106 protein-coding genes and 1 pseudogene (2 of these 107 cut by a window edge) are annotated in these 112,124 nt (G+C 68.2%); 62 read left to right on the top strand and 45 right to left on the bottom strand.

What is annotated here, in order from left to right:
* A protein-coding gene (locus V7060_RS09915; RefSeq protein WP_334179070.1) for an ankyrin repeat domain-containing protein crosses the window boundary here: on the top strand, positions 1–1,609 show its 3' end. 1,688 nt of this gene lie to the left of the window's left edge; only the last 1,609 of its 3,297 coding nucleotides appear in the window; its start codon lies off the left edge, out of view; it ends in the stop codon at positions 1,607–1,609.
* A 12-nt stretch (positions 1,610–1,621) separates the two neighbouring features.
* Here the strand turns inward: V7060_RS09915 and V7060_RS09910 are convergent, their stop codons facing one another.
* Complete coding sequence (locus V7060_RS09910; protein ID WP_334179069.1) at positions 1,622–3,415, bottom strand: monovalent cation:proton antiporter-2 (CPA2) family protein; 1,794 nt, start codon at positions 3,413–3,415, stop codon at positions 1,622–1,624.
* 72 nt (positions 3,416–3,487) lie between these two features.
* Between V7060_RS09910 and V7060_RS09905 the strand changes: the two genes are divergently transcribed.
* Positions 3,488–4,354, top strand: a complete 867-nt coding sequence (locus tag V7060_RS09905; RefSeq protein ID WP_334179068.1) for a TonB family protein — start codon at positions 3,488–3,490, stop codon at positions 4,352–4,354.
* A 61-nt stretch (positions 4,355–4,415) separates the two neighbouring features.
* A complete protein-coding gene (locus V7060_RS09900) occupies positions 4,416–5,261 on the top strand; it encodes an energy transducer TonB (RefSeq protein ID WP_334179067.1) in 846 nt (281 codons plus the stop codon).
* A 76-nt stretch (positions 5,262–5,337) separates the two neighbouring features.
* Here the strand turns inward: V7060_RS09900 and rho are convergent, their stop codons facing one another.
* Both rho and trxA read right to left on the bottom strand, forming a co-directional pair.
* Positions 5,338–7,059, bottom strand: coding sequence for a transcription termination factor Rho (gene rho, locus V7060_RS09895; protein ID WP_334179066.1), 1,722 nt, complete (start codon positions 7,057–7,059; stop codon positions 5,338–5,340).
* A 212-nt stretch (positions 7,060–7,271) separates the two neighbouring features.
* Entirely contained in the window at positions 7,272–7,613 is a 342-nt protein-coding gene (gene trxA / locus V7060_RS09890) for a thioredoxin TrxA (protein ID WP_334179065.1), read from the bottom strand.
* A gap of 226 nt (positions 7,614–7,839) precedes the next feature.
* Between trxA and rhlB the strand changes: the two genes are divergently transcribed.
* The 5 genes from rhlB to ung all read left to right on the top strand — a co-directional run bounded on the left by rhlB (position 7,840) and on the right by ung (position 12,829).
* Positions 7,840–9,522: an ATP-dependent RNA helicase RhlB gene (gene rhlB / locus V7060_RS09885; protein WP_334179064.1), complete on the top strand. Its 1,683-nt coding sequence runs from the start codon at positions 7,840–7,842 to the stop codon at positions 9,520–9,522.
* A gap of 100 nt (positions 9,523–9,622) precedes the next feature.
* On the top strand, positions 9,623–10,309 hold the full coding sequence (ftsE, locus tag V7060_RS09880) for a cell division ATP-binding protein FtsE (RefSeq protein WP_062350449.1): 687 nt from the start codon (positions 9,623–9,625) through the stop codon (positions 10,307–10,309).
* On the top strand, positions 10,306–11,250 hold the full coding sequence (gene ftsX / locus V7060_RS09875; protein ID WP_334179063.1) for a permease-like cell division protein FtsX: 945 nt from the start codon (positions 10,306–10,308) through the stop codon (positions 11,248–11,250). The genes ftsE and ftsX overlap by 4 nt, the downstream gene beginning before the upstream one ends.
* A gap of 15 nt (positions 11,251–11,265) precedes the next feature.
* On the top strand, positions 11,266–12,105 hold the full coding sequence (locus V7060_RS09870; protein ID WP_334179062.1) for a response regulator: 840 nt from the start codon (positions 11,266–11,268) through the stop codon (positions 12,103–12,105).
* 16 nt (positions 12,106–12,121) lie between these two features.
* Entirely contained in the window at positions 12,122–12,829 is a 708-nt protein-coding gene (gene ung, locus V7060_RS09865) for a uracil-DNA glycosylase (protein WP_334179061.1), read from the top strand.
* A 159-nt stretch (positions 12,830–12,988) separates the two neighbouring features.
* Here ung and V7060_RS09860 read toward each other — a convergent pair whose 3' ends face one another.
* Positions 12,989–13,546, bottom strand: coding sequence for a DUF2059 domain-containing protein (locus tag V7060_RS09860; RefSeq protein ID WP_334179060.1), 558 nt, complete (start codon positions 13,544–13,546; stop codon positions 12,989–12,991).
* A gap of 124 nt (positions 13,547–13,670) precedes the next feature.
* Here V7060_RS09860 and arfB point away from each other — a divergent pair, with 124 nt between their 5' ends.
* Complete coding sequence (arfB, locus tag V7060_RS09855) at positions 13,671–14,105, top strand: alternative ribosome rescue aminoacyl-tRNA hydrolase ArfB (RefSeq protein WP_334179059.1); 435 nt, start codon at positions 13,671–13,673, stop codon at positions 14,103–14,105.
* A gap of 40 nt (positions 14,106–14,145) precedes the next feature.
* Entirely contained in the window at positions 14,146–14,706 is a 561-nt protein-coding gene (locus V7060_RS09850) for a lysophospholipid acyltransferase family protein (RefSeq protein ID WP_334179125.1), read from the top strand.
* A gap of 70 nt (positions 14,707–14,776) precedes the next feature.
* Here the strand turns inward: V7060_RS09850 and V7060_RS09845 are convergent, their stop codons facing one another.
* The 3 genes from V7060_RS09845 to V7060_RS09835 all read right to left on the bottom strand — a co-directional run bounded on the left by V7060_RS09845 (position 14,777) and on the right by V7060_RS09835 (position 19,588).
* Positions 14,777–17,866 carry a TonB-dependent receptor gene (locus V7060_RS09845; protein ID WP_334179058.1) on the bottom strand — a complete coding sequence of 1,030 codons (3,090 nt, stop codon included), beginning with the start codon at positions 17,864–17,866 and terminating at the stop codon, positions 14,777–14,779.
* A gap of 98 nt (positions 17,867–17,964) precedes the next feature.
* Positions 17,965–19,014, bottom strand: coding sequence for a FecR domain-containing protein (locus tag V7060_RS09840; protein ID WP_334179057.1), 1,050 nt, complete (start codon positions 19,012–19,014; stop codon positions 17,965–17,967).
* Positions 18,992–19,588: a sigma-70 family RNA polymerase sigma factor gene (locus V7060_RS09835; RefSeq protein ID WP_334179056.1), complete on the bottom strand. Its 597-nt coding sequence runs from the start codon at positions 19,586–19,588 to the stop codon at positions 18,992–18,994. The genes V7060_RS09840 and V7060_RS09835 overlap by 23 nt, the downstream gene beginning before the upstream one ends.
* A 34-nt stretch (positions 19,589–19,622) precedes the next feature.
* Here V7060_RS09835 and V7060_RS09830 point away from each other — a divergent pair.
* The 8 genes and pseudogenes from V7060_RS09830 to V7060_RS09795 form a co-directional block, all read left to right on the top strand.
* Positions 19,623–20,465 (top strand): annotated as a pseudogene (locus tag V7060_RS09830) (cyanophycinase); the annotation flags it as partial.
* 201 nt (positions 20,466–20,666) lie between these two features.
* Positions 20,667–21,647, top strand: coding sequence for an isoaspartyl peptidase/L-asparaginase (locus V7060_RS09825; protein WP_334179124.1), 981 nt, complete (start codon positions 20,667–20,669; stop codon positions 21,645–21,647).
* Positions 21,648–21,706: 59 nt separating this feature from the next.
* The gene (locus V7060_RS09820) at positions 21,707–22,432 is read left to right on the top strand and encodes an energy transducer TonB (protein ID WP_334179055.1); all 726 of its coding nucleotides are present in this window, start codon (positions 21,707–21,709) and stop codon (positions 22,430–22,432) included.
* A gap of 33 nt (positions 22,433–22,465) precedes the next feature.
* Positions 22,466–23,194: an energy transducer TonB gene (locus V7060_RS09815; protein ID WP_334179054.1), complete on the top strand. Its 729-nt coding sequence runs from the start codon at positions 22,466–22,468 to the stop codon at positions 23,192–23,194.
* A 274-nt stretch (positions 23,195–23,468) separates the two neighbouring features.
* Complete coding sequence (locus V7060_RS09810) at positions 23,469–25,202, top strand: hypothetical protein (RefSeq protein WP_334179053.1); 1,734 nt, start codon at positions 23,469–23,471, stop codon at positions 25,200–25,202.
* 74 nt (positions 25,203–25,276) lie between these two features.
* Entirely contained in the window at positions 25,277–27,376 is a 2,100-nt protein-coding gene (locus V7060_RS09805; RefSeq protein WP_334179052.1) for an SMP-30/gluconolactonase/LRE family protein, read from the top strand.
* Positions 27,377–27,490: 114 nt separating this feature from the next.
* A complete protein-coding gene (locus V7060_RS09800) occupies positions 27,491–27,916 on the top strand; it encodes a YciI family protein (protein ID WP_334179051.1) in 426 nt (141 codons plus the stop codon).
* 10 nt (positions 27,917–27,926) lie between these two features.
* Positions 27,927–28,334 (top strand): VOC family protein, encoded by a 408-nt coding sequence (locus V7060_RS09795; protein ID WP_334179050.1) that lies wholly within the window; start codon positions 27,927–27,929, stop codon positions 28,332–28,334.
* A 146-nt stretch (positions 28,335–28,480) separates the two neighbouring features.
* Here V7060_RS09795 and V7060_RS09790 read toward each other — a convergent pair whose 3' ends face one another.
* The 3 genes from V7060_RS09790 to V7060_RS09780 all read right to left on the bottom strand — a co-directional run bounded on the left by V7060_RS09790 (position 28,481) and on the right by V7060_RS09780 (position 29,962).
* Positions 28,481–28,855 carry a YciI family protein gene (locus V7060_RS09790; RefSeq protein WP_334179049.1) on the bottom strand — a complete coding sequence of 125 codons (375 nt, stop codon included), beginning with the start codon at positions 28,853–28,855 and terminating at the stop codon, positions 28,481–28,483.
* Positions 28,856–28,951: 96 nt separating this feature from the next.
* Positions 28,952–29,200: a DUF3297 family protein gene (locus V7060_RS09785; protein WP_334179048.1), complete on the bottom strand. Its 249-nt coding sequence runs from the start codon at positions 29,198–29,200 to the stop codon at positions 28,952–28,954.
* A gap of 51 nt (positions 29,201–29,251) precedes the next feature.
* On the bottom strand, positions 29,252–29,962 hold the full coding sequence (locus V7060_RS09780) for a DUF6445 family protein (protein WP_334179047.1): 711 nt from the start codon (positions 29,960–29,962) through the stop codon (positions 29,252–29,254).
* Positions 29,963–30,113: 151 nt separating this feature from the next.
* Here V7060_RS09780 and V7060_RS09775 point away from each other — a divergent pair, with 151 nt between their 5' ends.
* The 3 genes from V7060_RS09775 to V7060_RS09765 all read left to right on the top strand — a co-directional run bounded on the left by V7060_RS09775 (position 30,114) and on the right by V7060_RS09765 (position 33,691).
* Complete coding sequence (locus V7060_RS09775) at positions 30,114–30,665, top strand: hypothetical protein (protein ID WP_334179046.1); 552 nt, start codon at positions 30,114–30,116, stop codon at positions 30,663–30,665.
* 64 nt (positions 30,666–30,729) lie between these two features.
* Positions 30,730–33,204, top strand: coding sequence for a mechanosensitive ion channel domain-containing protein (locus tag V7060_RS09770; RefSeq protein WP_334179045.1), 2,475 nt, complete (start codon positions 30,730–30,732; stop codon positions 33,202–33,204).
* A gap of 64 nt (positions 33,205–33,268) precedes the next feature.
* A complete protein-coding gene (locus V7060_RS09765) occupies positions 33,269–33,691 on the top strand; it encodes a VOC family protein (RefSeq protein WP_334179044.1) in 423 nt (140 codons plus the stop codon).
* Positions 33,692–33,695: 4 nt separating this feature from the next.
* On the opposite strand, the gene motB is transcribed toward V7060_RS09765, so the two are convergent.
* Both motB and motA read right to left on the bottom strand, forming a co-directional pair.
* Positions 33,696–34,694: a flagellar motor protein MotB gene (motB, locus tag V7060_RS09760; RefSeq protein ID WP_334179043.1), complete on the bottom strand. Its 999-nt coding sequence runs from the start codon at positions 34,692–34,694 to the stop codon at positions 33,696–33,698.
* A 9-nt stretch (positions 34,695–34,703) separates the two neighbouring features.
* A complete protein-coding gene (motA, locus tag V7060_RS09755; protein WP_334179123.1) occupies positions 34,704–35,558 on the bottom strand; it encodes a flagellar motor stator protein MotA in 855 nt (284 codons plus the stop codon).
* Between the two features lie 163 nt (positions 35,559–35,721).
* Here motA and V7060_RS09750 point away from each other — a divergent pair, with 163 nt between their 5' ends.
* On the top strand, positions 35,722–36,117 hold the full coding sequence (locus V7060_RS09750; protein ID WP_334179042.1) for a BlaI/MecI/CopY family transcriptional regulator: 396 nt from the start codon (positions 35,722–35,724) through the stop codon (positions 36,115–36,117).
* Between the two features lies 1 nt (position 36,118).
* Positions 36,119–37,924, top strand: coding sequence for a M56 family metallopeptidase (locus tag V7060_RS09745; protein ID WP_334179041.1), 1,806 nt, complete (start codon positions 36,119–36,121; stop codon positions 37,922–37,924).
* Positions 37,925–38,018: 94 nt separating this feature from the next.
* Here the strand turns inward: V7060_RS09745 and V7060_RS09740 are convergent, their stop codons facing one another.
* The 5 genes from V7060_RS09740 to msrB all read right to left on the bottom strand — a co-directional run bounded on the left by V7060_RS09740 (position 38,019) and on the right by msrB (position 41,239).
* Entirely contained in the window at positions 38,019–38,309 is a 291-nt protein-coding gene (locus V7060_RS09740) for a DUF4031 domain-containing protein (RefSeq protein WP_334179040.1), read from the bottom strand.
* Complete coding sequence (locus V7060_RS09735) at positions 38,306–38,713, bottom strand: DUF3037 domain-containing protein (RefSeq protein ID WP_334179039.1); 408 nt, start codon at positions 38,711–38,713, stop codon at positions 38,306–38,308. Before V7060_RS09735 ends, V7060_RS09740 begins: the two co-directional genes overlap by 4 nt.
* Positions 38,700–39,473, bottom strand: a complete 774-nt coding sequence (locus V7060_RS09730; protein ID WP_334179038.1) for a HipA family kinase — start codon at positions 39,471–39,473, stop codon at positions 38,700–38,702. Before V7060_RS09730 ends, V7060_RS09735 begins: the two co-directional genes overlap by 14 nt.
* A 156-nt stretch (positions 39,474–39,629) precedes the next feature.
* Positions 39,630–40,685, bottom strand: coding sequence for a CorA family divalent cation transporter (locus V7060_RS09725; RefSeq protein WP_334179037.1), 1,056 nt, complete (start codon positions 40,683–40,685; stop codon positions 39,630–39,632).
* An 86-nt stretch (positions 40,686–40,771) separates the two neighbouring features.
* Complete coding sequence (gene msrB, locus V7060_RS09720; protein ID WP_334179036.1) at positions 40,772–41,239, bottom strand: peptide-methionine (R)-S-oxide reductase MsrB; 468 nt, start codon at positions 41,237–41,239, stop codon at positions 40,772–40,774.
* Between the two features lie 107 nt (positions 41,240–41,346).
* Here msrB and V7060_RS09715 point away from each other — a divergent pair, with 107 nt between their 5' ends.
* Positions 41,347–42,150: a hypothetical protein gene (locus V7060_RS09715; RefSeq protein WP_334179035.1), complete on the top strand. Its 804-nt coding sequence runs from the start codon at positions 41,347–41,349 to the stop codon at positions 42,148–42,150.
* 37 nt (positions 42,151–42,187) lie between these two features.
* Here V7060_RS09715 and V7060_RS09710 read toward each other — a convergent pair whose 3' ends face one another.
* Both V7060_RS09710 and V7060_RS09705 read right to left on the bottom strand, forming a co-directional pair.
* A complete protein-coding gene (locus V7060_RS09710) occupies positions 42,188–42,760 on the bottom strand; it encodes a DUF3016 domain-containing protein (RefSeq protein WP_334179034.1) in 573 nt (190 codons plus the stop codon).
* Between the two features lie 107 nt (positions 42,761–42,867).
* A complete protein-coding gene (locus V7060_RS09705) occupies positions 42,868–43,776 on the bottom strand; it encodes an AraC family transcriptional regulator (RefSeq protein WP_334179033.1) in 909 nt (302 codons plus the stop codon).
* Positions 43,777–43,974: 198 nt separating this feature from the next.
* Here V7060_RS09705 and V7060_RS09700 point away from each other — a divergent pair, with 198 nt between their 5' ends.
* From V7060_RS09700 to V7060_RS09670, 7 genes are all read left to right on the top strand, one after another.
* The gene (locus tag V7060_RS09700) at positions 43,975–44,709 is read left to right on the top strand and encodes an SDR family oxidoreductase (RefSeq protein WP_334179032.1); all 735 of its coding nucleotides are present in this window, start codon (positions 43,975–43,977) and stop codon (positions 44,707–44,709) included.
* 80 nt (positions 44,710–44,789) lie between these two features.
* Positions 44,790–45,824, top strand: a complete 1,035-nt coding sequence (locus tag V7060_RS09695; RefSeq protein ID WP_334179031.1) for an aldo/keto reductase — start codon at positions 44,790–44,792, stop codon at positions 45,822–45,824.
* A gap of 202 nt (positions 45,825–46,026) precedes the next feature.
* Positions 46,027–47,307: an amidohydrolase family protein gene (locus tag V7060_RS09690; RefSeq protein ID WP_334179030.1), complete on the top strand. Its 1,281-nt coding sequence runs from the start codon at positions 46,027–46,029 to the stop codon at positions 47,305–47,307.
* Positions 47,308–47,317: 10 nt separating this feature from the next.
* Positions 47,318–47,986, top strand: coding sequence for a DsbA family oxidoreductase (locus tag V7060_RS09685; protein WP_334179029.1), 669 nt, complete (start codon positions 47,318–47,320; stop codon positions 47,984–47,986).
* Positions 47,987–48,092: 106 nt separating this feature from the next.
* Positions 48,093–48,296, top strand: coding sequence for a hypothetical protein (locus tag V7060_RS09680; protein WP_334179028.1), 204 nt, complete (start codon positions 48,093–48,095; stop codon positions 48,294–48,296).
* Between the two features lie 67 nt (positions 48,297–48,363).
* Positions 48,364–49,035, top strand: a complete 672-nt coding sequence (locus V7060_RS09675) for a response regulator transcription factor (RefSeq protein ID WP_334179027.1) — start codon at positions 48,364–48,366, stop codon at positions 49,033–49,035.
* Positions 49,032–50,420, top strand: a complete 1,389-nt coding sequence (locus tag V7060_RS09670; protein WP_334179026.1) for a HAMP domain-containing sensor histidine kinase — start codon at positions 49,032–49,034, stop codon at positions 50,418–50,420. Before V7060_RS09675 ends, V7060_RS09670 begins: the two co-directional genes overlap by 4 nt.
* Here the strand turns inward: V7060_RS09670 and V7060_RS09665 are convergent.
* Together V7060_RS09665 and V7060_RS09660 are read right to left on the bottom strand one after the other, a co-directional pair.
* Positions 50,417–50,629 carry a hypothetical protein gene (locus tag V7060_RS09665; protein WP_062356998.1) on the bottom strand — a complete coding sequence of 71 codons (213 nt, stop codon included), beginning with the start codon at positions 50,627–50,629 and terminating at the stop codon, positions 50,417–50,419. The two genes, V7060_RS09670 and V7060_RS09665, sit on opposite strands and share 4 nt — an antisense overlap.
* Positions 50,630–50,764: 135 nt before the next feature.
* On the bottom strand, positions 50,765–51,397 hold the full coding sequence (locus V7060_RS09660) for an arylesterase (RefSeq protein ID WP_334179025.1): 633 nt from the start codon (positions 51,395–51,397) through the stop codon (positions 50,765–50,767).
* A 100-nt stretch (positions 51,398–51,497) separates the two neighbouring features.
* Here V7060_RS09660 and V7060_RS09655 point away from each other — a divergent pair, with 100 nt between their 5' ends.
* The 6 genes from V7060_RS09655 to V7060_RS09630 all read left to right on the top strand — a co-directional run bounded on the left by V7060_RS09655 (position 51,498) and on the right by V7060_RS09630 (position 58,045).
* Entirely contained in the window at positions 51,498–52,214 is a 717-nt protein-coding gene (locus V7060_RS09655; RefSeq protein WP_334179122.1) for an ABC transporter ATP-binding protein, read from the top strand.
* Positions 52,211–54,712 carry an FtsX-like permease family protein gene (locus V7060_RS09650; protein WP_334179024.1) on the top strand — a complete coding sequence of 834 codons (2,502 nt, stop codon included), beginning with the start codon at positions 52,211–52,213 and terminating at the stop codon, positions 54,710–54,712. Before V7060_RS09655 ends, V7060_RS09650 begins: the two co-directional genes overlap by 4 nt.
* 349 nt (positions 54,713–55,061) lie before the next feature.
* A complete protein-coding gene (locus V7060_RS09645) occupies positions 55,062–56,075 on the top strand; it encodes a methyltransferase (protein ID WP_334179121.1) in 1,014 nt (337 codons plus the stop codon).
* Between the two features lie 4 nt (positions 56,076–56,079).
* Positions 56,080–56,787, top strand: coding sequence for a pseudouridine synthase (locus V7060_RS09640; RefSeq protein ID WP_334179023.1), 708 nt, complete (start codon positions 56,080–56,082; stop codon positions 56,785–56,787).
* Positions 56,784–57,473: an HAD family phosphatase gene (locus tag V7060_RS09635; RefSeq protein ID WP_334179022.1), complete on the top strand. Its 690-nt coding sequence runs from the start codon at positions 56,784–56,786 to the stop codon at positions 57,471–57,473. The genes V7060_RS09640 and V7060_RS09635 overlap by 4 nt, the downstream gene beginning before the upstream one ends.
* Positions 57,474–57,592: 119 nt before the next feature.
* Complete coding sequence (locus V7060_RS09630) at positions 57,593–58,045, top strand: transposase (protein ID WP_334179021.1); 453 nt, start codon at positions 57,593–57,595, stop codon at positions 58,043–58,045.
* Positions 58,046–58,132: 87 nt separating this feature from the next.
* On the opposite strand, the gene V7060_RS09625 is transcribed toward V7060_RS09630, so the two are convergent.
* Together V7060_RS09625 and V7060_RS09620 are read right to left on the bottom strand one after the other, a co-directional pair.
* Entirely contained in the window at positions 58,133–58,693 is a 561-nt protein-coding gene (locus tag V7060_RS09625) for a DUF1415 domain-containing protein (protein ID WP_334179020.1), read from the bottom strand.
* A complete protein-coding gene (locus V7060_RS09620; RefSeq protein WP_334179019.1) occupies positions 58,686–59,168 on the bottom strand; it encodes a YajQ family cyclic di-GMP-binding protein in 483 nt (160 codons plus the stop codon). Before V7060_RS09620 ends, V7060_RS09625 begins: the two co-directional genes overlap by 8 nt.
* Positions 59,169–59,244: 76 nt before the next feature.
* Between V7060_RS09620 and V7060_RS09615 the strand changes: the two genes are divergently transcribed.
* Positions 59,245–60,129: a DMT family transporter gene (locus V7060_RS09615; protein WP_334179018.1), complete on the top strand. Its 885-nt coding sequence runs from the start codon at positions 59,245–59,247 to the stop codon at positions 60,127–60,129.
* Between the two features lie 31 nt (positions 60,130–60,160).
* On the top strand, positions 60,161–60,718 hold the full coding sequence (locus tag V7060_RS09610; protein ID WP_334179017.1) for a DUF1453 domain-containing protein: 558 nt from the start codon (positions 60,161–60,163) through the stop codon (positions 60,716–60,718).
* A 63-nt stretch (positions 60,719–60,781) separates the two neighbouring features.
* On the opposite strand, the gene V7060_RS09605 is transcribed toward V7060_RS09610, so the two are convergent.
* Positions 60,782–61,420 (bottom strand): OmpW family outer membrane protein, encoded by a 639-nt coding sequence (locus tag V7060_RS09605; protein WP_334179016.1) that lies wholly within the window; start codon positions 61,418–61,420, stop codon positions 60,782–60,784.
* Positions 61,421–61,736: 316 nt separating this feature from the next.
* On the opposite strand from V7060_RS09605, the gene V7060_RS09600 reads away from it, so the two are divergent.
* The 9 genes from V7060_RS09600 to lpdA all read left to right on the top strand — a co-directional run bounded on the left by V7060_RS09600 (position 61,737) and on the right by lpdA (position 75,244).
* Positions 61,737–62,186: a DUF1801 domain-containing protein gene (locus V7060_RS09600; RefSeq protein WP_334179015.1), complete on the top strand. Its 450-nt coding sequence runs from the start codon at positions 61,737–61,739 to the stop codon at positions 62,184–62,186.
* 5 nt (positions 62,187–62,191) lie between these two features.
* Positions 62,192–63,217, top strand: coding sequence for a LacI family DNA-binding transcriptional regulator (locus V7060_RS09595; RefSeq protein WP_334179014.1), 1,026 nt, complete (start codon positions 62,192–62,194; stop codon positions 63,215–63,217).
* Between the two features lie 247 nt (positions 63,218–63,464).
* A complete protein-coding gene (pgmB, locus tag V7060_RS09590; protein WP_334179013.1) occupies positions 63,465–66,473 on the top strand; it encodes a beta-phosphoglucomutase in 3,009 nt (1,002 codons plus the stop codon).
* Between the two features lie 74 nt (positions 66,474–66,547).
* A complete protein-coding gene (locus V7060_RS09585; RefSeq protein ID WP_334179012.1) occupies positions 66,548–68,947 on the top strand; it encodes a TonB-dependent receptor in 2,400 nt (799 codons plus the stop codon).
* A gap of 173 nt (positions 68,948–69,120) precedes the next feature.
* The gene (locus tag V7060_RS09580; RefSeq protein ID WP_334179011.1) at positions 69,121–70,362 is read left to right on the top strand and encodes an MFS transporter; all 1,242 of its coding nucleotides are present in this window, start codon (positions 69,121–69,123) and stop codon (positions 70,360–70,362) included.
* A gap of 75 nt (positions 70,363–70,437) precedes the next feature.
* A complete protein-coding gene (locus tag V7060_RS09575) occupies positions 70,438–70,893 on the top strand; it encodes a DMT family transporter (protein WP_334179010.1) in 456 nt (151 codons plus the stop codon).
* Positions 70,894–70,896: 3 nt separating this feature from the next.
* On the top strand, positions 70,897–71,418 hold the full coding sequence (locus tag V7060_RS09570; RefSeq protein ID WP_334179009.1) for a DNA-deoxyinosine glycosylase: 522 nt from the start codon (positions 70,897–70,899) through the stop codon (positions 71,416–71,418).
* A 206-nt stretch (positions 71,419–71,624) separates the two neighbouring features.
* On the top strand, positions 71,625–73,052 hold the full coding sequence (locus V7060_RS09565; protein WP_334179008.1) for a dihydrolipoyllysine-residue acetyltransferase: 1,428 nt from the start codon (positions 71,625–71,627) through the stop codon (positions 73,050–73,052).
* Between the two features lie 17 nt (positions 73,053–73,069).
* Positions 73,070–75,244, top strand: coding sequence for a dihydrolipoyl dehydrogenase (gene lpdA, locus V7060_RS09560; RefSeq protein ID WP_334179007.1), 2,175 nt, complete (start codon positions 73,070–73,072; stop codon positions 75,242–75,244).
* A 141-nt stretch (positions 75,245–75,385) separates the two neighbouring features.
* Here lpdA and V7060_RS09555 read toward each other — a convergent pair whose 3' ends face one another.
* Positions 75,386–75,586, bottom strand: a complete 201-nt coding sequence (locus V7060_RS09555; protein WP_334179006.1) for a DUF2061 domain-containing protein — start codon at positions 75,584–75,586, stop codon at positions 75,386–75,388.
* 104 nt (positions 75,587–75,690) lie between these two features.
* Positions 75,691–76,632, bottom strand: coding sequence for a hypothetical protein (locus V7060_RS09550; protein ID WP_334179005.1), 942 nt, complete (start codon positions 76,630–76,632; stop codon positions 75,691–75,693).
* 430 nt (positions 76,633–77,062) lie between these two features.
* On the opposite strand from V7060_RS09550, the gene V7060_RS09545 reads away from it, so the two are divergent.
* From V7060_RS09545 to V7060_RS09505, 9 genes are all read left to right on the top strand, one after another.
* Positions 77,063–77,434 (top strand): hypothetical protein, encoded by a 372-nt coding sequence (locus V7060_RS09545; RefSeq protein WP_334179004.1) that lies wholly within the window; start codon positions 77,063–77,065, stop codon positions 77,432–77,434.
* A gap of 24 nt (positions 77,435–77,458) precedes the next feature.
* The gene (gene atpB, locus V7060_RS09540; protein WP_334179003.1) at positions 77,459–78,256 is read left to right on the top strand and encodes a F0F1 ATP synthase subunit A; all 798 of its coding nucleotides are present in this window, start codon (positions 77,459–77,461) and stop codon (positions 78,254–78,256) included.
* A 65-nt stretch (positions 78,257–78,321) separates the two neighbouring features.
* The gene (gene atpE / locus V7060_RS09535) at positions 78,322–78,621 is read left to right on the top strand and encodes a F0F1 ATP synthase subunit C (RefSeq protein WP_055939490.1); all 300 of its coding nucleotides are present in this window, start codon (positions 78,322–78,324) and stop codon (positions 78,619–78,621) included.
* A gap of 105 nt (positions 78,622–78,726) precedes the next feature.
* Positions 78,727–79,197: a F0F1 ATP synthase subunit B gene (locus V7060_RS09530; RefSeq protein ID WP_334179002.1), complete on the top strand. Its 471-nt coding sequence runs from the start codon at positions 78,727–78,729 to the stop codon at positions 79,195–79,197.
* Between the two features lie 17 nt (positions 79,198–79,214).
* Positions 79,215–79,742 carry a F0F1 ATP synthase subunit delta gene (locus V7060_RS09525; RefSeq protein WP_334179001.1) on the top strand — a complete coding sequence of 176 codons (528 nt, stop codon included), beginning with the start codon at positions 79,215–79,217 and terminating at the stop codon, positions 79,740–79,742.
* A gap of 46 nt (positions 79,743–79,788) precedes the next feature.
* Positions 79,789–81,336 (top strand): F0F1 ATP synthase subunit alpha, encoded by a 1,548-nt coding sequence (gene atpA / locus V7060_RS09520; RefSeq protein ID WP_334179000.1) that lies wholly within the window; start codon positions 79,789–79,791, stop codon positions 81,334–81,336.
* A gap of 111 nt (positions 81,337–81,447) precedes the next feature.
* Complete coding sequence (atpG, locus tag V7060_RS09515; RefSeq protein ID WP_334178999.1) at positions 81,448–82,311, top strand: F0F1 ATP synthase subunit gamma; 864 nt, start codon at positions 81,448–81,450, stop codon at positions 82,309–82,311.
* 39 nt (positions 82,312–82,350) lie between these two features.
* A complete protein-coding gene (gene atpD / locus V7060_RS09510; RefSeq protein WP_055939504.1) occupies positions 82,351–83,757 on the top strand; it encodes a F0F1 ATP synthase subunit beta in 1,407 nt (468 codons plus the stop codon).
* Positions 83,758–83,837: 80 nt separating this feature from the next.
* Entirely contained in the window at positions 83,838–84,260 is a 423-nt protein-coding gene (locus tag V7060_RS09505) for a F0F1 ATP synthase subunit epsilon (RefSeq protein WP_192313584.1), read from the top strand.
* A 157-nt stretch (positions 84,261–84,417) separates the two neighbouring features.
* Here the strand turns inward: V7060_RS09505 and V7060_RS09500 are convergent, their stop codons facing one another.
* A complete protein-coding gene (locus V7060_RS09500; protein WP_334178998.1) occupies positions 84,418–84,822 on the bottom strand; it encodes a GtrA family protein in 405 nt (134 codons plus the stop codon).
* Positions 84,823–84,898: 76 nt separating this feature from the next.
* Here V7060_RS09500 and V7060_RS09495 point away from each other — a divergent pair, with 76 nt between their 5' ends.
* Positions 84,899–85,828 (top strand): glycosyltransferase, encoded by a 930-nt coding sequence (locus V7060_RS09495; protein WP_334178997.1) that lies wholly within the window; start codon positions 84,899–84,901, stop codon positions 85,826–85,828.
* Here the strand turns inward: V7060_RS09495 and V7060_RS09490 are convergent.
* Positions 85,788–87,365: a glycosyltransferase family 87 protein gene (locus V7060_RS09490; protein WP_334178996.1), complete on the bottom strand. Its 1,578-nt coding sequence runs from the start codon at positions 87,363–87,365 to the stop codon at positions 85,788–85,790. The two genes, V7060_RS09495 and V7060_RS09490, sit on opposite strands and share 41 nt — an antisense overlap.
* Before the next feature lie 78 nt (positions 87,366–87,443).
* Between V7060_RS09490 and glmU the strand changes: the two genes are divergently transcribed.
* Positions 87,444–88,811 carry a bifunctional UDP-N-acetylglucosamine diphosphorylase/glucosamine-1-phosphate N-acetyltransferase GlmU gene (gene glmU / locus V7060_RS09485; protein WP_334178995.1) on the top strand — a complete coding sequence of 456 codons (1,368 nt, stop codon included), beginning with the start codon at positions 87,444–87,446 and terminating at the stop codon, positions 88,809–88,811.
* Between the two features lie 258 nt (positions 88,812–89,069).
* On the opposite strand, the gene V7060_RS09480 is transcribed toward glmU, so the two are convergent.
* From V7060_RS09480 to V7060_RS09450, 7 genes are all read right to left on the bottom strand, one after another.
* On the bottom strand, positions 89,070–90,398 hold the full coding sequence (locus tag V7060_RS09480) for a HAMP domain-containing sensor histidine kinase (protein WP_334178994.1): 1,329 nt from the start codon (positions 90,396–90,398) through the stop codon (positions 89,070–89,072).
* Positions 90,395–91,732 carry a sigma-54 dependent transcriptional regulator gene (locus tag V7060_RS09475; protein ID WP_334178993.1) on the bottom strand — a complete coding sequence of 446 codons (1,338 nt, stop codon included), beginning with the start codon at positions 91,730–91,732 and terminating at the stop codon, positions 90,395–90,397. Before V7060_RS09475 ends, V7060_RS09480 begins: the two co-directional genes overlap by 4 nt.
* 3 nt (positions 91,733–91,735) lie before the next feature.
* Entirely contained in the window at positions 91,736–92,944 is a 1,209-nt protein-coding gene (locus V7060_RS09470) for an ABC transporter permease (RefSeq protein ID WP_334178992.1), read from the bottom strand.
* 60 nt (positions 92,945–93,004) lie between these two features.
* Positions 93,005–94,228 carry an FtsX-like permease family protein gene (locus tag V7060_RS09465; RefSeq protein ID WP_334178991.1) on the bottom strand — a complete coding sequence of 408 codons (1,224 nt, stop codon included), beginning with the start codon at positions 94,226–94,228 and terminating at the stop codon, positions 93,005–93,007.
* A gap of 143 nt (positions 94,229–94,371) precedes the next feature.
* Positions 94,372–95,682 (bottom strand): ABC transporter permease, encoded by a 1,311-nt coding sequence (locus V7060_RS09460; RefSeq protein ID WP_334178990.1) that lies wholly within the window; start codon positions 95,680–95,682, stop codon positions 94,372–94,374.
* 10 nt (positions 95,683–95,692) lie between these two features.
* Entirely contained in the window at positions 95,693–96,415 is a 723-nt protein-coding gene (locus V7060_RS09455) for an ABC transporter ATP-binding protein (RefSeq protein ID WP_334178989.1), read from the bottom strand.
* Between the two features lie 120 nt (positions 96,416–96,535).
* A complete protein-coding gene (locus tag V7060_RS09450) occupies positions 96,536–97,804 on the bottom strand; it encodes an efflux RND transporter periplasmic adaptor subunit (RefSeq protein ID WP_334178988.1) in 1,269 nt (422 codons plus the stop codon).
* Between the two features lie 194 nt (positions 97,805–97,998).
* On the opposite strand from V7060_RS09450, the gene glmS reads away from it, so the two are divergent.
* Positions 97,999–99,825 carry a glutamine--fructose-6-phosphate transaminase (isomerizing) gene (glmS, locus tag V7060_RS09445; protein ID WP_334178987.1) on the top strand — a complete coding sequence of 609 codons (1,827 nt, stop codon included), beginning with the start codon at positions 97,999–98,001 and terminating at the stop codon, positions 99,823–99,825.
* Here the strand turns inward: glmS and V7060_RS09440 are convergent, their stop codons facing one another.
* From V7060_RS09440 to V7060_RS09415, 6 genes are all read right to left on the bottom strand, one after another.
* Positions 99,826–101,619 carry a Mur ligase family protein gene (locus V7060_RS09440; RefSeq protein ID WP_334178986.1) on the bottom strand — a complete coding sequence of 598 codons (1,794 nt, stop codon included), beginning with the start codon at positions 101,617–101,619 and terminating at the stop codon, positions 99,826–99,828. It lies immediately after the preceding gene.
* A 52-nt stretch (positions 101,620–101,671) separates the two neighbouring features.
* Complete coding sequence (cphA, locus tag V7060_RS09435) at positions 101,672–104,470, bottom strand: cyanophycin synthetase (protein ID WP_334178985.1); 2,799 nt, start codon at positions 104,468–104,470, stop codon at positions 101,672–101,674.
* Between the two features lie 21 nt (positions 104,471–104,491).
* Positions 104,492–105,331 carry a cyanophycinase gene (locus tag V7060_RS09430; RefSeq protein ID WP_334178984.1) on the bottom strand — a complete coding sequence of 280 codons (840 nt, stop codon included), beginning with the start codon at positions 105,329–105,331 and terminating at the stop codon, positions 104,492–104,494.
* Positions 105,332–105,347: 16 nt separating this feature from the next.
* Positions 105,348–106,523, bottom strand: coding sequence for a beta-aspartyl-peptidase (gene iadA, locus V7060_RS09425; protein ID WP_334178983.1), 1,176 nt, complete (start codon positions 106,521–106,523; stop codon positions 105,348–105,350).
* Between the two features lie 222 nt (positions 106,524–106,745).
* Complete coding sequence (locus V7060_RS09420) at positions 106,746–107,006, bottom strand: toxic anion resistance protein (RefSeq protein ID WP_334179120.1); 261 nt, start codon at positions 107,004–107,006, stop codon at positions 106,746–106,748.
* Entirely contained in the window at positions 106,910–107,272 is a 363-nt protein-coding gene (locus tag V7060_RS09415; protein WP_334179130.1) for a hypothetical protein, read from the bottom strand. The genes V7060_RS09420 and V7060_RS09415 overlap by 97 nt, the downstream gene beginning before the upstream one ends.
* Positions 107,273–107,446: 174 nt before the next feature.
* Here V7060_RS09415 and V7060_RS09410 point away from each other — a divergent pair, with 174 nt between their 5' ends.
* On the top strand, positions 107,447–108,532 hold the full coding sequence (locus V7060_RS09410; protein WP_334178982.1) for a glycerophosphodiester phosphodiesterase: 1,086 nt from the start codon (positions 107,447–107,449) through the stop codon (positions 108,530–108,532).
* Between the two features lie 6 nt (positions 108,533–108,538).
* On the opposite strand, the gene fabB is transcribed toward V7060_RS09410, so the two are convergent.
* Both fabB and fabA read right to left on the bottom strand, forming a co-directional pair.
* Positions 108,539–109,747 carry a beta-ketoacyl-ACP synthase I gene (gene fabB / locus V7060_RS09405; protein ID WP_334178981.1) on the bottom strand — a complete coding sequence of 403 codons (1,209 nt, stop codon included), beginning with the start codon at positions 109,745–109,747 and terminating at the stop codon, positions 108,539–108,541.
* On the bottom strand, positions 109,747–110,262 hold the full coding sequence (gene fabA / locus V7060_RS09400) for a 3-hydroxyacyl-[acyl-carrier-protein] dehydratase FabA (protein WP_334178980.1): 516 nt from the start codon (positions 110,260–110,262) through the stop codon (positions 109,747–109,749). The genes fabB and fabA overlap by 1 nt, the downstream gene beginning before the upstream one ends.
* A gap of 214 nt (positions 110,263–110,476) precedes the next feature.
* On the opposite strand from fabA, the gene dinB reads away from it, so the two are divergent.
* Complete coding sequence (dinB, locus tag V7060_RS09395; RefSeq protein WP_334178979.1) at positions 110,477–111,550, top strand: DNA polymerase IV; 1,074 nt, start codon at positions 110,477–110,479, stop codon at positions 111,548–111,550.
* Between the two features lie 7 nt (positions 111,551–111,557).
* On the opposite strand, the gene V7060_RS09390 is transcribed toward dinB, so the two are convergent.
* Together V7060_RS09390 and btuB are read right to left on the bottom strand one after the other, a co-directional pair.
* Positions 111,558–111,851, bottom strand: a complete 294-nt coding sequence (locus V7060_RS09390) for a DUF2218 domain-containing protein (protein WP_334178978.1) — start codon at positions 111,849–111,851, stop codon at positions 111,558–111,560.
* A 106-nt stretch (positions 111,852–111,957) separates the two neighbouring features.
* Positions 111,958–112,124 carry the final stretch of a TonB-dependent vitamin B12 receptor gene (gene btuB, locus V7060_RS09385; RefSeq protein ID WP_334178977.1) on the bottom strand. The gene runs 1,720 nt beyond the window's last position, so only the last 167 of its 1,887 coding nucleotides appear in the window; its start codon lies off the right edge, out of view; it ends in the stop codon at positions 111,958–111,960.

Genomic DNA, 112,124 nt, shown 5'->3' with positions numbered 1-112,124 from the left:
GCCCACCGCGGTCGCCTCGTCCGATGACGAAACACCGCCGGACCGCGCGCCTTCCGCCCTGCTGCGCGAAGGATTGGCGAGCGGCCAGCTCGACGGGCTTGAAGCACTGGCCCGACTGAGTTCCCGCGACGAGCTGGGTGCGCTGCTGCATGAGCCTGAAATGCAGCGCCCGGCACGCATGGCGTGGCTGCTGCGCCACGGCGCCGACGCCGAAAGCCGCAACGCGCAAGGCGATACCGTCCTGTTTTCGCTGCTGTCGCAGGGTCCGTCCGGCATGCCCGGCGTAGCGACCCTGTTGTCACGCGCCGTCTCTCCGGCCGGGGCCGGTGGACTGGCGCGGTTCATGGCAGCGTGCGCGGCGGACGACCAGGCGGCGCGGACACTGGAATCCTGTGCGCTGGATCTGCTGGAACGCGGCGCGGATCCATTCGCCGCGTCGGCGCAGGGCGACCCGGCGCTGTCGCTGGCCGTGCGCCTGGGCTGGCAGCGGCTGCTCGACCGGCTGCTCGAGATCGGCGTGGACCGCGAGGCGCGCGACAGCCACGGCATGACGGCCCTGCACCTGGCGGCCGTGCTCGGTCGCGAGACCGCGCTGAAGCATCTGATCGCGAAGGGCGCGTCGCCCGATGCGCGCGCCGCCGATGGCCAGACGCCGCTCGGGGTGGCCCTGGCGTGCGGCCGCCGCGACCTGGCCGACTGGCTCGACTGGCGCGTCTGGTCGCTGCCGCGTCGTGCGCTGCGCCCGGCCGACCTGCCGGCGGCGGCAATGGCGGGCGATCGCGACGCCGTGCGCCGCCTGCTGGATCTCGGGTTCGATGTCGACTCGCCCGATGCGCAGGGATGCACGGCCTTGCTGCGTGCGGCGGGCGGCGGATCCGCGCCCACCGTGGAACTGCTGCTGGCGCGCGGCGCCGATCCGCAGCGTGCGGCCAACACCGGCGCCACGCCGCTGTCCGCCGCAGTGAGCATGCGCCAGGTGGAGATCGTCGGCGCGCTGCTCGCGGCCGGCACCGACATCGAATACCGCCTGCCGGGCGGCGTGACCGTATTGATGCTGGCTGCCGCGCTCGGACTGCCCGACATCGCCGCGCGCCTGATCAATGCGGGCGCCAACGTGCAGGCCGGCGATGCGCAGGGGCTCACGCCGCTGCATTGCGCCGCGCTCTACGGCTTCACCGCGCGCGAGAAACCGCGACTGGTGGCATTGCTCGACACGCTGCTGCTATCGGGCGCGGAATCCGAACAGGTCGCCGCCGGTGCGGTGACGCCGCTGCTGCTGCTGCTCGGCGCACGCGCCGAGCCGGGCACCGCCTGCGACGAAGAGGTGGTGCTGGCCGGCCTGGAGCGCCTGCTGGACGAAGGGGTGTCGCTGGATGTGCAGGATCCGCGTGGTTTCGGGCCGCTGCACCTGGCCTCGCTGCACGGCCTGCTGCGCGTGGTCAGTCGCCTGTTGCGCGCCGGTGCCGACCCGGAGTTGCGCGACACCCTGAACCGCACGCCGCGCGAGATCGCGGTGATGCGCGGCTTCATCGACGTGGCGGCCGAATTCGTCCCCGCCACGCCGGGCGCCGGGGCGTCGATGGCGCGCTTCCTGCGCGACCGGGGTTGAGGGCAAGCCGATTCATTTCGCTGGCGGGGCGTCCTCGCCGGTCGCGTCGGCCTCGAACAGTTGCTCCAGGTCCCTGACCGCATCGCGCGCAGTCTGCATCACCGCGCCGTCATCGTCGTAGACCAGGTATTGCGCGCGCAGCAGCTTCTCGTCGTGCTGGCGGAACCGGCGTGCATGCTCGGCGGCCGTTTCCGGCGGCAGGCCCAGTTCCACCAGCACCTGCTGCGCCATCTCCAGGCTCGAGCCCAGCGTTTCGCGATATGCCTCCGCGCTCAGGTCCATCAACCGCCACGCATGCTGGCGGTTGCGCGCGCGCGCCAGCACGCGCGCTTCGGGATACATGCGGCGGATCAGCCGTGTCGCCTTGATGTTGGTGTCGGGATCGTCCATCGCGATCACGAACACCTTCACGTGCTGCGCGCCGGCCGAGCGCAGCAGGTCGGGGCGTGTCGGGTCGCCGTAGTAGATGCGGATGTTGCCGAACCGCCGCAGGGTGTCCACGGTTTCCGGGCTGTGCTCGAGGGCGACGAACGGGATGCGCTGCGCGGTCAGCAGGCGCGCGACGATCTGGCCGAACCGCCCCATGCCCGCGATCAGCACCTGCGGCTGCGCGTCCGGGATCTCGTCGAAGCTCCGTGCCGCCTGCGGCGTCCGTTTCGAAGCCGGCAGCAGCTTGTGCAGGCCCAGCAGCAGCAACGGCGTCAGCGCCATCGACACGCCGACGATGGCGCTGAGCTGGTTGCGGAGTTCCGCATCCATCAACTGCACGCGTGCCGCTTCGCTGAAGACGACGAAGGCGAATTCGCCGCCCAGCCACAGCGTGCCGGCCAGCATCAGGGCACCGCGCGGTTCCAGCCGCCCGGGCCAGCGACCGACCCCGAACAGCAGCGCGAACTTCACCGTCAGCAGGATCACGACGCCCGCCGTGATCAGTTCCGGCTCCTTCACGACGGCATCCAGGTCGATGTCCATGCCGACCGCGATGAAGAACAGGCCCAGCAGCAGGCCCTTGAACGGGTCGATCTGCGACTCCAGTTCGTGGCGGAATTCCGAATCCGACAACAGCACGCCGGCCAGGAAAGCGCCCAGGCCCGCGCTCAGGCCCGCCAGCTGCATGAACCAGGCGATGCCCAGCACCACCAGCAGCGCGGTGGCAGTGAATACTTCCGGCATGCGCGTGCGCGCGACGATGCGGAACAGGTGTCGCAGCACCAGCCGCCCGCCGAGGATCACGATGGCGATGCCGCCGACGGCATGCAGGACCATGGTCCACGTCAGCGTTTCGTTCTTGGCGCCGCCGAGCAAGGGGATCGCGGCCAGCAGCGGAATCGCCGCCAGGTCCTGGAACAGCAGGATCGCGAAGCCGAGCCGGCCGTGTTCGCTGGTCAGTTCCTTGTGCTCGGCGAGCAGTTGCAGGCTGACGGCGGTGGACGACAGCGCCAGCCCAAGCCCGATCACCAGCGCGGTCTTCCAGTGGTGGTCGAAGCACAACGCGATCCCGCCCAGCACCAGCGCACTCAGCGCGACCTGCAGTCCGCCCGCACCGAACACCGGCTTGCGCATCACCCGCAGGCGCGACGGCGACAGTTCCAGGCCTATGACGAACAGCATCATCACCACGCCGATCTCGGCCGCATTGAGGATGCGGTCCGCATCCCTTACCAGCGCCAGCCCATCCGGCCCCAGCACCACCCCCGCGACCAGGTAGGCCAGTACCGCACCCAAGCCGAACCGCTTGAACACCGGCACCGCGACCACCGCGGCCAACAGGAACACCAGCGCCAACTCCAGACCACTACCGTGCATGGATCACCTCGCGGCGATAGTATGCGGGCGACCGGGCCGTCCAGGCCCTCTTCCAGGGATGCAGGAGGACGTGTGAAGCAGCACCGTGTGTGGATATGGTGGGCGCTGGCGGCGATGCTCGCGTGGATGCCGTCGGCTTCGGCGCAGGGACCGGCTGGCGTTCGCAAGCAGGTCGAAGCCAGCATGCGCGTGACGGGCGCGATCCATATCGCGGCCGACGGCAGCGTCGAGCATGTGCAATTGGATACGCCCGACAGGTTGCCGAAGGGGATCTCCGGCTTCGTCGAAAGCAACATGGCGTCCTGGCGGTTCGAGCCGGTCCTGGTGGATGGCGTTCCGCGACGCGCGTTGACGAAGGTCAGTGCGTTGCTGGTCGGCAAGACGATCGGCGGCGGCCAGATGTCCGTGTCCATCCGCGGCGCCGATTTCAGCGACGACACCGTCGTGCCGGCGACGCAACAGATTACCGGGCGCCAGCTTCGACCGCCGGCATTCCCGATGTCCGCGGCCGAAGAAGGCGTGCAGGGCACCGTCTATCTGCTGGTCAAGGTCGAGCGCGATGGCACTGTGGGCGATGTCTCGACCGAACAGGTCAACCTGCGCTTCGTGGCCAGTGCGCCGCAGATGGATCGGCACCGTGATCGCTTCGCACGTGTCGCCATGGCCGCCGCCCGCAACTGGACGTTCGCACCGCCGACCGAAGGCGAACAGGCGGCGCAGCCGTACTGGATCGTACGCGTGCCAGTGGATTTCACCTTCACCGGCCCGCTGCCTTATGGCAAGTGGCAGGTGTACATTCCCGGTCCTCGCACGCGTCCCGGCTGGGCGCCCGATGAGGACGCACCCGGCTTCTCGCCCGATGCACTGGCCGAAGGTAGCATCCATATGGCGGGTGGCAATCGTCGGCCGAAGCTACTGACGCCGTTGGATGAGGCTTGATTGGCGCGTGTTGTGACGCCGACTGGATAGCGGTCGCACGAATTTCATAAGGAGAATGCGTATGCGCGGATGGATGATGCTCGGATTGCTCGTTGTCTCGACGCTGGCGCATGCCGGCGGCGTGGGTGCCGTGCGCAAGCAGGTCGAAATGAGCCTGCTGGTCAAGGGCGAGATCAGCGTGGACGCAACGGGAAAGGTCGCGGATTTCAGCATCGACAGACCTGACGAGTTGCCGCCCGGCGTGGTGACGTTCGTTCAGGCCCAGGTGCCGGCATGGACCTTCGAGCCCATGGAGGTCGAAGGGAAAGCGGTCGCGGTCCGCAACCGCATGCGCATGCTTGCGGTCGCCAAGAAGGACGATGCCGGGGGCTACGAAATAAGGTTGCAGGCGGTCAGTTTCCATCCGCTGAAAGAGGATGCCGGCTTCGAGGTGGTCAGCGACAAGATGGATCCGCCCCGCTATCCCGCTGCGCTGGCCCGCGCAGGGGCGTCCGGCACGGTGTTCCTGCTGCTGAAGATCGGTCGGGACGGCACCGTGAAGAACGCGTTTGCGGAGCAGGTCAACCTGCGCTCACTGGGAACCGCAAACGTGATGACGAGAATGCGTGAATCGTTCGCCGAGTCTGCCGTGAGTGCGGCGCGCCAGTGGACGTTCACGCCGCCGAGGCAGGGGCCGCTGGCCTCGGCGGAGTACTGGACCGTGCGCACCAACGTGGACTATCTGCTCGACTTGAACACGTTTCAGTACGGAAAATGGGTCGCCTATGTGCCAGGCCCGCGCCAGACCGCCGACTGGGTGGATCAGGAACTGGTCCGGAAATCCCCGGAAGCGCTGGCTGGCGGCGAAACCCAGCTGCTCGCCGATGGTGGACTGCGTCTGCTGACACCGGTGGGGGGCGACTCCTGATCGATCACGTATGACCAGTGAAAAGAAAACGCCCCGCAATGCGGGGCGTTTTCTTTCTCGCCTTTCCGTCGCCGGATCAGCGCTTCATCGAGCTGAAGAACTCGTCGTTGGACTTGGTGTTCTTCATCTTGTCCAGCAGGAATTCCATCGCGGCGATCTCGTCCATCGGATGCAGCAGCTTGCGCAGGATCCAGATCTTCTGCAGCAGCTCCGGCTCGATCAGCAGGTCCTCGCGGCGGGTGCCGGAGCGGTTGATGTCGATGGCCGGGTAGACGCGCTTCTCGGTGATGCGGCGGTTCAAGTGCACTTCGCTGTTGCCGGTGCCCTTGAACTCTTCGTAGATCACCTCGTCCATCTTGCTGCCGGTTTCGACCAGCGCGGTGGCGATGATGGTCAGCGAGCCGCCTTCCTCCACGTTGCGCGCGGCGCCGAAGAAACGCTTCGGGCGGTGCAGGGCGTTGGCGTCCACGCCGCCGGTCAGCACCTTGCCGGAGCTGGGCACGACGTTGTTGTAGGCGCGCGCCAGGCGGGTGATCGAGTCCAGCATGATCACCACGTCCTTCTTGTGCTCGACCAGGCGCTTGGCGCGCTCGATCACCATTTCGGCGACCTGCACGTGGCGCGCGGCGGGCTCGTCGAACGTCGAGCTGACCACTTCGCCGCGCACGGTGCGCTGCATTTCGGTCACTTCTTCCGGACGCTCGTCCACCAGCAGCACGATCAGGTGCACGTCCGGGTGGTTGGTCGTGATGGCGGTGGCGATCTGCTGCATCATGATCGTCTTGCCCGCCTTGGGCGGCGACACGATCAGGGCGCGCTGGCCCTTGCCCTGCGGTGCCATCAGGTCGAGGATGCGGCCGGCGATGTCTTCCGACGAGCCGTTGCCGCGCTCAAGCGTGAAGCGACGGCGCGGGAACAGCGGCGTCAGGTTCTCGAACAGCACCTTGTTCTTCGACGCTTCCAGCGGCTCGCCATTGATCGTGTCGATGGTCGACAGCGCGAAGTAGCGTTCACCGTCCTTCGGCCAGCGGATGCGGCCGGCCAGGTGGTCGCCGGTGCGCAGGTTGAAGCGGCGGATCTGGCTGGGGCTGATGTAGACATCGTCCGGGCCGGCCAGGTAGCTGGCCTCGGCGGCGCGCAGGAAGCCGAAGCCGTCCGGCAGGATTTCCAGCACGCCGTCGGCGGCGACGCCTTCACCGTGGCGGGTCAGTACCTTCAGCAGGGCGAAGATCACGTCCTGCTTGCGGGCGCGGGCCACGCCTTCCTGGATGTTCAGCTGCTCGGCGATGTCCAGTAGCTTGGGCGCGGGCATGCGCTTGAGGTCGCCCAGCGAATACTGCGGGAAGCCTTCCGGCACGTTCGGCATGGCGCGCGGCACGAACTGCTCCTGGCCGCCGCCATTGCCGTCCTGCGGCATGCCGTCGTTGCCCTGCCGGTCGCGGTTGCGCTCGCGGCGGTTGCGGAAGCGGTCGCGGCGATTGTTGTTGTTGAAGCGGTTGCCGTCGCGCGGTTCGCCGCCCTCATGCTGGCCACCACCTTCGTGCTGGTCACCGCCACCCTGCGAGTGCGGAGCGGGCGCATCGCCACCGCCGTCGTGGGACGGAGCGGGTGCTGCGGGAGCGGGTGCGCGCTCGGCCACGACGGGCGGAAGCGGGAGTTGCGGCGCCGGATCGGACGCGCGCTCGGTGGGCGCGGCGGCGGTGTCGGCGGCGGTGTCGGCGGTCGGGGTTTTCGGAGCACGGGCTTTGCGCACGCGCTTCTCGGCGGGGGCGCCGGTTTCGTTGCTGCTGTCGGACAAGGTGCGAATCCTCGCTAGGTGGCGAGCGCCGGCGTTGCGGCGGCGGGGTGAAATGAAGAAGAGTGGTGTTCAGATGGGTGCGGCGCATCCCCTGCGCCGGAATTCGGATCCGACACTAACACCGGCCTGCGGTGGCGGCAAGACGGGCCACCGCAGCGGGTTCAAACGGATTCAGCCGGTGCGCCCCGGCTCCGCAGGGCGCATGCACCGGGTCAGGCGGCCTGGGAACCCAGGGCCTTGTCGATCATCTGGGTCAACTGGCCCTTGCCGACGGCGCCGATCTGGGTGGCCTGGATCTGGCCATCCTTGAACAGCAGCAGCATCGGGATCGAGCGCACGTGGTACTTGATGGCGGTGGCGCGGTTCTCGTCCACGTTCACCTTGGCGACCTTCAGCTTGCCGCCGTAGGCCTCGGCCAGCTCGTCCAGGACCGGCGAAATCATCTTGCACGGACCGCACCATTCGGCCCAGAAGTCCACCAGCACCGGCTCGCCGGACTGCAGCACGGCAGCATCGAAATCGGCATCGCCGACGTGGGTCACTTTGTCGCTCACGGGGATCTCCTGCGGGGTCCGCGGAAGGGCGCGGACGGGTTCGGGCCGGGACGGCCACCACGATTGGGGTAAACTGGGGCGTTCCGCGACCTTATTCAAGGGTTCCCAGGTGGTCGCGCAACCCGGCACAGGGGGCGCAGTGTGCGACGCCGGTCAGGCCGTTGCAAGCACACCCACCGCATTCATATGAGACGCGCGCGGAACACAGCGACGCAAAGAAGAAGGCATGAGCGACAAACCGTTAACCGACATCACGTTCTCCTCGTTCGACCTGCATCCGGCGCTGCTTGCCGGGTTGGAAGGCGCAGGTTTTTCCCGTTGCACGCCGATCCAGGCAATGACGCTTCCGGTCGCCCTGGCGGGCCGCGACGTCGCCGGCCAGGCGCAGACCGGCACCGGCAAGACACTGGCCTTCCTGGTCGCGGTCATGAACCGCCTGCTGACGCGCCCGGCGCTGGCCGACCGCAAGCCCGAGGATCCGCGCGCGCTGATCCTGGCGCCCACCCGCGAGCTGGCCATCCAGATCCACAAGGATGCGGTGAAGTTCGGCGCCGACCTCGGCCTGCGCTTCGCGCTGGTCTACGGCGGCGTGGACTACGACAAGCAGCGCGAGATCCTGCAGCAGGGCGTGGACGTCATCATCGCCACGCCGGGTCGCCTGATCGACTACGTCAAGCAGCACAAGGTGGTCAGCCTGCACGCGTGCGAGACGTGCGTGCTGGACGAAGCCGACCGCATGTTCGACCTCGGCTTCATCAAGGACATCCGCTTCCTGCTGCGCCGCATGCCCGAGCGCACCACGCGGCAGACGCTGCTGTTCTCGGCCACGCTGTCGCACCGCGTGCTGGAACTGGCGTACGAGCACATGAACGAGCCGGAGAAGCTCGTCGTCGAGACCGAGTTCATCACTGCAGCGAAGGTGCGGCAGAAGCTCTACTACCCGGCCGATGAAGAAAAGATCCCATTGCTGATCGGCCTGCTGTCGCGCAGCGAAGGCGCGCGCACGATGGTGTTCGTCAATACCAAGGCCTTCGTCGAACGCGTCGCGCGTGCGCTGGAACGCGCGGGCTACCGCGTCGGCGTGCTGTCCGGTGACGTGCCGCAGAAGAAGCGCGAGTCGCTGCTGAAGCGCTTCCAGGCCGGCCAGCTGGAGCTGCTCGTGGCCACCGACGTGGCCGCGCGCGGCCTGCACATCGACGGCGTGTCGCACGTGTTCAACTACGACCTGCCGTTCGATGCCGAAGACTACGTGCACCGCATCGGCCGTACCGCGCGCCTCGGTGCCGAAGGCGATGCGATCAGCTTCGCCTGCGAGCGTTATGCGATGTCGCTGCCCGACATCGAGGCCTACATCGAGCAGAAGATCCCGTCCGAGCCGGTCACCGCCGAACTGCTGACCGCGCTGCCGCGTCCGGAACGTCCGAAGCCGGCCGCCGGCGAGGGCGACGAGGAAGAAGAGAGCGTCAGCCAGATCTTCCGCGAGGCACGCGAGCAGAAGGCTGCCGACGAAGAGCGTCGTGGCGGTGGCCGCAAGCCGGGTGGATCCGGTGGTGCGGGTCGTCGTGACGGCAGTCGCCGCGAAGGTCCGCGTTCGGCCGATGGCAAGCCGCGCACGCCGCGTCCGCCCCGCGCGCCGCGTCCCGAGAGTGAAGCCGCCAAGCCGCAGGCGCCCCGTCCCGCTGACGACGCGGTGCGTGCCGACATCGCCGTCCCGCCGGAAGGCGAGCGCACGCCGCGCAAGCGCCGTCGCCGACGCCATGGTCGTCCGCTGGAAGGTGCGGAAGGCGCCGTGGCGAATGCCGCGCCGGCCGTCGCGAAGCCAACGGCTGCGCCGAAGCCCGCCGACGACAATGCGGGCTTCCTGACGCGGCTGGGCCGCAAGATCCGCTCGCTGGTGTCGGGCGACTGATCCACGTCGTCGCGCGCATGGAGAAGAAGCCGGGCACGTCCCGGCTTTTTCTTTTGCGGGCATCGCCAGCGTCTCGGCCGCTCCGGCATAATCGACGCACATGAGCGTCCTGCGATTCGAAAACGTCAGCAAGCAATACCCCGGCGGCCACGCGGCGCTGGAGGACGTCAGCTTCGAAGTGGCCGAAGGCGAGATGCTGTTCGTCACCGGCCACTCAGGCGCAGGCAAGAGCACGCTGCTGAAGCTGATCCACCTGAGCGAGCGGCCCAGCCGCGGCGCCGTGCTGTTCGCCGGCAAGAACCTGCTGAAGGTGCGCGGAGGCCGCATTCCGCTGCATCGTCGCGAGGTCGGCGCGGTCTACCAGGACCACCGGCTGCTGACCGACCGCACGGTGATGGAGAACGTGTCGCTGCCGTTGATCCTGCGCGGCGATCGCCGCGGCGACATCGGCAAGCGCGTGCGCGAGGTGCTGGCGCGCCTGGGCCTGGGCCATCGCGAGAACGCGCTGCCCACGCAGCTGTCCGCGGGCGAACAGCAGCGCGTCGGCATCGCGCGCGCCATCGTCGCCGAGCCGCGCCTGCTGGTGGCGGACGAGCCGACCGGCAACCTCGATCCGACGCTGGCGGCGGAGATCATGTCGCTGTTCGCGTCGATGCCCGAGCGCGGCACCAGCGTGCTGGTGGTCAGCCACGACCTGTCGCTGCTCAAGCGCATGAAGAAGCGCGTGCTGATCCTCGACCACGGCAAGCTGGCCGACGATATTTCCCCGGCGGACCTGGCCGAATGAGCGACGCGAAGAACAGCCGTGCGCAGGCGCGCTCCGGGTTCGGCATCTGGCTCGACCAGCATCTCTACAGCTTCGTCTCCAGCCTCGGCCGCACCGTGCGCCGTCCGTGGGCCACGCTGTTGACGATCGGGGTGATGGCGGTGGCCTTCGTGCTGCCGCTCGGGTTGTGGCTGGCGCTGCAGAACGTCGGCCATTTCGCCGGCGACGTGCAGCAGTCGCGCGAGATCGACCTGTTCCTGGCGCCCGACACGCCGGTGGCGCGTGCGCAGGCGCTGGCCGAAGCCCTGCGTGGGCGCGACGATGTCGCCCGCGTCGAATTGCGCACCCCCGCGCAAGGCCTGGCGGAATTCCGCGAGCGCAGCGGACTCGGCGCATCGCTGGACCTGATCGACGGCAATCCGTTGCCGAGCGTGCTGGTGGTGGTGCCCGAGGGCGATGAGTCGCGGTTGATCACGGCGCTGGAGGCGCTGCCGGAAACCGACCTGCTGCAGCACGACGCTGCCTGGCGCGAACGGTTGGCCGGATGGATGGGCTTCGGCAAGCGGCTGGTCTGGGTGCTCGCCGCGCTGTTCGGCCTGGGTGCGCTGCTGGTGGTCGGCAATACCGTGCGCCTGGACATCCAGTCGCGGCGCGAGGAAATCGGCGTGCTGCAGCTGCTGGGCGCCAGCGATGGCTTCATCCGGCGTCCATTCGTCTATCTGGGTGCCTGGTACGGCCTGGCCGCCGGTGCATCGGCGCTTGGCCTGCTGACGCTGGCGGCGCTGGCGCTGCGCGATCCGCTGGCGGCGCTGGCACGCAGTTACGGCAGTCCGTTTGCCCTGGTGGGCCTGGACGCGGTCGGTGCCACGGCGGTCATCGTGGCGGCGACGGTCATCGGGTGGCTAGGCGCATGGCTGGTGACGGGCCACTTCTTGCGTCAGACTCGCCCGACTGCCACCTGACATCCGCGCATCTTCATGGCCCAAGAGCTCCGGCATCTGATCAGCGACGCGCCCCGCGTGATGGTGGTGGACGGGTCGAAGCTGGTGCGCAAGCTGATCGCCGATGTGTTGCAGCGGGAACTGCCGGGCGTGCAGGTGCTTGGCTGCGCCAGCATCGCCGAGGCGCGCGATGCCCTGGCGGCCGGCGAAGTGCACCTGGTCACCACCGCGCTGGCGCTGCCCGATGGCGACGGTCTCGAGATCGCGCGCAGCGTGCGCGAGGCGGCCGGGCAGGCGTACGTGCCGGTGATCGTCGTGTCCGGCGATGCGCAACAGCATCTGGAAGAGCGCCGCTTCACCGAGTTCGTCACCGACTATTTCGACAAGGCGCTCGGCCACGAAGCGCTGGCGGCCTTCATCCGCGGCTACGTGCAGCCGGAGCCGGTGGTCGGCGCCAGCATCCTGTACATCGAGGACAGCCGCGTCGTCGCCGAAACCACGCGGCGCATGCTGGAGCGGCAGTCGCTCAACGTGGTGCACGTGCTGAAGGCCGAGGATGCCTTCGCGCTGCTGACGGCCGAATCGCTGGGGCTGTCCACGCACAAGTTCGACCTGGTGCTCACCGACGTGATCCTGAAGGGCGAACTGAGCGGTCGCGACATCGTGCAGCGCATCCGCGTGGACTTCGCCTACGGCAAGCGGCGCCTGCCGATCCTGGTGATGACCGGCGACAGCAACCGCGACAACCAGGCCGAATTGCTGCAGGCCGGCGCCAACGACCTGGTGCTGAAGCCGATCGCGGAGCGCCTGCTGGTCACCAAGGTGCTGTTCCAGCTGCGGCTGGCGCGCATGGACGAAACCCGCGCGCTGGTATGAGCCGCCTGCGACGCGCATGACCGACGACGACCGCATCAAGCTCGAGCCTTCGTGGAAGGCGCAGATCGGCGACTGGCTGCAGCGGCCGGACATGCGCGACCTGTCGGCCTTCCTGCGCCAGCGCAAGGCCGCCGGTGCGCGCATCTATCCGCCCGGGCCGCAGATCTTCGCGGCGTTCGACGCCACGCCGTTCGAGGCGGTGAAGGTGGTGATCCTCGGGCAGGATCCGTATCACGGCCCGGGCCAGGCGCATGGTCTCTGCTTCTCGGTGTTGCCCGGTGTGCCGGTGCCGCCGTCGCTGGTCAACATCTACAAGGAAATCAACGCCGACCTGGGCATCGCGCCGCCGGACCACGGCTGCCTGTTGCCGTGGGCACGCCAAGGGGTGCTGCTGCTCAATGCCGTGTTGACGGTGGAGGAAGGCCGCGCGGGCGCGCACCAGGGCAAGGGCTGGGAAGGCTTCACCGACCACGCCATCGAGACGCTGGCGCGCGAGCGCGAGGGCTTGGTGTTCCTGCTGTGGGGCAGTTATGCGCAGGCCAAGGGCAAGGTGATCGACACGCGCCGCCACCGCGTGCTGCGTGCGCCGCATCCGTCGCCACTGTCGGCGCATCGCGGTTTCCTGGGATGCGGACACTTCAGCGCGACCAACCAGTACCTGGCGCAACGCGGGCTGGCGCCGATCGACTGGCGGCTGCCGCCGCGGGAGCAGTTGGTACCGTAGCGTGCGTCATGCGCACGACGCTTGATGCATCAATACCGGGTGTGGGAGCGACGTAAGTCGCGATAGTCCACCGGTAACGCTTCATCGCGACTTACGTCGCTCCCACAATCGCATGAGCCTGCGGCGCGTCTCGTTCCGAGATCGTGCGCGCGGCGCACGCTACCTTGTGCGGCGGCGCTTCTGTGGCGGCGACACCGGCGGGGGCGGCGTGACCGGGATATTCCTGATCTCGCCCTGCAACTCCTCGAGCATCGGTACCATCTTCTGCTGCACGGCCGCCATGATGTTCTGCATCAGTGCCGGGCTCTTGTCGAGCATCCGCTTGCCGGCCGCACTTTCGTAGAACTTGGTGATCGCGCGCACGTCGTCGCGGGTGTAGGTCTTTTTGTAGACGTCCAGGTACACCGGGCGCATCTCTTCCCAGGACAGCGCCTTGCGCACGATGTCCTGGGTCTTGGCCTGGATGCGTGCCACCTCGGCCTTCTGCTCGTCGGTCATTTCCTTGCCGGCGAAGTGCTTGTCGAATTCCTGCTGCTGCACCGCTTCCATCTGCGGTACCACGCCTGCGAGCAGGCTCTCGGCGCGCGAAGCGGTGAGCAGGCGGTCGATGTCGGCGTCGGTGGGTTCAGCGGCGAAGGCCGGTCCGGCGAGTGCCAGGGCGAGGAGCAACAGCACGCGGGCGTGCGAACGAACGGCATTCAGCGAGGGACGGATCATGCAGTGCGGGCGGCGTGGAACGGGGGCACAGGGTGCCTGCCGGGGAGTAAATCTGGTGTTAATCGCCGGCCGATGCGCCGGCCCGCGCTGCGAACGGACAGGCATCCTGACTACAATCTGCCGCATGGGGAGCATCGCACTCGAGATCACGCCGACGCTGGCGATTCCGGACGACGAACTGGTCGAGCGCTTCGTGCGCGCGAGCGGGGCGGGCGGACAGAACGTCAACAAGGTCTCGACGGCGGTGGAATTGCGCTTCGACGTGGCCGGCTCGCCGTCGCTGCCGGACGCGTTGCGCGAGCGCCTGCTCGCCAAGCGCGACCGTCGACTGACCGATGCCGGCGTGCTGGTGATCGACGCACAGCGGTTCCGCACGCAGGACCGCAACCGGCAGGACGCGCGGGAGCGGCTGGCCGCGATCATCGCCGCCGCGCTCGTGGTGCCGAAGAAGCGCGTGGCCACCAAGCCCTCGCGCGCCGCGAAGGCACGCCGCATGGACGCCAAGCGCGAGCGCAGCGACGTCAAGCGCGGCCGTTCGCAGAAAAGCCATTGGGAGTAGACGTTTGAGCCACGACATCGTTCCGCGCATTCCACCCAACATGCCGCAGGTGCCGCCGAACCGGTTCACCCGCTGGATGGGGCGAACGTTCCTGAGGGTCTTCGGCTGGCGGATCGAAGGCACGCTGCCCGACCTGCCCAAGCTGGTGATGATCGTGGCACCGCACTCGTCCAACTGGGATGGCATCTGGGGGATGGCGGCGAAGATCGCGATGGGGTTCCAGGTGCGCGTGCTCGGCAAGGCGCAGCTGTTCTGGTGGCCGCTGTCGCCGCTGCTGCGCAAGCTGGGCGTGGTGCCGGTGGACCGCAGTTCGCCGCAGGGCACCGTGGAGCAGGCCGTGCGGATGATCCGCAGGTCCGAGAAAATGTGGTTCGCGCTGACGCCGGAAGGCACCCGCAGGCGCGTGGACAAGTGGAAGGGCGGCTTCCTGAAGATCGCCCACCAGGCGCAGGTGCCCATCCTGATGGCGTATTTCCACTACCCCGAGAAGGTCATCGGCATCGGCGACGTGTACTACCCCACCGGCAACATGGAGATCGACATGGCGGCCATCCGCGAGTGGTACCGGCCTTGGCAGGGGAAGAATCGCGGGACGGTGTGAATCGGCGCGACGCCGGCAAAGAAAAACCCGCCGGGAGGCGGGTTTTTCGTTCTTCAGGAGCGAGCGGTGCCTACAGCGCCGCGCCGCCCAGCTTCCAGGTGACCTGCAAAAAGTAGCTGCGCCCAACGCTGTCGAACCAGGCCGTGTCGTAGTACGGATAGTTCGACCAGGTCGGATCCTTCGGCGGCATCTTGTCGAGCAGGTTGTTGACGGTCAGCGAGATGCGCAGGTGGTCGTTGATGTCGTAGCGCGCCCCGGCGTTGAAGCGCCATGAGTCGGGCATCCAGGCATCGTCGGCGTAGTTCGGCACGCGGCCCAGGTAATTGCCGAACAGGCTGGCGCCGAACGTGCCCTTGTCCCAGTTGACGCCAATGTTGCCCTTCCGGCGCGGCAAGGCGGGGCTGTAGGTCGCGTAGTCCAGCATGTCCAGGGTGGGGTCTCCCGGATACTGCTGGCTCTCGTGGCGGTGCACCCACGTATAGCTGCCGGTGAAGCGGAAGTCGCCGGCCTGGTCGGTCTGCAGGCGGTAGCTGACGCTGGTGTCGATGCCCGAAGTCTCTTCACTGGCGATGTTGATCGGGCTGAAGCGGACGCTGGTGATGACCCCATCGCTGTCGCGGACGACGCGGGCGATCGCGTCCTGGCAGGTCGCCGAGTTGATGTCCACCGGCGTGCCGCTGTCGGTGACGCCGAGGCGGCAGCTGGCTTCGTCGCGACGGATCCGCTCGCGGTCCTGCGTCTGCACCTGGTTCATCACCTTGATCTTGTAGTAGTCCATCGACACGTCGAAGCCGCTGAACGGCGACCACACGAAACCGGCGGAGAACGACTTGCTGGTCTCCACGTTCAGGTCCATGTTGCCGCTGTAGACGTCGAACGTGCTCACGTCGTAGCTGCCATCGTCGTAGCAGTAGTCGTTGGTGGCGCCGGGTTCGGCGGTGCGGCAGTCGTAATAGTCGGTCGCGAAGCGGGTGCGGTAGTAGTCGTTGCCGGCGAACAGGTAATGCATGTCCGGTGCGCGGAAGCCGGTGCCGTAGGAGCCGCGGACCAGCAGCGTATCCAGCGGCCGCCACTCCAGGCCAGCGCTGTAGGTGAACTTGCCCGGATTCTTGTCGCCGTAGTCGTAGCGGTCGTAGCGGCCCGCCAGGCTGGCTTCCAGCGTGGACAGCAGCGGCATGCGCAGTTCGCCCGCCACGCTCCAGCGATCGCGGTCGCCCCGGCCGTCGCCATAGCGCGGGCCGTAGTACGCGTCCTCGGTCAGCGCCAGCGGATCGGGATTGATGCGATAGGACTGGCTGCCGTACTCCACCGCGCCGGCGAAACCCACGTCGCCGGCGGGCAGGGTGAACAGCGAGGTGGTGTCGGTGGTGAAGCTCAGGTTGTCGTTCTTGGCCACGGGACGGAACGTGGACATGGTGGAAATCGACGCGAACTCGGCTGGCGTCAGCGGCGTGAACAGGCGCGTCGGGTCGGGTGAGTAGATGGCATAGCCGCGACTGGTGTAGCCCTGGCGTTCGCCCAGGAACAGGCGATTGGCGGCGTCCGCCTTGATGCGTGGCATCTCCACGTCGGCCTTGTACTGCGAATGGTTGTACGCGGCTTCCCAGTTCCACTCGTCGCCGAACTGGCCCTTGAAGCCGGTGGTCACGGCCAGCGTTTTCTGCACCGTGGTGTTCATGCGGTTGCGCAGGCCGCCCATTTCCTCGGGCGTGAACTGGCGTGTCCAGATCTCGCGCTGGTCGGTGAGCGCGTTGTAGAACACCTTGTCGCGGTAGTTGTTGGTCGACGCGGGGTCGTGGAATTCCCAGCCCATGTGGTCGCTCGCCACGTCGTTGCCGTTGGTGCCGGTCAGCAGCCTGACCGTCTGGTGGCCGAACTGCGCGTCGGCGAACCAGGAGAGCGTGTCGGACAGGCGGTACTCGAACGCGCCGTATACATTGCCGCCCTTGCGCTCGTTGGTGATGGTGCGATACGCGATGGCGCGCTCGCTGCCGCAGTAGGGTTCGCCGAAGCGATCGTCGGCGAGCACCGTCGTGCCTTCGTTCAAGCCCGCCATGGCCGCGCACCCGTCGGCGGGCGCGATGTTGGTGTCGTCTTCCCAGTTGAGGATCTGCGCGGTCAGGCGCGGCAGCTTGCGGCGCGCCAACGGGGAATCGAGCGTGGAATCCTGATTGCGGCGTTCGAATCCCCACAGCGGACGCTTGTCCAGCAGTTCCACGCCGACGATGCCGCTGAAGTCCCCGCGCTCGAAGCCGGTGGTGACCGTCAGCCGGTGCGACTCGCCGCCGCCGCGTTCGGTGTCGCCGTAGCGGTAGTCGAAGATGGTGCCGTCGATCGACTTCTTGAGGATGAAGTTGATCACGCCCGCCATCGCGTCGGAGCCGTAGACCGCCGAGGCGCTGCCGGTCAGGACTTCCACGCGCTCGATCATGCCGAGCGGGATGTTGCCGACGTCGGTGAAGTTGCTGCGGCCGTTGAGCGGCAGCGGGAAGTCGGCGATGCGGCGCCCGTTGATCAGCACCAGGGTGTGGTTGGGACCCAGGCCGCGCAGGTCGACCGCCTGTGCGCCCGGCGTGGACTGGGCGCTGGTGGTGTTCTGCTGGCCCTGCACGGTGCCGCTGTTCTGGCTGAGCGAGCGCAGCACGTCAGGCACGGAGGTGAAGCCGGCGGCCTGGATCTGTTCGGCCGTGATCACGGTGATCGGCGCCGGTCCTTCGATCTGCGCACGCGGAATGCGCGAGCCGGTGACCTGCAGGGTCTCCAGCTGCGTCACGGGTTCTTCGGCCTGCGCGGAACCGCCCCCGGGAGGTGCCTCCTGGGGCGCGGGGCGCGGCGCCGGTGCGCGCCGGGGCGTGGCATCGGCCTGCACGATCAGCACGGCACCGGAGGCGTCGCGCCTGGCCTGGAAGCCGCTGCCCTGCAGCAGGCGGTCCAGCGCCTGGTCGGTCGTTGCGGCCCCTTGCACGCCCGTGGTGCGCCGCCCCTTCAGCTGGTCGGCGCGATAGACCAGTTGCGTGCCGGACTGCTTGGCCAGCGTGTTGAGCGCCGCCGTCAGGTCGCCCGCAGGCAGGTCGATGCGGCCGGGGGCCGCCTGGGCCTGCGCGGCGAGCGCCACGCTACAGGCCGTACTCAACAACAGGACGCGCATTGGGTACCGCATCGACTCTCTCCCCGGGGGTGCTCGGTATGGCACCTATTGGCTATCAGGACGAACGAACCGGGCAAATCCCCCCATGACTTTCGTCGCGGGAGCCGGGCCTAGCGTGTGTACAGCACGATGCGGTCCTCGTGCCGCTCCGCACGCACCGGGAACCCCTGTTCCAGCAGGCGCGCGAACCCCTCGGCATTGGACCAGCGGAAGTTGCCGCCCACGCGCAGCGCGGCGACGGTGGCGTCGCCCAGCTCCAGCTTGCGCGTGTTGAAGCGGTTGAACTCGCTGGCCGCATCCGCCAGCGAGGCATCGTCGAAGGTGAGGAAGCCGTCGCGCCACTCCAGATAGCGCTCGGCCTCCGCCAGCGGCAGGGAGCGGACCAGTACGCCGTTGCGGCCTGCGGTGGCCACGCTGCCGGCCGGCAGCAGGGCCACCGGCTGGGCGCGGCCATCGGCACCGGCACGACTCTCCAGGCGCACCTTGCCGTCGGTCACCACCACGCGGATCGCCTGCGGATCGCGGCGGACAGAAAAGCGGGTGCCGACGGCGGCCACGCGGCGTCCCTCGGTTTCCACCACGAACGGGCGCCGCGTGTCATGCGCCACGTCGAAGAACGCCTCGCCCTGCAGCAGGGCGATATGGCGTTCGCCACGGCTGATGCGCACGTCCAGCCGGCTGTCGCTGCTCAGCGTGGCCGTGGAGCCATCGGGCAGCGTCACCGTCTGGATCTGGCCGACGGTGCTGGCGTACTGCGCCTGCTCGCGGCCACTGAGCTGCCAGCCTCCCCACGCGGCGGAACCCACCGCCACCAGCGTCAATGCCGCTGCCACGCCACGCCAGCCGGGTCCGCGTGCATCGCGCGCGCCGGCGTGCCGCGGTGCGAAGGTGATGCCGCGCAGGTCGGGCCGTGCGTCCGTGTTGCCGTCGGCAGGCGCCGCACGCGGCGGCACCGTACCTGCGGGCAGGCCCGCGGCCCATGCCTGCAGGCGACCGGCCTCGTTCCACGCGGACTGCAACCGCAGGAACGCCACCTTGTGCCGGGGCGATTCGCCCAGCCAACCGTCCAGCGCCGTCTGCTCGCGCGCCGTCCAGCCGTCCGCGTCGCGACGGACCAGCCAGTCGGCGGCCTGCTGCTCAATCTGTCTGCTGTCGGTCATGTCCGTCGTCCTTGTCCATGACAGCCCGGGCCGTCCTTCGCCCGTCCGACGCACGCACGGCGTCGCCGCCGTACAGATGGTCGGCGATCAGGCGCATCCCTTTGGCCAAATGCTTTTCCACGGTCTTCTCGCTGATGCCCAGTTGGCGGGCGACGTCCTTCTGCGGCAATTCCTCCACGCGCCGCAGCCACACCACTTCGCGGCAGCGGTCGGGGAGCCGGTCCAGGGCCTCGACCACGCGCTTGAGCGCCTGGCGGGTCCCGGTCCACCGCTCGGGCGACACCTCGTCGATCAGGTAGACGTTCGAGGACTCGAAATCACCCACCGGCTCGATCGACACCACCCGGCTGCGGCGCAGGCGATCGGTCATCAGGTGGCGGGCGGTGGCGAAGAGGAACGCCTTCGGCGTGTCCGGTCGCGTGCGGCCCGCCGCTTCGTAGACGCGCGCGTAGACCTCCTGGCGCAGGTCGTGCCATTCGTCGCGGTGCGGCCATGCGCGCTGCAGGAACAGCGTGAGCGCGCGTTCGTGGACGAGGACTTCGCGGACGAACCAGTCGTCGAATTCGGTGGGCATGGCCGCACTCTAGCCCAACCGCCGGCGATCCCGCATGGGGGAAGACGGTCGCCGCTTCGTCTCCACATCGCATCGGTGCGTGGCATCCTGCCGCGACCTTCGACCTTGGGAGTACGGCATGGTGTCTGTCTTCGGCATTTTGCGGCGCGGCGCGATCTGCGTGGTGGCGCTTGCGTTGTCCCTGCCGGCGCTCGCCGCCAAGCCGGCGCATTACGTGCTGGGCGACACCACCGCGAAAACGCCTGGCCAGGTGCAGCCGGGCCTGCTGCTGATGGGCGGTGGCGATCGCAATTTCGATGCGATGCACTGGTTCATGAAGAAGGCCGGCAACGGCCACATCGTCGTACTGCGCGCGTCGCAGGCCGGCGAGATCGGCGAAGAATTCTTCAACGAGGTCGGCGGCATCGCCTCGGTCGAGACCTACGTCTTCACCGACCGCGAAGGCGCGAGCGACCCGGACGTGCTGCGCAGCCTCAAGCGCGCCGACGGCATCTTCCTGGCCGGTGGCGACCAGTCGCGCTACGTGCGCTTCTGGCGCGGCACGCCGGTGGGTGCTGCGCTGGACGCGCACGTGCGCGCCGGCAAGCCGCTCGGCGGCACCAGCGCCGGCCTGGCCATGCAGGGCGAGTACCTGTACGGCGCGATGGATGGCGGCAGCATCATCAGCCCGCGCGCGCTGGCCGATCCGCTGGGTGCGGACAACACCATCGAGACCGGTTTCCTGCAGCTGGCGCTGCTGAAGGGCGTGATCACCGATACCCATTTCAGCGAGCGCAACCGGCTGGGCCGCCTGATCGCGTTCGTCGCCAAGGCCGAGTCGCTGGCCGGCCGCCCGATCCTGGGCCTGGGCGTGGACGAGGACGCCGCCGTCGCGGTGGAAGGCGACGGCAGTGCGCGCGTCTACGCCACTGCGCCGGGGGCCGGTGCCACGGTGGTGAAGGGTGGCTTCGCGCAGAAGCAGGTCGAAGACGAGGCGATGAACCTCGATCATGTCGATACCGTCATCGCCGGTGTCGACTCCGTGCTGCACCTGCCGAGCGGCCGCGTCGACAAGCCGGCCGCCGAACGCCGCTACGCGGTGCGCGACGGCGTGCTGGTGGCGCTCGACTCGCCGCTGCTGGTGATCCATGGCGGCGCCGGCGTCGAACGTGCCGGCATGACGCCGGCCGATGAGGACGCCGCACGCAAGGCGCTGGAAGCGGCGCTGCGCGCGGGCCATGCGCAACTGACCGCAGGCAAGCCCGCGCTGGACGCGGTGACCGCTGCGATCACCGTGCTGGAGGATGCGCCGCAGTTCAACGCCGGTCGTGGCGCGGTGTTCACCCATGACGGCAAGAACGAACTCGATTCGTCGATCATGGATGGCGCCACCGGCAAGGCCGGCGCCGTGGCCGGCGTGCACCGGGTCAAGAATCCGATCACGCTGGCACGCGCGGTGATGGACAAGTCGCGCCACGTGATGATGGTGGGCGACGGTGCCGAAGCGTTCGCCAAGGAACAGGGTGTGACCCTGGTCAATCCGTCTTACTTCCGCACCGAGAAGCGCTGGCAGCAGTTGCAGAACGCACTGAAGGAAGAGAAGCAGGCGCAGGCGAGCAACACGCCGCTGGAGCTGCCGGGCAAGGCCTATTTCGGCACGGTCGGCGCGCTGGCGCTCGACGCGAAGGGCCAGCTGGCCGCGGGCACGTCGACCGGTGGCATGACCAACAAGCGCTACGGCCGCGTGGGCGATTCGCCGATCATCGGCGCCGGCACCTGGGCCGACGACCGCTGCGCGTTCTCCGGCACCGGCTGGGGCGAGTACTACATCCGCGCCGCGGCCGCGCACGAGGTCTGCGCGCGCGTACGCCTGGCCGGGCACAGCATCGCGCGAGCCTCGGAAGGCGTGATCAACCGCGACATCCCGAAGGCCGGCGGCGACGGCGGCGCCATCGCGCTGGGTGCCGACGGCAGCATGGCCTTCCCGTTCAATACCGAAGGCATGTACCGCGGCTGGATCGGCGCCGACGGCGTGCCGCACGTGGCGATCTACAAGGAAGATCCACTGCCCGCGCGGTGAGCGGAAATGGCGCTATGCTCCCCTCACAAAAGGGGGTAAGCATGGTCAGGGTTCTGGGGATGTGTCTGATTCTGGCGGCGTTCGGCGCGTCGGCCGCCGAGTCGGCCGGCAAGCCGGTCTATTTCCGTACGAGTGCGCGCCTGTCGCTGGACGCCCAGGGCGTGCCGCAACAGGTGCTCCTCGATGGCAAACTGCCGGCGGTCGTGCGTAGTTCGATCGAGCAGCGGGTGATGCAGTGGCGGTTCGAGCCAGCGCGCCTCGACGGCGAACCCAGGTCCGGGATAACAACCGTCTTCCTCAGTGCCTGTGCCGTGCCCGACGCGCATGGTAGCGGTCTGCGACTGGCTGTGGACTACGACTGGAACGGTCCCGGCTACGCCAATGGTCTGCCTGTCGTCATGCCGCCGCGTTATCCGATCGATGCCGCCAAGAGCGACAAGAGCGGCTCTTTTCGCGTGGTGATGGAGATCCAGCCGGATGGACACGCCAGGATCGAGACCATCGAGCCCATGAAGGGACAGTTGCGGTACTTCGAAAAAACGCTTCGCGACTGGGTGGCGGCGCTGCGTTACATCCCGGAGGAAGTCGACGGCAAGCCGGTGGCCTCGCGTGTCGCCATGCCGGTGACGTTCTCGACCGGCGATAGCGGCGCCAGTTTCAAGGACGAGATGCGTGCCCGGCAGAATTCGCCCGAATGCGTGGCGGCGAAGGCAGCCCATCCCGGTGACGACGCGCCGCGCCCCGTCGTGCTGGACTCGCCGTTCAAGCCGATCACGACGAGCTGATTCCGGATCGACGGCCTGACTGGGGAGAAGGTCATGAAGAACTGGAGTGTGTGGGGACTTCTGCTGTGCATTGGTGCGGCACAGGCGGAGGGAGCGAAAGAGCCGGTTCGTTTTCCAGCGACGGCACGGATCGCGCTGGATGCTGAGGGTATCCCGCGAGAGGTGCAGGCCAATCCCAGACTGCCCGCGCCGGTGCGCGAGGCGATCGAGCGGCGGGTGAAGCAGTGGCGCTTTGAACCCGCGCTGGTCGATGGCGTGGCCAGGCCGGGCATCACCCATGTCCGGCTGCAGGCCTGTGCGATCCCGCAGCCGGATGGCAGCCTGCGGGTCGGCATGGACTATCAGGGCAACGGTCCCGGCTACGCCGATGACGCCCTGCGACTGCCACGTCTGCCGTATCCGCCTGCGGCGATGCGGGCGGGGACGCAGGCCAACATCGACCTGATCCTGTCGATCGGCGAGGACGGGCAGGCGACGGTGCAATCGATGAAGGCGCGTCGAGGGTCGGTGAAGGAGTTCAAGGCGGGCCTCGAGGCGTGGGTGGCGACGTTGCGGTATGTCCCGGAAGAGGTGGACGGCCGGCGCATCGCGACCCAGGTGCGGGTCCCGGTCGAGTTCTATTTCACGGAGCGCTCCAAGCGCCAGGAACGGGTGGCCGCCGCAACGCATGCCCCCGATTGCGTGGCAGCGGCGGGTCAGCCGGACGACCCGCCGGACCAGGTCGTGCTTGATTCCCCCTTCCGGCCGCGCGAAACCGGTTGAAGGCGGCGCCCCTGGTCGGGGAACGCGCGACGCCTCGCGGCGGCCTGTGTCCTGTCCTCCTCCCGCCGGGATGGCGGCAGGCGTCTTCAGTGTGACTCGTGTCGCAAATGTGACGGCCGTAAGTTAGGATGCGCGTCACATTTGCGGTCGGCCCCTCCTTGCCTGGAAGGCGTCTTGGGTCGGCTTGCCACAGGGGGCAAGCGGTAGGGGTCCGTTGTCGGGATGGACCTAGGGAGCGCCTCTTCCACAGAAGCGTCAGGGGATCCGTTCGTCGATGTCGTACCGCGCTATTGATGCCTTGCGCCAGCAGGGCGCACGTTCCGTTCGCCTGCCTTTTCCTGCGCCTTCATGCAACGCCGCGGCATCGCGCGGCCGGCGACGCCGTCCCCTGCAGGCCGGCCTGCTGCTGGCCACCCTGCTGGCCGCAGGCTCCGCACTGGCGCTGATCACCGGCGTCTGGACGCTCAACGGCGCCACCTCGGCGAACATCACGCTCAACGGCGTGGCGGTGACCTGGACAGGTACCTCCGACCAGGCATATGCCAACGGGACATTCAACACGACGAACGACAGCCGCTGGAGCGATCCCTATGGCGAGACGGTCGCCGGCGGCCGCTCGCTGACGCTGCTGCACGAAACCTCCAGCCGCACCTACACCATCACCTTCAGCAAGGCGGTGGACAACCCGGTGCTGCATGTCGACCGCCTGGGCGGCGCCCTGGGCAACGATCCCAACAGCTCGCGCTGGACGCTGAGCAACTCGACGTCACAGGGCGGCGCGGTGACGCTGACGCGCCTCAGCGGCAATGCGCAGTTCCTGGTGACGGGCAGCACGTTCGTGCGCGCGACCGGCACCGCGTTTTCGGGCACGGCGAATGCGGAGTGCCTCTCGGGCAGCGCGTCGACGATCGCCAGCGGAACGGCCTGCGGTTCGATCCGCTTCAACGGCACCGGCATCACCAGCCTGACGTTCACCGTGAACCAGGTGGGTCCTTCCGGCGGCGACGAACTGGAACTGCGCTGGAGCTTCCAGGGCAGCAACGTCATCGTGCGCAAGCAGACCGTGGGCGGTACCGGAACGTTCCCGTTCACCACGAGCGGTGCGCTGACGCCCTCGTTCAGTCTGACGACCACGGCGCAGAACACGCCGGTGTCGTCCACGACGTATCCGATCACCAACCACGCCGTTGCGATCACGCTGAGCGAATCCACGCCGCCGGCCGGCTATGTGATGACCGCCGGCAGCTGCGTCGACCAGACCGGCGCCACGGTGCCGGCCACGATCAACACGACGGCGCGGCAGATCGCCATCGCGGCCGCCAGCTATGGCACCGGCCAGACGATCACCTGCACGTTCACCAACAGCGCGACGGCGACGCTGGCGCTGGCCAAGACGTGGGTGGACGCGGCCGTCAACGACACCGCGGTGCTGTCGGCGACCGGCGGTGCGAACAATGCCACGCTGTCGTCCACGGCCAACAGCGCGTCCGAGACCGATACCGGCGCTGCCGTGGTGGTGGTGCCGGGCAACGCGATCACGCTGTCCGAAGTCCTGGGCGCAGGCAATGCACGGACCTACACGGCGAGTGCGTGGTCGTGCAGCGGTGGCAACCTCAGCGGCAACACGCTGACGGTGACCGGTGCGCATGCCGGCCAGGCCATCGTCTGCACGATCGTCAACCGTGCGCGCGTGGTCGATGTGTCCGTGGTGAAGTCGACGTCCCCCGGCGCCGCCGTCAGCGGACAGGTGAAGAGCTTCAGCGTGGTCGTGTCGAATGCCGGACCCGCCGCCGCCGACGGTACGGTGGTCAGCGACACGCCCGGCGCGGGCCTGACGTGCCCGGCGTCCGGCAATCCGATCGGTTGCGCGGCCAGCGGTGGCGCCACGTGCCCGGGTGCGGCGGCGTTGCCGACCCTGGTCAGTGGTGGCGTGGCCGTGCCCACGCTGCCGTCGGGCGGCACGGTGACCTTCACCGTGTCCTGCCAAGTGACGGCGACCGGCTTCTGAGGCCGGCGCGGTGCGCTTCCCAAGCGCGCCGCGAGTCTCCATGATGCGGCTCCGTTCTTCGCCGCATCGATGCAATGAGCCGTACTGCCTGGCTGTGGGTGGTGGTGGTGCTGACCACCGTCGCCCTTGCCGCGACCTTCCTCGCCACCCCGCGCTTCCCTGTTCCCGTGCCCGACACAGGCCCGCCGGTCACGCCGTTCGGCTGGCCGGGGCAGGTGTCGCTGGTGGCGGGCGACGGCATCCGTGGCGCACGCGACGGCGCAGGGCAGCAGGCCCGGTTCGACGATCCCTGGGGCATCGTCGTGATGGAGGACGGCACGCGGTATGTCGCCGATGCCGGCGAGACCAACCGCATCCGCCGCATCGCGCGCGATGGCGTGGTCTCCACGCTTGCCGGCGGCCGCGAAGGCTTCGCCGACGGAACGGGGACGGCGGCGGCGTTCCATACGCCTTCCACGCTGGCGCGCGATGCGCAGGGCAATCTCTATGTCGCCGACACCGGCAACCACGCGATCCGCAAGGTCACCCCGGAAGGCGCGGTGACCACGGTCGCCGGCACGGGTGAAGCCGGCTTCCGCGACGGCCCCGCGGTGCAGGCGCAGTTCAACGGACCCATCGGGGTAACCGTCGATGGCGGCGGGCGCGTCTATGTGGCCGATACCTACAACGACCGCATCCGCATGATCGACCGTGACGGCCAGGTCACCACGCTGGCCGGTGGCGACATGCCGGGCTTCGTCGATGGCACCGGCAGCCAAGCCCGCTTCGATACTCCCACCGGCGTGGCCGTGGATGCCACCGGCGTGGTCTGGGTGGCCGACCTGCGCAACGACGCCATCCGTCGCATCGGGCCGCAGGGCGGGGTGAGCACGCTGCCGGTGCAGCCGGACCTGCCGACCCGGGCCGGACCGCGCCGCCCGTTGTCGCTGGCGCTGACCCACGACGGCCACCTGTATGTCGGCGAGCTGTTCACCGGCCGCGTGATGCAGGTGATGCGGGATGGACGCTGGCATGCGCTGGCAGGCGACGTTCCGGGACAGCGGCTGTCGCGTGCAGCAGGACTGGCCATCGATGCCGCCGGCAGCGTGCACTTCACCGATGCCGGCAGCCATCGCGTGCATCGCGTCGCGCCGCTGGCGCTGGGCGTGGCGCCGGTCCCTGCCGTCGTCGGCCCGTCGCCGCAGGATCCGTTGCCCGAGACGGCGGGCCGCTGGCCGTTGCAGCCGCAGGACGGCTGGCACGAAGTCGTGGGCACGCTGGGCGAAGTGCGCGGCGATTACCAGGGCGAGAGCCGCCACCACCTGCATGGCGGCCTGGATATCCGCGGCGACGTCGGTGCCACCGTGCTCGCCATCGCCGACGGCAAGGTCAGCAGCCCGACCGCCGCGTGGAACTTCAACGGCCTGAGCGAAGGATTGGGCCTGGGCGCGCTGGACTACATCCACATGCGCGTCGGGCGCACGCCGCGCGGCGATCTGCTCGATCCTTCGCGCTTCCAGCTGCTGCACGACGCCAGTGGCGATCCCAGCCGCATCCGTGTTCGCCGTGGCACGCGCTTCGCGGCGGGCGATGCGCTGGGCACGGTCAACCGCATGGCGCACGTGCACCTGTCGATCGGTCCCTCGGGCTACGAGCGCAACGCCATCGCGCTGGGCTTCACCGGATTCACCGATACCTATCCGCCGCGGATCGACGAAGTCGCGCTGTTCGACACGCTGGACCAACCCATCGACCAGCGCCAGGACGGGCGTGTGCTGGTACCGCGCGACCTGCAGGGCGTGCGCATCGTGGTGGATGCGTGGGACCAGGTGGATCGCAACCTGCCGCGTCGGCGCCTTGGCCTGTACGCGCTGGGTTACCAGGTGCTGCATGACGATGGCACGCCGGTCGCGGGCTTCGAAGTGCCCCGCATGAACCTCGACTTCCTCCGCCTGCCTTCCGACGACGCCGTGCAGATCGCCTACGCGCCGGGCAGCGGCATCACCGTACACGGCAGCGCGGTCACCCGCTTCAAGTACAGCATCACCAATACCGTACGCGACGGCCAATGGGCCGAAGGCACCTGGCAAGTGGGCGCGCTGCCGCCCGGCGACTACCTGCTGCGGATCACCGCGCGCGACTACAGCGGCAACGAGGCGCAGGGCCGGCGAGACCTGAAACTGCGCCTGCAATAGGGCGGGCGCCGGCGCGCCGTTTCCGGCCGCAGGGCCGTGTCGATCCGCGCCGCGCCGGTTCGTCGCTATTCCGAAAGCGGCCGGAATACCCGGTCCGCACGACAGGAGAGCGCAATGCGCGTCATGGTCATCGTGAAAGCCAACGCCGATACCGAAGCCGGGCGGATGCCGAGCACCGGGCAGTTGGAGGAGATGGGCAAGTTCAACGAAGCGCTGGTCAAGGCCGGCATCATGCTGGCCGGCGATGGCCTGCATCCCACCTCGCGCGGCGTGCGCGTACGTTTCGACGGCAAGCAGCGCACGGTCATCGACGGTCCCTTCGGCGAAACCAGGGAACTGATCGCCGGTTTCTGGTTGTGGCAGGTGCGCAGCCTCGATGAAGCGATCGAGTGGATCAAGCGCGCCCCGTTCGATGGCGGCGATGAGGTCGAGGTGCGTCCGGTGTTCGAAGCCGAGGACTTCGGCGACGAACTGACGCCGGCACTGCGCGAGCAGGAAGCGTGCCTCGCCGCGCAGATCCAGCCGCAGACACACGCCTGAGGGAGCAACCATGGCCACCCAGATCTTCGTCAACCTGCCGGTCCGTGACCTCGAGAAGTCCAAGGCGTTCTTCAAGGCGCTCGGTTATGCGAACAACCCGCAATTCACCGACGAAAATGCCGCCTGCATCGTCGTCAGCGACACCATCTACGTGATGCTGCTGGTGGAGCCGTTCTTCCAGGGCTTCACGCGCAAGACGATCGCCGATGCGCGCACCCACACCGAAGTGATCCTGTGCCTGTCGGCCGACACGCGCGCCGGTGTCGACGCGCTGGCGGACAAGGCGATCGCCGCCGGCGGCAGCGAGACGCTCGAAGCGAAGGACTACGGCTTCATGTACCAGCGCAGCTTCCAGGATCTCGACGGTCACCAGTGGGAAGTCGTGCACATGGACGATGGTGCGATGCCGGCCGATTGACGTGCATCCTCGAGCCGGCTTGAAGGCGTCACTGAGCCGGGAGGCAAAAGGCGCTGGGTTCCCGCCTTCGCGGGAATGACGCATCTGGATTGATGAGGGGAGTGGTCGCCGTGACGGCCTGATGCATCTCGGGCAATGGCCGCCGCTCAGGCGCCGACGCGCCGGCGCACGGCGTCGAAATCGCGCACCGGCCGTACTTCGATGCTGCCGGTGCCGATCCAGGGGAATTCCTGCGCGATCTTCACGGCTTCGTCCAGGCTGTCGGCCTCGATCAGGTTGTAGCCGCCGAGGATTTCCTTCGTCTCGGCGAACGGGCCATCGACGATGGTGGTCTTGCCGTCGCGCACGCGCACGGTGCGCGCGGTGCTGCCGTGTTCGAGCTGCTGGGATTCGATCAGCGTGCCGCGTGCCTGCAGTTCGTCGGCGTGGGTGATGCAGCCGTGCATCATCTGGTCGAAGGCGCCTTCCGGCAGCGCTTCGAGCAGGGAATCGTCCGTGTAGATCATCAGCAGGAACTTCATGCGCCCTCCCGGCGTGCGTGCAGGCCGGGATTGTGCCACGCGGTCATGTTCAGGCCGCGTGTCTTCAGGCCGCGTGTCGCGTCGCCAGACGGCGGCCTACTCGGCGGCGGGCGAGCGGAACCACGCTTCCACGGTGCCCCTGATCTTCATCGTCATCGGATTGCCGCGACGGTCCTTCGACTTGCCCACCGGCACGCGCACCCAGCCTTCGCTGATGCAGTACTCCTCCACGTTGTCGCGCTCCACGCCGTTGAAGCGGATGGCGACGCCACGATCCATCGCCTCGGCGTTGTAGAACGGGCTGCGCGGATCGGAGGCCAGATGATCGGGAGGCGTATCGGACATGGGAGGCGTCGTGCGGATATCGGGGCCGCAAGGATACCCGATGCGCGGCGATCACCAGGCCACGCGGTGGCGGCTGCAGGCCAGCGTGGCCAGCAGCGTCAGCCGGCCATGGCGCGGATCGGCCGCCAGTCGCGCGGGGTCGGTGATGGCGGGCGCGCGGAAGGCGCCGCCATCGTGGATCAGCAGGCGGTTCCAGCGCGCAGGCACGGTCAGCGCATGGGTGAAGCTGGCATTCGATGCCTGCGGATAACCGGCCGCGCATGCGTGGCGCAGGGCGAAATCCTCCGGCGGCAGCGCCTCGGCATCGTGTTCGAGCTGCTCCAGTTGCTGCGGCGAGACGCGCGGCAGGAAGAAATGGGTGCCGCCCAGCGCCGGATCCTGGAACAGGAACAGCTCCGCCACCGCGATGCACTGGTCCGGCTCGAAGGCACGCACGCGGCGCGGTTGCCAGTGCGATGGCGCGAGCTGCGACGGGGGCGTGGTCACCAGCGCCAGCCGGCCCGCACTGCGCAACACGCGGCGCGCGCCCAGTGCGTGGCGCGCGTGGTCGCGCAGCACGTCGTGCAGCAAGTCGGTGAACTCCGCGGGCATGCGCAGGTGCAGCCCGGGGAACACGGCGGGCGGCGCCGGCTGGAAATCCTCCCGGTAGGCCTCCGCGAACGCGGGCAGGCGCTCCGGCGCCAGCAGCGCATCGTCGATGACGACGCAGGCGTGGCCGTGGCCGATGGCCAGGTGCTGGACCGCGGGACGGGGGTTGAACATGGTGCGGCCTCCCCGGCAGGCCGGCGTACGCACCGGCGGCACCACCATAGACCCGCCGGTGCGGCAGCACAAAGCGGCCGCCTCGCATGACGCACAGCGACGGGTACGGCGCGTACCATGTCGCCGCCTTCCCGTTGCCGCGATGCGCCCCATGACCCTGCCCGACGAGTTCGATCCCGACGACAACTTCGGCCATGCCTTCGATGACGGAGACGACATGGACCTGGACGACACCGAAGCCCTGGTGTGGAACCTGCTGGTGCTGATCAATCCCGGCGACGGCGAGACCGCGCTGCGGCAGTTCGCCGCCTACCGCGATGCCGGTGGCGAAGACGGCACCGAGCCGGACCAGGTGCTGTGGACGCTGAAGGACGCCATCGACTGGACGTCCGGCTTCTACGTGGACTGGAAGGACACCGAATCCTTCATTGACTGCGCCAACCAGCTGGCGGCGCGCTACGCCATCGAGATCGACTGGGGCGGCGACGCCAGCGACGAGGACTTCCTCGACGGCACCGACGTGCCCGCGCTGATGGCCACCGCCTACGACCGCCTGCGCGAGCACGGCTACACGCTGTGGAACTGGAACACCGGCGGCGACGCGTATGCGGGCTGGATGGCGTTGCGCCGCGACGACGACGGCATGCAGCAGCTGGCCGCGGTGATGGGCGTGGAGATCCGGCCGGGCAGCGACGCGTTCTGACGACGTGCGCCCGATGGTACCCGCGCTAGACTCGGCGTCTTCCATCGCGTCGGGAATGCCTGTCATGCGCGTGCTGTTGGCCCGTCTTGCCTGTCTGGCGCTGTTGGCGGCATCCGGCGCGCGTGCGCAGGATGTGGCGACGCTGCTGTCGCCGTCCAAGCCGAAGGCGCCCGAGGCGATCGCGCTGGCCGAGATCCCGGGACGCGCCGATGCGGACGAACGCTACGCCGAGGAAGTGGCGTTGCGCGCGGGCCACGCCGATCCGCTCGGCAGACTGGTGCCGAAGCTGGCGGCCATCGAGCAGTCGGTGGCGCAGAAGAACGGCCTGTTCGCCTACGCCGAGTTGCGCACGCTGCCGGTGGTGCGCCTGGAGAGCATGGAGCGGCACTGGAAGTTCGACGCGCGGCAGTACGCGCGCTGGCGCAGCGACATGCAGGCCTCGGTCGCGCCGTATGCGGAGGATGCGGCCGAACTCGCGCTGCGGCGCGCGGACTGGGACCTCACGCGCGCCGCGATGACGCCGGGCCTCACCCCGGAGGCCTTGCGTGCCCGCGTCGAGAGCGTCGGGGACCGCCTGCAGCAGGCCGAACAGGCGCTGTCGTCGCCGCTGGCCGAACAGATCGCTCTGGGCCGCCGCGCCAACCTGCTCGCGGCGCGCATCCAGACCGGCCAGCAGGCGGTGGAAGATGCGATCGCCTACGCCGACCGCCGTTTGCTGCGGCTGGATGCGCCGCCGCTGTGGCGCGTGCAGGACACCACGACGCTGCGCGACGACGTCGCCCGCAGCCTGACCCGCGAGATCCAGTCCGAGAACAGCTTCGTCGCCCAGTACGCGGCGGCCGACATGGGCAACCAGCGCCTGTTGCACGTGCTGCAAGTGGCGTTGCTGCCGCTCCTGCTGTGGGTGGCGTGGCGGCATCGGCGCCGGGGCGTGGATCCCACCGCGGTGCTGGCGACCGACGCCGAGGCGCGCGTGATCCGGCGTCCTTTCTCGACGTGGCTGCTGCTGTCGATGATCGGCGTGTTGCTGCTGGAACCGAACGCGCCGCTGTTCCTGCACCAGCTCGCGATGCTGGTGGCGCTGGTGCCGGTGCTGCGGCTGATGCCGCAACAGGGGCGACGCCTGCTGGGGCCGTGGCCGTACCTGGCCACCGCGTTCTACCTGCTGCAGCGCCTGGCGGTGCTGCTGATGGCCAGCGACTATCTGTATCGCCTGTATTACCTGGCGCTGGCCGTGCTGGCGCTGGCGGCGACGGGATGGCTGCTGTGGCGCTCACGCGGGCAACGCTTCGCCGGGCTGGCCGGTCGCGCCGGGCAGCTCGTGCATGGCCTCGCCTGGGCGGCGGTCGTGGTGTTGCTGGTCTCGGTCGGCGCCAACGTGCTCGGCAACGTGTCGCTGGCCGAGATGCTGGCGTCCGGCATCATCGAGAGCGGCTATTTCGCGCTGGTGCTGTATGCGGCGGTCACCGTGTTCGAGGCGTTGCTGCGCCGGCTGGGCGCGCGCCGCGAGGTCCGGCGGTTGTGGCTGATGCGCCGGCATGGCGGCACGTTGCTGGAATCGCTGGCGCGCTGGGCGCGGGTGGCGGCGGTGGTCGGCTGGATCGGCTACACGATGAGCCGGTTCCGCATCTTCCGCCCGGTGTACGACACGGCGAAGGCGATCATCACGCACCGCTTCGAGTACGGCGAGCTGTCGGTCAGCCTGGGGCACGTGCTGGTGTTCTGCATCGGCGTGGTGCTGGCGGTCTGGGTGGCGAAGACGTTGCGTGCGCTGCTGCGCGAAGAAGTGCTGCCACGCATGTCGCTGCCGCGCGGCGTCGGCAACAGCGTGGCGTCGCTCAGCTACTACGCGCTGCTGCTGGTCGGCCTGCTGGCGGCGCTGTCAGCGGCGGGCTTCAAGATCGGCCAGCTCGCGTTCCTGTTCGGCGCGCTGGGCGTAGGCATCGGCCTGGGCCTGCAGGACGTGGTGAAGAACTTCGTCTCCGGCCTGATCCTGATGTTCGAGCGTCCGGTGCAGCCGGGCGACGTGGTGGACATCAGCGGCACCAGCGGGCGTGTGCGCGCCATCGGCATGCGTGCGACCACCGTGCGTACCTTCGATGGCGCCGACGTGGTGGTGCCCAACGGCATGCTGCTGTCCGACAAGGTGACCAACTGGACGCTCACCGACCAGAACCGGCGCGTCGACGTGGACCTGGGCGTGGCCTACGGCACCGACGTCACGCGGGTGATGCAGCTGCTGCAGGAAACGACGCGCACGACGCCCGGTGTCGCCGAGGATCCGGCACCGACCGTGCTGTTCACCGGCTTCGGTGCCAGTTCGCTCGACTTCGCGATCCGCGCGTGGACCCACCAGTTCGACGACTGGTCGGCGATCCGCAGCGACCTGATGGGCCGGCTGCACGCGGCGCTGGGCGAGGCCGGGATCGAGATTCCCTTCCCGCAGCAGGACCTGCATGTGCGCTCGGTGCCGGAGGACCTGCTGCGCTCGCTGGCGCGGCCCGACGGGTCGAAGCCCGCGGATGGCGCGCCCGCGTGAGGTGGCCGTGTCGAAACCGGACGCGCGGGTTCGTCGCCCGGGCATGTCCCTGCGGAGCGGCACGATGACACGGCCTTTCGACATCCAGCGCATCGACCACGTGGTACTGCGTGCGCGCGACCTGGCGCGCAGCGTGGACTTCTACCGCGAGGTGCTGGGTTGCCGGATGGAACGCGAACGCCGGCACCTGGGCCTGGTGCACCTGCGTGCCGGCGCTTCGATGATCGATCTGGTCGGCATCGACGGAACGCTCGGTGCGCGCGGCGGCGCACCGGCCGGCAGCGAGGGGCGCAACGTCGACCATCTGTGCCTGCGTGTCGAACCGTTCGACGAGCCGGCGCTGGTCGCGCACCTCGCGGGCTTCGGCATTGCGACGCAAGGCCCGGCCGAGGTGAACTTCGGCGCGGAAGGCGACGGGCCGTCGCTCTATTTCCGCGATCCCGACGGCAATACCATCGAACTGAAAGGGCCGGCCAGCGGCGGCTGAGGCGTCAGGGCGCGGCCGTGGTCTGCGGCGCGACGGGCGCGGACAACGCTGGCGGCGCGGCGGCTTCCACGGCGACATCGGGCATCGCGGTATCGGCATCGGGCAGCGGTGCGCCCGGTGCCAGCAGGCTGCCTTCGCCCTGCAGCGCCGCTTCCGCGGCCTTGGTCATCACCACGATGCTGATGCGGCGGTTGATCGGATTCTGCGGGTTCCGCTTGTCGAACAGCACCGACGACGACAGTCCGACGACGCGCGACACCTTGTCCTCGTGCATGCCGCCGGCCACCAGCGCGCGGCGTGCGGCGTTGGCGCGTTCGGCGCTGAGTTCCCAGTTGGTGTAGCCACGGCTGGACGTGTATTGGGTGGTGTCGGTGTGGCCGGTGATGCTGATGTGGTTCGGCACCTGGTTCACGAAGCCGGCCAGCTCGCCGAGGATCCCCTGCGTGTAGGGCTTCAGCACGGTGCCGCCGAGGTCGAACATCGGCCGGTTCTGCTGGTCGACGATCTGGATGCGCAGGCCTTCCGGCGTCAGGTCCAGCAGCAGCTGGTCCTTGAACGGTTCCAGCGCCTGGCTCTTGCCGATGGCTTCCTGCAACGCCTGCATCAGCGTTTCCAGCCGCTGCTTTTCCTGCGCCTTCTCCTGTTGCTCGGAGACCTGCTGCGCGTCGCCCGGCGGCTTGTCGAACGGGTTGTCGCTCTCGCCTTTCGGCAAGTCCATGGTGCCGCCGAGCTTGATCATCGAGGTGCTGGCGCCGCCGGGACCGGCCGGGCCGGGCGCGGGCGAGAAGCTCTTGCCGCTCAGCGGGCTGGGATTGCGGAAGTATTCCGAGATCGCCGCGCGTTCCTTGTTGGTCGTGGCGCCCATCAGCCACATCACCAGGAAGAACGCCATCATCGCGGTGACGAAGTCCGCGTAGGCGACCTTCCACGAGCCGCCGTGATGGCCGCCGCCGGCGACCTTCTTGACGCGGCGGACGATGATGGTGGGGCGCTGTTCGCTCATCGCCGTGGCTTACTTGTTCGCCTTCAGGTGCGCTTCGAACTCGGCGAACGGCGGGCGCACGTCCGAGGGCAGGGTCTTGCGCGCGAACTCCAGCGCCACGGCCGGGTTGTAACCGCGCAGGCAGGCGAGCAGGGCGGTCTTCACCGACTCGTACATGCGGCTGTCCTGCTCCACCTGCGCCTCGATGGCGGCGGCCAGCGGCGAGACGAAGCCGTAGGCCAGCAGGATGCCGAGGAAGGTACCGACCAGCGCGGCGGCGACGTGCGCGCCGACCGCGGCGATGTCGCCGCCGATCGAACCCATCGTCACGATGATGCCGAGCACCGCCGCCACGATGCCGAAGCCGGGCAGGCCGTCGGACACTTTCTGCAGCGCATGCGCCGGCGCCATCGCTTCGTGATGGTGCTTTTCCAGTTCCAGCTCGAGCAGCGGCTCCAGTTCGTGCGGCTCGATGTTGCTGCCCACCATCAGGCGCAGGCATTCGGTGAGGAAGTCGAGCAGGTGGTGGTCGGCGAGGATCTTCGGATACTTCTGGAACAGCGGGCTGTTGGTCGGGTTCTCGATGTGCTCTTCCAGCGACATGAAGCCGTCGCGGCGCGCCTTGTTGAGCATTTCGTGGATCAGCGTCAGCACGTCCAGGTAGTCGGACGACTTGTATTTGGCGCCCTTGAACACCGACAGCGTGGCGGTCAACGTGCCCTTGACCACCTTCATCGGATTGCTGGCCATGAACGCGCCGAGCGCGGCGCCGCCGATGATGACCAGCTCGAACGGCTGCCACAGGGCGCCGAGCTTGCCGTGCGAGCCGAGGTAGCCGCCGATGACGCTCAGGGTGACGATGATGAAGCCGACGATGATGAGCATGGTGACGCGGCCGCAGGGTGGGGTCACCCAAGGATCGGCCCGGCGGGCGGTTTCTTGAGTGGCGACCGTCCATCGGTCCGACACGGGCAATGACCTTCGGCAGGGTTGACTACAGTTGTCGTCACGGGCATGTTGACGACAACTGTAGTCACAAGGCGATTCCATGCCCGGCAAGCCCCTCAAGTCCATCGGCGACCAGGAACTGGCGCTGCTCCAGCACCTGTCGGAACACGGCGATGCCAGCGTCGGCGAGGTGGCGGCCGCTTTCGGCGAGGCCCGCGGGCTGGCCCGCTCGACCGTGCTGACGATGATGGAACGGCTGCGCGCCAAGGCCTACCTGCGGCGTCGCCAGGTCGATGGCGTGTACCGCTACGCGCCGGCCGCGCAGCCGGACGACCTGATGCGCAATGCGGTGGGCAGCTTCGTCGAGAAGACGCTGCAGGGTTCGCTGTCGCCGTTCGTGGCGTGGATGTCGCAGCGCACCGAGGTCAGCGACGACGAACTGGCCGAACTGGAGGCGATGGTCGCCACCCTGCAATCCAAGCGGAAGGACGCCTGACATGGAGCTGCTTCCCTATTTCGATACGTGGCTGGACCGGCTGCTGGCGGTGAGCATGCAGTCGCTGCTGCTGGCCGCGCTGGTGTGGGCGCTGTGCCGCTACCTGCCGCGCCTGGATGCGCGCACGCGCGCCTGGCTGTGGTGGCTGGTCGCCACGCAGATGGTGGTCGGGCTGGCCTGGTATGCGCCGGTCGCGCTGCCGCTGTTGCCGGCGACGCCTGCCGCCGCGCCTGTCGTGGTGGCGATGGCAGCCGAAGCATCGACGTCGGCTGCCTCCGTGATATCGGTCGTGCCCGTGCAGGCGACGCAGGCATCGCGGTTCGACACCGGCGTGCTGCTGCTCGCCGCCTGGCTGGCGGGCGTGGCGGTGATGCTGGCGAACACGCTGCGCCACGGCTGGCGCCTGCACCGGCAGATCGGACGCGCACGTCCCTGCCGCGACCGCCGCGTGCGGGCGGTGTACGACGCGCTTGCGGATCGTCTCGGCATCGCCACCAGGCCCGCGCTCCTGGTCAGCGACGAGATCGATTCGCCGCTGCTGGCCAGGCCCTGGCGTCCCGTGCTGATGCTGCCCGCTGCCGGCCTGGCCGAGATGGGCAACGACGACCTGCACATGGCGCTGCACCACGAACTCGCGCACCTGCAGCGGCGCGACCTGTGGTGGGCGTGGATGCCGGCGCTGGCGCAGCACCTGTTCTTCTTCCATCCCGTCGCGCATTTCGCTGCGCGCGAGTACGCCTTCGCCCGCGAGGTCGCCTGCGATGCCGTCGTCATCGCCGACGAACGTCATGCGCCGCGCGATTACGGACGCCTGCTGGTGAAGCTGGGCGTCTCGACCACCCCGGTGCCGGCGCTGGCCGGCGCGTCCCCCACGTTCCGCATCCTCAAGAGGAGACTGCTGATGTTGCAGCACACCGCTTCCCCCCTGCGCGCCGGCGCGCTCGCGCTGACCCTCGGCATCGTGGCGCTGGCCGCCGTGCCTTATCGCGTCACCGCACGCACCTCCCCCGTCGCGGCACCGGCAGCGGCACCCGCCCCGGCGACCGTCGCCACGCCTGCCGCCGCGTCGCCGCGTCCGGTCGTCGTCGCCGATGCGCGTGACATGCCGGTGCCGCCCCCGCCGCCGGCGCCGCCCCCGCCGCCCGCTCGCCCGACAGTAGCGGTACCGCCGCCGCCGGCACCACCGCCCCCGCCGCGCATCCACACCCGTTCGAGCGCGCACACGGTCAGCATCGGCCACCAGCGCAATGGCGATGCCTACGTGCTGATCGACGGCGACGACGTGTCGATGGCGGGCGACAGCGACGACATCCGCACGGCGCAGCGTTTGCGGCAGGGCAATGCCCCGGTGCTGTGGGTGCGGAAGAACGGCAAGCAGTACGTGGTGCGCGATGCCGCCACGATGCAGCAGGTGAAGGCGGCGCATGCGCCGGTGCAGGCACTGGGCGAACAGCAGGGCAAGCTCGGTGAACAGCAGGGCGCGCTCGGCGAACGCCAGGGTGAGCTGGGCACGAAACAAGGCGAACTGGGCATCAAGATGTCGGAGATCGCGACCGGCCAGGCCGCCGCCGCCCTGCGCGGCGACAACGCACGCGATGCCGCCAACGATCGCCGCATGAAGGCGCTGCAGGACGAACAGGAGGCGCTGGCCCGCCAACAGGACGTCCTGGCCCGCCAGCAGGAACCCCTCGCGCGCCAGCAGGAAGCGCTGGCCCGCAAGCAGGAGGCCGCGACCGACAAGCTGCAGCGCGACGTCGACCGCCTGGTTGGCGAGGCCATCCGCAGCGGCAAGGCGCAGCAACTCTGATCGCTGTCGTGCAGCGGAGCTCGCTCCGCTGCGGTTCGGTCCGCTGACCGGGACCCCAAAGACCACGGAGCCGGGCAAGCTCGGCGCTACGGCGTCAACGTGTTTCCGTGAGGCCGCTCCACTGCGACCGCGCGATCCGGATGATCGCGCGGACCCGCTCGCGGTCGTGGTGTCGCGAGATGGCGATGGCGCCGAGCCGCAACGCCTCTTCGCGCAAGGCTTCGTTCACGTCGTAATGCGCGCCGCTGCGCTTGTCCTGGAATGCGCGGCGCGGCATCCCGAGTCGTGCGGCCATCGCATGCAGTTCGTCCAGCGTGTCGGCCATCAGGTGCGCCCAGCGCTGGCCGCGCCACAGCGTCACCGGATCGTCCACGTACACGCTCATCGCGGTGCCGTGGCCTTCGGCGGCCGCACCATGCGGTCCATCAGGTGTTCCAGCGTCGCGGGCAGGTCGCCGCAGCGGCCCATGTGCACGGGCGAGGTCTGGATGATGGAACTGCGCTTGGCGGTGAGCCAATGGAAGCGCGCGCGCGGCGGCAGCAGGCCGATCGGTGCGGCGGCCTCGCCGCCACGGCAGATCGCCGGAATCGTATCGAGGTGCCGGCGCAGCGAGTCGATGTCCAGCGTGGGATCGAGCGCATGCAGGCGGGTCTCGTCCAGTTCGATGCGCGCTTCCAGGAAGCCCGCGCGCTCGCACGACAGGATGATGCCGACGTTGGCGAATTCCTCGCGCTCCACGCGCGGCACCACGCGGATCACCGCGTAGTCGTAGGTGTCAGGTGCGTGCATGGATCGCCTCCTGCACGAACGCCTCGCGCTGCGCCACGCGCTGCGTCAGGTAGGCCACGTACGCGGCGCGCTGCGTGGCCGGATCGCCGAAGGCATCCGGTCCCTGCAGCCACGCGTCGGGCACGTCGGCCACGATGCCGGCGATGACGCCATCCGTCAGGCAGGCCGCCATCGGCGCGTCCACGTCGGCCAGTCGCGACGCCCAGCGCAGCAGCACGTGGTCGCGGATCAGCGGGAACGGCTTGCCCGCACCCCCTACATCGCCGTCCCAGCCGTGATGGAAGTACAACGATGCGCCGTGGTCGATCAGGTACAGGCGGCGGTGCCACATCAGCAGGTTGGTGTTGCGTGCGGTGCGGTCGACGTTGCTGATGAACGCATCGAACCAGACGATGCGCGACGCCAGGTCGGCGTCGGGCTGCTCCGCGACGGGATCGAAATTCACCGCGCCGGGCAGGTAATCCATCGCCAGGTTGAGCCCGGCGCTGGCCTTGATCAGGTCCTGGATTTCCGGATCGCCCTCGGTGCGCGCGAGGTCGGCATCCAGTTCCATCAGCGCCAGGTCCGGCATCGGCAGGCCCAGTGCTTTTGCGAGTCCGCCGGCGATCAGTTCGGCGACCAGCGCTTTCGGTCCCTGTCCTGCACCGCGGAACTTGAGGACGTACAGGCCATCGTCATCGGCCTCGACCACGGCGGGCATCGAGCCGCCTTCGCGCAGCGGGGTGACGTAACGGGTGGCGGTGCGGAGGGGAAGCATCATCAGGCCGTCAGGATACCGCGCCCGTTGCAGGAGGGGCTTTCAGCCGCGACCGTGCAGGAGGCGGAGCGATCGAACATGCGCCTGGCAGATCAGGTACCCGATGGTCGGGGGCTTGTCCGGTGATGATGGCAGTCGGGGCTGAAGCCCCTCCTGCGGTTACGTGGAGCGCGAGACGCCCATGCGCCGCAGCGCCAGATAGACCACGACGCTCGATGCGACGCCCAGCAGCAGGGCGAAGGCCAGGCCGTGCGTGCTGTGGGCGAACGGCAATCCCGGCAGGTTCATGCCGAACAGGCCGGCCACCAGGCTGGGCGGCAGCAGCAACGCGGTGACCATCGACAGCACGTACAGGTGCCGGTTGGTGCGCTCGGCCAGCTTCGCCGCCACTTCGTCCTGCAGCAGGCGCGCGCGTTCCTGTAGCGTCGCGACATCGCCATCGAGATCGTCGAAGCGCTGGTTGAGGCGCGCCACCGCGGGCAGCAGTTCGTGTTCGGGATAGGCGGGATGGCGCTGCTCGAACTGCTTCAGCACGCGCCGCATCGCAGTGAGCGGACGATGCAGGCGCACGGTCTGGTGGCGCAGCTGCGCCAGGTCGCGCCGTTCCTCGCCGATGCTGTCGGCCAGCACGCGGTCCTCGATGCGGTCCAGCCGCACCGACAACCCGTCGCCGCTGCGCTCGACCGTGTCGGCGAAGCGGCCAGCGATGAGTTCCAGCATGCGTACCGGCGAATCCGCGCGGGTGCCGGCCCCGACCGCGCGACGCGCGGCTTCGACCGAGCGCAGTGCCTGCCGGCGTGCCGTGACCAGCAGGTCGGGCGTCAGTGCGAAGTGCAGCCAGCCGATGCCGTCGTCACCGCGCAACTGGCCTTCGACGGCCAGGTCGACACCGCGCTGGTGCGCCCAGTCGACGAAGGCCCCATGTACGGCCTCGTCTTCGTCGAGCTGCAGGTTGACGTGCGAATCCGGCGACAGCAGCGTGGCGCGCGCGTCGTCGGGCAGCGGCAGTTTCGCCGCCACCTGCGCGCTGCGGGCATCGCTCAGGTCCAGGTGCAGCCAGTGCCAGTGATCGGGCGCGTGCACGGCATCGATGCCGCATTGCGTGGCGTCCAGCACGTGCGCGCGGCCCGCCGCGTCGAACCGGTACAGCCACAGCGCGCCGGGCAGGCCGGCGAACGGCGAGGGGAGCGCATCGGGTTCGACGGGCGGGGCCATGTTGCAGGCGTGCGGCAGCCGGAAGACGGTGGGGTGACGGTCAGGCTACCGCCGTCATGTGCCCGTCTCGTGACAACCCGGACCCGCTATCCGGCCGGTTGCGCTTCCTCGCCGCCACGCTGCAGCGGGTCGGGCAAGGCATCGCCGTTCGGCGTGAAGGCCAGCGATACCGAATTCAGGCAGTGGCGTTCGCCGGTCGGCGGCGGGCCGTCGGGAAACACGTGGCCCAGGTGCGACTGGCAGCGGGCGCAGACGATCTCGGTACGGACCATGCCGTAGCTGCTGTCGCGGATGCGGCCGATGTGCGCTTCGTCGACCGGCTGGAAGAAGCTCGGCCAGCCGGTGCCCGAATCGAACTTGGCGCTGGAACGGAACAGCGGCAGGCCGCACAGGCGGCAGGTGTAGACGCCGTCGGTCTTGTTGTCGAGGAACACGCCGCAGAACGGCGCCTCGGTGCCATGCTGCAACAGCACCCGACGCTCTTCGTCGCTCAGGCCCGCGACCAGCGTGTCGCGCTGCGCATCGGTGGGCGGGGCCAGGTCGAAGGCCGTCATGGTGAACTCCGTGGTGGATGCAGGACGTAGATGGTGCCGGGCGCGGCGGATCGCAAGCCTGGACTATGATCCCGCTTCCTCCATGCACCGAGGCACGGATGCGTCCGATGTCCCCGTTCATCGGGTTGCTGCTCGCCATGCCGGCGGCCGCGGCCCCGTCGCAGGCCGGATCGATGCCGGTGTGCCTGGACGCGCGCCAGGTCGTCGAGTTGCAGCAGGCGTCGCCACGGCAACTGGCGGCGCTGGATCGCAGCGGCCAGCGTTTCCGCATCGATCTCGGCGACGCCTGTCCGGGCAGTGCCGGCGCACGCGCGCAATTGCTCGCCCGCGGTGGACGCGTCTGCGGCACGGAAGGTGAAGCGGTGCGCATCGGCGCCGCCACGTGCCCGATCGTCGGCGTGGCACTGGTCGGCGCGCGTGACTACGCGACGCTGGCGCGCGCGGCCGCGACCCTGGCCAACGGGACGGCGCCGACCACGCTGGACACGGTGGAGGTGCGCGGCGAGCGCCGGCGCGGGTTCGGTGGCTCGTCCAGCTACTGCTTCGACACGCGCTACCTGCGTTCGTGGTCGGAAGACGGCAAGGGCATGCTGGTGGAAGTGGCGCCGAAGCGCTCCGGTGGCCATCGCTACTACCGCGTCGAGCTGCCGCAGAGTTGCCCGGACCTGGATTCGGCGCCCGCCATCAGCTTCCGCTCCGGCGTCGGCATCAGCCTGATCTGCGGCAATCCGGGCGACCGCGTGGTTGCCGAAGGCGCCGGTGATGTCGTGTCGTTCGACGCCGCCGGAAGATTCCCCATCAGCGACGACGTGCGTGCGTCGCGGTTCCGTCCAGGCATGCGCTTCCAGTGCACGGTGTCGGCGGTGTACCCGCACGAATCGGAAGACGGAAACGGACAGGCCCCGCGATGAGCGGGGCCTGTGGTGTCGCGATGCCGCGGTGCGAGGGTCAGGGCGCCGACGTCAGCGCCGGGCCGTTGCGGAACTCCTTGCGCAGCCAATCGTCGATCAGCCGCTTCTCGTAGCGCAGGCTATCGTTGCTGTTGATCTGCGTGCCCATCAGGAAGGCATTGTCGACCAGCTTGCGCTCGCCTTCGGCGACGACCTGGCCGTCCGCGCCCTTCAGGACGAAGGTGAGCGTCATGCGCGGCGGATAGAGGTCCTTCACCACGCGGACGTCGTTCATCCCGGCGCGTACGGTCGGCTCGTAGCGGCCGGCACGGTCGATGTCGGAGATGGTGACGTCCAGGGTCTGGCCGCGTGCAAGGCGCTGGCCCGCCTCATCGCGCAGGTACGTGGCGAGCTGGTTGACCCAGGTGCCGCGCTCGGACTCCCAGCGGTTGCCGCTGTACTTGATCTCGCTGAACTGCGCGGGATCGGTCCAGCTGACGCTGACGGCGCCGCCTTCGGCGGGCAGGCTGCGCGGCAGGGCGGGATCGGTGACGGTTTTCGGACGCGCCATGCCGGGCGCGGCGACGGCCAGCGCGACAAGGGCGGTGAACAGCAGGGCAGGCGCCTTCATGGCGGATCCTCCGTGGATGTGACACGAAGTGTGCGCCCGCTGCCGAGGCCAGACAACCGGGCGGCGGCGCGCCGTCGTGTGGCGTTCAGTCCCTGTTTCCAGGCCGTTCAGAGGTTGCGCAGCCGCTCCACGTCGCGCACCGGCGGGGCGCCGAACATGCGGCTGTATTCGCGGCTGAACTGCGACGGGCTTTCGTAGCCGACCCGATGGCCGGCGCTGGCGGCGTCCAGCACCTCGCTGAGCATCAACCGGCGCGCCTCCTGCAGGCGCAGCTGCTTCTGGTACTGCAGCGGACTCATCGCGGTGACGGCCTTGAAGTGATGATGCAGCGCCGATGCGCTCATGTGCACTTCGCGGGCGATGTGGTCGATGCGCAGCGGCTGCGTGTAGTGCTGACGCAGCCAGTGGATCGCCTTCGCCACGCGCTGGCCCTGGCTGTCGGCGATGCCGATGTGGCGCAGCATCGCGCCCTGCGGGCTGCACAGCACGCGGTAGAGGATTTCGCGTTCCACCAGCGGCGCCAGCAGCGCGATGTCGCGCGGGGTGTCGAGCAGCTTAACCAGGCGTATCGCGGCATCCAGCATCTCCACGCTGCTCGGTTGCAGGAACAGGCCGCGCGACGGCGGCGGCAGCGGTGCCTTCGCCGATTCGGCCTCGGTGACCATCTCGGCGATGGTGGCGGCCGAGAGTTTCAGGATCAGGCACAGGTAGGGCGCTTCGGCCGACGCTTCAGTCACCTGGCCGGTCACCGGCAGGTCGACCGAGGCGACGACGAAGCGGCTGGCGTCGTACTCGTAGATCTCGTCGGCGAGGATCGCGCGCTTCGCGCCCTGCACGATCAGGCACAGCGCGGCCTCCTGCACGCCGCGCATCGGCAGTTCCATCGGCGCACTGAGGCGCGAGAAGTTCAGCGCCGGGATCGCGGTGGCGTGGAAACCGTCCTCGCCGGTGGATCGTTCAATCAGCCGCGCCAGTTCGCGGACGCGGTCGGCGAGGAACGTAGGGCTGTCGGGCATGCGGAGGCCTGTGGGAAGGGCGTGGGGCGTGCAGCGAGTCTACGCAGCGGGCGCGGCGATGGAACCGCCTGCGAGCGGTGTCCGCAGGATCGGGCAAGGATCGCGGAGGAACCGGATATCGACGCGCCGGCTGCGGCGCCCAGACTGCGCCCCGTCCCGGCACAGCCCGTGCCGTGCTTCCCCCAACGAGGTGTCCCAATGTCCGGAATCCAAGGAAAAGTCATCGCCATCACCGGCGCCAGCAGCGGTATCGGTGAAGCCGCCGCACGCGAACTCGCACGCCGCGGCGCGACGGTCGTGCTGGGTGCGCGCCGTACCGACCGGCTGGAAACGCTGGTCGCCGGGATCGAAGCCGCCGGCGGAACGGCGCGCCATCGAGCACTCGACGTCACCCGCCTCGACGACGTGCAGGCGTTCGTGGATTTCACCCGCAGCGAGTTCGGCCGGCTCGACGTGATCGTCAACAACGCCGGCGTGATGCCGCTGTCGCCGCTGGCCGCGCTGAAGATCGACGAATGGAACCGGATGATCGACGTCAACATCCGCGGCGTGCTGCACGGCATCGCGGCCGCGTTGCCGGTCATGCAGGCGCAGGGCGGCGGGCAGATCATCAACGTCGCCTCCACCGCGGGCCATCGCGTGTGGCCGAGCGCCTCGGTGTACTGCGCCACCAAGCACGCCGTGCTGGCCATCTCCGAAGGCCTGCGGCAGGAACACGACCACTTGCGCGTCACCGTGGTGTCGCCCGGCGCGACGACCAGCGAACTGGCCGAGACCACCAGCGATGCCGGCATCAAGGCCTGGCTGGAGGATTTCCGCCAGGTGGCGATTCCCGCCGAGGCGGTCGCGCGCGCGATCGCGTATGCGGTGGAACAGCCGGATGATGTGGACGTCAGTGAAGTGATCGTGCGGCCGGCGGCCAGCGCGAACTGAGCGTTCCACCGCGAGGGGTTGCCGCTGCGGCGTGGGGAGAGTGCAATGGCGCACTCCCCCGCTTCAGCAGGCATTCCCCCATGGAATATCGTTACCTCGGCGCATCCGGCTTCCGTGTGCCCGTCCTCTCCTTCGGCACTGGCACCTTCGGCGGCCAGGGCGCGCTGTTCAGTGCCTGGGGCAGCACCGACGTGGCTGAAGCGCGGCGCCTGGTCGATGTCTGCCTCGATGCCGGCCTGAACATGTTCGACAGCGCCGACGTGTATTCGAAGGGCGCGGCGGAGGAGATCCTCGGCGAAGCGATCAAGGGAAAACCACGCGATGCGCTGATCATTTCCACCAAGGCGACGTTCCGCTTTGGCGACGGCGAGAACCAGGTCGGTTCCTCGCGCCATCATCTGATCAATGCGGTCGACGGTGCGCTGAAGCGCCTGGGCACCGACTACATCGACCTGTTCCAGCTGCATGGCTTCGATGCGCGTCCGCCGGTGGAGGAAGTGCTGTCCACGCTCGACACGCTGGTGAAAGCCGGCAAGATCCGCTACCTCGGCGTCTCCAACTTCTCCGGCTGGCACCTGATGAAGTCACTGGCCGCCGCCGACCGCCATGGGTGGACACGCTATGTGGCGCACCAGGCGTACTACTCGCTGGTCGGCCGCGATTACGAGCATGAACTGATGCCGCTGGCCGCCGACCAGGGCGTGGGCGCGGTGGTGTGGAGTCCGCTGGGCTGGGGACGCCTGACCGGCAGGATCCGCCGCGGCCAGCCGCTGCCGGAGACCGGCCGCCTGCAATCGCAGACCGCGCAGGACGCCGGCCCGCAGGTCGACCTGGAGTATCTGTACGACGTGGTCGATGCGTTGGACGAGGTCGTGCAGGAGACCGGCAAGTCGATCCCGCAGGTCGCGTTGAACTGGCTGCTGCAGCGCCCGACCGTCAGCACCGTGGTGATCGGCGCCCGCAACGAGGAACAGCTGAAGCAGAACCTCGGCGCGGTCGGCTGGAGCCTCACGACGGAGCAGGTGGCAAAGCTGGATGCCGCCAGCCAGCGCCCCAAGCCGTATCCGTACTGGCACCAGGCCGGCTTCGCCTACCGCAATCCCACGCCGGTCTGACACGCCGGCACCTCGTGGACCGGCCCGCCAGGCGACGGATTCCCTGTAGGAGCGACGTGAGTCGCGAACGTACTCCTGCGGCCCACGGTCTCCGAGGGGCTAAACATGGCAGTCGCTCTGAACCTGCGGTCGCGACTCACGTCGCTCCTACAGGGCGAGGTTGCTACATTCGCCTTTTCGCCACTCGACTTCCGGAACATCCATGCGCCTGTCCATCCTCGCCGCCGTCCTGTCCGTCGCCTGCGCGCCCGCGTTCGCGGCCACCACCTACGTCAAGGCGGGGCGGCTGCTGGATGTCGAGTCCGGCCGCCTGCTGACCGACCAGGCCATCGTCATCGAGGACGCGCGCATCACCGCCGTCGGCCCCGCGGCGAGCACGCCGGTGCCCGCCGGTGCGACGGTCCACGACCTGTCGACGAAGACCGTGCTGCCCGGCCTGATGGATGCGCACGTGCACTTGCATGGCGACGCCGACCTGCAGGGCTATCGCCGCCTGGCGATCTCGCTGCCGGCCGCCGCCATCAAGGGCGCGAAGAACGCACGCACCACGCTTATGGCCGGCTTCACCACCGTGCGCGTGCCGGGTTCTCCGGGCTACGCGGACGTCGCCCTGCGCGATGCGATCGCGACCGGCGAAGTCGAGGGGCCGCGCATCCTCGCCGGCGGTGTGTCGATCGGCATCACCGGCGGCCACTGCAGCGACAACAACCTGTTGCCCGCCGAGTACAAGGCCGTGGGCGAGGGTGTCGCCGATGGTCCGTGGGCGGCGCGCCAGAAGGTGCGGCAGAACGTCAAGTTCGGCGCCGATTTCATCAAGACCTGTTCCACCGGCGGTGTACTGTCCAAGGGCACCGAAGTCGGCGCGCCGCAGTACTCGCTGGAGGAACTGAAGGCGCTGGTCGACGAGGCGCACGCGCTGGGCCGCAAGGTGGCCTCGCACGCGCATGGCGCCACCGGCATCCGCAATGCGCTGCTGGCCGGCGTGGACTCCATCGAGCATGCCAGCTTCATCGACGACGACGGCATCGCCCTGGCGAAGAAGAACGGCACCGTGCTGGTGATGGACATCTACAACACCGAGTACATCCTGGGCGAAGGCGAGAAGGCCGGCTTCCTGCCGGAATCGCTGGAGAAGGAGCGCCGCGTCGGCGCCACCCAGCGCGAGAACTTCCGCAAGGCGCACCAGGCCGGCGCCATCATGGGCTTCGGCACCGACGGCGGCGTCTATCCGCACGGCCTCAACGCGCGCCAGTTCTCACGCATGGTGCAGTTCGGCATGACCCCGCTGCAGGCCATCCGCTCGGCGACCGTGGTCAACGCGCGCCTGTTCGGCATCGACAAGGACGCGGGTGTGCTGAAGCCGGGCTACTACGCGGACCTGATCGCCGTCGATGGCGACCCGTTGCAGGATGTCTCCACCCTGGAGAACGTCGGCTTCGTGATGAAGCAGGGCCGTGTCTACAAGAACACCGCGAAGGAGTGAGGCGCAGCGCATGTCCAAGCCCGTGAAGATCGATTTCGTCTCCGACGTCGCCTGCCCCTGGTGCGCGATCGGTTTGGCCGCGCTGGAGCGCGCCATCGCCGACGTCGGTGGTGATCTGCAGGTCGAACTGCATTTCCAGCCGTTCGAGCTGAATCCCGACATGGTCCCGCAAGGCGAGTCGATCGCCGACCATCTCGGGACGAAATACGGGCTGAGCGCCGAGCAACTGGCGCAGAACGGCGAAGCGCTGCGGCAACGTGGCGAGGCACTGGGCGTGCGCATCGACCTGCAGAAGCGGGACCGCATCTACAACACCTTCGATGCGCATCGCCTGCTGCATTGGGCGGGTGAACTCGGCGCAGACCGGCAATTCGCGCTCAAGCACGCGCTGCTGCAGGCCTATCACGGAGAAGGGCGCAACGTGTCCGACCGTGACGTCCTGGCGGCGATCGCTGGCGAAGCCGGGCTGGATGCCGACGAAGCGCGGCGCATCCTCGACACGGACGCATTCGTCGCCCAGGTGCGCGAGCGCGAGCACTTCTACCAGCAACGCGGCATCCGCGCGGTGCCTTCGGTAATTTTCGACGACCGGCACCTGGTGCAGGGCGGCCAGCCGCCCGAGGTGTTCGAACGGGCGCTTCGCCAACTGGCGGGTTTGCCCGCACCGGCGCCGGAATGACGGAAATGTAATGCAGGGGTAAGCATGGCGAGAGGAGGGCAGCCGCAGACTGGCGCCACGGTGGGAATTGGCCCGCCGCATCAACGCCACAACGAGGAGCATTCCCATGAAGCTGCGTTATTCCCTCTTGACGCTGGCCCTGTCGCTGGTCGGTGCCACCGCCTTCGCCGCCACCCCCATGCCGTCCCCGGCGCCCACCGCCAAGACCACGGCCGTCAAGCCCGCCCATGCCGCCAAGTGCGGCGAGCACCAGAAGCAGGACAAGCAGGGGCGTTGCGAAGACGTCAAGGCCGCCGCGAAGAAGAGCTGAACCATGCGCCGGGTACCGCCCCGCTCCCCCCACGGCGGCGGTACCATGGCGATCCACGGGAGGCACGATGCGCGCCTTGTTGATCGAGGATGACCCCCACACGGCGGCCTTCGTCTGCAAGGCGATGCGGGAAGAAGGGCACGTCCCCGACCATGTCGACAATGGCCGCGACGGCCTGTTCCTCGCCACGACCGAGCGCTACGACGTGCTGGTCATCGACCGCATGGTGCCGGTGCTCGATGGGTTGAGTCTCTTGCGCGCGCTGCGCGCGGCCGGCAACACGACGCCGGCGATCCTGCTGACCGCACTGTCGGACGTGGACCATCGGGTGGAAGGCCTGAAGGCGGGCGCCGACGACTACCTCGCCAAGCCCTTCGCCTACGCGGAACTCAGCGCCCGCATCGACAACGTCAGCCGGCGTGGCAAGGGCGATGCGCCCACCACGGCCCTGCGCGTGGCCGATCTCGAACTCGACCTGCTGTCGCGCCGCGCCACCCGCGGTACGAGGCGCATCGACCTGCAACCACGCGAATTCCGGCTGCTCGAATACCTGATGCGGCAGGCAGGCAACGTGGTCACCCGCACCATGCTGCTCGAAGCCGTGTGGGACTACCACTTCGACCCGCAGACCAACGTCATCGACGTGCACGTCAGCCGGCTGCGCCAGAAGCTCGAAGGCGCGGGCGAGCCGCCGCTCCTCCACACGGTCCGCGGTGCGGGTTACCGCCTCGGCGGATGAGTCGCCGCCGCACACCGCTGCGGTCGACGACGGCGCGGTTGGCCTGGGGTGCGGCGGCCGCTTTCCTGGCGGGCTTCTGGCTGCTTTCCGCGTTCGCGTACATCACGCTGTCGTCGCTGCTCGAGCATGACGCCCGCGAACGGGTGATGGCCGATGCCGTCGGGCTGGCCGACCTGTACCGGCGCGACGGCCGCGAAGTGCTGTTGTCGGAGGTCCGCCAGCGCGTGGCCGACGGCATCGATCCCGATGCGCTGTATGCCGTCATCGACGCGCGTCACGGGACGTTGCTGGCCGGCAACCTGGACATCGCCCCGGCCCCGCTGCACCCAGGCTGGGTCGCGCTGGCGGACGAACCCGCCGGCACGCCCCGTCGCGTGCGCGTGAGCGCGCTGGACGCGAACGTGTACCTCGCCACGGGCGTGCGGATGCGTGCCGCCGCCGGTTTCAACGCCATCGCACTGCGGACGACGCTGATGGCCACCGTGTTCGCCCTGGTGCTCGGTGCCCTCCTGGGGCACCTGATCGCGCGCTGGGTGGCCCGCCGCCTGCGCCGGCTCGAGGAAACGGCGGCGCAGGTCGGCGACGGTGAAATCGACAGCCGCGTGCCGCTGGATGGCAGCGCCGACGCCTTTGAACGCCTGGCCATGCGCTTCAACGCGATGCTCGACCGCATCGGCGGCTTGCTGACCGGCGTGCGCGAGGCCACCGACCACATCGCGCACGACCTGCGTACGCCGCTGACACGCCTGCGCAGCCGCCTGGAAGCGCTGCGGATGGCGACACTGGACGAGGAACGATCCGTGGCCCTCGATGCGGCCGTCGCCGAGGTCGACCAGTTGCTGGCATCGTCCAACGCGTTGCTGCGACTGGCGCGGGTGCAGTCGCAGCCCCCCGTGGATGACGATCCGCTGGTGGTCCTCGATCGCGTCGTGCGTGATGCGGTCGAACTCTACGAACCGGTCGCGGCGGAACGCGGGATCCGGCTGGACACGGCGGCGGTGGCGCCGGTATCGGTCCGCGGCGACGCCGACCAGCTTTTCCAGGCCGTCGCGAACCTGCTGGACAACGCCATCAAGTATTCGCCCGAAGGCCGGTGCGTGCAGGTGGCCGTGCTGTCGTCGATGACGGATGCGGTGATCGTGGTGGCGGACGAGGGTGAAGGCATTCCCGTGGCCGAGCGGGCACGGGTGTTCGACCGCTACTACCGCCTCGAGCGCCATCGACGCTCACCCGGTACCGGGCTGGGGCTGAGCCTGGTGCAGGCCGTCGTCCACCGGCACCGGGGACAGATTCGACTCGACGATCATCGGCCGGGACTGCAGGTGACGCTCCGGTTGCCACTGCCGGGTGCGGCCGGCATCGAGCGGACGGCCGTCGCGTCCTAGCCGTGGCGCGCCAGCAGGATGGCTTCGTTGCTCGGCATCTCGACGACCACCGCGGTCGGGATGCCATGGTGCTGGTGAAGGGTGGCGGCGAGCAGCTTCGCGTTCTCGCGCGCATCGCCGAGATTGTCGAACCAGTTGCGGCCGTATTGGCCTTCGTAGAGTTGCCAGCCTTTGTCGTTGGCGGCGATGGTGAAGAGCAGGCGGGGCATGGTGGACTCCAGTCGACACGCCGGGCAGGGAACCGGCGTGGGAACTGTGCGCGAATGTGCCAGCTATCACATTCGGCGGATGCCCCGGATCCGCGTAGGAAAAATCCTACGCGGCTGTAGGTGCGATGCCCGCCTTCACCGCAGCAGCGGCTGCAGCGCCTTCCATACATGGTCGCGCAGCTTGGGCTGCGCAGCGGCGACCGGGTGCAGGTTGTCGGCCTGGTAAGCCGAGCGATCGAGCGCGATCGGTTCCAGCAGGAACGGCAGCAGCGCGGTGTCGTACTGCTTCGCCAGCGCGCTGTAGTTCTGTTCGAACCCGCGCGTGTAGTCGGGTCCGTAGTTCGGCGGCATGCGCATGCCGACCAGCAGCACCTTCGCCTTCGACGCCTGGGCCGCCTTGATCATCTTCTCCAGGTTGGCGCGGGTCTGCGCCAGCGGCAGGCCCCGCAGGCCGTCGTTGGCACCGAGGGCGATGACGACGACCGCGGGCTTGTGCCGCTGCAGTTCCGCCGCGATGCGTACCGCGCCGCCTGCCGTGGTCTCGCCGCTGATGCTCGCGTTGACGACGCGCCATCCCGGTGCGGTCGTGCCGATGCGGTCCGCGGTGAGCGATACCCAGCCCTGGTTGGGTGCGAGGCCGTAGGCCGCGGACAGCGAATCGCCCATCACCAGGACGGTGCGCGTGCCCTGCGCCGGTGCGGCCGTCGTCGCCTGCGCCGCGGCGGACCGCGCGAACAGCGCGACGAGCAGCAGCAGCGAGAGGCCCATGGCCCATTGCATGCGCACGCGTCGGGCCCCATACCTGTTCAAATTAAGAAACATTTAATCCGTGCTCCCGATGATTCACGACATGACCGACGAGATGATCATGGCCGACGCCAGCAGACTCCACACTGAAGCCACCAGCCGCCACGCGGTCCTCGACGTGCGGGGCCTCGGCAAGCATGTCCCGCTGCCCGGTGGCGACCTGACGATACTCGACGACATCGGTTTCCGCATCGAACACGGCGACACGGTCGCCATCGTCGGCGCGTCGGGTTCGGGCAAGAGCACGCTGCTGTCGTTGCTCGCTGGTCTCGACGTGCCCAGCGCGGGCGCGGTGACGCTGGACGGCGAGCGCCTGTCCGACCTGGACGAAGACGGCCGTGCGCGCGTGCGTGGCGAGAAGGTCGGATTCGTGTTCCAGAGTTTCCAGCTGCTGCCGTCGCTGACCGCGCTGGAGAACGTCATGCTGCCGCTGGAACTGCGCGGCGATGCCGACGTGGAGGGTCCGGCGCGGCAGATCCTGGACAAGGTCGGCCTCGGTCAGCGCCTGGGCCACTATCCGCGCCAGCTGTCCGGCGGCGAACAGCAGCGCGTCGCGCTGGCGCGTGCGTTCGTGACGCGGCCGTCGCTGCTGTTCGCCGACGAACCCACCGGCAATCTCGATACGCACACCGGACAGGCGATCATCGAGCTGCTGTTCGCGCTGAATGCCGATGCCGGCACCACGCTGGTGTTGGTCACGCACGACGACCATCTGGCGGCGCGCTGTCAGCGCGTGATCCGGCTCGACGCCGGACGACTGCAGGGCACGCCCGCATGAGGATGCTGTCGCTGGCGTGGCGCCAGTTGCGGCGCGATCTCGCGGCGGGCGACATCCGCATCCTGTTCGCGGCACTGGTGCTGGCGGTCGTCGCCGTCACCTCGGTCGGCTTCGTCACCGATCGCGCCGAGCGCGCCCTGGCGATCGAAGCGAACCGCCTGCTGGGTGGCGACGTGGTCGTGCGCGGCGACGCGCCGCCGACCGATACGTTGCGTGCGCTGGCGAACGCGCCCGGCCTGCGCGTGACCGAGACGCAGGAACTGCAGAGCATGATCCGCGCCGGCGAATCGCTGTCGCTGGGCGACCTGCGCGCGCTGGGCGAGGGCTTCCCGTTGCGCGGCAGCTTCCGCGTGGTCGACCGCGCCGGTGGTGCCGAACGCGATGCGGGTGGCATTCCTGCATTCGGCACGCTGTGGATCACTCAGGCGGGTGCCGAAACGCTGGGCGCCAAGCCGGGCGACGAGATCGGCATTGGCACGCGCACCTTGAAACTTGCGGCGCTGGTGACGCAGGAGCCGGACGCGGCGCTCGACTACTTCAATGTCGCGCCGAAGGTGTTCCTCAACCTCGCCGACCTGCCGTCCACCGGCCTGGTGCAGGAGGGCAGCCGCCTGCGCTATCGGCTGGTGGTCGCCGGCAATGCCGCCGCGGTCGAGACGTTCACTGCCGCGGTCAAGCCGCAGCTCGCGCGCGGACAGCGCATGGAGACGATCCAGGACGCGCGCCCGGAAGTCCGTTCCGCGCTGGATCGCGCCAGCCGCTTCCTCGGCCTGGCCGCACTGGTGTCGGTCGTGCTGGCGGCGGTCGCGGTCGCGATGGCGGCGCGCCGGCACAGCGAACGGCATCTGTCCGGCACGGCAGTGATGCGCTGCCTCGGCGCACAGCAGCGCACGCTGGTCGGCATCCATGTCGGTGAGCTGGTGTTGCTGGGGCTGGCCGCCTGCACGTTCGGCGTGCTGATCGCGTTCGGCCTGCAATGGGGCATCGGCAGCTGGCTGCAGCAGTCGCTGAAGATCGACATCCCGCCCGCGGGCCTGATGCCGGCGCTGCAGGGCTATGGCGTGGGCATGGTCGTGCTGCTCGCCTTCGGTGCGCCGCCGGTGCTGGCACTGCGTCGCGTGCCCGCGCTGCGCGTGCTGCGCCGCGACCTCGACCGCACCGAACCCAGTGCATGGCTGGTGGCATTGACCGGCTTCGTCGGCCTCGGTGCGTTGCTGTGGTGGAAGGCGGGGTCGCCGGCGCTGGGTACCGCGATGCTGGTCGGCATTGCCGGCACACTCGCCGTCCTCGCACTGCTGGCGTGGGCGCTGATCCTGCTGGTGCGTCGTGTGCGCTCGCGCCTGCGCGGCAGCCTGCGCTACGGCCTGGCCAATGTCAGTCGCCGCGCGGGCACGTCGATCGCGCAGGTATCCGCGCTCGGCCTGGGCCTGATGGCGCTGCTGCTGCTGACCTTCGTGCGCACCGACCTGCTGGATCGCTGGCAACTGGCGTTGTCGGCGAATGCACCGAACCGCTTCATCATCAATGTGCAGCCGGACCAGGTGGATCCGGTGAAGACGTTCATGCAGGCGCGCGGCCTGTCCGCAGTCGATCTCTATCCGATGATCCGCGGCCGCCTGGTCGAACTCAACGGCAAGCCCGCCAGCGGCGCCGACTACGAAGATGCGGACGAGCGCACGCAACGCCGCGCCGACCGCGAGTTCAACCTGTCGATGGCGGCGACGCTGCGCGACGACAACAAGGTGACGGCCGGCGAGTTCTGGACCGGGCGCACGCCAGCATCGCCGGAGCTGTCGGTGGAAGAGGGGTTTGCTGACGACCTGGGCTGGAAGCTCGGCGACCAGGTGGCCTTCGACATCGCCGGCCAGCGTTTCGAGGGTCGCATCACCAGCCTGCGCAGCGTGGACTGGGAAAGCTTCCGTCCCAACTTCTTCGTCGTTGCATCGCCGGGCGGACTCGATGGTTATTCGGCCAGCTACATCACCGCCGTCAGCGTGCCGTCGGGCGATACCGCTTTCACCCGTGAACTGGTCGGCCAGTTCCCCAATCTGTCCGTGATCGATGTCGAAGCGGTGCTCAACCAGGTGCGCAGCACGGCCGAGCAGGTTTCGCAGGTCGTGCAGGTGGTGTTCTGGTTCTCGCTGGCGGCCGGCCTGCTGGTGCTGATGGCGGCGGTGAGCGCGAGCCAGGACGAGCGCCTGCTGGAAGGTGGCGTGATGCGCGTGCTCGGCGGCAGCCGTCGCCAGCTGCGCCTGGCACAGGCGTCGGAGTTCGCCGCCATCGGATTGCTGGCGGGTCTGGTCGCGGCGATCGCGGCGTCCGTGCTGTCGGGCGTGGTGGCCACGCAGGTGTTCGACCTGCCGTGGAAGGCGAACTGGCAGCTCGCCGCCATCGGCGGCGGCCTCGGCATGCTGGCCGCGCTGGGCGCGGGCCTGTTCGCCACGCGCAAGGTGCTGGATGCGCCGCCGTCGGTGACGCTTCGCGAGTTGCAGGGCTAGCGCTTGTAGGAGGGGCTTCAGCCCCGGCCGCTTTTCCTGGCGATCAGGTCGGGGCTGAAGCCCCTCCTACAGAGGCGTTTTTCGAAGCGGCGACCGCAAGCGTTCCTCGATCACGCGCTCAATCCTGTCCCCGGGCAGGGCGGGCGCGCCGTATCGCATCGCAAGACGGGATAAAAGAAGAAACGAGCCAGCATTCCGCCTTGCCGCAGACCATCAGGTGCAGCGTGTACGCCATCTCGACCCGATCGCCAACGCGGCTCCCGGTGGCCAACCGCTAGAATGGCGTCCTCCTTTCCGTAGCGTGCCGTCCGTGGCCTCCCGATTCTCCGATCCCGCGCTCGACGCGCTGATGCTGCCGTTCGCCCAGGGTCCGCTGGCCTGGCCGCAGGGTTCCGTCCTGTTCCTGCGCGCGCGCGATGGCGCGGCGCTGCGGCAGTTCCCGCTCGAATCGCTGGTCTGCGAACAGAGCTTCCGACCGGACGCCGAACTGCTCGAACGCGCAGGATTGCGTGTGGTGGCCGATGCCGCGGCCGACGGCGCGCGTTATCCGCTGGTGCTGGTCTTGCCGCCCCGCCAGCGCGACGAGGCGCGCGCATTGCTGGCGCGTGCGGTGCAACTCGTCGCACCGGGCGGCATCGTCGTCGCGGCGATGACCAACAACGAGGGCGCGAAATCGGGCGAGGCCGACCTGAAGCAGCTCGCCGGGCTGGCCGGTACGCTGACCAAGTTCCACTGCCGCACGTTCTGGACCCGGCCGCCGGCCGAGACCATGGAGGGGACACTGCTGAAGCAATGGGTGGCACTCGACGCGCCACGTCGTATCGAAGGTGGTCGCTTCCTCAGCCGGCCGGGCGTGTTCGCCTGGAACCGCATCGATCCGGCGTCCGCGCTGCTGGTCGAATGCCTGCCGGACGACATCGCCGGGCATGGCGCGGATCTCGGCGCGGGCTGGGGCTTCCTGTCGCTGTCGTTGCTTGAACGCTGCCCCGGCATCACCGCGCTGGATCTCTACGAAGCGGAGGCGCGTGCGCTGGCACTGGCGAGGGACAACATGGACAACACCGCGTCTTCCGCGCGTCTCGATTTCCGCTGGCATGACGTCACGGCCGGTTTGCCGGAACGCTACGACTTCATCGTCAGCAATCCGCCGTTCCATACGCAGAGCCGCGCGGACCGCCCTGACATCGGCCAGCGCTTCATCACTGCCGCCGCCGCCGCACTGAAGCCGGGTGGCCGCCTGTGGCTGGTGGCCAATCGCCACCTGCCGTACGAGCAGACCTTGAACGACAGCTTCGGCGAGGTGCGCGTGGCCGGCGAGCGCGACGGCTTCAAGGTCATCGCGGCTGTCAAGGCGAGGCGGTGAGCGGATGAAGATCGTCAAGCACATCGCCAACCTCGGCTACGGCAGCCGCAAGCAGGTGCAGTGGATGTTCCGCGAGGGGCGCATCACCGATGCCGACGGCGAAGTGCTGTATGCCGACGATCCGGTCGACCACACTGCGATCCGCGTGGATGGCGAACCGCTGGATCCTGCCCCCGGCCTGGCGATCCTGCTGCATAAACCGGTCGGCTATACCTGCTCGACCAAGGACACCGGACGCATCGTCTACGACCTGTTCCCGCAGCGCTTCCGCGACCGCTCGCCGGTGCTTTCCACGGTGGGCCGCCTGGATCGCGAGACCAGCGGCGTGTTGCTGCTGACCGATGACGGTGGCCTGCTGCACCGGATCATTTCGCCGAAAGCGAATCTGCCCAAGGTCTACGACGCCACGCTGGCAGAGGATCTGCGTGGCGACGAGGCGGCGATCTTCGCCAGCGGCACGTTGATGCTGGAGTCGGAACAGACGCCACTCGCGCCAGCGGCGCTGCATGTCATCGATCCGCGTCATGCGCAGCTCACGCTCACGGAAGGGCGTTACCACCAGGTGCGGCGCATGTTCGCCGCCGTCGGCAACCACGTGGAGGCGCTGCATCGCAGCCGTGTCGGCGGCCTGACGCTGGACGGATTGCCCGAAGGCCAGTGGCGCATCCTCGACGAAGGCGACCTGCGACGGCTGTTCGGGGCAGGCGAATGACGGCACGAGCGCTGCCGTTCACGCCGTCGGCGGTGATCTTCGACATGGATGGCCTGATGCTCGACAGCGAGCGCGCCATCATCGGTTGTCTGGCGGAAGCATCACGCGAGCTCGGTCATGAGCTGCCCGAGGTGCTGTGGCTGTCGATGGTGGGTCACAGCGAAGCCGTGTGCCGGCATCTGCTGGACGAGGCCATCGGTGAGGTCGAGCGCGATCGCGTGCTGCAACGCTCGCATGTGTTGTACGAGGCCGTCGTCGCGGCGGGCGTGCCGCATCGTCCCGGCATCATCGCGATGCTGGATTTCCTGCAGGCGCGCGGCATTCCCCGTGCCGTCGCCACGTCCACACGGCGTCCGCTGGCACTGAAGAAGCTCAAGGCCTCTGGCTTGCTGCCTCATTTCGATGTGGTATGCACCAGCAGCGATGTCGAACACCCCAAGCCCGCGCCGGACGTCTACCTGCTGGCCGCGCACATGCTGGGCGTCGACCCCGCGCAGTGCCTGGTGCTGGAAGATTCGCCGACCGGCGTGCGTGCCGCGCTGGCTGCGGGCATGTACCCGATCCAGATTCCCGACCTGCTGGTGCCGGATGACGCGGTGCGCGCGCTTGGCCACACCATTCTGCCGTCGCTGGATGAGGTGCGACTGTTGCTGGAGCGGCGGCTGGGATCGCCTCTGGACATCTGACGTGGGAGCGACGTAAGTCGCGAAGCTTCTGGCCCGAATTCCGAGATCCCGTCGGGTAAACCTCCGATGGCGATTCCTTCGGTGCTTGCCATGCTCGTCTCTTTCACGGGAGCGTTGGCATGTCGGGATACTCTGAACTGAGAAAAGGCCGCTTCTCCGAGCCGGGTCAGGCCTATCTGGTGACATTCACCACAGCAGAGCGCCGTCCGCTGTTCGAACAATCCGACCTGGCAAACTACGCTTGCCAAACCCTCACCGCAGCGCGGCTCTGGTATCGGTCGCGGCTGCTGTGCTGGGTACTGATGCCGGATCATTGGCATGGCGTGATCGAACTGGGGTCGCTGGACGATCTGTCGACCACTATCCAGCGAGTGAAATCCAACAGCGCCAGGATGATTCGCCTTCAATATCCCGATGCCGGACATGTCTGGGAGAAGGGTTTCCACGATCGCTCGTTGCGGAGCGGTCCTGCCGTCCTGGCGGCGGCACGTTACATCGTGGCCAATCCGCTGCGCGCGGGCCTTGCGCGAAGTGTGGGGCAGTATCCGTGGTGGGATGCGGTCTGGCTTTGACTATCCTCGCGATGGAGAAGCAAAGCATCGCGACTTACGTCGCTCCCACATCCAGTATCCCCGCGCCCAATATCGCGGTCCGTTTTGTCAGTCCACGAACAGCTTCGCCCACCCCGCATGCCCCAGCGCATCCAGCGTCTTCACGTTGCGCTCGACGATCACGTCGGGATCGGGGAAGGCTTCCACCGCGCGGTCGATGCTGGCTTCGCGCAGCAGGTGCAGGGTGGGGTAGGGCGAGCGGTTGGTGTAGTTGCTGATGTCGTCGGGCATCGTGCCGGCGAACTGGTAGTCCGGGTGGAAGCTGGCCACCTGGATCTCGCCCTGCAGATCCAAGGCCTCGACCGCGGCATCGGCGTTGTCGAGGAAGTCGTTGTAGTCCAGGAAATCCGTCAGTACATCCGGGTGCACGATCAGCGTGGTGTCGACCTTTCCGGGATCGGTATCGCGCAGCAGCACCAGTTCTTCCGCGAGTTCCTCGAGCAGCGCTTCCGGCGTGCTGGCATCGCTCAGCACGATGCGTACCTGCTGCTTCATGTACACCGCCTTGGCGAACGGGCACAGGTTGAGGCCGATCACCGCGCGCTCCACCCAGCGCCGTGTTGCGTCCAGAGGGTCGACGGCTTCGGCCGGGGCGGTGGTATCAGTCACGGAAGTTGTCGAACTGCAGCGGCAGTTCGAATTCGGTCTTCTTCAGCAGGGCGATGGCATCCTGCAGGTCGTCGCGCTTCTTGCCGGTCACGCGCAGCTTGTCGCCATTGATCTGCGCCTCGACTTTCAGCTTGGCGTCCTTGAGGGTGGCGACGATCTTCTTCGCCAGTTTCTGCTCGATGCCCTGCTGGACGGTGACCTTCTGGCGCGCGCCGGCCAGGTTGGTTTCCACGTCGCCGAATTCGAGGCAACGCACGTCGATCTGGCGGGCCAGCAGCCGCGCGCGCAGGATGTCCGTCATCTGCTTGAGCTGGAAATCGCTGGGCGCGGACTGCGTGATCAGCTTCTCCTCCAGCACGAACTTCGCCTCCACGCCCTTGAAATCGAAGCGGGTGGACAGTTCGCGGTTGGCCTGGTCCACGGCGTTGGTCAGTTCGTGGGCGTTGACTTCGGAAACGACGTCGAAGGAGGGCATGGGCATCATCCAGTTGGTACCCGGGCATTCTACCGTGCCGCCTTCGCCACCGAGTGGCGGGCGGTGATAATGGGCGATGGCCGCATCCCGTCCGTCCCTCACCCCCGCCGTCCTGCTGATGCTGGCGGCCGTGCTCATGTTCGCCCTGATGGATGCGGGCCTGAAGCTGCTGGCGCCGCACTATCCGCCCTTGCAGGTCGCGGCCCTGCGCGGCCTGTCGTCACTGCCGCTGGTGACGGTGTGGGTGCTGGCGACCGTGCCGGCGCGCTCGCTGCTGCGCGTGCACTGGCCGCTGCACCTGCTGCGCGGTGCATTGGGCGTGGTGATGATGGTGGGCTTCGTCTACGGCCTGCGCACGATGCCGCTGTCCACCGCGTACGCCATCACCTTCGTCGCACCGCTGCTGGTCACCGCGATGGCGGGACCCCTGTTGAAGGAAAAGGTGGGCGCCGGCCGCTGGGCCGCCATCGGCATCGGCCTGGTTGGCGTGCTGGTGATCCTGCGGCCCACCGGCGACGGCATGCTGACCGCCGGCGGACTGACAATCCTGCTTGCGGCCGTCTGCTATGCGCTGGGCGCGGTCACCGTGCGCATGCTGGCGCAGCGCGACAGCACGCAGGCGATGGTGTTCTGGTTCGTCGTGCTGCTCTCGCTGGGCGCCTCGGTGCTGGCGCTGCCGGCATGGATGCCGTTGCAACCTGCGCATGGCTGGATCATCGCCGGCGTCGGCGTGTCCGGCTCGCTCGCACAGGTGGCGCTGACCGAAGCCTTCCGCCGTGGCGAGGCGTCGTTGATCGCGCCGCTGGAGTACACCGCGTTGCTGTGGGGCGTGCTGCTCGACGTGGCCCTGTGGTCCGTGCTGCCGGACGGCGTCACCTGGATCGGAGCCGGCATCATCGTCGCAAGCGGCCTGTACCTGCTGCGCCGGGAAACGGTGCATGTGGAAGCGGAGCATCCCTGACGCCATTCCATTTTGCGGCATGATGCCGGGCATGCCGATCCTCCTTGTCCTGCTGTTCGTGTTCCTGCTGCTCGCCCTGTGGGTGGTGCTGTTGCCACTGTCGCTATGGCAGCGCTACCGCTACGGTCGCGCACGCCGGATGGCGCGGGGCTGGCTGCTGGCCTTCAATGCCTGGAGCCTGCTGGTGTCGGTGGCGATCTTCCTCGCGATGAGCGCGTTCGGCTTGTTCTGGTGGCCGGACAGCCTGCTGGGCGCCGGCGCAGGGTTGGCGGCGGGCGCCGTGCTCGGCCTGCTGGGCCTGTGGCTGACGCGCTGGGAGGTGGCACCGCAGGGCGTGTTCTACCAGCCCAACGCGTGGCTGGCATTGCTGCTGGTCGCCGTCGTCGCCGCACGCATCGTGCTCGGCTTCGTGCAGATGGCGCACTACGGGCAGGCCGGGCATGCGATGCCCGCACATGCCTTGCTCAGCGGTCATGGCAGCCTGCTGGCGGTGGCAGGCCTGCTGCTCGGCCACTACCTGGTCTATGCGTGGGGCGTGAAGTGGCGCGTTGCGCGGCTGCAGCGCCTGCGCGGCCATCACGCCCGGTAGTGAAATCAAAAAAAAGCGGCGGACCCGAAGGCCCGCCGCCGTATCGACGCGTTGGAGCAACGATCAGAAGCGCGCGCCGATACCCACGCCCACGACCCACGGGTCGATCGTCAGTTCTTCGCCGGTGCCCTGGCCGCCGACGCGCACGCCGGCGTCGCCCTTCATGTAGCGCGCATCGGCGCGTGCGAACCAGGTCTGGTTGATGTTGAAGTCCATGCCCGCCGTGGCCATGGCGCCCTTGGCGGTTTCCAGGCCCACGTGCGCGCCGTCGCCACCGATGGTCTCGTTACTGAAGTTGGACTCGTAGTAGCCCAGGCCCACGAACGGGCGCATGACCTTGTCCGGCGCGCCGAAATGGTACTGGCCGCTCAGCGCGATCGGCTGCTGGTCTACAGTGCCGATCTTGCCGGGGCCGTCCGCCTTCACGCGATGGTTGAACTTGTCGGCGGCACCCCACAACTCGACCGCGATGTTGTCGGTGGCGTACCAGCTGGCGCTGATCACCGGGGCGACGTCGCCATCGATCTTCAGGCCGGGCGCGGGATCGCGGTCGGGCTTGAGGATGGCCGCACCGCCGACGACGGCGAAGCGCTTGCCGCTGGCGGAGGAGTAGGAGGCGTCGGTCGACGCGTCCTGCGCGAAAGCGGCGGGGACGGCGACCAGCGAAGCGAGGGCAATGGTGAGGGTACGAAGCGAAGTCATGCAAGATTCTCCTGTTGCTGTTTTCTTATGTCCCGTCGATGCGATGCGGCGTGTGCCGCGACGTCACCGAGGGCGAGCGCACCGTAACCAGCCACGCATGAACGTCTCCCACGTCGCGACGTGAACGGATCGCGAATCCGGCGATTTCTTCCGCTGCGTTCATGCGTATTTCACTGCGCGTGCATATCGCTGACCGGCGCGGTTCATCCATCCGCTGTCGTTGCGGAACTCATCGACGATGGCGAACGCCGCTGCGTCCGGTGCTTGGTGGCTTCTTGCGGTTGCGCTACTGTTCCGGCGACGAGGAGGGGCCACCATGGCAAGCAGCGAGGCAAAGACGGTCGACGAGTATCTGGCGGAACTGCCGGAGGAGCGCCGCGCCGTGGTGTCGGCGGTCCGTGACCTGGTCAACCGGCATCTGCCAGCCGGCTACGTCGAGACGATGAGCTGGGGCATGGTCAGCTGGGAGATCCCGCTGTCGCGGTACCCCACCACCTACAACCGGCAGCCGCTGTCGTATGTCGCGCTGGCGGCGCAGAAGCAGCACTACGCGCTGTACCTGACCGCATGCCATGAGCATTCCGCACAGGATGTGGTGCTGCGCAACGCGTACGCGGATGCGGAGAAGAAACTGGACATGGGCAAGCGCTGCCTGCGCTTCCAGGCGCTGGATGACCTGCTGCCCGAGGTGATCGGCGCCGTGATCGCATCGACGCCGGTGAGCGCGCATATTGCGCACTACGAAGCCAGCCGCGCACGGAAGTGACCCGCATGCCCCCTGCCAAACGCAAGCCCCGCGCCGGAACGGAGATGCCCGTACCGGGCGGGCACCTGACCATGGCGGACCTGGCGAAGGTGGCGGGGGTGTCCGCGATCACCGTATCGCGCGCGCTGCGCGACAGTCCGCTGGTCAATGCCGAAACGCGCGAACGCGTGCGGCAGGTCGCGCAGCAGTACGGCTATGCGTTCAATGTCAGCGCCCGCAATCTCAAGCTCCGCCGCAGCATGACGGTGGCGGTGGTGGTCGAGATGAAGCCCACCGTGGAGCGGCAGATGTCCGGGCCGTATCCGCTCGATTTGCTGGGCGGCATCACCCAGGAACTCACCTCCACCGGCTACAGCGTGCTGCTGACGTCATTGCAGGGCGGCGCGCTGCCGAACGTGCAGGCGGCCGACGGCGTCATCCTGCTCGGGCAGGGCGCGCACGAGGATGCGATGCACGAAGTGCAGCGCTGGGGGCGGCCGATGGTCGTCTGGGGCGCGGTCAGCCGGCACGAATCGCAGGTCGTGGTGGGCAGCGACAACCGGCGCGGCGGAGCGCTCGCGGCGGAGCGTTTCATCGCGCTCGGGCGCCGTCGCCCCGCGTTCCTCGGCGACCCGGCGCATGGCGAATTCGCCGAGCGTCTGGACGGGTTCGCGGGCGCGCTGGCCCGGCACGGCATCACGCCGCTGACGCCTACCGTCGCCAGCTTCACCGTCGGTGCGGGCGCGGAAGCCGTGCACGCATTGCTGGAAGCGCATCCGCAGGTCGATGCCCTGTTCGCGGCCAGCGACCTGCTGGCCATCGGCGCGATCCGTGCGCTGATCGAGCGGGGCCGCCGCGTGCCCGAGGACGTGTCGGTGATCGGCTACGACGACACGCCGCTGGGCGCCACCTACGTGCCTCCCCTGACGTCCGTGCACCAGAACTTCATCGACGCCGGCGTGCTGCTCGCGCGCAAGGTACGCGCCCTGATCGAGGGAGAGGTGGCCGCCTCCGAGACCCTGCCGACGCATCTGGTGGTCCGCGCCACCTGAGCGCTGGGCGCTGCTGCATCGCAGCGACTTTCGGGCGGGTGCTGCGCCTGCCCGTGCTCCCGTCGATACGCTGCAACCGACTGAAATTATTGAATTTTATTCTGGAAGAAGGCGCGGCGTGCGCCCCTTCCTGACAGCCATGCCTGCGGCCTGACATCGATAACTTGACATCGATAACAGTGCCTCCTAGCGTGCCTCCGCCCGGGCTGTCGGTCCCGGGAAGGACCAGGCCAGCGTGGGGATGTCGGTGCAGCAGAGCAGCAAGGAAACAGCGGGCCTCGCCGGGGACGCCAGCCGGGGGCGCCAGGATCCGTGGCGACTCACGCAGCACGGTTTCGACGCCGCGCGGGCCGCACGCGACGAAACCCTGTTCGCGCTGGCCAACGGCACGCTCGGCGTGCGCGGCGCGCTGGAGGAGGGCGACAGCGCCAGCGACGGCACGTTCCTGTCCAGCGTGTTCGAGCAGAACCCGATCCACTACCACGAGCGTTTCCCCGGCTTCACCCGCAGCACCGACACGCGCGTGCCGGTGGCCGAAGGCAAGCACATCCGGGTGCGGCTGGGCGACCTGCTCCTGCGCGTGGAAGACAGCGAATGGCTGGACTTCGAACGAACGCTGGACCTCGCGGCCGGCGCGCTGGATCGCCGCCTGCGGCTGAAGACGCCTCAAGGCCACACGCTCGAGATCACCGCGCGACGCGTGGTGCCGCTCGCCGAGCGCGCGCTGCTCGCGATCCGCTTCGAGGTGGCCTCCGTCGACTACACGGGGCCGTTGACGCTCGTCTCGTCCATCGAGACCGGGCGGCAGGCGGTCGAACAGGGCGACGATCCCCGCATCGGCGTGCACGGCGGCGAGGACCTGCAGGTCTCGGACGAACACGCGGATGCCGACCAGGCGAGGCTCACGCAGCGCACCCGGCACAGCGGCGCCGCGCTGGTCTGCGCACAGCAGCACCGGGTGTCGCCTGGCCTCATCTTCGAAGGCGCGGCGGCAAGTGCCGGCCGCGTCGAGCAGCGCTTCGTCGCGACGCTGAAGCCGGGCGCGTCGGCGACGATCGAGAAGTTCGTCGCCTACGACGATGGCAATGGCGCAGCGGCCGATGGCGTGGACGCGGTGCTGTCGCGCGCGCGCGCGGCAGGCTTCGATGCCATCGCGGCCGTGCAGGTCGATGCGATGCAGGCGTTCTGGCAACGGGCCGGACTGTCCGTCACCGGCGATCCCGCCGCGGAACTGGCGCTGCGCTTCAATCTGTTCCACCTGCTGCAGTCGGCCGGCCGCGACGGCATCACCGGCACGGCGGCCAAGGGCATCACCGGCGAGGGCTACGAAGGCCACTGCTTCTGGGATACCGAAGCCTTCGTGCTGCCGGTCATGGCGTTCACCGCGCCCGACGTGGCGCGCGCGATGCTGATGTACCGCTATCGCACGCTCGACGGCGCGCGCGCTACCGCGCGTGCCATGAACCATCCGCGCGGCGCGCTGTATCCGTGGCGCACCATCGCCGGCCGCGAATGTTCCGCGCACTATCCCAGCGGGTCGGCGGCGTACCACATCAACGCCGCCATCGCGTACGGGATCGGGCTTTATCTCGACGCCAGCGATGATCTCGACTTCCTCAGCGAGGCTGGCGCCGAGATTCTTTTCGAAACCGCGCGCATCTGGCCGCAGGCCGGGCACTCCAATCCTCGGCTCGACGGTGCGTTCTGCATCCACGAGGTGACCGGTCCCGACGAATACACCACGCTGGTCAACAACAACTGGTACACCAACCGCATGGCGCAGCGGCATCTGCTGCGCGCGGTCGATGCGTGGTCGCGCCTGTCCGCCGAGCGGCCGGAGGCGCTGGCGTCGCTGGCATCGCGCATCGGGCTTGATGCGGAGGAGGTGGCGCTGTGGCACCGCGCGGCCGACGCCATGTACCTGCCGGTCGACGAGGCGCTGGGTATCCATCCGCAGGACGACGATTTCCTCGGCAAGCCGCGCTGGCCGTTCCCGAAGCGCGAGGGGCCGCACCGTCCGCTGCTGCTCGACTACCACCCGCTCACGCTGTACCGCCACCAGGTCTGCAAGCAGGCGGACGTGGTGATGGCGCTGGTGCTGGCCGGCGATGGCATCGACGCCGGGGCCAAGCGGCGCGACTTCGACTATTACGAGGCCGTCACCACCCACGATTCCACGCTGTCCGCGCCGGTGTTCGGCATCCTGGCGAGCGAAGTGGGACAGGACGAGAAAGCGTGGGGCTACTTCGATGCCAGCCTGCGCGTGGACCTGGACGACCTGCACGGCAATACCGACCACGGCGTGCACATGGCCGCAATGGCGGGCAGCTGGCTCGGCCTGGTGCAGGGTTTCGGCGGCCTGCGCGTCGTGGACGGGCTGTTGCAGTTCGCGCCCACGCTGCCGTCGGCGTGGACCGGCTATGGCTTCAACCTGCGCTGGCGCGGATGCGTGCTGCGGGTGGACGTGGATACGCGTGGCGTGCGCTATCGGCTGGACGAAGGCAGCACGCTCGCCTTCCGCCATGCCGGCAGTGAAGTGATGCTGGCGCAAGGGCGCCAGGCCCTGCTGCCGCTGGCCGTGCCGGCGCCGCCGAAGGCGATGTTCCCGCGCGCATGCGATGCGTTGATTTTCGACCTGGACGGCGTGCTGACCGACACCGCGCATACGCACTACCGCGCGTGGAAGCGGTTGGCCGACGGGATCGGCGTGCCGTTCGACCTGCAGGTCAACGAACGGCTGAAGGGCGTGGACCGGATGGCGTCGCTGGAGATCATCCTGGAACGCGCTTCGCGCACGTATTCCGCCGACGAGAAGCGCGCGCTGGCCGACACCAAGAACGGCTACTACGTGCAGGAAATCGCGAACGTCGGTCCGCAGGACTTGTTCGACGGCGTGCGCGAGGTGCTGGATGCCGCGCGCTCGGCCGGACTGAAGCTGGGCCTGGCGTCGGCCAGCCGCAACGCGCCCGCGCTGCTGGACAAGCTCGGCATCGCCGACCGCTTCGACTACATCGCCGACGCCGGCCGCATCGTGCGCGCCAAGCCGGACCCGGCCATCTTCCTGGATGTCGCGGCCGCGCTGGGCGTGCCTGCGCACCGCTGCCTCGGCGTGGAAGACGCCGCCGCCGGCATCGAGGCCATCCATGCCGCGGGCATGGCGGCCGTCGGCATCGGCGATGCGCGCGCACTGCGCCATGCCGACGCCGTGGTTCCCCGCATCGCCGAGTTCGACCTGAGGACGTTCGTTTCGCCTTGACCGCACGTGGCCACAGAAGCCGCGGCGGCAGCCTGTCACTACAACAACAAACGCACTACGTGGAGGGAGAGACCATGCAACACACCAAACATCCGATGCGCTACGCCCTGTCGGCCGCCATTGCGCTGGCGCTCGCGCCGGCGCTGGCCGCTGCGCAGGACACCGCCCCGGCCGGCAAGGACGATGCGACCACGCTGGACGCCGTCGTCGTCAGCGGTACCGCCAAGTTCAAGGGCCTGCGCAAGCGCGACGCCAGTTTCTCGATCAGCACCGCGACGCCGGAACAGATCCAGGAAACCGCGCCCACCAGTACGGCCGACCTGCTGAAGATCGTGCCGGGCGTCTGGGCCGAGGCCAGCGGCGGCGGCACCGGCGCCAACGTCTTCGTGCGCGGCATGCCGTCCGAAGGCGATGCGCCCTTCTTCACCCTGCAGCTCGACGGCTCGCCGATCTTCCCGCCGCCGACGCTGTCGTTCCTCGAGAACACCACGCTGTTCCGCATCGACGACACCATCGCGCGCGTCGAAGGCCTGCGCGGCGGCCCCAGCCCGATCTACTCCAACGGCCAGCCGGGCGTCACCGTCAATTTCATCCAGAAGAAGGGCGAAGACACGCCGGAGGGCCTGGTGCGCATGACGCTGGGTACCGACAGCCTGCGCCGCGTGGACTTCTACAGCGGCGGCCCGCTCAGTGCCGACAGCGGCTGGTACTACAGCGTCGGCGGCTTCTACCGCGAGACCGACGGCGTACGCCGGACCGGCTTCCCGGTGGAAAAGGGCGGGCAGCTGAGCGCCACGCTGACCAAGCGCTGGGCCGACGGCGAGTTCAACCTCTATGCGCGCCACACCGACGACAAGAACACCTTCTACACGGCGGTGCCGCTGGTGTCGCGCAACAACGGCAAGGACATTTCCAGCTTCCCCGGCCTGGACGCCACCACCGGCACGCTGGTAGGCGACGATTTCCGCCGGGTGACGCTGCCGACCGGCGTGGGTAGCCAGACGATGACCCGCGACCTGGCCGACGGCCGTGGCGTGGACATCGACGTGTTCGGCGGCTCGCTGGACTGGTACGTCGGCAACTGGACCATCAGCGACAAGTTCAACTACCTCAAGGGCGACGCGCCGACGTATGCGCTGTTCACCGGCGCCAACCCGCAGACGCTGTCGTCGTACATCACCGACACCTACGGCGCCGGCGTGACCGGCACCGGCACGTTCGTCAACGGTGGCGGCGTGGTCGACCCCAACCAGCAGGTGCTGACGGCGGGCTTCTGGGTGGTGGAGAAGGAGATCAGCTCGTTCACCAACGACCTGCGCTTCAGCGTCGACCTGACCGACAGCAACGCGCTGACCTTCGGCGTGTACTACGCGGACTACTCGTCCAAGGACCGCTGGTGGCTGGGCAACAACATGCTGCTGACGGCGCAGGACAACGCGCGCCGGGTCAACCTGGCGCTGTCCAACGGGCAGGTCGCCACGCGCGACGGCTTCGTCGGTACCTCGTTCTACAACATCCGCGGCGACTACGACGGGCAGAACACCGCCTTCTTCATCGCCGACGAATGGACGGTCAACGACCGCATCCGCCTGGATGCCGGCGTGCGCTACGAGCGGCAGAAAGTGAACGGCACCGTGTGGGATCCGGTCACGGTCGACCTGGACGGCAATCCGAACACCCTGTACGACAACAACACCTCCGTGTCGACCACGCCGCGCAGCATCGACCAGAACGACAGCGACGTGTCGTGGACGGCGGGCCTGAACTACACGCTCAACGACAGCGTCAGCCTGTTCGGCCGGGTCAACTCGGGCTTCACCTTCCCGCAGTTCGACAACCTGCGCGATGGCGCCAACAACAAGACCGAGATCGATCAGTACGAACTGGGCCTGAAGGCGGGCGGCGCGACGTACGAGATGTACCTGACCGCGTTCTTCAACGATTTCACCGGCCTGCGTTACCAGGCCTTCGACAACAACGGCAACAACGTCGTCATCATCGGCGACTCGAAGGCGCGTGGCCTGGAGTTCGAGGGCGCGTGGCGGCCGGGCGGTGGCTTCGAGCTGGCGTGGAACGCGACCTGGCTGCGCGCCAAGTACGGCGACTTCGCCGACTACGACGGCAACCAGGTGGTACGGCAGCCGAAGTTCCGCGCACGCCTGACGCCGAGCTACTACTGGTCCATGCCGTGGGGCGACCTGAAGGCGTTCGCCACTTACACGCACGTGGGCGACCGCTACTCCGATCCCGCCAACGGCCAGGTGCTGCCGAAGTACGACACCTGGGACATCGGTGCCAGCGCGCACGTCGGCGACCATTGGGAGTTCACCCTCTCCGGCCGCAACATCACCGACGAGATCGCGCTGACCGAAGGCAATGCGCGCGTGCTGGGCAATGCGACCAGCGGCGGCGTGTTCATGGGGCGCCCGCTGGAAGGCACGTCCTACCAGGCGTCCGTCGCCTACCGCTGGTGAGGCACCGCGGCCCACGCTCGCGTGGGCCGTCGTCCGCCGTCGCGCCGTCTCTCCCGGCGCGGTGGCGGATACTCTCTTCCTGATCCGGATGGTCGTGCCGTGCGATGGCGCGGCCATCTTCCGCACAGCGCCGTCGCGGCGGCCAGGTGCGCACGAGCCGACCGGAACCATCCATGACGCGCACCCGCATGATCCTGGCGATGATCCTGACCTACATGATCTTCGCCATGCTGTTGAACTCCGTGGGCACGGTGATCCTGCAGTCCATCCAGGGCTTCGGCATCACCAAGGCCGATGCCAGCCTGCTCGAAGCCTTCAAGGACCTGCCGATCGCGGTCACGTCGTTCCTGGTCGCGTCGTTCCTGCCACGACTGGGTTACCGGCGCGCGATGATGCTCGGGCTGCTGCTGGTCGCGGCCGCCTGCGTGGCGATGCCGCTGCTGCAGGCGTTCTGGGCGACCAAGCTGCTGTTCGCCACGGTCGGCGTGGCGTTCGCGCTGGTGAAGGTGTCGGTCTATTCCAGCATCGGCCTGCTGACCGAAGACGCGAAGGCGCATGCCGCGCTCACCAGCACGGTGGAAGGCTGGTTCATGGTCGGCATCCTTGGCAGCGCGTGGCTGTTCGCCGCCTTCATCAATGCCGAATCTCCCGGTGATCCGGTGTGGCTGGATGTCTACTGGGTGCTGGCCGCGATGTGCGTCGCGGTGGTCGTGCTGCTGGCGACCTGCACGCTGGACGAGCGCGCGGCGCGGGATGGCCATGCCGCCGCTGAGTCCTTCATCGACATGTTCCGCCTGCTGGCATTGCCGCTGGTGGTGGTGTTCCTGGTGTCGGCCTTCCTCTACGTGCTGATGGAACAAGCGATCAACACCTGGTTGCCGACGTTCAACCGCGAGATCCTGCACCTGCCCACCACGCTCAGCGTGCAGGCGGCCAGCATTTTCGCCGGTTCGCTGGCGCTGGGGCGGCTGGGTGGCGGCGTACTGCTGCGGCGCGTGCCGTGGTTCTGGCTGTTGTCGGGCTGCGTGGTGGCGATGGCGGTACTGGTGCTGCTGGCCCTGCCGCTGGCGGCCAACGTGCAGCCGCGCGACGGCATGACCTGGTGGAACGCGCCGCTGGCCGTGTACGTGTTCCCGATGATCGGCCTGCTGATGGCCCCGATCTATCCGGCGATCAATTCGGTGGTGCTCAGCGCGTTGCCGAAGTCGCGGCATGCGGCGATGACGGGGCTGATCGTGGTGTTCTCCGCGCTGGGCGGCACCACCGGCTCGTACGTGACCGGGCAGCTGTTCGCGCACTTCGACGGGTCGCGCGCGTTCTACCTGTTGCTGGCGCCGATGGCGATGCTGCTGGTATCGATGGCGCTGCTGCGGCGCGCGATCTCGCAGCGGCAGGGCATGCCGCAGTCCGCATGACAGGCGGGCGTTGACGCCGCGTCGCAGGGGGTCTCGCGTATCGTGTCGCTCCCCGCTCACTGGATGGGATGACGCATGAATGCGACCGGCGTGGCCCTGGCCCTCTTCATCGGCATGCTGCTGCCGCTGCAGGCGTTGATCAACGCCTCGCTCGGCCGGCAGACGTTCGGCCCGGTGTTTGCTTCGCTGTGTTCCTTCCTAGTGGGAACGGGCGTGTTGCTCGCGTGGTGGCTGCTGACGCGTCCGGTGTTCGTGCCGGCAGCCTTGGCGAAGGTGCCGTGGTGGGCGTGGACCGGTGGCGTGATCGGTGCGGTGTTCGTGGCCTCGGCCACGCTGCTGGTGCCACGGTTGGGCGCGGCGTCGCTGATCTGCCTGGTGGTGGCCGGGCAACTGGTGGGATCCGTCGTGCTGGACCACTTCGGCGTGCTGCATGCGCGGCAACCGGTGGACGCGTTGCGCGTGGTCGGCCTGCTGCTCGTGGTCGCGGGCGCATTGCTGGTGGTGAAGCCCTGGCAGGCCGCGGGCGGCTGACACATGGAGCGCGTGCTGACCGGATTGCCGCCGATGGTGGGCGATGACTGTCGCGTGCTGGTGCTCGGCTCGATGCCCGGCGACGCTTCGCTGCAGGCGACGCGCTATTACGCGCACCCGCGCAATCGTTTCTGGCCGGTGATGGCGGCCCTGTGCGGGTTCGCTCCCGATCTTGCGTACGACGAGCGCCTGCGCGGCCTGCTTTCCGCAGGCGTTGGACTGTGGGACGTCATCGGCCAGTGCGAGCGCCGCGGCAGCCTGGATGCGTGCATCGTGCGGAACAGCGAAGTCGCCAACCCCATCGGCGACCTGCTGGTGACGCATCGCAGCATCGCGGCGATCGCGCTCAACGGAGGCAAGGCGGCGGAAGCGTACCGTCGGCATGTCCAGCCCACGTTGCCGCCCACCGTCACGCCTGCCGTGTTCCCGCTGCCTTCGACCAGCCCGGCCCATGCGGCGATGGGCGAGCAGGCGTTGCTGCACGCGTGGTCGGCGATCGTGCCGTTCCTGTCGCCGCAGCGCTGACAATGCGGCGCCGTATCGTGTCGGGCGAGCGTCGAACCAAAGCGATACCACTGTGCTGCTTCGCCTCGCGAGGTGGTCGCGCAAGCCCGCAGCGGCCTGCATTGTCCCGTCGTGGACATCAATTAACCCGAAGGAATGGTTGGCGCATCGCGCCGCTGCGGACACAATAGGGGTTCCCCTCTTCACGCCCGCACCGGAGTAACGCCATGTCCGACATCAAGGAAGCCAAAGTCCCCGATATCGGCGACTACGATGGCGTGCCGGTGATCGAGATCCTTGTCGCTGTCGGCGACACGGTGAAGAAGGACCAGGGCCTGGTCACGCTGGAATCGGACAAGGCGACGATGGAAGTCCCGTCGCCGTTCAGTGGCGTGGTGAAGGAGATCAAGGTCAAGCTGGGCGACGAGATCGCCGAAGGCGCCGTCGTTGCGCTGATCGAAGCCAGCGAGGGTGCCGCCGAGGCGAAGCCCGCCGCTGCGCCCGTGCCGACCGCCACCGCCGAGACCGGCGCCAGGGTCGAGCCGGTCGCCGTCTCGCCGACGCCGGACAAGCTGGCCCAGCGCGAGATCGCGCAGGAGCGCGCCGCGCCTGCCGTGGCCGCCGCTGCATCGCGCGTGCTGGACGACACCCCGGGCATCGATCCGGAAGCCGCGCCGCCGCGCACGCCGCCGGTCGAGTTCAACGCCGACCGCGTGCTGCCGGACAAGGTGGCCTACGCCAGCCCCGCAGTGCGCCTGTTCGCCCGCGAGCTCGGCGTCGACCTCCTCCAGGTCAACGGCAGCGAGCGCGGTGGCCGCATCAGCAAGGAAGACGTGCAGAAGTACGTCAAGGGTGCGCTGGCGGGCGGTGTCGCCGCGCCGGCGTCGGCGGGTGCGCCGGCCGCATCCGGTGGCGGCCTCAACCTGCTGCCGTGGCCGAAGGTGGACTTCAGCAAGTTCGGCGAGACCGAAGTCGTCGCGCTGTCGCGCATCAAGAAGATTTCCGGCGCCAACCTGGCCCGCAACTGGGCGATGATCCCGCACGTCACCCAGCACGACCACGCCGACATCACCGACCTGGAAGCGCTGCGCGTGGCGCTGAACAAGGAAAACGAAAAGGCCGGCATCAAGCTGACCATGCTCGCCTTCCTGATGAAGGCCAGCGTCTCCGCGCTGAAGAAGTTCCCCGACTTCAACGCCTCGCTCGATGCCAGCGGCGAGAACCTCACGCTGAAGAAGTATTTCCATGTCGGCTTCGCCGCGGACACGCCGAACGGCCTGGTGGTGCCGGTGGTCCGCGACGTCGACAAGAAGGGCGTCAACGAGATCGCGCAGGAAAGCGGCGAGTTGGCCAAGAAGGCGCGCGACGGCAAGCTCGGCCCGGCCGAGATGTCGGGCGGCTGCTTCTCCATCTCCTCGCTGGGTGGCATCGGCGGCGTGGCGTTCACGCCGATCGTCAATGCGCCGGAAGTCGCCATCCTGGGCGTGTCCAAGTCGTCGATCCAGCCGGTGTGGGACGGCAAGCAGTTCCAGCCGCGCCTGATGCTGCCGCTGTCGCTGAGCTACGACCACCGCGTGATCGACGGCGCCGCCGCCGCGCGCTTCACCGCCTATCTCGCCCAGCTGCTCGGCGACATGCGCCGCGTGCTGCTCTGATCCGGGAGACTTGAGAGATGGCGAACACGATTGAAGTCAAAGTCCCCGACATCGGCGATTACAGCGATGTGCCGGTCATCGAGATCCTGGTCGCCGTCGGCGATACGGTGAAGAAGGACCAGGGTCTGGTCACGCTGGAATCCGACAAGGCCACGCTGGAAGTGCCGTCCTCGTCCGCCGGCGTGGTGAAGGAGCTGAAGGTCAAGCTGGGCGATGCGCTGTCCGAAGGCAGCGTGGTGGCGGTGCTGGAAGCGGAAGGCGCTGGGGCCTCCGCGGCTGCGCCGGCCGCAGCGGCCGCTTCGCCCCCATCCCAGCCTTCCCCCGCGAGCGGGGGAAGGGGCGCGTCCGCGTCGCCTTCGGCATCGGCTCCTGCCGCACCGGCCGACGCTGCACCCGCGCCGTCCGGCGGTGGTGGCCTGATCGAGGCCAAGGTGCCCGACATCGGCGACTACGATGGCGTGCCGGTCATCGAAATCCTGGTCGCCGTCGGCGATACGGTGAAGAAGGACCAGGGCCTGGTCACGCTGGAATCCGACAAGGCGACGATGGAAGTGCCGTCGCCCGCCGCCGGCGTGGTGAAGGAGATCAAGGTCAAGCTGGGCGACTCGCTGGCGGAAGGCAGTCTGGTTGCGATCCTGGAAGGCGAGGGCGCTGCCGCCGCCGCGCCGGCCAAGGCCGCACCGGTCACACCGTCTCCGGCCGCGCCCGCCGCACCGGCGACCTCCGCGCCGAAGCCGGCGCAGGGCACCGGCAAGACCGCCGACATCGAATGCCGCATCGTCGTGATCGGTTCGGGTCCGGGTGGTTACACCGCCGCGTTCCGTGCGGCCGACCTCGGCCTCGATACGGTGCTGATCGAGCGCTACGAAACCCTCGGCGGCGTCTGCCTCAACGTCGGCTGCATTCCGTCGAAGGCGCTGCTGCATGCGGCGGCGTTGATCGACGAGGCATCGCATTCCGACGACATCGGCATCAGCTTCGGCAAGCCGAAGATCGACATCGACAAGTTGCGCGGCTTCAAGGACACCAAGGTCGTCGGCCAGTTCACCAAGGGCCTGGCGGGCATGGCCAAGCAGCGCAAGGTGCGCACGGTGACCGGCGTGGCGAAGTTCGTGTCGCCGAACGAACTGGAGATCGCGGGCAGCGACGGCAAGACGCAGCTGCTGCGCTTCGAGCAGTGCATCATCGCCGCCGGTTCGCAGGCGGTGAAGCTGCCGAACTTCCCGTGGGACGACCCGCGCGTGATGGATTCCACCGACGCGCTGCAGCTGGCCGAAGTGCCGAAGAAGCTGCTCGTCGTCGGCGGCGGCATCATCGGCCTGGAAATGGCGACCGTGTACCGCGCGCTGGGCAGTGAAGTGACCGTGGTCGAGTTCATGGACCAGCTGATGCCGGGCGCCGACAAGGACCTGGTGAAGCCGCTGGCCGACCGCCTGAAGAAGCAGGGCGTGGCCGTGCACCTCAAGACCAAGGCCGCCAAGGTCGAGGCCGGCAAGAAGGGCATCACCGTCGGCTTCGAGAGCGCGACCGAAGGCCAGAAGCCCGAACTCGAATCGGGCGCGTTCGACCGCGTGCTGGTCGCCGTGGGTCGTTCGCCCAATGGCGGCAAGCTCGATGCAGACAAGGCCGGCGTGACCGTCACCGAGCGCGGCTTCATCCCGGTCGACGCGCAGATGCGCACCAGCGCGCCGCACATCTTCGCCATCGGTGATCTCGTGGGCCAGCCGATGCTGGCGCACAAGGCCACGCACGAAGGCAAGCTGGCCGCGGAAGTCGCGGCTGGCGAGAAGAAGGAATGGGTGGCGCGGGTGATTCCGTCGGTGGCCTACACCGATCCGGAAATCGCGTGGGTCGGCGTTACCGAGACCGAAGCCAAGGCCAAGGGCCTGAAGATCGGCGTCGGCAAGTTCCCATGGGTGGCGTCGGCGCGCGCGGTCGGCATCGGCCGTGGCGAAGGCTCGACCAAGCTGATCTTCGACGAAGCCACGCATCGCATCATCGGCGCGGGCATCGTCGGCGTGCATGCCGGCGACCTGATCAGCGAACTGGCGCTGGCGATCGAGATGGGTGCGGAGGCCGGCGACATCGGCGCCACCATCCATCCGCACCCGACGCTCAGCGAATCGGTGGCGATGGCAGCCGAGGTCTACGAAGGCACGATCACCGACCTGTACATCCCGAAGAAGAAGTAAGTCCTCCATCCGGAACGCCACCGGTCGCACGATGCCTGTGGTGAGTCTGGCGTGGGAGCGATGTCAGTCGCGAAAGCGCTACAGGTAAAGCTTCATCGCGACTGATGTCGCTCCCACGTCGGCGAAGCGGCCGCCCAACGGTCAGAACATCAACGCCGCGCGCGCGGCCCGGCGCGCCTCGATCCGCGTCCACACCTTTTCATGGAAGTGGAAGACGACCGTGTTGCACGCAGGCTCGACCAGCGCCAGCGCGCCGCCGACCAACAGGCTGCCGGTGAACAGGTAGCCCAGGGTGAAGGCCACCGCGAAGTGCAGGATGGCGAAGCTGAGGGTCTTGTTCACGGCGACTCCAGATGAGAACTGGTCGCAAGTATGGGCGCCCCGCACCGGCCGTCCAATGAAACGTTCCGCTGGAATCGATAGGACGAATCTATCTGTTTGGCTCATCAGAACCGGAACGTCACACCCGCCATTGGGCCATGGACCTTGAACTGGCCGGTCAGCTTGCCCGTCACATCGACGCTTCCGACGCCGGATTCAGCGGGCGCCTCGAACGAGCCGCGGTAGTCGTCGCTGAGCTTCAGGCGGAACCAGTCATAGCCCACGTGAATGCCCAGGCGCTCGGTGACGAGGTATTCGAGTAGCAGGCCGCCGCGCTCGAAATGGCCGCGCTCATCGACGAAATCGCCCCAGCGCGTATCCAGGTACTGCGCCTGCGCCTCGATGCGCAGCCGCGGCGTGGGCGCCCAGCTCACCCGCGTATGCAGGTTGGGGGAGGTGCCGTCCTGCTTCCAGCGGAACGACTCCCACTGCGGATCGACGTCGCCGGTACCCGTGCTGGTGCCGGTGCCGCGGACTTCCAGCACCGCGTGGGTGACGCCGGCACCGAGTCCCCACTGGAAGCGCGGGGTATCGACCACGGCGAACTCGTAATTGAAGCTGGCCAGTTCGAAGCTCATGCGGCCGTCGACATCGATGGCGGGAACCTCCACCGGTTCGCCGGGAACCTCCACGTCGTCGAAAATGTTGCCGGGGTCGATCCAGTCGCCGTCGAAATTCCAGGACTGGTTGCGCCGGTAGTCGTAGTAGTTCAGTCGAAGCGACTGGCGCGGGGTCATGTTGAAGGCCAACTCGCCGCGCGGCCGCCAGCGCCCGTCCGAATCGATGCCGCCGGAGGCCGCCAGCTCCTCAGAGCGCTCGCCGTCGGTCGCGACCCCGTCGCCTTCGAGCCGGATGCTGGCTTCCGGATTGAACGCCGACAGGCGGATTTCGAAACGGGCGTCATCCGAAAAATCCTGCGCCAATCCAGGCGCCGCCATGCAGGGGAAGGACAGGCAGGCCAGGACGGATGCGAAGACGGGGGTGCGGCGGGGGCAGGGCCGGTTCATGGGCGCTCCATGCGTCGAGGGGGGGGCTTCAACCCTCGCCATCGCCGAGTCGTCATCGAGTGAATTGCATGAATGCCCTGGGTGCGGCGCGATGGAAAACACGCTTTCCAAAGCCCGGAAAGGGCGAAGCCCCGGGGGCAGCCGGGGCTTCTGGAGGGCCTGCAACGGAGCATCGGACGAGGAAGGTTAAGCGGCAGGCCTTGCAACGACTGACAGGCAGTGTCCGTCAAAGTTCCGGAAATTTCCCGGGAAAATTCTGAACAGGGGAAACGGTTACACGCAGGCACCGCAAGGCCTGCCGCAGGATCGTGCCCGTGAACAGGCTTTCGACCTTTGGCGGTTGTCCCGGAAATTGTCCCGCTGCTATACTTTTGCGGCTCGGCGAGGCGCTTTACCGCCTTGTACTCCGCCAATTCCGTAGGGCTTTCGTGTGCTGAATTCCGTCGCTACGGGCCGGCGGCTGGTATTGCGCGCCGCCGTCTGGCAGACGGTCGCGGTACTGCTGGTCGCGCTGCTGTTCCTGCTCCGGGGCGTGCCCCAGGCGGTTGCGGCGGCCGTTGGCGGGTTGGCGATCGTGACCGGCGCGCTGCTGGCGGCCTGGATGGCCTTCGGCGGCGGCGTACTCGGGGCCGTTTCGGCGGTGCTGAGGCTGGTGGCGGGCATGGTGGTGAAGTGGGTCGTGGTGATCGGTGTGCTGGTCGTTGGCACGGGGCTTTACAAGCTGCCTCCGCTGCCTCTCCTGGCGGGCGTGATCACCGGACTGGTGGCACAGGTGCTGGTCGCGACCGGCAAGCAGCGATAACCCAACTAGAAAGGTTTCCGACTCATGGCGGGCGAGGCTCTTACTCCCACCAGCTACATCCAGCACCACCTCAAGAACCTCACGGCCCAGGTGGGCGGTGACGGTCCGTTCTGGACGATCAACGTCGATACCTTCGTGACGGCCGTGCTGATGGGCCTGCTCATCGTGTTCGCCTTCTGGATGGCGACCCGCAAGGCCACGGCCGGCGTGCCGGGCAAGTGGCAGGCCTTCGTCGAAATCATGCTCGAGTTCGTCGACAAGCAGGCCCGCGACACCTACCACGGGACCAGCAAGCTGGTGACGCCCATCGCGATCACCATCTTCTTCTGGATCCTGATGATGAACCTGCTGAAGATGATCCCGGCGGACTTCATCGCCAAGCCGCTCGAACTGATGGGCGTGCACTACTGGAAGCCGGTCCCCACCGCCGACGTCAACGCCACCCTCGGCATGTCGATCAGCGTGTTCTTCCTGATGCTGGTATTCGCGCTCCGCTCCAAGGGCCTGGGCGGTTTCGCCAAGGAATTCCTGACGGCGCCGTTCGGCAAGTGGATGATGCCGTTCAACCTGATCCTCAACATCGTCGAATGGGTCAGCAAGCCCATTTCGCTGGCGATGCGACTGTTCGGCAACATGTTCGGCGGCGAGATCGTCTTCCTGCTGATCTGGGTGCTGGGCGGCGCGGGCATCGTCGGCATGCTCGGCGGTGCGGCGTTCGGCCTGGGCTGGATGCTGTTCCACCTGCTCGTCATCCCGCTGCAGGCCTTCATCTTCATGATGCTGTCGATCGTCTACCTGAGCCTGTCGGAAGACAGTCACTGAGTTTCCGCTTCACCGTTTCGCCTTTTACCATCCACCTTTCAAGCACTTAAGTTCCGGAGATCACCATGGAAAGCATCCTCACCAACCTCGCCCAGGTCCAGGCTTCGACCGCCCTCGCCATCGGCATCATGATCGGCCTGGCCGCGCTGGGCGCCGGTCTGGGTCTGGCCATCATGGCCGGCAAGTTCCTGGAATCGGCTGCCCGCCAGCCGGAACTGATCCCGGTCCTGCAGGTGCGCATGTTCATCACCGCCGGCCTGATCGACGCCGCGTTCATCATCTCGGTCGCCGTCGGCCTGCTGTTCGCCTTCGCCAGCCCGTTCATCACGATCTTCACCGAACAGCTGGCCAAGCTGGCGGGCTGATCCGTCGCGTGCACGCCTGACCACGGGCGTCCGCCCGCGGTCAGTCACCAGGCGTAGCTGGGCCGGCGCGATGTGCGCGGGCCCTTCATCACCGGCAGGTTTACGATGAATATCAATCTCACTCTGTTCGCCCAGGCGCTGGCCTTCGCTGGCCTGATCTGGATCATTGCGACCAAAATCTGGCCGCCGCTGCTGGCTGCCATCGAAGAACGCCAGCAGAAGATCGCTGAAGGCCTGGCCGCAGCCGACCGCAGCCAGAAGGATCTGGCGCAGGCCCAGGAAAAGGTCAACGAGGCGTTGAAGGACGCCCGCGTCAAGGCCAACGAGATCATCGACCAGGCCCACGCGCGCGCCAACCAGATCGTCGACGCGGCCAAGAACGAAGCGATCACCGAAGCCAACCGCCAGAAAGAACTGGCGCAGGCCGAGATCGATGCCGCCGCCACGCGTGCCCGCGAGGACCTGCGCAAGCAGGTGTCCGCGCTGGCCGTCAGCGGTGCCGAGAAGCTGTTGAAGCGCGAGATCGACGCCAACGCCCACAAGGCGCTGCTCGACGAACTCGCTGCCGAAATCTGATCCGGACGATCCGATCGATGAGCCAGGCCCTGACTGTCGCCCGCCCCTACGCCCGCGCCGCCTTCGCGACGGCGCGCGACGAAGGCAACTTCGCCGCCTGGTCGCAGGCACTGGGTTTCGCCGCGCATGCTGCGGCGGATCCGCGTGTGGCGGCCCTGCTGCCGAACCCGCAGCTGCTGCCCGCGGTGGCGGTGTCGTTGCTGGCGCCCGAGGGCGCCAGTGATGTGTTCACCCGCTTCCTTGGCATCCTCGCCGATGCGCGCCGCCTGCCGCAGCTGCCGGAAATCGCCGGGCTGTTCGAAGAACTGCGCGCCGAGGCCGAGCACGTCGTGAAGGCGAAGGTCACCTCCGCCACGGCGCTGCCGTCCGGCGAGCTGGACGTCATCAAGGCCGCGCTGAAGAAGCGCTTCGGCCGCGAGGTCGACGTCGAGACGGCGGTCGACGCATCGCTGATCGGCGGCGCCGTGATCGATGCCGGCAGCGTGGTGATCGACGGCTCGCTGAAAGGCAAGCTGGCGCGCCTGCAGTCCGCGCTGACGCACTGAATTCCCATTGAACCGCCGCGCGCAAGCCGGCACACAGGACTTATCCATGGCTACCACGCTCAACCCCTCTGAAATCAGCGACCTGATCAAGACCCGTATCGAGAAGGTCAAGCTGGCCGCGGAGTCGCGCAACGAAGGCACGGTCACCTCGGTGTCCGACGGCATCGTGCGCATCTTCGGCCTGGCCGACGTCATGCAGGGCGAAATGATCGAGCTGCCCAACAGCACCTACGCACTGGCGCTGAACCTGGAGCGCGACTCGGTGGGCGCGGTGGTCCTGGGCGACTACGAGCACCTGCGCGAAGGCGACGTGGCCAAGACCACCGGCCGCATCCTGGAAGTGCCGGTCGGTCCGGAAATGCTCGGCCGCGTCGTCAACGCGCTGGGCGAGCCGATCGACGGCAAGGGTCCGCTGGGTACGGCGCTGACCGCACCCGTCGAGCGCGTGGCCCCGGGCGTCATCTGGCGCAAGTCGGTCGACCAGCCGGTGCAGACGGGTTACAAGTCCGTCGACGCCATGATCCCGATCGGCCGCGGCCAGCGCGAGCTGATCATCGGCGACCGCCAGACCGGCAAGACCGCGATGGCGATCGATGCCGTGATCAACCAGAAGGGCACCGGCATCAAGTGCGTGTACGTGGCGATCGGCCAGAAGGCCTCGACCGTCGCCAACATCGTGCGCAAGCTGGAAGAGAACGGCGCGCTGGCCCACACCGTGGTCGTCGCCGCCACCGCCTCCGAGTCGGCCGCGATGCAGTACATCAGCGCCTACTCCGGCTGCACCATGGGCGAGTACTTCATGGACCGCGGCCAGGACGCCCTGATCGTGTACGACGACCTGTCCAAGCAGGCCGTGGCCTACCGCCAGATCTCGCTGCTGCTGAAGCGTCCGCCGGGCCGCGAAGCCTACCCGGGCGACGTGTTCTACCTGCACTCCCGCCTGCTCGAGCGCGCCGCGCGCGTGTCCGAGGAGTACGTGGAGAAGTTCACTGAAGGCAAGGTCACCGGCAAGACCGGTTCGCTGACCGCGCTGCCGATCATCGAAACGCAGGCCGGCGACGTGTCCGCGTTCGTGCCGACCAACGTGATCTCGATCACCGACGGCCAGATCTTCCTGGAAACCGACCTGTTCAACGCCGGCATCCGCCCGGCCGTGAACGCCGGCATCTCGGTGTCGCGCGTCGGCGGCGCGGCCCAGACCAAGATCATGAAGAAGCTGTCGGGCGGCATCCGCATCGCGCTCGCCCAGTACCGCGAGCTCGCCGCGTTCGCCCAGTTCGCCTCGGACCTCGACGAAGCTACCCGCAAGCAGCTCGAGCGCGGCCAGCGCGTCACCGAGCTGATGAAGCAGAAGCAGTACGCGCCGATGTCCATCGCCCTGCAGGCGCTGTCCATCTACGCCGTCAACGAGGGCTACCTGGACGACGTGCCGGTCGGCAAGATCCTGGCGTTCGAAGACGCGCTGCACGCGCACTTCACCAACACCCAGGGCGCGCTGGTCGACACGGTCAACAGCACCGGCAACTGGAACGACGAGATCGAAGGCGCCTTCAAGAAGGGCATCTCCGAGTTCAAGCAGACCGGTACCTGGTAAGCCGTGATTCGTGATTCGGGATTGGTGATTCGGCACAGCAGGCGCCGCACCACCAACCCCTCCAATCACGAATCACCCATCACGAATCACCGCGAGCGAAGCGAGTAGAGAATGGCAGGCGGACGCGAAATCAAAACCAAGATCAAGAGCGTGCAGAACACCCGCAAGGTGACGCGCGCGCTCGAGATGGTCTCTGCCTCGAAGATCCGCAAGGCGCAGGACCGCATGAAGACCTCGCGCCCGTACGCGCGGGCGATGAAGCAGGTGATCGGCCACCTGGCGCAGGCCAACACCGACTACCAGCATCCCTTCATGGTGGAGCGCCAGGACGTCAAGCGCGTGGGCTTCATCATCGTCTCGTCCGACCGCGGCCTGGCCGGCGGCCTGAACAACAACCTGTTCCGCAAGATGCTCGGCGAGATCCGCCAGTGGAACGAGAAGGGCGTCGAGGTCGACGTGGTCACCATCGGCCAGAAGGCCTCGGTGTACTTCCGCCGGGTCAAGGTCAACATGCTGGCCAGCGTGTCGCACCTGGGCGATGCGCCCAAGCTGGACCAGCTTATCGGCGTGATCAAGGTGATGCTGGACGCCTACACCGAAGGCAAGCTGGACCGCGTGTTCGTCGTCTACAACGACTTCGTCAACACGATGACCCAGCGCGCGGCGTTCGACCAGCTGCTGCCGTTGCCGGCCGCGGAAACGCAGGTCGCGCACCACGACTGGGACTACATCTACGAACCCGATGCCGAGACCGTGCTCGACCACGTGATCACGCGCTATATCGAGTCGCTGGTGTACCAGGCCGTGCTGGAGAACATCGCGTCGGAACACGCGGCGCGCATGGTGGCCATGAAGGCCGCCAGCGACAACGCCAACAAGCTCATCGGTACCCTGCAGCTGGTCTACAACAAGGCCCGTCAGGCGGCGATCACCCAGGAAATTTCCGAAATCGTCGGCGGCGCGGCGGCAGTCTGACGCGCTTCGTCACAAGAATTCATCTAGAGGAATGCAGCAATGAGTCAGGGCAAGATCGTTCAGATCATCGGCGCGGTGGTTGACGTCGAATTCGCGCGCAACGAGGTGCCGAAGGTGTACGACGCGCTGAAGGTGGAGAACACCGCCATCACGCTCGAAGTGCAGCAGCAGCTCGGCGACGGCGTCGTGCGCACCATCGCCCTCGGTTCCACCGACGGCCTGAAGCGCAACCTGATCGCCGTGAACACCGACAAGGCCATCTCGGTGCCGGTCGGCGCGGGCACGCTGGGCCGCATCATGGACGTGCTGGGCAACCCGATCGACGAAGCCGGCCCGGTGCAGGCCTCCGACCATTGGGAAATCCACCGTTCGGCCCCGTCGTACGAGGACCAGTCCTCGGCCAACGACCTGCTGGAAACCGGCATCAAGGTCATCGACCTGATGTGCCCGTTCGCCAAGGGCGGCAAGGTCGGCCTGTTCGGCGGCGCCGGCGTCGGCAAGACCGTCAACATGATGGAACTGATCAACAACATCGCCAAGGCGCACTCGGGTCTGTCCGTGTTCGCCGGCGTGGGCGAGCGTACCCGCGAGGGCAACGACTTCTACCACGAGATGAAGGACTCCAACGTCCTCGACAAGGTCGCGATGGTGTACGGCCAGATGAACGAGCCGCCGGGCAACCGCCTGCGCGTCGCGCTGACCGGCCTGACCATGGCCGAGTACTTCCGCGACGAGAAGGACGCGTCCGGCAAGGGCAAGGACGTGCTGCTGTTCGTCGACAACATCTACCGCTACACGCTGGCCGGTACCGAAGTGTCCGCGCTGCTCGGCCGCATGCCGTCGGCCGTGGGTTACCAGCCGACGCTGGCCGAGGAAATGGGCGTGCTGCAGGAGCGCATCACCTCGACCAAGACCGGTTCGATCACCTCGATCCAGGCCGTGTACGTGCCCGCGGACGACCTGACCGATCCGTCGCCGGCCACCACGTTCGCCCACCTGGACGCGACCGTCGTGCTGAGCCGCAACATCGCCTCGCTGGGTATCTACCCGGCCGTGGATCCGCTCGACTCGACCAGCCGCCAGCTGGACCCGAACGTCATCGGCCACGAGCACTACGACACCGCGCGCCGCGTGCAGTCGACGCTGCAGAAGTACAAGGAACTGAAGGACATCATCGCCATCCTCGGCATGGACGAGCTGTCCGAAGAAGACAAGCAGGCCGTGTCGCGCGCCCGCAAGATCGAGCGCTTCTTCAGCCAGCCGTTCCACGTGGCGGAAGTGTTCACCGGCTCGCCGGGCAAGTACGTCTCGCTGAAGGACACGATCCGCGGCTTCAAGGCGATCGTCGACGGCGAGTACGACCACCTGCCGGAGCAGGCGTTCTACATGGTCGGCGGCATCGAAGAAGCGGTCGAGAAGGCCAAGAAGCTCGCCGAGAAGGCGTAAGCGACGCGCGGCGGGCACGTCCCGCCATCGCGTGAACGTCCGGCGGGCTTCGGCCCGCCCCACGAGCCAAAGAGAGTTCCATGAGCACCATCCGTTGCGACATCGTCAGTGCCGAGCAGGAGATCTTCCACGGTGAAGCCACCCTGGTCGTCGCCACCGGCGAACTGGGCGAACTCGGCATCGCGCCGAAGCACGCGCCGCTGATCACCCGCCTGAAGCCGGGCAAGGTGGTGGTGACGCTGGCCAGTGGCGAGCAGCTGGATTTCGCCATCTCCGGCGGCATCCTGGAAGTGCAGCCGCAGGTCGTCACCGTGCTGGCCGACACCGCGATCCGCGCGCAGGACATCGACGAAGCCTCGGTCCGCAAGGCCAAGGAAGAAGCCGAGCGCATCCTGTCCAAGCAGGACCCCAAGATGAGCATCGAGGAGGCCCAGGCCCAGTTGGCCATGAGCATCGCCCAGCTCAGTGCGCTGGAGCGCCTGCGCAAGAACCTCAAGCACTGAGGTCCATCGCTCCGCACCATCGAAAACGCCGGCCTCGTGCCGGCGTTTCCGTTTGTAGCGTGCGCTGTGCGCACGACGCACGACAGGGATCACGGCACGTTGTCGGCATCACGCGATGCGCGCATCGCGAGGTCGTGCGCGTAGCGCACGCTACCCCTCAGCGATAGACCACGTGCCGCCACAGGAAGAACGCGACCACGGCGAGCGCCGCCTCCACCAATGGCTTGGCCAGCCAGGCGTGCGCCAGTCCCAGCGTCCCCGCGACCCAGGTGACGGCCAGCGTGCTGATCACCGTCAGCGGGATCCAGACCAGCAGGAACTTCGCGAAACGCCACCACCCCAGCTGCGCACTGCCCGCCTGCGCGAACGTCACCCGCCCGTTCAACCAGAAGCCGAGCAATGCGCCGCCGATGCGGCCGGCGAGGTTGGCGGGTGCTGCCGATACACCCAGCGCGGTCAGGCCCACGAACAGCGCCCAGTCCACCAGCAGCTGCAGCGCGCCGACGATGAGGAAACTGCCGCCCTGGCGGAGCAGGGCGCGCTTGAGGGAACGAGGTGCCATGCGGCGATGGTAACCCCGGCCGCGCGCGTGTTGCCGTGTAAGATGCGGGCGCCTGTCGCCGACCCGGATTGTCGCCTTGCGCATCGCCGTCTTGATTCCGTGCCACAACGAAGCGCCCACGGTGCAGAAGGTTGTCGCCGATTTCCGCCTCGCCCTGCCGGAGGCCGACATATGGGTCTTCGACAATGCGAGCATGGACGCCACCGCGTCTCTGGCCGCGCAAGCCGGCGCCCATGTGCGGCACGTGCTGGCCAAGGGCAAGGGCAACGTAGTGCGTGCCATGTTCCGCGACGTCGATGCCGACATCTACGTCATGGTCGATGGTGACGGCACCTATCCGGCGTCTTCCGTACGAGCGTTGATCGAAGGTGTCGCGCAAGAGCAGGCCGACATGGTGGTCGGCACGCGGCTGGAGTCGCATGACCGCGCGTCTTTCCGCCGTTTCCATGGATTCGGCAATCGCCTGGTACGCGGCTGCATCAGTGCCCTGTTTGGCCATCCGGTCCGCGACGTACTGTCCGGCTACCGTGTCTTTTCACGACGATTCGTCAAATCGATGCCGGTGCTGTCGCGTGGTTTCGAGATCGAGACCGAGATGACGGTATTCGCGCTGGCCAATGGCTTCGTGCTGTCCGAGCGTGTCATCGAGTACGGCACGCGGCCTGATGGTAGTGAGTCCAAGCTCAACACCTACCGGGACGGCATGCGCGTCCTGAAGACGATCCTGTTCCTGTTCAAGGACATGCGGCCACTGCTGTTCTTCGGGGTGCTGGCCGCAGCATGCATGGTGTCGAGTCTCGGATTCGGCGCCATCGTCATCAATGAATTCGCGCGCACGGGTCTGGTTACCCATCCGTCCACCGCCGTGCTGGCGGTGGCGTTCGCACTGGTCGGCGTGGTGTCGATGGCGACCGGACTCATCCTGGATACCGTCAACCGCCGGACCAACGAAATCCAGCGGCTGATCACGGACCAGGTGCTGTCGCAGCGCAGATCGTCGGCGTAGGCGTGCCGCGCATCAACGGACACAGCTCCAGTTCGTCCAGACTCGTCGGTGCGGAGAGGCAGGCGCCCTCCGCCCTCAGTCCGTAGGCGAGGATCGCGTCGGACATCGGGGATCCCGTTGCCTTGCGCAGAAGGAAGACCGGCCCCGCATGCCGCCGCACCCGCTGCTCGACCCTTGCCTGCAGATCCGTGCAGCGGGCGGGCGTCATGAAGTTGTTGTGCATGGATATCGCCGGTACCGTTCGTGGCAGGTAGGAAACCGCGTATGCCAACGGGTCGTCGTCGGCCAACACCACCAGGCTGCCTTCCGGCAATGCGGGCATCTGCACGGATATCATCGGCGTGCGGAACGGGTCACGTCCCCAGTTGGGCCTGTTGGTGCCCGCCACCAGCAGCACCGCCAGCGCCAGCATCGCGACCCGCGCATGGCGTGCGGGCACCCTGGCCGACACCACGCCAAAGATGGCAATGGAACAGACGAGTTCCAGCGCGAACAGATAGCGATAGATGCCGTAGAGCTTTACCCACACGGCGAAGCTGACCACGGCGAACACAACCAGCGCGTTGACGATGGGCATGGCGGTCCCGTCCTGCCGGCGTCCACGCCATGCCGACACCCACCATGCGCCTAGCGACGCCAGGCCAAGCAGCACGCGCGGATCCGAGAGCTTGCCCTCCGAGAAGCGGCTGCTGTCGACCAGAAGATGAAAGGGAACCAGCAGTGCGTCGATCCCCTGAGGGACGAAGCGCACGTCCTTGTGCGCATGCGGCAAGGCATCGGGTGAGTTGAACCACTGGTTGAAATAGGGAAACAGCGGGTTGCCGTGTTCGTGCCAGAGATACAGGGCCCAAGGCCCGGCGGTCAGCGCAACGCCCGCAATGCCTCCGACAGCGAGTGCCAGGATACGCAATGGAGCGCCGCGCACCGGTCCGCATACCAGTGCGGCACCGATGAAACCGACGCAGTACAGCGCGCCGGTGAGCTTCAGGCCGGCGCATAGTCCCGCCATCAGGCCTGCCGGCAACCAGGTGGCCCATGCCCGGCGGCGGCCTTGTGAGTCTGCGATCCACCACAGTGCCGCGATCACGCCGGCCGCCACGAATGCATCGTTGAACGTGGTGCCGATACTGGGCATCACGGCGGCGCCCGCCACCGCCGCCAGCCCGGTCATCGCGGTCCGGGTGGCGCTGCGCCCATCCGGCCACAGCAGGTCGAGCAGGCGTAGCGCGAACAGGACCGCGACGAACGCCGGCAGTGCCAGCCACAGCGACACCGCCCATCCGGGCAGGCCGGCCTTCACCATCCAGGCGAAGGGAACGTCGAGGGCCGGGTTGTGCCATGTCTGCAGCTGGGCTGCCGCGATGTCACCGTCGAAGCGGCCGTCCATCAGTGCAGATGGCGTATAGAGGTGGTAGTTGCGCAGGTCCCAGTTCGCGTCCTGCCCCTGCTTGGCAAGCGCAAGCACCACAAGCAGCAGTGCCGCGATCGCTGGGAGGGTCCAGGGGCGGGTGGTGGGGGCGTGCAGGCGCTGGGTCATGGGCGAGTTCTTGCGATGGACCGAGTTGATACCATCGCAGCAGGGGCGAAGGCCGCCATCATCGTAAATGGAAACCACATGAAGCCACTACACGTCGTCATCCTCGCCGCCGGTGAAGGCAAGCGCATGAAGTCCGCGCTGCCCAAGGTGCTGCAGCCCATCGCGGGTCGGCCGATGCTGGGGCACGTGATCGAGGCGGCGCGCGCGCTGGCGCCGGCGGGCGTGCACGTGGTCTACGGCCATGGCGGCGAGCAGGTGCAGGCCGCGTTCGCCGACCAGGGCGATCTGCACTGGGCGCACCAGGCGCAGCAGCTTGGTACCGGGCACGCGGTGGCGCAGGCGATGCCGGAGATTCCCGATGGCGCGCGCGTGCTGGTGCTGTACGGCGACGTGCCGCTGACCCGCAGCGAGACGCTGCAGCGGCTGCTGGACGCGCCGGGCCGGCTGGCGGTACTGGTCGCCGAGCCGGTCGATCCCACCGGCTACGGCCGCATCGTGCGAGACGAGGCGGGCCGCGTGGCCGCCATCGTCGAGCACAAGGATGCCGACGACGAGCAGCGCCGCATCCGCACCATCAACACCGGCATCATCGCGGCCGACGGCAGTGCGCTGAAAGGGTGGTTGTCGCGCCTGTCCAACGAGAACGCGCAGGGCGAGTACTACCTGACCGACGTGTTCGCGATGGCGGCGGAGGAGTTCACGCCGGCGGAGATGGTGCTGGTCGGCGAACCCATCGAAGCGGAAGGCGCCAACGACCCCTGGCAGCTGTCGCAACTCGAACGTGCCTATCAGCTGCGCGCCGCGCGTGCATTGTGCACGCAGGGCGCACGCCTGATCGATCCTGCGCGCTTCGACCAGCGCGGCACGGTGAAGGTGGGGCGCGACGTGCAGATCGACGTGGACGTGGTGCTGGAAGGCAACGTCGAACTGGGCGATGGCGTCGTCGTCGGTCCGTTCTCGCGTCTCAAGGACGTGAAGCTGGGCGCCGGTACGCAAGTGCGTGCGCATTGCGACCTCGATGGCGTGGTGAGCGAAGGTGCCGCGTTGATCGGCCCGTATGCGCGCCTGCGCCCCGGCACGCAACTGGCGGATGGCGTGCATGTCGGCAATTTCGTCGAGACCAAGAACGCGCGCATCGGTGTGGGTAGCAAGGCCAACCACCTGACCTACCTCGGCGACACGGTCATCGGCACCGGCACCAACATCGGCGCCGGCACCATCACCTGCAACTACGACGGCGTGAACAAGTTCACCACGACCATCGGCGACCGCGTGTTCGTCGGTTCCAACGCGTCGCTGGTTGCGCCGGTGACGCTGGCCGATGGCGCAACCATCGGTGCCGGTTCGGTGATCTCGAAGAACGCGCCGGCCGACACGCTCACGGTCGCGCGCGCACGACAGGTCAGCATCGAAGGCTGGCAGCGGCCGGTGAAGAAGCCGAAATAAAGCAGGGTGCTTCGCGATGCCACGTAGCGTGCGCCATGCGCACGACCGCATCGACCGCGGGTCGCTGCGTCATGTCGGGTCACGCCTGATGCACGTCTGGATGGCACGATGACGGCCGGTTCACACGGCACCTGAAGAGCGGATCGCGGCTGCCCGCCCTCACCCCTTGCCCTCTCCCGGAGGGAGAGGGGGAGTTGGTGCCATGCGGGTTCGGTTTCGACAACAAACGAGCGAGTGCGCTATCCGGCTCCGGAAAAATCAGTTCTCGGGCAGCTGGATCGATACGCACAGCCCGCCACCCTCGCGGTTGTGCAGCGACAGCCGGCCGCCGTGGGCCTCGATGATCTCGCGGGTCAGCGCCAGGCCCAGGCCGGTGCCGTTGCGCTTGGTGGAGTAGAACGGCACCAGCGCGTTCTGCAGCACCGCGTCGTTCATGCCGGTGCCGCGATCCATCACTTCGATGCGCAGCCAGCCGGGCAGGCGCGTGAGGCGCACCGACACGCCTTCGGGCGTGGTGCCCGATTCGTGCGCATTCTTGAGCAGGTTGAGCAGCGCCTGTTCCAGCTGCGCGATGTCGATGCGGCCATCGATCTCGGTTTCCGCCATTGCCAGTTCGAAGCCGATCTGGCGCTGCAGGCCTTCGAAGAAGGCACGCCAATGCACGGTCTGCAACTGGGGCGACGGCAGCTTGGCGAAGCGGGCGTAACCGCGGATGAAGCCTTCGAGGTGGCGGGCCCGATCCTCGATGGTGCCGAAGACCTCTTCCAGCCGGTCGTGGCGTCCGCGGCGCACCAGTTCCGCGCCCGAATGCGCGAGCGAGGCGACCGGCGCCAGCGAGTTGTTGAGCTCGTGGCTGATCACGCGGATGACCTTCTTCCACGTCATCACCTCCTGGCGGCGCAGTTCGCTGGTCAGCAGGCGCAGCAGCAGCAGTTCGTGCGGCCGCCCGTTGAGGCGGAAGCTGCGGCGCGCCAGGTGGTACACCTGTTCCTCGCCGTCCTCTTCCTCGCTGCCGATGGCGAAGAGACTGTCGCCGCCGCGCGCGAACGCCTCGCGCATCTCGACCGGCGCAGCCTCGAGCAGCGTCTCGTAGGCCTGTCCTTCCAGCTTCCAGCCGCTGTGCAGCAGTTTGCGCGCGGCCACATTGGCGAAGATCACACGGCGGATGCCGTCGCCGCCGGGTGCGACCAGCAGCATGGCCACCGGAGTGTTCTGCACCATGGTATCGAGCAGCAGTTCGCGCTGGACCAGGCTCAGGCGCTGCTCGCGCAGCACCTCGCCCAATCCGGCGTGCGCCCGCACCAATTCGGCGAGTTCGTCGTTCCCGTGCCAGTGGATGCCGAAGTTGTACTCGCCATCGCGATAGCTGTTGACGCTGCCGGCCAGCGCGCGGAACAGCGAGTAGGTGCTGCGCAGGCCGCGCCGGATGGCCCACATCGCCAGTGGCAGGACCACGATGGCCGAAACGAGGACGGCGACGATGTCGTCGCCGATCCAGTGCGACAGTACGACCGGCAGCACCACGGCCAGCGCCAGCAGCGGCAGCAGCCAGGACAGCACGCGGCCGGCGAGCGAGCGGCGGATCATGGCGTCTTGATGCCGAAGCGTTCCATGCGCCGGTACAGCGCCTGCCGGCTCATGCCGAGGTCGGCCGCAGCCTGCGCGATCACGCCGCCGGCGCGTGCGAGCGCGGCCTCGATGTCGGCGCGCTCCGGTTCGGCGACCACGGCGGTGCGCGCCACCACGGGCTTGGGCAGATTGAGATCGGCCGCCTCGATGCGTTCGCCCATCGCCAGCAGGCCGGCGCGCTGGATGACGTTGCGCAGTTCGCGCACGTTGCCGGGCCATGCGTGGCGCAGCAGCGCGGCGCGCGCGCTTTCACCCAGGGGCTTGTCGGCGGGACGGAAGCGTTCGGCCAGCGGCAGGATGTCGCCAGGCCGTTCGGCCAGCGGTGGCAACGCCAGTTCGATCGCGTTGAGGCGGTAGTACAGGTCCTCGCGGAAGCTGCCGTCGCGGATCATCGCGGGCAGGTCGGCATTGGTCGCGCTGATCACGCGAACCGTCACGTGGCGTTCGCGGTTGGAGCCGAGTCGTTCGAAGCGGCCCGTTTCCAGCACGCGCAGCAGCTTCATCTGTCCGGTCAGCGGCAGGTTGCCGATCTCGTCGAGGAACAGCGTGCCGCCATCCGCGGCTTCGAACTTGCCTTCGCGCGCCTTGTTGGCGCCGGTGTACGCGCCGGCATCGGCACCGAACAGTTCGGCCTCGATCAGTTCCGACGGCAACGCGCCGCAGTTGAGCGTGACGAAAGCGCCCGACCGGACGCTGGAATTGGCCTGGATGATCTCGGCGATCTTCTCCTTGCCCGCACCATTCGGACCAGTGATCAGCACCGGCAGGTCGGAGCGCGCGACCTGGCAGGCGAGCGCGACCACGCGCTCGCTCGCGGGATCCTCGAACACCAGGTTGCGCAGGTCGTACTTGCTCGACAGCTGTTCGCGACCGCGGCGCTCGCGACTGCGACGACGTTCCAGTTCGCTGCGGGCTTCTGCAAGTTCGAGCAGCGTGTTGACCGTGGCCAGCAGCTTGCGGTCGTCCCAGGGCTTGGCCACGTAATCCGCCGCACCGGCCTTCACCAGGTTCACCGCCGCTTCCAGATGCGTCCACGCGGTCAGCAGGATCACCGGCATGTCGGGCCACTGCATGCGGATATCGGTGAACAGCTGCTCGCCCTCCGTGCCCGACGTGGTGTCCTGGGTGAAGTTCATGTCCTGGATGACCAGGTCGACAGCCTGCTCGCGCAGCAGCGCCAGGCCGGCGTCCGGTGATTCGGCGTGCACGGTGTCGATGTCGTGCAGCGAGAACAGGACTTCCAGCGCCGTACTGACGGCGCGGTTGTCGTCGATGACGAGGATGGTGGGCATGCGCTATAGCCTAACCGAAGGACTGCGGCTGACGAGGTGCGGCGGGATGTGCCGTGCCAGGCGGATCGGCCACGTCGCCGCGAGTTGCACGAGGACGACGGTGCACGCGATGGCGAGCAGCAGCGCAGCCGTTGTCGGCACCGGAGACCATGTCGGCACGATGCGGGGCAGCAGCACCGCGGTGGCCACGGCACCCAGTGCCGAGGCGGCCGACGCAAGCAGCAGGTATTCCCATCGCAGGCGGTAGCCAAGCTGGGAGCCGGTGGCGCCGAACGCGCGGCGCAGGCTCACTTCCTGCCGGTGCTCGCGGACCCAGCGCTGACCACCGAACATCAGCATGCCGAGCGTCAGCAGCCACCAGCTGCCGCAGGTCGCCAGTGCCATCCACGCGTGCCGCAACGATCCGCGCGATGCGTGCGTGCGCAGTGCCGACATCGCGGTGGGCGTGGCGATGGCGGCATCGGGAAACGCGGCCGACAGTGCGGCGTGGATGCGCGCCGACATGGCGTCGGCGTCGCCCGTGTGCCGCACGAGGAAGTGCGCGTCATCGGCCCGTGTCATGCGTACCGGCAACACCAGGGCAGTCCCGTCGGGGCGATGCGCGGTCGCCGGCAACGGGATCCGGTCGATCACGCCGACGACATGCAACCGCTTGCCGGGAAACAGGTGCAGCGGGCGGCCCAGCACATCGCCGGTGCCGTACAGGCGCATGGCGAGCGCGGCGGAGATGAGAGCGGGTGCCGGCTCGGCGTGCAGCCGTTGCTGGTCGCCCGTGTAGTCCTGGTACTCGGCGGCGGCGAAGCGCCGTCCCCGCGATGGCGCCATCCGGAGGGTCGCGAAGAAGGTCTCGTCCACCAGGTAGATGGAGGCGAGGTCGCGTTGCATGGCGTTCCCGGTCCACAGGTGCGCACTCCAGGCACTGCTGCCGTAAGGCGCCTGGTTGGCGGCCGAGGCGGACTGTACGCCGGTGACGGCACGCAGCGTACGCAGCACGGCGGCGCTGCCGGGGTCGCGTCCGGATGTGCCCTGCATCCACGGCACCACCAGCACCTGTGTCTGGTCGATCCCGCTCGGCGCCGTGCGTTGCAGGTACGCGCCGAGCATCGTCTGCCACGCATGCGCGCACAGCACCGCGCCGATGGCCAGTTGCAGCGCGAGCCACCACGTACCTGCGTGGGGACGGCCCAGCAGCAAGAAGGAGGGAGCGGGCATCGGCGTGTCCCTGACGGCCCTGCACGCCGCCGGGTGTGCAGGGTGTGATGGACGTGGAGGTCAGGCGGTGCGCGTCGCCACGGCCGGCGGTACCGACGCGGCCTTGCGCGCCGGTCCGTAGACGGCGACCTGGCCGAGCAGCCATAGCAGCACGGCGCCGACCGGTAGGTACAGCAACGGCAGGCGCGGCAGTTCGTACTTGCCCATCAGCAGCTGGTTGATGCCGTAGGCCAGGATCATGCCGATAACGATGCCGATGGTGGCCAGCAGGAAGTTCTCGGTCTGGAAATAGCGCAGGATCTGTCCCTTCGTCGCGCCCAGCGCCCGGCGGATGCCGATTTGCTTGGTGCGCTGCTGTACCCAGAAGCTGGCCAGGCCGACGATGCCGAGTGCGGTGACGACGAGCAGCGAGACGATCACGGTCAACAGCAGCCACGCCATCGCGCGGTCGCCGCGGTAGTAGTTGTCGATGATGTCGGTGAACGTGCCTTCGCGCAGGATCAGCCGCCGCGCGCTGTTCTTTTCCAGCGCGGCGATCGCGGCTTTCTGCACCTCGGCGCGGCGGTCCGGCGTGGTGCGCAGCACGAAGGTGCCCATGGTCACGTCCTTCGCCGGCAGGATCATCGTGTAGCCGGCTTCCGCCGGCCCACCGTTGTCGTTGGTGCGGATCAGGCGCTCGACCACGCCGACCACGCGATGCGGCACGTTGTCGGCATTCCACGAAATGATGTTCTTGCCGATCGCGCTCTCGCCGGGGAACAGCTTGTTCGCCAGTTCCCGGCTGATGATCACCGACGGCATCAGGACCTTCGCGTTCTGCTTGTTCATCTCGGTCCAGTTGGCGTACTCATCGGCCGTGAAGTCGCGACCTTCGGCCAACCGCAGGCCCAGCGTATCGATCACCGCATCGCCAATGTAGACGTTCGCCAGGGCGGTGGGGCGCTCCTGGTCCGGCACCAGCTGGATCGAGGTGTTCCATGAGGAATTGTCGAACGGAACGTGGTTGATGCTGCCGGCGGCCTTGACGCCCGGCAGTGCGCGCAGGCTGGCGACATCCTGCTTGACCAGCGCATCGGCGTCGGGGTTCTCGCCGATGGCGCCCATGCTGATGCGCACGATCTCCTCGTTGGCCATGCCGGTCGGGCGGTCGATGCGCTCCAGCCGCTGGGTGATCAGGAAGACCGCATTGCAGATGATGGCGCAGGAGAGCGCCACTTCCAGCACGATCAGTGCGGCCGCCGTCTTGTGGCGGGCCAGGGTGGAAAGAATGGGGCGGATGTCCATGGTGGGCCTCTGGGTGTTCTGCCCCTTCCCCCGCAGGCGGGGGAAGGTCGGGATGGGGGCGCTTCTTCGTAGCGGGGTAGGGCGTCAGCGTCTTGCGACCGTCGCTACCCCAACCCTCCCCCGCGGGCGGAGGAGGGAACGGATCACTGCGACTTCAGCTGGATCGCGGGCGTCACCTGCATCGCGCGCCAGGCGGGCAGCATCCCGGCCAGCAGGCTGGCGACGATCGCCAGCGCGAAGGTGGCCAGCAGCATCTTCATGTCCATGTGCGCCAGGTCGGCGTAACCCGCCGGCTGCTGGCGGACCGCCAGCAGGCCCAGCCACGCCAGCACCAGGCCCAGCACGCCGCCGACCAGGCCGACGGTGCCGGCTTCCACCAGGCACTGCGCGAAGATGGCCTTGCGCGTCGCACCGAGTGCGCGCCGCACGCCGATCTGCGATGCGCGTCCAAGGAATTTCGCCAGCAACAGGCCCACCGTGTTGAGCAGGCAGACGGCGAGGAAGCCGAACGCCAGCCACACCTGCAAACGCACGTCGCCAGGCACCGCGCCCTGCTTGTCCAGCCACGGCATCACGCTGTGCAGGTCGGTGTTGTTGGGACGCTCGAAACGGCCTGCCGCGCGCTGCTGGTCGGAATAGTTGGCCAGGTACTGCTTGTAGGCCTCGACCTTGGCCGGCGTGCCCAGCTCCACCCAGTACTGCAGCCACGAGCACGGGGCGTTCGGTCCACGCGACCCTTCTTCGTCCCCACTCGAATCGCCCCAGCAGTTCATGTTGCCCTGCGTGCCCATCTTCAGCGTGCGCGACGTCCAGAACGGCACGAACAGCTGCTCCACTTCGGTGAAGCGGTCCTGCGTCATGTCGTAGAACTTCGGCGCGGGCCGCCATTCGTCCAGCACGCCGATGACGCGGAAGGTGGCGCCGGAGGCCTTGATGTCGCGACCGACGCTGTTGGCGCCGCCGAACAGCTTCTCGTTGAGCGCCTTGGAGATGACGGCCACGCGTGCGCGCGATTCGTCTTCGGCGGCCGACCAGCCATTGCCGTAGCGGAACGGCACGTCGAACATGGGGAAGAAATCCGCCGTGGTGTAGCGCGCATCGACGCGGAACGGCTCGATCTTGCCGTCTTCCGACTCCACGGACGACGCGCCGCCGGTCATCAGCGCCTGGCGATCGGCCTTCTTGTCGCGCAGCAGCCGCTCGGCGTCGTAGCGGGTGAACTGGTTTTCCGGCTCTTCGCCCGGCGTGAAGCCGTTCGCCGAGCGCGGGTCGATGCGCGGATAGAAGAGCTTGTCGCTCTTCTGCGGGATCGGGTCGCCCGACAGCACGTAGAACACGGTCAACGTGGTCATGCTGGCACCGATGCCCAGCGCGATGGCCAGCACCATCAGGAAGGTCAGCGCCTTGTTGCGCTTGAAGCTGCGCAGCGCCAGGGAGAAGTAGTAGCCGAACATGGCGGTGTCCTCAGGCAGAGGCGTTGGATTCGGTGGCGTGCGCCGCGCGGATCAGCGCGGGCTCGACCGACAGGTCGGTGGCCATGCCGTCCACGATGTGGACGTTGCGCTGCGCGCGTGCGGCCAGTTCCGGATCGTGCGTGACCATGATGATGGTGGTGCCCTGGCGGTTGATCTCCTCCAGCAGTTCCATCACGCCACGGGCCATCTGCGAGTCCAGGTTGCCGGTCGGTTCGTCCGCCAGCAGCAGGCGCGGGCTGCCGGCCAGCGCGCGCGCGATCGCCGTGCGCTGCTGCTGCCCGCCGGACAGTTCGGCCGGGAAGTGCTTCGTGCGCGAGCCCAGGCCCACGCGGGCCAGCGCGTCTTCGATGCGCTGCTTGCGCTCCGCCGCCGGCATGCCGCGGTAGCGCAGCGGCACGTCGACGTTGTCGAACAGGTTGAGGTCGGGGATCAGGTTGAAGCCCTGGAAGATGAAGCCGATCTTCTGGTTGCGCAGGCGCGAGCGCGCGTCGTCGCCGAGATGGCTGACGTCCTGGCCGTCGAGCAGGAACTGGCCGCCGGTGAAGGTTTCCAGCAGGCCGGCGATGTTGAGGAACGTGGTCTTGCCGGAACCCGACGGGCCGGTGACGGCGACGAACTCGCCTTCGCGGACATGCAGGTCGAGCGAACGCAGCGCGTGCGTTTCCACCTGTTCGGTGCGGTAGACCTTGGCGACTTGGCGCATCTCTAGCATGGCGGGCTCCTGACAGTGATGGGTAGGTGGTGATTGGTGATTCGAGGGAAGCGAAGGCGGGAGTGATGGGACGAGGCGTGCGTTTACGAATCACGTCTCACGAATCACCCATCACGACGTTCAATTGACCGACACGCGCTCGGCATCGCCGAACAGGTCGCTGCCGGACACGACGACCTTGTCGCCGGGCTGCAGGCCGCTCAGGACTTCGACATTGCTCAGGCTGCTGACGCCCAGCTGCACCGGACGGCGGACGGCGGAGCGGCCATCCATGACGTAGGCGTAGCGGCCGCCGCTCTGCTCGAGGAACGGACCGCGTTCGACCATCAGCACGTTGCGGCGCGTGTCCATGAGGATGCGGGCGGACAGGCGCTGGTTCTGGCGCAGGCCCGGCGGCTGCTTGTCGGAGAAGCGCAGGCGGGTGACGACTTCACCGTTCACCACTTCCGGCGACACGGCGGAGATCTGGCCCGGATACGGCTGGCCGACGCTGGTCAGCGTGGCCGGCATGCCGATGGCGAGGTCGCGCGCGAAGCTCTCCGGCACCTTGATCTCGACTTCGAACACGGACAGGTCCACCACGCTCAGCACCGGCGCGTTGATCGCCACGTTCGAACGCTGCACCGCCTGCACCTGGCCGACCTGGCCGTCGAACGGCGCGCGCAGCGTCAGCGCATCGACCTGGCGCTGCACTTCGGCAACGACCGCGCGCTGGCGATCGGCCAGCAGGTGCTTGTTGCGTGCATCCAGGCCGGCGCCCTGGCCCTGCAGGCCGGCATCCTTCTGCGCGTGGGACAGCGCGATCTCGCTCTTGCGCAGGTTGTCCTGCGCCTCCAGCACGTCGACCTGCGGCACGGCGCCGCCGTCGTAGCCGCGCTGGTAGCGCTGCAGGGTGCGTTCGGCGGCCTGGCGTTCGATGCCGGCCTGGTCCAGTGCTTTCTGCGCGTTGGCGCGGGTGACGCTGGCGTCCAGCGTCGCACGGCTGGCTTCGGCCTCCAGGCCGGCCAGCGTGGTCTGTTCCTGCGCCAGCTTGCTGCGCAGTTCGGGGCTGTCGATCTCGGCGAGCGGCTGGCCCTGCTTCACCTGGTCGCCGGCGACGACCTTCAGCGTCACCACGCCGCCGGCGACGGCGTACAGCGTGGGGCTGTTGGCGGCGATGACGCGGCCATCGGCGGCGATGTCGCGGACCAGGTCGCCGCGGGTGACCTCGGCGATGCGCAGGCGGGCGCCATCGATCGAGGAAGTGCCGGCCAGCCAGCCGCGGGCGGCGAACACGATGCCCGCCAGCAACACGACCGCACCCGCGGCGGGCCATACCCAGCGGCGCCAGGCCGGTCGGGTCTGGGTAGAGCTGAGCACTCGGTCTTGCGCGGAGGTGTCCCGAATCATCGGTGGCATGCGTTCTGTGGAATGACCTGCATGTCTCAGCAGGATGCGTGCCAAATACAAGCTGTTGATTTTGAAAGGGGTTGTCCGGTACGGATGACTGTCCGGGTGTCCGCGGACACCGCGCGGACAGGGGCTGTCCAGTGCCGGACACGTAGAATGTCCGCTCGTTTCACTCAGATGGAAGACACACGCTTATGTGCGGAATTGTGGGCGCGATCGCCGATCGCGACGTGGTGCCGGTACTGATCGAGGGACTGAAGCGGCTGGAATACCGGGGCTACGATTCCGCGGGCATCGCGGTGGTCGATGGACAGGACGTGCGTCGCGTGCGCCGCACCGGTCGCGTGGCCGAGATGGAAGGCGCCGCCGCCACCGAGGGCTTCAACGCCAGCCTCGGCATCGGCCACACGCGCTGGGCGACCCATGGCGGCGTCACCGAAGCCAATGCGCATCCGCACATCAGCCACGGCGTGGCGCTGGTGCACAACGGCATCATCGAGAACCACGAAGAGCAGCGCGAGAAGTTGCGCGCGCTCGGCTACGTGTTCGAGTCGCAGACCGACACCGAGGTCATCGCCCACCTCATGCACCACCACCTGAAGGGTGGCGACGATCTGCTGGCCGCGCTGCAGCGCACGGTGAAGGAGCTGACCGGCGCCTACGCGCTGGCCGTCGTCAGCCGCAAGGAACCGGATCGCATGGTCTGTGCGCGCATGGGCTGTCCGTTGCTGATCGGCGTGGGCGAAGGCGAGAACTTCATCGCCTCCGACGTCTCCGCGATCCTGCAGGCCACGCGTCGCGTGATCTTCCTGGAAGAAGGCGACACCGCGGAAGTGACGCGCGAAGGCGTCAAGGTGTTCGACGGAAAGGACCAGCCGATCCAGCGCGAAGTGCATGTCTCCGACGTGTCGCTGGCGTCGCTGGAACTCGGCCCGTACCGCCACTTCATGCAGAAGGAAATCCACGAACAGCCGCGCGCGATCGCCGACACCATCGAGGCGGTGGTCGATGGCGGCTTCTCGCCCGCGCTGTTCGGCGCCAACGCCGAAGCGGCGCTGCGCGACATCGAAGGCGTGCAGATCCTCGCCTGCGGCACCAGCTATTACGCCGGCATGACCGCGCGCTATTGGATGGAGGCGATCTCCGGCCTGCCGTGCAATGTCGAGATCGCCAGCGAGTACCGCTACCGCGACGCGTACGCCAACCCCAAGCACCTGATCGTCACCATTTCGCAGTCCGGCGAAACGCTGGACACGATGGAGGCGCTGAAGTACGCCAAGTCGCTGGGCCACCAGCACACGCTGTCGATCTGCAACGTGCCCGAGAGCGCCATCCCGCGCGCCAGCGAACTGGTCTGCTACACGCGCGCCGGCGCCGAGATCGGCGTGGCGTCGACCAAGGCCTTCACCACGCAGCTGGCGGCGCTGTTCCAGCTGACCGTCGTGCTGGGTAAGCTGCGCGGCAAGGTCACGCCGGAGCAGGAAGCCGATTACCTGGAGCAGCTGCGCCACCTGCCGGGCAGCGTGCAGCATGCGCTGAACCTGGAGCCGCAGATCGCGGCGTGGGCGGAGCGTTTCGCACCGAAGTCGGACGCGCTGTTCCTCGGTCGCGGCCTGCATTACCCGATCGCGCTGGAAGGCGCGCTCAAGCTGAAGGAAATCTCCTACATCCACGCCGAAGCGTATCCCGCCGGCGAACTGAAGCACGGCCCGCTGGCGCTGGTCGATGCCGACATGCCGGTGGTGGTGATCGCGCCCAACGACGTGCTGCTGGAGAAGGTGAAGTCCAACATGCAGGAAGTGCGCGCGCGCGGCGGCGAACTGTTCGTGTTCACCGACCAGGACAGCCACTTCAGCGAATCGGAAGGCGTGCACGTCATCCGCACCCCGCGCCACGTCGGCGTGCTCAGCCCCATCGTGCACACCATCCCCGTGCAGTTGCTGGCGTACCACACCGCACTGGCGCGCGGCACCGACGTGGACAAGCCGCGCAACCTGGCGAAGTCGGTGACGGTGGAGTAATCAGTCGCCGGCGACGGGATCGCCGGCCGACCACGCCTGTGCCTGCAGGTGGTCAAGCAGGGCGTTGACGCGTTCGCGCGCGGCGACGCCGTGCACCGGCAGGGCGAGGCTGTCGCCGGGGCGGGCGGCGGACAGGATCGCGCGCACGGCGTCGGTTTCGTCGCGGCAGTCGTCGATGGCGGCCTCGGCCACGCCGTGGCGCACCAGCGCCGTGCGCAGCACTCGGCCTACCTCGCCGCTTTCGCGTCCGCGCATGTAGCCTTCCATGTCCTTGAGCACCACATGGTCGGGGCGGAACGACGCGGCGGCGGCGGCGAGGTCGGCGATGGCCTCGTCGCTGCGGTCGCCGGCCTGGCCGAGCAGCAGATGCAGGCGGCCACCATCGCGGTGCGCCTGGCGGACCAGATCGAGAAACTGCGCCAGCCCATCGGGGTTGTGCGCATAGTCCACGTAGACCTGCACGTCGCCGCCGAGCACCCAGCGCTGCAGGCGGCCGGGGTTGTCGTGGTTGTCGCGGCCGAAGCGGGCGAGCACGGCGGCGATCGTCGCGGGGGCGATTCCCAGCCCGATGGCGGCAAGCGCGGCGGCGGCGCAGTTCTGCACGTTGTGCGCGGCCAGGCCGCCGAGGGTCAGCGGCATGTCGGCAATCGCGCCGAGATCGTGGGTGCGGATGCCGTCGAACAACCACAGGTGGCCCTCGCGCACGCCGCCGCTGCGGCGGCCCTCGGCGCGCGCCTGCCGCAGCAGCGGATGGTCGTCGTCGGTGGAGAACCACGCCAGCGGCACATCGAGACCGCCCGCGTGGCGTCGCAGCAGCTCGTTATCGGCGTTGAGCACGAGCATGCCGTTGGCGTCGATGGCGCGGGCCACGGTCAGCTTTACGTCGGCCAGGCCGTCGAGGTCGTGGATGCCGTATTCGCCGAAGTGGTCGGGGCTGATGTTGGTGACCACGGCCACGTCGGCGCGTTCGATCGCCAGGCCGCGGCGCAGCAGGCCGCCGCGCGCGGTTTCCAGGATCGCGGCCTGGGTCCGGCGATCGCGCAACAGGCTGCGCGCGCCGCCGGGACCGGAGTAGTCGCCACCCTCGATCAGGCCGCCGTCCAGGTAGATGCCGTCGGTGCAGCTGTTGGCGGTATGCCAGCCGTGGGCGATGGCGATCGCGGTGAGCAGGCGCACGGTGGTGGTCTTGCCGTTGGAGCCGGTGACCAGCGCCACCGGAATCGCGTGCAGCTCATGCCACGGCACGTCATCGGGCATCGGCAGGGCGGCGTTGTCCCAGGTGCGGCTGCCGTCGCCCATGCCAAGGGACAGTTGCTCGTCGTCGAGCAGCAACGGCACGCCGTGCGCACGCGCGGCCTCGCGCAGGGCGGGCAATCGTGGCAGGCATTCGGCCGCGGCGGCGACGGCGCGCAGCAGGCGCAGGTCCGCGTCTTCGTCGACGAACGAGGGATGTCCCGGCTGCAGCGCGGGTTCGCCGGTGGCTCTCCCGGCTGCGGCCAGGGCAGACAGCCACGCCCATTCGTCCACGTCGGCGGCGGCGTACAGCATGTCGCCGGGTGCGGCGAAGGCGAGGCTGGCGCCGCTGGCGTGCTCGCGTACCGTCACCGGGCCATCGGGCCAGCCGAGGGCGGCGCGCGCGCGGGCGATGCGCCGCTTCCAGTCCTCGATCAGCGCGGCTGGAACCGGTGCGCCGATCATCGTTTCCAGCACCGCGCCCGGTCCGGCGAAGTACAGATTGGGGCCGGTCAGGCGGCGCAGGTCGTCGAACGGCAAGGGGGCGGATGATTCATTCATGCGGCAGGTCGTGGATGGAGGGCGCGATCCGGCGGGTGCGGATCGCCACCGCTCAATCGCTGTCTTCGTCGTGACGCGCGAACACCAGCCCGCGCTCCTCGCGGATCACGCCCTCCATCGCCGCCACCGCCGCCTCGTCGGCGCTGGGCGCCGGCTGCAGCGACGGCAACTCGACCTTGCGGGCGCTGCGCGGCTCGGTGCCTTCGGGCGTGAACTTGGTGATCTGCTTCCACGAGCGGGCCAGGGCATCGGCGAACACCAGCAGCAGGTCGCCGGGCCTGCCCATGCGCAGCGCGGCGTCGATGGCCTGCTGCTCGTCGGGGATCTGTTCGATCGCCGTCTCGGCCACGCCCGCCGCCTGCAGTGCGCGCGCGATGATGCGCGGCACTTCGTCGCCATCGCGGCCGCGCAGGCTGTCGTCGCGCTTGACCACGTAGTGGTCGAAGCGACCGGCCACCGCGCGGGCGATGTCCTGGATGTCCTCGTCGCGGCGGTCGCCGGGTGCGGCCACCACCACGATCCGGCGCCCGGCCACCTCCAGGCGCTGGGCCAGGTCGGCCATCATCCCCACCGCGTGCGCGTTGTGCGCGTAATCCATGACGACCTTGAACGGATGCTCGTCGTACACGTTCATCCGGCCCGGGGCCTGGAAGAAGGTGGTGTCGAAGGTGCGCAGGCCATGGCGGATCGCGTCGAGCTTGATCCCCAGCGAGAACGCCATCGCCGCGGCGAACATCGCGTTCTGCACGTTGTGCAGGGCGCGGCCTTCCAACGTGGCCGGGATCAGGTGGGTCCACATCAGCGGGATGTGGCTGCCCTTGTCGTACAGGGTCACCATGTGGCCGTTGACGCCGGCCTCCAGCGCGCAGGCGCGGCCACCGGCGCGGATATGCTCGCGCACCAGCGCGTGCGACGGGTTCATGGTGACGTAGCAGATCGTCTTCGCGTCGGTGTAGCCGGACATCTTCAGCACGTTGACGTCGTCGGCGTTGAGCACCGCGCAGTCCCTGGCCACTTCGACCACGATGCGCTTGATCTCCGCCAGTTGTTCCAGCGTATCGATGCCCTTGAGGCCCAGGTGGTCGGCGGCGATGTTGATCACCGCGCCGACGTCCACTTCCGGCACGCCCATGCCGGCGCGCAACAGGCCGCCGCGCGCGGTTTCCAGCACCGCCAGGTCGACATGCGGATCGGACAGCACCATGCGCGCCGACACCGGGCCGGTCATGTCGCCTTCCACCGTGCGCTGGCCGTCGATGTAGACGCCGTCGGTGGTGGTCAGGCCCGGCGTGTAGCCGGCCATCTTGGTGATGTGCGCCAGCATGCGCGCGGTGGTGGTCTTGCCGTTGGTGCCGGTGACCGCCGCGATCGGAACCCGCGACGGCGTGCCCGGCGGGAACAGCATGTCGATCACCGGGCCGGCGGCATCGCGCGGCGTGCCTTCGCTGGGCGCGACGTGCATGCGGAAGCCGGGCGCGGCGTTGACCTCGCAGATCGCGCCGCCGATGTTCTTGTAGCTCTCGGCGATGTTGGGACTGATGAAATCCACGCCGCCTACGTCGAGGCCGATCGCGCGCACTGCGCGCACCGCCATGTCGCGGTTGTCGGGATGGATGACGTCGGTGACATCGGTCGCGGTGCCGCCGGTGGACAGGTTGGCGGTGGAACGCAGGAAGACCACCTCGCCTTCCTTCGGCACCGAGTCGGCGGTGTAGCCGACGCGTTCCATCATCAGGTTGGCTTCGCGGTCGAGTTCGAGCCGGGTCAGCACCTTCTCGTGACCCACGCCGCGGCGCGGGTCCTGGTTCACGATCTCGACGAGTTCGGTGATGGTCTTGCGGCCGTCGCCAACCACGTGGCCGGGCGTGCGCCGGGTCGCCGCGATCAGTTCGCCATTGACCACCAGCAGGCGGTGGTCGGCACCTTCCTGGAACGTCTCCACGATCACCGAGCGCGAATGCTCGCGCGCGGCATCGAACGCGGCGCGGATCTCGTCGTCGCCACTGATGTTGATGGTGATGCCGCGGCCGTGGTTGCCGTTATAGGGCTTGAGCACCACCGGGCCGCCGAGCCGCTGCGCGGCCCTGACCGCTTCGGACTGGCTGGTAACCAGATGCTGGCGCGGCACCGGCAGGCCGAGCGAGCCGAGGATCTTGTTGGTCTCCTCCTTGTCGCTGGCCAGTTCGACCGAGATGTGGGGCGTCTTGCCGGTGACGGTGGCCTGGATGCGCTGCTGGTACTTGCCGTGGCCGAACTGGATCAGGGACTGGTTGTTGAGCCGCAGCCAGGGGATGCCGCGTTCCTCGGCCGCGCGCACCAGCGACGCCGTCGACGGGCCGAGTGCGCGCTTCTGCGCGTAACGGATGAAGTCGTCGCGCGCTTCTTCCCAGGCCCAATCCGCGGGCACGCTGCCGGCCGGGCGGATGCCTTCGGGCATCAGCGAGCACAGCAGGCGCAACGCCAGTTCGCCCGCGGCGATGCCTTCCTCGCGCTGGGCGTATTCGTAGACCACGGTGTAGATGCCGGGACGGCCGTCGACGCTGCGGGTCTTGCCGAAGGTGACGTCCTCGCCGGCGATGTTCTGCAGTTCGATCGCCACGTGTTCGAGCACGTGGCCCAGCCAGGTGCCTTCGCCCTCGCGCATGCGACGCAGGAAGCCGCCCGGCTCGCGGTAGGAACAGCCGTGCTCGGCCAGGCTTGGGACGGCGGCCACCAGGCCGTCGATGAAGCCGGGACCCAGGCGCGCGGTGGGCCACTGCTCCAGTTCGCCCAGGTCCAGCAGCAGCCGGATCACCGGGAAGTGCGCATGCTGGGACGGACCAACGTAGACAGAGCGTTCGAGAATGCGCATGCAGGATGTCCCCTTGTTGGATCAGGTCTTGCGGGTAGCCAGTCGGCCGGCCGAGGCCCGCCGCGTATGCAGGTTGAAGGTGGCGCCCGCGATCAATATATGAACGCCCAGCCCCAGTATGCACACGGGGTCGTCCTCGCCGGCCTGGGCCATCGAGGAGAACTGCAGGTCGTGGGCATCGACCACGGTGACCGCGCCGCTGCCCTCGACTTCGAGCGTATCGTCGGGGGAGATGAAGGCGGCGGTGTCCTCGTCCAGGCCGATGCCGATCGCGAACGGGTTGTAGCCCAGCGCCGCGGTCAGGCGGCCGAGGCGGTCGCGCTGGCGGAAATGCTGGTCGATCACGAAGCGGTTGGTCAGGCCCAGCCCGGGCGCCAGGCGCACGCTGCTGGCGCGCGGCGACGAGCCTTCGGCACCGAAGGCAATCATGTGCTCGCTCAGGAACCCGGCGCCGGCGCTGGTGCCGGCCACGGTCACCCCTTGCGCGTTGCGGGAACGGATGCTGCGCGCCACCTGGGTACCGCCGAGGATGGTGGACAGGCGCAGCTGGTTGCCACCGGTGAAGAAGATGCCGCTGGCTTCCGCCAGCCGCGCCAGCCGGCCTTCCTCCTGGCAGTCGCGGCGGGTGTCGAAGTCCAGCACCTCGACCCGGCTCGCCCCCATGCCACGGAACAGCTCTTCGTAGCGGGTGCCGGAGTCCTTCAGCCGGCTCGCGGTCGGAATGACGACGATGTCGGCGTCGGTGCCACCGCTCAGTTCGACGAAGCGCGCCAGGATGCGCGGGTTGGTTTCCTTGTCCTCTGCGCCGCCGATCGGGATGATCCAGCCGCGTTGGTCCCCGTTGACGGGTTTGCTTGGCATCGAGTGCTCCGGTGTTTCAGGTGTCTTGCGATTCGAACGTACCACGCCGCAGCACCGCGCCATCGCGCAGGTGCGGGCGGCCGCCGGCGAACACGTCGGTCACCGCGCCGGCGGCGTCCAGCGCCACCAGGTCGGCGTCGGCTCCCGCCGTGATGCGGCCCTTGCCGGGCAGGCGCAGCAGCCCGGCGACGTTGGACGTAAAGGCCGGCAGCGCGTCCTGCAGGGCGATACCGCGGGCCAGCAGCTCGCGCAGGGTGTCGAGCAGGGCGCCGGAGTGGCCGACGCCCATGCTGCACACGCGGCCTTGCGCATCGAAGCAGGGCAGGCAGCCGCCGGCGTCGGAACTGATGGTGACGCGGTCACGCGGGGCGCCGCTGTCGAGGTAGCGGACCAGCGCATCGGCCGCGCTCCACGCGTCCTCGCCCTCGTCCACCGGGAATGCGGTGATGTCGATGTTGCATCCGCGCCGGGCCAGTTCGATGGCCTCGTCGAACAGCGCCTTGCGCCGGTTGACGTGGGTCGGGTTGAACACCCGCGGCGGCAGTTCGCACTGATCGAGCGCGCGCCGCACCAGGTCCAGGCCGCGCGGGCCGTCACCCAGATGCAGGTGGACGATGCCGGCCTTGCCGGTCATCAGCCCGGCCACGTGCGCTTCAGACGCGATCCGCAGCACTTCGTCCAGGGTCGGCTGGCTGGAGCGGTGGTCGCTGATCGCCAGTTCGCCCACGCCGACCAGACAGTCGATGAAGGCCAGGTCCGTGCGTACGCTACCGGTCAGGGTGGCTGGCGGCAGGTGGTAGCCACCGGCGTATCCCCAGGCCGACAGCCCTTCCTCGCGCAGCGCGTTGACATGGGCCACCAGTTCGCGCGTGCTGCGGGCGACGTCGTCGGTGCCCAGCAGGCCGACCACCGTGGTCACGCCGCTGCGGGTGTAGCGCGACAGCGTGGGCGCCGGCACCCGGCTGGCGAAGCCGGCCTCACCGCCGCCGCCGGTGACGTGGACGTGGCCGTCGATCAGGCCCGGCAGCAGCCGGCGGCCGGCCAGATCCAGTACTTCGGCACCGAAGGCGGCGGGCAGGTCGGGCGCCTCGGTGCCGATCCACAGCACCTTGCCGCCTCCGAGCAGCAGGTCGCGGCGCCCCAGGGATTCGGGCGCGTACACGTCCGCGTTGCGGATCAGGATGGTCGTCATCAGCCGTCGACCGTCCCGTCCATGCTGCCTGCCATCTGGCGCGTGTCAGGGTGGCAGGTCCAGGTCTTCACTGCTCTCGCCTGGGGGGTGGTGACGCTGACGTCGTCGCTCATCTTCTCTTCGATCCGCTGCTGGCCCGACACGGTCGTCCGTGCGGCGGGCCAGTCTAACCGGACGGGGCTCGCTGGCGGCACCGAGCGCGTGCCTGGACAGGGTTCGGGTCTAAGACATCAGCGGCAGCGTGATATGAGGCAGCCGCGTCGACACGCCCCGGATGCTGCGGTCTTCGATTCCCGCATCGCCTCCGCAGGAGACGCACGCCGATCTTCGCCTTCCACGCGCGCTGCCGACGGCAGTGGCGTGCACCAGTTCGGCGTTCTTGCGCATCAGCTCGTTGCTGGTGTCGTCGATGGCGTTGGCCAGTTCCATCGCGTTGCGCTGGTCGGCCAGCGACAGCTGGATGGCGAACGGGTTGCGCCACATCGGGATGGTGATGTCGCGCACCGCGCTGAACTTTTCGAGCGGTTGGTCGAACTGCAGCGCTGCACGCGGTCATCCTTGGCGGCGCGCAGCTTGTCGATCAGCGGGCCGAGGATCGGCAGCTTGGAGCGGCCGTGGAAGGAGTCGAGGTTCAGCGAGCGCGCGATGCGCGCGACCTCGCCGAGCTTGTCGCCACCGCTGTCGAAGTCGGCGTTGCGGACCTTGTCCAGCAGTGGCGTGCTGAACGCGCTGGTCTTCGTCGTCGTCATGAGGCCTGCTGGGTGCGGGTGGCGACTGTCGCCTGCGTGTAACAGGAGCCGTGCAGAATCCGTCCTGCAACGAGGCTTCCCTCTCCTCCCGCGTTGCACCCGGAGCCTGGCGGAAGCCGGGCTTCGTGCTTTCCGGGCCGCACGTGGCATGCTGGCGCACATGAGGATTCCGCCATGCCGTTCCGCTGTCTGTTGCCGCTGCTGATGACCATCCTCCCCCTGTCGGCCGTCATGGCCAGCGAAACGCCGGCGAAGCCGCTCGTCATCGCCCATCGTGGCGCCAGCGCGCATCTGCCGGAGCACACGCTGGCCGCGTATGTGCGTGCGATCGAAGACGGCGCGGACCACATCGAGCCGGACCTGGTCGCCACGCGCGACGGCGTGATGGTGGCGCGTCACGAGAACGAGATCGGGGGCACCACCGATGTCGCCCGCCATCCCGAGTTCGCGTCGCGCAGACGCACGCAGGTGATCGATGGCGAAGCGGTCGAAGGCTGGTTTACCGAAGACTTCACCCTGGCCGAACTGAAGGCGCTACGCGCCCGCGAGCGCCTGCCGGAACTGCGTGGCACCGCACACGATGGCCGGTACGGGATCGCGACGCTGGACGAGATCATCGCGTTGGTGTCGGAACAGGCCGCGTGCCGCGGCCGGACCATCGGCCTGATTCCCGAGATCAAGCATCCCAGCCATTTCCAGCGCATCAGCCTGCCGATGGAGGAGCGCCTGCTGGAAGCGCTGGCGGCGCACGCGTACACGCGCAAGGCCCCGGTGGTGATCCAGTCGTTCGAACAGGCCAATCTTCGCGCGCTGCGCAAGCAGCTCGGTGCTGTGCATCCGAACATCCGCCTGTTGCAGTTGCTGGGCGCACCGGACGAGCAGCTGGGCGATGCGCTGGCGGCCGGGCAGCGGACGCGTTATGCCGACCTGATGACGCCTGCGGGACTGCAGGACATCGCAAGCTACGCCGACATCATCGGGCCATGGACGCGCCTGCTGATCCCGGTGACGGAGGACGGCGCGCTGGGAGCGCCGACAGCGCTGATGGCGGACGCGCGTGCCGCCGGCCTGCAGGTGTGGCCGTACACGTTCCGGCCCGAGAACCAGTTTCTCCCGAAGGCGCTCCATGAAGGCGATGACCCGCGCACGCGCAGCGAGGCGGGATCCGTTGCCGAAATCCGCACCTATCTCGCGCTGGGGATCGGCGGCTTCTTCACCGACGATCCGGCGCTGGGGCGTCGTGCGGTCGACGCCCGCTGAGCGGTCTTACACCCGGCCGAACACCAGGCTGGCATTGGTGCCGCCGAAGCCGAAGCTGTTCGACATCACCGTGTCGAGCGTCGCGTCGCGGCTCGCTTGCACGATCGGGAAGTCGGCCGCGCCTTCGTCCAGCGTCTCGATGTTGGCGGAGCCGGCGATGAAGCCGTCGCGCATCATCAGCAGGCAGTAGATCGCCTCGTGCACACTGGCAGCGCCCAGCGAATGGCCGGACAGCGCCTTGGTGGACGAGATCGGCGGCAGGTGGTCGCCCAGCGCGGCGCGGATCGCCTCGAGTTCGATGACGTCGCCCAGCGGCGTCGAAGTACCGTGCGTGTTGAGGTAGTCGAGCGGTGCAGTGACGCCTTCCAGCGCCATCCGCATGCAGCGCACGGCACCTTCGCCGGAGGGCGCGACCATGTCGGCGCCATCGGACGTTACGCCGTAGCCCAGCAGTTCGGCATGGATGCGCGCGCCGCGTTTCACCGCGTGATCGTAGTCTTCCAGCACCAGCATGCCGCCGCCGCCAGCGATGACGAAGCCATCGCGGTCTGCGTCGTACGGACGCGACGCATGCGTCGGGTCGTCGTTGCGCTTGCTCGACAATGCGCCCATGGCGTCGAACATCATCGTCAGCGCCCAGTGCAGCTCTTCACCGCCGCCGGCGAACACGATGTCCTGGCGTCCCGCGCGGATCAGGTCCGCCGCCGCGCCGATGCAGTGCGCGGACGTGGCGCAGGCAGCCGAGATGGAATAGCTGACGCCCTTGATCTTGAATGCGGTGGCGAGCGTGGCCGACACGGTGGAGCACATCGTGCGTGGCACCATGTACGGACCGACCTTGCGGATGCCGCGCGCACGCAGCAGGTCGGCGGCTTCGATCTGCCATTCGGCGGACCCGCCGCCGGAGCCGGCGATCAGCCCCGTACGCGGCTGGCTGACCAGCGCCTCGTCCAGGCCCGCATCGGCGATGGCATCGCGCAGCGCGACGTGCGCGAACGCGGCGGCATCACCCATGAAGCGCTTCTGCTTGCGGTCGATCTGCGCATCGAGGTCGATCTCGGGCGCGCCGCCCACCTGGCTGCGGAAGCCGAGCTCGGCGTACTGCGGGATGTGGCGGATGCCCGAACGGCCTGCGCGCAGCGCGGCCGATACGGTGTCCGCATCGTTGCCCAGGCACGAGGTGATGCCGAGGCCGGTGATGACGACGCGACGCATCAGAAATTCTCCGTCGACGTGAACAGGCCGACGCGCAGGTCGCGCGCCGTGTAGATCTCGCGGCCGTCGACCAGCATGCGGCCGTCGGCCACCGCGAGTACCAGCTTGCGGTTGATCACGCGGCTGATGTCGATCTCGTAGCTGACGCGCTTGGCGGTCGGCAGCACCTGGCCGGTGAACTTCACTTCGCCGGAACCGAGTGCGCGGCCGCGACCGGGTGCGCCGATCCACGTCAGGAAGAAACCGGTCAGCTGCCACATCGCATCCAGGCCCAGGCAGCCCGGCATCACCGGATCGCCGAGGAAGTGGCACTGGAAGAACCACAGGTCCGGATGGATATCGAGTTCCGCGCGCACCATGCCCTTGCCATGCGCGCCACCGTCCTCGCGGATCTCGGTGATGCGGTCGAACATCAGCATCGGGTCGTTGGGCAGGCGGCCACTGTCGGGGCCGAACAGTTCACCGCGCGCGCTGGCCAGCAGCTGTTCGCGCGAGAAGGAAGCGGGGGCGGTCATGGCGTCGTCCATTCTGCGAAGCCGCAAATAATGCACACATGTGCATACGCTTGTCTTGATGCAAATCAACCGGGGTTTTCCATACGCCTGCGTACCATCGGCCCGAGGCAATTGCGGCAAGGGTTTCGCGCGTTCTGCCCGCATGTCCACACGCCGCCGTATCGTTCGCGCCCGCATCCATGCGATCGCGTACGGCGGCCGATATCATCGCGTGATGCGCAAGATCATCCACATCGACATGGACGCCTTCTACGCGTCGGTGGAGCAGCGCGACGACCCTTCGCTGCGTGGACGGCCTGTCGTGGTGGCGTGGCGCGGCGAGCGATCGGTGGTGTGCGCGGCGTCGTACGAAGCACGTGTGTTCGGCGTGCGCTCGGCGATGCCGGCGGTGCGCGCGGAGCGGCTGTGCCCGCAGGCCGTGTTCGTGCCGCCGGACTTCGCGCGCTACAAGGCGGTGTCGCGGCAGGTGCGCGAGATCTTCCTGCGGCATACGGATCTCGTCGAACCGCTGTCGCTGGACGAAGCCTATCTCGACGTCACCGCGCCGAAGTCCGGTCTGCCGACGGCCACCGCGGTCGCCGAAACGATCCGCACGCAGATCCGCGAAGAGACGCAGCTGACGGCATCGGCCGGCGTGGCGCCGAACAAGTTCCTCGCCAAGATCGCCTCGGACTGGAGGAAGCCGGACGGACAGTTCGTGCTGCGACCGCACCAGGTGGAGGCGTTCCTGACGCCGCTGCCGGTCGAGCGCATTCCCGGCGTCGGCAAGGTGATGCAGGGCAAGTTGAACGCGGCCGGCATCCATACCGTGGGCGATCTGCGTGCGTATTCGCAACACGACCTGGAAGCGCGCTACGGCAACTTCGGGGGCGGCCTGTACCGGCGCGCCCGCGGCATCGACGAGCGCCCGGTGGAACCGGACCAGCCGGTGCAGTCGATCTCGTCCGAAGACACGTTCGCCACCGACCTGCTGCTGTCCGAACTGGAACCGCACATCCTGCGCATCGCCGAAAAGGCGTGGACCGCCAGTCGCAAGACGGAACGCGTCGGCCGCACGGTGGTGTTGAAGCTGAAGACGGCGCAGTTCCGCATCCTCACCCGCAGCTTCACGCCGGAGACGCCGCCAGCCTCGGCGCGGGAGTTCATCGACATCGCGCTGGCCTTGCGCGAGCGCGTGCACCTGCCGGCGGCGACGCGATACCGCCTGGTCGGCGTCGGCATTTCAGGCTTCCGCGATCGCGACGAGACCGTCGTGCAGGCAGGCCTGTTCGACCTCCGGGAAGACTAGGCGCCGGTCAGGCGGCTCGCCACTCGAAGGCGAGGTCCTCGTTGCGCTCGAAGCGACGCAGGTGCGAGGCGATCACGCCCTGCAGACGTTCGCGGGGTTCCGCTTCCGGCTGGTACAGCGTGATGACGAGCGCATCGCCATCCACGGCGAAATCGGCGGGGCCGAGGTCGCCGAACGGAATGCGCGCGTGCGCATCATCGGGACGGTCGATCTCGAACTTGTGGCGCCAGTGGTTGCACAGGGTGCGCAGCAGCTTGGCAGGATCGTTCGGGAGGATGGTGACGGAAGACGTGGGAGTCATCGGCGGATCGCAAAATGGGGGAGTGTTCCTGTTTACGTCCGGGCCTGCAGGTCGACAAGGCCGGCAACGGAACAGTCCATTGCCGGCCTCTGCGTCGACGTGCGACTCAGTCGCGCGCGCTGTAGCGCAGGCTCAGGCCGTATTCGCGGCCGGGCTGGTTGTACCAGGCGATCGTTTCGTACGCGCGGTCGAACACGTTGCTGGCGCGCGCCTGCACCGACCATTCGGCGTTGATCGCGTATTCCAGGCGCAGGTCCAGGGTGCCGTAACCGG

Origin of the sequence: Pseudoxanthomonas sp. (genome assembly GCF_036845285.1) — a bacterium.
Classification (GTDB): Bacteria; Pseudomonadota; Gammaproteobacteria; order Xanthomonadales; family Xanthomonadaceae; genus Pseudoxanthomonas_A.
Note: the sequence above shows the minus strand (reverse complement) of the source record. Positions and strands in the feature narration are given on the sequence as shown.

What these genes read in the sequence shown, in the direction of transcription:
- V7060_RS09910 (WP_334179069.1), bottom strand. Translation starts at nt 3,415, where the DNA reads ATGCACGGTAGTGGTCTGGAGTTGGCGCTGGTGTTCCTGTTGGCCGCG.
- V7060_RS09900 (WP_334179067.1), top strand. Translation starts at nt 4,416, where the DNA reads ATGCGCGGATGGATGATGCTCGGATTGCTCGTTGTCTCGACGCTGGCG.
- rhlB (WP_334179064.1), top strand. Translation starts at nt 7,840, where the DNA reads ATGAGCGACAAACCGTTAACCGACATCACGTTCTCCTCGTTCGACCTG.
- ftsE (WP_062350449.1), top strand. Translation starts at nt 9,623, where the DNA reads ATGAGCGTCCTGCGATTCGAAAACGTCAGCAAGCAATACCCCGGCGGC.
- ftsX (WP_334179063.1), top strand. Translation starts at nt 10,306, where the DNA reads ATGAGCGACGCGAAGAACAGCCGTGCGCAGGCGCGCTCCGGGTTCGGC.
- V7060_RS09870 (WP_334179062.1), top strand. Translation starts at nt 11,266, where the DNA reads ATGGCCCAAGAGCTCCGGCATCTGATCAGCGACGCGCCCCGCGTGATG.
- ung (WP_334179061.1), top strand. Translation starts at nt 12,122, where the DNA reads ATGACCGACGACGACCGCATCAAGCTCGAGCCTTCGTGGAAGGCGCAG.
- V7060_RS09860 (WP_334179060.1), bottom strand. Translation starts at nt 13,546, where the DNA reads ATGATCCGTCCCTCGCTGAATGCCGTTCGTTCGCACGCCCGCGTGCTG.
- arfB (WP_334179059.1), top strand. Translation starts at nt 13,671, where the DNA reads ATGGGGAGCATCGCACTCGAGATCACGCCGACGCTGGCGATTCCGGAC.
- V7060_RS09850 (WP_334179125.1), top strand. Translation starts at nt 14,146, where the DNA reads ATGCCGCAGGTGCCGCCGAACCGGTTCACCCGCTGGATGGGGCGAACG.
- V7060_RS09845 (WP_334179058.1), bottom strand. Translation starts at nt 17,866, where the DNA reads ATGCGGTACCCAATGCGCGTCCTGTTGTTGAGTACGGCCTGTAGCGTG.
- V7060_RS09840 (WP_334179057.1), bottom strand. Translation starts at nt 19,014, where the DNA reads ATGACCGACAGCAGACAGATTGAGCAGCAGGCCGCCGACTGGCTGGTC.
- V7060_RS09835 (WP_334179056.1), bottom strand. Translation starts at nt 19,588, where the DNA reads ATGCCCACCGAATTCGACGACTGGTTCGTCCGCGAAGTCCTCGTCCAC.
- V7060_RS09820 (WP_334179055.1), top strand. Translation starts at nt 21,707, where the DNA reads ATGTGTCTGATTCTGGCGGCGTTCGGCGCGTCGGCCGCCGAGTCGGCC.
- V7060_RS09815 (WP_334179054.1), top strand. Translation starts at nt 22,466, where the DNA reads ATGAAGAACTGGAGTGTGTGGGGACTTCTGCTGTGCATTGGTGCGGCA.
- V7060_RS09810 (WP_334179053.1), top strand. Translation starts at nt 23,469, where the DNA reads ATGTCGTACCGCGCTATTGATGCCTTGCGCCAGCAGGGCGCACGTTCC.
- V7060_RS09805 (WP_334179052.1), top strand. Translation starts at nt 25,277, where the DNA reads ATGAGCCGTACTGCCTGGCTGTGGGTGGTGGTGGTGCTGACCACCGTC.
- V7060_RS09800 (WP_334179051.1), top strand. Translation starts at nt 27,491, where the DNA reads ATGCGCGTCATGGTCATCGTGAAAGCCAACGCCGATACCGAAGCCGGG.
- V7060_RS09795 (WP_334179050.1), top strand. Translation starts at nt 27,927, where the DNA reads ATGGCCACCCAGATCTTCGTCAACCTGCCGGTCCGTGACCTCGAGAAG.
- V7060_RS09790 (WP_334179049.1), bottom strand. Translation starts at nt 28,855, where the DNA reads ATGAAGTTCCTGCTGATGATCTACACGGACGATTCCCTGCTCGAAGCG.
- V7060_RS09785 (WP_334179048.1), bottom strand. Translation starts at nt 29,200, where the DNA reads ATGTCCGATACGCCTCCCGATCATCTGGCCTCCGATCCGCGCAGCCCG.
- V7060_RS09780 (WP_334179047.1), bottom strand. Translation starts at nt 29,962, where the DNA reads ATGTTCAACCCCCGTCCCGCGGTCCAGCACCTGGCCATCGGCCACGGC.
- V7060_RS09775 (WP_334179046.1), top strand. Translation starts at nt 30,114, where the DNA reads ATGACCCTGCCCGACGAGTTCGATCCCGACGACAACTTCGGCCATGCC.
- V7060_RS09770 (WP_334179045.1), top strand. Translation starts at nt 30,730, where the DNA reads ATGCGCGTGCTGTTGGCCCGTCTTGCCTGTCTGGCGCTGTTGGCGGCA.
- V7060_RS09765 (WP_334179044.1), top strand. Translation starts at nt 33,269, where the DNA reads ATGACACGGCCTTTCGACATCCAGCGCATCGACCACGTGGTACTGCGT.
- motB (WP_334179043.1), bottom strand. Translation starts at nt 34,694, where the DNA reads ATGAGCGAACAGCGCCCCACCATCATCGTCCGCCGCGTCAAGAAGGTC.
- motA (WP_334179123.1), bottom strand. Translation starts at nt 35,558, where the DNA reads ATGCTCATCATCGTCGGCTTCATCATCGTCACCCTGAGCGTCATCGGC.
- V7060_RS09750 (WP_334179042.1), top strand. Translation starts at nt 35,722, where the DNA reads ATGCCCGGCAAGCCCCTCAAGTCCATCGGCGACCAGGAACTGGCGCTG.
- V7060_RS09745 (WP_334179041.1), top strand. Translation starts at nt 36,119, where the DNA reads ATGGAGCTGCTTCCCTATTTCGATACGTGGCTGGACCGGCTGCTGGCG.
- V7060_RS09740 (WP_334179040.1), bottom strand. Translation starts at nt 38,309, where the DNA reads ATGAGCGTGTACGTGGACGATCCGGTGACGCTGTGGCGCGGCCAGCGC.
- V7060_RS09735 (WP_334179039.1), bottom strand. Translation starts at nt 38,713, where the DNA reads ATGCACGCACCTGACACCTACGACTACGCGGTGATCCGCGTGGTGCCG.
- V7060_RS09730 (WP_334179038.1), bottom strand. Translation starts at nt 39,473, where the DNA reads ATGATGCTTCCCCTCCGCACCGCCACCCGTTACGTCACCCCGCTGCGC.
- V7060_RS09725 (WP_334179037.1), bottom strand. Translation starts at nt 40,685, where the DNA reads ATGGCCCCGCCCGTCGAACCCGATGCGCTCCCCTCGCCGTTCGCCGGC.
- msrB (WP_334179036.1), bottom strand. Translation starts at nt 41,239, where the DNA reads ATGACGGCCTTCGACCTGGCCCCGCCCACCGATGCGCAGCGCGACACG.
- V7060_RS09715 (WP_334179035.1), top strand. Translation starts at nt 41,347, where the DNA reads ATGTCCCCGTTCATCGGGTTGCTGCTCGCCATGCCGGCGGCCGCGGCC.
- V7060_RS09710 (WP_334179034.1), bottom strand. Translation starts at nt 42,760, where the DNA reads ATGAAGGCGCCTGCCCTGCTGTTCACCGCCCTTGTCGCGCTGGCCGTC.
- V7060_RS09705 (WP_334179033.1), bottom strand. Translation starts at nt 43,776, where the DNA reads ATGCCCGACAGCCCTACGTTCCTCGCCGACCGCGTCCGCGAACTGGCG.
- V7060_RS09700 (WP_334179032.1), top strand. Translation starts at nt 43,975, where the DNA reads ATGTCCGGAATCCAAGGAAAAGTCATCGCCATCACCGGCGCCAGCAGC.
- V7060_RS09695 (WP_334179031.1), top strand. Translation starts at nt 44,790, where the DNA reads ATGGAATATCGTTACCTCGGCGCATCCGGCTTCCGTGTGCCCGTCCTC.
- V7060_RS09690 (WP_334179030.1), top strand. Translation starts at nt 46,027, where the DNA reads ATGCGCCTGTCCATCCTCGCCGCCGTCCTGTCCGTCGCCTGCGCGCCC.
- V7060_RS09685 (WP_334179029.1), top strand. Translation starts at nt 47,318, where the DNA reads ATGTCCAAGCCCGTGAAGATCGATTTCGTCTCCGACGTCGCCTGCCCC.
- V7060_RS09680 (WP_334179028.1), top strand. Translation starts at nt 48,093, where the DNA reads ATGAAGCTGCGTTATTCCCTCTTGACGCTGGCCCTGTCGCTGGTCGGT.
- V7060_RS09675 (WP_334179027.1), top strand. Translation starts at nt 48,364, where the DNA reads ATGCGCGCCTTGTTGATCGAGGATGACCCCCACACGGCGGCCTTCGTC.
- V7060_RS09670 (WP_334179026.1), top strand. Translation starts at nt 49,032, where the DNA reads ATGAGTCGCCGCCGCACACCGCTGCGGTCGACGACGGCGCGGTTGGCC.
- V7060_RS09665 (WP_062356998.1), bottom strand. Translation starts at nt 50,629, where the DNA reads ATGCCCCGCCTGCTCTTCACCATCGCCGCCAACGACAAAGGCTGGCAA.
- V7060_RS09660 (WP_334179025.1), bottom strand. Translation starts at nt 51,397, where the DNA reads ATGGGCCTCTCGCTGCTGCTGCTCGTCGCGCTGTTCGCGCGGTCCGCC.
- V7060_RS09655 (WP_334179122.1), top strand. Translation starts at nt 51,498, where the DNA reads ATGGCCGACGCCAGCAGACTCCACACTGAAGCCACCAGCCGCCACGCG.
- V7060_RS09650 (WP_334179024.1), top strand. Translation starts at nt 52,211, where the DNA reads ATGAGGATGCTGTCGCTGGCGTGGCGCCAGTTGCGGCGCGATCTCGCG.
- V7060_RS09645 (WP_334179121.1), top strand. Translation starts at nt 55,062, where the DNA reads ATGCTGCCGTTCGCCCAGGGTCCGCTGGCCTGGCCGCAGGGTTCCGTC.
- V7060_RS09640 (WP_334179023.1), top strand. Translation starts at nt 56,080, where the DNA reads ATGAAGATCGTCAAGCACATCGCCAACCTCGGCTACGGCAGCCGCAAG.
- V7060_RS09635 (WP_334179022.1), top strand. Translation starts at nt 56,784, where the DNA reads ATGACGGCACGAGCGCTGCCGTTCACGCCGTCGGCGGTGATCTTCGAC.
- V7060_RS09630 (WP_334179021.1), top strand. Translation starts at nt 57,593, where the DNA reads ATGTCGGGATACTCTGAACTGAGAAAAGGCCGCTTCTCCGAGCCGGGT.
- V7060_RS09620 (WP_334179019.1), bottom strand. Translation starts at nt 59,168, where the DNA reads ATGCCCTCCTTCGACGTCGTTTCCGAAGTCAACGCCCACGAACTGACC.
- V7060_RS09615 (WP_334179018.1), top strand. Translation starts at nt 59,245, where the DNA reads ATGGCCGCATCCCGTCCGTCCCTCACCCCCGCCGTCCTGCTGATGCTG.
- V7060_RS09610 (WP_334179017.1), top strand. Translation starts at nt 60,161, where the DNA reads ATGCCGATCCTCCTTGTCCTGCTGTTCGTGTTCCTGCTGCTCGCCCTG.
- V7060_RS09605 (WP_334179016.1), bottom strand. Translation starts at nt 61,420, where the DNA reads ATGACTTCGCTTCGTACCCTCACCATTGCCCTCGCTTCGCTGGTCGCC.
- V7060_RS09600 (WP_334179015.1), top strand. Translation starts at nt 61,737, where the DNA reads ATGGCAAGCAGCGAGGCAAAGACGGTCGACGAGTATCTGGCGGAACTG.
- V7060_RS09595 (WP_334179014.1), top strand. Translation starts at nt 62,192, where the DNA reads ATGCCCCCTGCCAAACGCAAGCCCCGCGCCGGAACGGAGATGCCCGTA.
- V7060_RS09585 (WP_334179012.1), top strand. Translation starts at nt 66,548, where the DNA reads ATGCAACACACCAAACATCCGATGCGCTACGCCCTGTCGGCCGCCATT.
- V7060_RS09580 (WP_334179011.1), top strand. Translation starts at nt 69,121, where the DNA reads ATGACGCGCACCCGCATGATCCTGGCGATGATCCTGACCTACATGATC.
- V7060_RS09575 (WP_334179010.1), top strand. Translation starts at nt 70,438, where the DNA reads ATGAATGCGACCGGCGTGGCCCTGGCCCTCTTCATCGGCATGCTGCTG.
- V7060_RS09570 (WP_334179009.1), top strand. Translation starts at nt 70,897, where the DNA reads ATGGAGCGCGTGCTGACCGGATTGCCGCCGATGGTGGGCGATGACTGT.
- V7060_RS09565 (WP_334179008.1), top strand. Translation starts at nt 71,625, where the DNA reads ATGTCCGACATCAAGGAAGCCAAAGTCCCCGATATCGGCGACTACGAT.
- lpdA (WP_334179007.1), top strand. Translation starts at nt 73,070, where the DNA reads ATGGCGAACACGATTGAAGTCAAAGTCCCCGACATCGGCGATTACAGC.
- V7060_RS09550 (WP_334179005.1), bottom strand. Translation starts at nt 76,632, where the DNA reads ATGAACCGGCCCTGCCCCCGCCGCACCCCCGTCTTCGCATCCGTCCTG.
- atpB (WP_334179003.1), top strand. Translation starts at nt 77,459, where the DNA reads ATGGCGGGCGAGGCTCTTACTCCCACCAGCTACATCCAGCACCACCTC.
- atpE (WP_055939490.1), top strand. Translation starts at nt 78,322, where the DNA reads ATGGAAAGCATCCTCACCAACCTCGCCCAGGTCCAGGCTTCGACCGCC.
- V7060_RS09530 (WP_334179002.1), top strand. Translation starts at nt 78,727, where the DNA reads ATGAATATCAATCTCACTCTGTTCGCCCAGGCGCTGGCCTTCGCTGGC.
- V7060_RS09525 (WP_334179001.1), top strand. Translation starts at nt 79,215, where the DNA reads ATGAGCCAGGCCCTGACTGTCGCCCGCCCCTACGCCCGCGCCGCCTTC.
- atpA (WP_334179000.1), top strand. Translation starts at nt 79,789, where the DNA reads ATGGCTACCACGCTCAACCCCTCTGAAATCAGCGACCTGATCAAGACC.
- atpG (WP_334178999.1), top strand. Translation starts at nt 81,448, where the DNA reads ATGGCAGGCGGACGCGAAATCAAAACCAAGATCAAGAGCGTGCAGAAC.
- atpD (WP_055939504.1), top strand. Translation starts at nt 82,351, where the DNA reads ATGAGTCAGGGCAAGATCGTTCAGATCATCGGCGCGGTGGTTGACGTC.
- V7060_RS09505 (WP_192313584.1), top strand. Translation starts at nt 83,838, where the DNA reads ATGAGCACCATCCGTTGCGACATCGTCAGTGCCGAGCAGGAGATCTTC.
- V7060_RS09500 (WP_334178998.1), bottom strand. Translation starts at nt 84,822, where the DNA reads ATGGCACCTCGTTCCCTCAAGCGCGCCCTGCTCCGCCAGGGCGGCAGT.
- V7060_RS09490 (WP_334178996.1), bottom strand. Translation starts at nt 87,365, where the DNA reads ATGACCCAGCGCCTGCACGCCCCCACCACCCGCCCCTGGACCCTCCCA.
- glmU (WP_334178995.1), top strand. Translation starts at nt 87,444, where the DNA reads ATGAAGCCACTACACGTCGTCATCCTCGCCGCCGGTGAAGGCAAGCGC.
- V7060_RS09480 (WP_334178994.1), bottom strand. Translation starts at nt 90,398, where the DNA reads ATGATCCGCCGCTCGCTCGCCGGCCGCGTGCTGTCCTGGCTGCTGCCG.
- V7060_RS09475 (WP_334178993.1), bottom strand. Translation starts at nt 91,732, where the DNA reads ATGCCCACCATCCTCGTCATCGACGACAACCGCGCCGTCAGTACGGCG.
- V7060_RS09470 (WP_334178992.1), bottom strand. Translation starts at nt 92,944, where the DNA reads ATGCCCGCTCCCTCCTTCTTGCTGCTGGGCCGTCCCCACGCAGGTACG.
- V7060_RS09465 (WP_334178991.1), bottom strand. Translation starts at nt 94,228, where the DNA reads ATGGACATCCGCCCCATTCTTTCCACCCTGGCCCGCCACAAGACGGCG.
- V7060_RS09460 (WP_334178990.1), bottom strand. Translation starts at nt 95,682, where the DNA reads ATGTTCGGCTACTACTTCTCCCTGGCGCTGCGCAGCTTCAAGCGCAAC.
- V7060_RS09455 (WP_334178989.1), bottom strand. Translation starts at nt 96,415, where the DNA reads ATGCTAGAGATGCGCCAAGTCGCCAAGGTCTACCGCACCGAACAGGTG.
- V7060_RS09450 (WP_334178988.1), bottom strand. Translation starts at nt 97,804, where the DNA reads ATGATTCGGGACACCTCCGCGCAAGACCGAGTGCTCAGCTCTACCCAG.
- glmS (WP_334178987.1), top strand. Translation starts at nt 97,999, where the DNA reads ATGTGCGGAATTGTGGGCGCGATCGCCGATCGCGACGTGGTGCCGGTA.
- V7060_RS09440 (WP_334178986.1), bottom strand. Translation starts at nt 101,619, where the DNA reads ATGAATGAATCATCCGCCCCCTTGCCGTTCGACGACCTGCGCCGCCTG.
- cphA (WP_334178985.1), bottom strand. Translation starts at nt 104,470, where the DNA reads ATGCGCATTCTCGAACGCTCTGTCTACGTTGGTCCGTCCCAGCATGCG.
- V7060_RS09430 (WP_334178984.1), bottom strand. Translation starts at nt 105,331, where the DNA reads ATGCCAAGCAAACCCGTCAACGGGGACCAACGCGGCTGGATCATCCCG.
- iadA (WP_334178983.1), bottom strand. Translation starts at nt 106,523, where the DNA reads ATGACGACCATCCTGATCCGCAACGCGGACGTGTACGCGCCCGAATCC.
- V7060_RS09420 (WP_334179120.1), bottom strand. Translation starts at nt 107,006, where the DNA reads ATGTGGCGCAACCCGTTCGCCATCCAGCTGTCGCTGGCCGACCAGCGC.
- V7060_RS09415 (WP_334179130.1), bottom strand. Translation starts at nt 107,272, where the DNA reads ATGACGACGACGAAGACCAGCGCGTTCAGCACGCCACTGCTGGACAAG.
- V7060_RS09410 (WP_334178982.1), top strand. Translation starts at nt 107,447, where the DNA reads ATGCCGTTCCGCTGTCTGTTGCCGCTGCTGATGACCATCCTCCCCCTG.
- fabB (WP_334178981.1), bottom strand. Translation starts at nt 109,747, where the DNA reads ATGCGTCGCGTCGTCATCACCGGCCTCGGCATCACCTCGTGCCTGGGC.
- fabA (WP_334178980.1), bottom strand. Translation starts at nt 110,262, where the DNA reads ATGACCGCCCCCGCTTCCTTCTCGCGCGAACAGCTGCTGGCCAGCGCG.
- dinB (WP_334178979.1), top strand. Translation starts at nt 110,477, where the DNA reads ATGCGCAAGATCATCCACATCGACATGGACGCCTTCTACGCGTCGGTG.
- V7060_RS09390 (WP_334178978.1), bottom strand. Translation starts at nt 111,851, where the DNA reads ATGACTCCCACGTCTTCCGTCACCATCCTCCCGAACGATCCTGCCAAG.